This window comes from Streptomyces sp. NPDC006551, assembly GCF_040611675.1.
In the GTDB taxonomy this organism is placed as follows: Bacteria; Actinomycetota; Actinomycetes; order Streptomycetales; family Streptomycetaceae; genus Streptomyces.
Map to the genome: position 1 here is coordinate 1 of NZ_JBEXOT010000012.1, position 112,522 is coordinate 112,522.

Consider the following 112,522-nt stretch of genomic DNA (forward strand, 5'->3'; position numbering starts at 1 on the left):
TACACCCGGCAGTGCATTAATTCGGTGCGACCTGCCGCGCGGGGGGCGCCCCCCGCCCCCCCCGCCGCACCCGCTCCCCGAGCCGCTCGTGGCGCTTGTCCCCGGCGCGGGCGTCGGCAGCCCCCGCCCGGCTCGGGCTCAGACCTCGAGTTCGCGTGCGTACGGAGGCTCGGCGCCCACGCGGGTGCACGTGACCGCCGCCGCCCTCGCCGCGTACGTCAGGAGCTCCTTCCAGGCGCCGGAGTCCAGCGACTCCACCGGCCGGTCCGCCAGGCCGTGCAGAAGCGCCGCGTTCACCGTGTCACCGGCGCCGATCGTGTCCGCGACCCGTACGCCGACAGCGGGCACCGAGACCTCACCGGCGGCGCCGAACACCGTCAGGCCCCCGGCGCCCCGGGTCAGAACCACCGCCGAAGGGCCCCGCCGGAGCCAGTCGGCCGGGGTGCCGCCCAGCCAGGACGCGTCCTCCTCCGAGAGCTTCAGGAGCGAGACGTACGGCAGCCAGCCCGCGAAGCGCTCCCGATAGTCCGACGCGTCCGGGATGAGACCGGGCCGGATGTTCGGGTCCAGGAGCGTGAAGGCACCGCGCCCCGCCTCGCGCCGCAACAGCGCCTCGTACGCGCTCGCGCCCGGCTCCAGAGCCAGCGAACACGTCCCGAAGGCCAGGGCCCGCACGCCCGCCGGAAGGCGCTCGGGGAGGGCGAAGAGACGGTCGGCCGTGCCCTCGACGTAGAAGCCGTACCGCGCCGAACCGTCCGGACCCACCGAGGCGACCGCCAGCGTCGTCGGCTCGGGCCCGCGCTGGACCAGCGCGTCCGAGACACCCGCCGCCCGCAGCCCCTCCACCAGCGCTTCGCCGAAGGCGTCCGTGGAGACCCGCGAGCAGAAGGCCACGTCCGCCCCGAGCCGCCCCAGCGCCACGGCCGTGTTGTACGGACCGCCGCCGGGCCTCGGCACCAGCGGGGCCAGCGGGGACGCCGGGAGGGCGCCGGCCCCCTCCGGGACCAGGTCGATCAGGGACTCACCGGCGACGACGATCACGCCCGTGAACGTAACCCATGCCCGGCGGCCGGCACAGCCCGGAGGGGCCTCGCGAAGGCCCGCGGAAGCGCGCCGGTATCGTCGGTTCGGTCACCTCATGCCCCGATCGCACCGTGGAGCCCTCATGCCCGGCCAGACCCCCCGCCGCACCGTACTGAAAGGCGCGGCCCTGGCTGGCGCCGCGGGGCTGGGTGTCGCCGCCTGCTCCACCGAGTCCAAGCTCGGCCACGCCCAGGTCCCCACGCCGACCGCCCCGGTCGACCTCGGCGCCCCCGAGGAGGTGCCCGTCGGCGGCGCCAAGCTCTACCGCGAGCAGCGGGTCCTGGTGAGCTGCCCGGCCGCGGGCCGGTACAAGGCGTTCAGCGCCCAGTGCACCCACGCCGGCTGCGTCCTCGACAAGATCGAGAACAACGAGGGGAACTGCCCCTGCCACGGCAGCCGCTTCGACGTGACCACCGGCAAGGCCCTCAAGGGCCCGGCCACCGTCCCCCTTCCCGAGGTCCCGGTCCGGGTGGAGAACGGCAAACTGATCGCGGGCCCCGAGGCGTAACCAGGGTCCGAGGCATAACCCTGGTCCCGGGGCCCTGACCGGGCCCCGAGCCGGAGCCCGGACCCAGAGGCGCAAGCCCCCCGGCGTCACTCCCAGTCCCAGTCGATCCCCAGAAGCCCCGGCCGTACCCCCTGCTCCACCAGATGCACCGTGCGGTGCCGTCCGCTCAGCGTGAGCTGTGAGCGGCCGCCGCGCGGCGCACCGGCCGAGGACTGCGTGAAACGCCGGCAGCGCACGGGCAGCGCCGCCTCGTCGAACCGGACCTGGAGCACGTACTGCCCGCCCGCGTAGGTGAACCCCCGGACGTACTCACCGCTCGCACCGGCCGTCCCGTCCTCGAAGCCGTACCCGAAGAGATACGTCTCGCCGGCCCGCAGCCGCGCGTCGAACAGCAGCTCCGCGATCAGCACCCCAGTCTCGCGATGCCAACGCACCCGACCCGTACGGCAGTTCTCCGTCGCCCGCACCTCCACCCGGGACGGATCGCAGCCCGGGTCGCCGTGGTGGATGGCCACATAGCGGTCCACCCCGTCCCGGTGGGCTCGCACCACGTGCTGCGAGTCGCGCCCCACCAGCTCCCGCCCGGCACCGATCCGCACCCGCTCGTGATGGCCGACCGTGTGCAGCCCGCCGTCCACCGGTGACTCCAGACCGGCGATCAGCTCCTCCACCACGCCCGAGGCCTCCACCAGCGAACGGTACGAACGGGCCGCCGGCCGCTCGACCTCACCGCGCGCGGCGGCGCCCTCGGTCAGCAGCCGGATGAGGGAGTTGCCCGGCAGCTGGAGCACCTCCTCCAGGGCGCGGACCGCCTTCATCGACTCGGGCCGCTGCGGCCGCCGAGCACCCTGCTGCCAGTAACTGAGGCTGGTCACCCCGACCTTGATCCCCCGGTGCGCGAGATGATGCTGGACGCGCTGGAGCGGAAGACCGCGCACCGCGAGCGCCGTGCGCAGCGCCAGATGGAACGGTCCGGTGTGCAGCAACTGCACCAGATCGGCCTCGGTGTGCCCCATGGGGACTCCTCAGTGAACGTTCACGACGGTATGGCGGACCGCCGCGCCGCCGGTGGGGGGACCGCAGGTGGCACAGGGACACCCGTTCACACTCGGGTCACACCGTTCACAGCCTGCCGTCACCCCGCATTGAAGCGTGTTGACCCGCTTCCGACAACGTTCGATGCTCCTCACCAGCGTCCGGACGCGCTCCTCCAACTCCCCACATCCCCACACCCCCCGCCACGGGAGGAACGCGATGCGCAGAAGAAAGCTGTCCCTCGCGGCACTCGCCGCCGCCGCACTCTTCCTCATCCCCACCACCACCGCCTCCGCCGCGTCCGCGAACGACGACGCCTCGGCACTCGCGTACAAGCGGCTGAACATCACCATGCAGGCGCAGCAGAAGAGCAACTGGTGCTGGGCCGCAGGAGGCAACACCATCGCCACCTGGTTCGGCCGCTCCTACACCCAGAACCAGTTCTGCAACGCCGCCTTCAACCGCCAGCAGGGCTACGACTGCCCCAACAACCAGGCCACCCTCGGCAACGTGCAGACCGGACTGCGCTGGGCGGGCGTCAACCCCGGCTCGTACGTCACCGGCTGGCTGCGCTACTCCACCGTCCAGACGGAGATCAACGCCGACCGTCCGATCGAGACGCGGATCCAGTGGTCGAGCGGCGGCGGCCACATGCATGTGATCTACGGCTACGACGACGCCGACAGCTGGGTCTACTGGGGCGACCCCTGGCCCTCCAGCAACCGCTACAACTGGGCCTCGCACGCCTGGTACGTGAACAACAACTCCTTCTCCTGGACCCACTCGCTCTACCGGATAGGGGCGTGACGACGATGAGCCACGTACGTGCCGTGAGCGCCGGTCTCCTGTCCGCCGCCGCCCTCGTCGCCCTCGGCGCGGTCCCGGCCGCCGCCTCCGACGCGCCGCCGACGGCGGCCACACCCGAGAAGGCGGCCTCCGCGCCGGCGACCCTCGACACGCTCTCCCGGTTCTTCGCCCGCGACGGCGCCGTCGCGCGTTCCGCCGCCCGCCCCCGCGTCGAGGGCGCCTCGGTGCCGGTACGGGTGCTGTCCCCGGAGTTCGTGGCGGGGAAGGCGGGCGCGCCGGTGGCCCGGACCGAGTTCCACGCCAGCAAGGCGGTCTCCTCGGACGGACAGACGGCTTCGTTGTGGACCGTGCGCCAGGCCGGCGGCTGGCAGGTGGTGAACATCGCCACCGGCGACGACGAGATCCGCTACACCGCGCAGGGGGCGCGGGCGCTGCCGGGCGGGACCGTCTTCCGCGAGCCGCAGATCGACGCCTGGTACGTCCACAAGGGCACGAAGGTGCTCCCGCTGGACGAGGACGCGGTCCGCGCGATCGGGAAGAACGGGACCAGCCTGGCCGCGTACCGCGAGCGGGTCGCCGAGGCGTACGGCGACAAGCTGCCCGGCTCCGGCTACGCCCGCAAGGGCGCGGCCGGCGGCTACGACGCGCACGCCGCTCCCGCGCCCGAGGAACGCCTGGTCACGGCGGCGTCCGCCACCGCCGGCGCGGGCGCCGTCCTGGCCCTGGGCCTCCTCGGAGCGGCGGTCCGGCGCCGTCGGCGGGCCCCCGGAGCCGCGGAGTCCGCCTCCTGACGCCGGCGCTCCGCCGGGCCGGCCGTCTCCCCACGACGGCCCGGCGGGGCGGGGCGGCCGTCCCGTGACGGACGCCCGGACTGTCAGTTCCCGCCAGTAGGGTGGGGAACATGGCCGACCCCTCCAGCTACCGCCCCAAGCCGGGGCAGATCCCCGACTCGCCGGGGGTCTACAAATTCCGCGACGAGCACCGCCGGGTGATCTACGTCGGGAAGGCGAAGTCCCTGCGCCAGCGGCTGGCCAACTACTTCCAGCCGCTGGCGAGCCTGCACCCCCGCACGGCCACGATGGTCACCACGGCCGCCTCCGTGGAGTGGACCGTGGTCTCGACCGAGGTCGAGGCGCTCCAGCTGGAGTACTCCTGGATCAAGGAGTTCGACCCCCGGTTCAACGTCAAGTACCGGGACGACAAGAGCTATCCGTACCTCGCGGTGACCCTGAACGAGGAGTTCCCGCGCGTCCAGGTCATGCGCGGCCACAAGAAGAAGGGTGTGCGCTATTTCGGGCCGTACGCGCACGCGTGGGCCATCCGCGAGACCGTCGACCTGATGCTCCGCGTCTTCCCCGTCCGTACGTGCTCCGCCGGCGTCTTCCGCAACGCCGCCTCCGCCGGACGCCCCTGCCTCCTCGGCTACATCGGCAAGTGCTCCGCCCCCTGTGTGGGCCGGGTCACCCCCGAGGAGCACCGGGAACTGGCCGAGGAGTTCAGCGACTTCATGGCCGGCCGCACCGGCACGTACATCCGCCGTCTGGAGAAGCAGATGATGGCGGCGGCCGAGGAGATGGAGTACGAGAAGGCGGCCCGGCTCCGTGACGACATAGAGGCGCTGCGGCGGGCGATGGAGAAGAACGCCGTCGTCCTCGCCGACGCCACCGACGCCGATCTGATCGCGCTCGCGGAGGACGAGCTGGAGGCCGCCGTCCAGATCTTCCACGTCCGCGGCGGACGCGTACGCGGCCAGCGCGGCTGGGTCACCGACAAGGTCGAGGCCGTGTCGACGGCCGGGCTCGTCGAGCACGCGATCCAGCAGCTCTACGGCGAGGAGAGCGGCGACGCGGTCCCCAAGGAGGTCCTCGTCCCGACCCTCCCCGAGGACCTGGAGGCCGTCGGCCAGTGGCTCACCGGCCGCCGCGGCTCGGCCGTCTCGCTGCGCGTCCCGCAGCGCGGTGACAAGAAGGACCTGATGGAGACGGTCGCGCGCAACGCCCAGCAGGCGCTCGTCCTGCACAAGACCAAGCGCGCCAGCGACCTGACCACGCGCTCCCGGGCCCTGGAGGAGATCGCCGAGGCCCTGGACCTGGACTCGGCCCCGCTGCGGATCGAGTGCTTCGACATCTCGCACCTCCAGGGCGACGACGTCGTGGCGTCCATGGTCGTCTTCGAGGACGGACTGCCGCGCAAGAGCGAGTACCGCCGCTTCCAGATCAAGGGCTTCGAGGGCCAGGACGACGTCCGCTCGATGCACGAGGTGATCAGCCGCCGCTTCAAGCGCTACCTCGCCGAGAAGGAGAGGACGGGGGAGTGGGGCCCGGAGGGCGTCGAGGACGCCGAGGCCGTCGAGAGCGCCGGTGTGAACGGCACCGCCGCGGCCGCCGTGAGCGCCTTGGGAGGGCCCGGAGCCGCCCCGCGGGCCACGGGAGCGGCCGTCGCCCCGGAGGCCGACGGCAGCGGCCCCGCGCCTTCCGGGGAGGTGCCCGCCGACGACGGGCGGCCCAAGCGCTTCGCCTACCCGCCCCAGCTCGTCGTCGTCGACGGCGGGCAGCCGCAGGTTGCCGCCGCCCGGCGGGCCCTCGACGAGCTGGGCATCGACGACATCGCCGTCTGCGGCCTGGCCAAGCGCCTCGAAGAGGTCTGGCTGCCCGGTGACGACGACCCCGTCGTCCTGCCCCGCTCCAGCGAGGGCCTGTACCTCCTTCAGCGGGTACGTGACACGGCTCACGACTTCGCCATCCGCTATCAGCGCTCGAAGCGGAACAAGCGCATCAGGACCAGCCCCCTGGACGCCGTCCCCGGCCTCGGCGACACGCGCAAGCAGGCCCTGATCAAGCATTTCGGCTCGGTCAAGCGGCTCCGACAGGCGACAATCGAGCAGATCTGCGAGGTCCCCGGCCTGGGCCGCAAGACGGCCGAAGCCGTGGCCGTGGCCCTCGCCCAGGCGGCCCCGGCCGCGCCCGCCGTGAACACGGCAACAGGAGAGATCATGGAAGACGACGGGGGCAGCACCGCATGACCGCGCATGACCAGCGAGACCAGCACGACCAGCACGAACGGCACCACCGAGAAGACGGAGCAGGACACGTGAGTACGGGCACGAAGGAGGCCATCGGCGACAACGGCGCCGACGCGGCCATCCCCGAGCTGGTGATCATCTCCGGCATGTCCGGCGCCGGCCGGTCCACCGCGGCGAAGTGCCTGGAGGACCTCGGCTGGTTCGTCGTCGACAACCTGCCGCCCGCGCTGATCCCCACCATGGTGGAGCTCGGCGCCCGTTCCCAGGGCAATGTGGCCCGGATCGCCGTCGTCGTCGACGTCCGCGGCCGGCAGTTCTTCGACGCCCTGCGGGAGTCCCTCGCCGCCCTCGACGCCCAGCAGGTCACCCGGCGGATCGTCTTCCTGGAGTCCTCCGACGAGGCCCTGGTCAGGCGTTTCGAGTCGGTCCGCAGGCCGCACCCGCTCCAGGGCGACGGCCGGATCACCGACGGCATCTCCGCCGAGCGCGACCTGCTGCGCGAGCTGCGCGGCGACGCCGACCTGGTGATCGACACCTCCAGCCTCAACGTCCACGAACTGCGGGCCAAGATGGACGCCCAGTTCGCCGGCGACGAGGAGCCGGAGCTGCGCGCCACCGTCATGTCGTTCGGATTCAAGTACGGGCTGCCCGTCGACGCCGACCTCGTCGTCGACATGCGGTTCCTGCCCAACCCGCACTGGGTCCCCGAGCTGCGGCCGTTCACCGGCCTCAACGAAGAGGTCTCGGCGTACGTCTTCAACCAGCCGGGCGCCAAGGAGTTCCTCGACCGCTACACCGAACTGCTCCAGCTGATCGCCGCCGGCTACCGCCGCGAGGGCAAGCGGTACGTGACCATCGCCGTCGGCTGCACGGGCGGCAAGCACCGCTCCGTGGCCACGTCCGAGAAGCTCGCCGCCCGCCTCGCCGCGGAAGGGGTCGAGACCGTCGTCGTCCACCGGGACATGGGGCGCGAGTGAAGCCGTACCGCCGGCGTACGTCCACGCTCTCCGGGCTCTCGGTACGTACGCTCCGCAGGCGCGGCGCCCAGCCCAAGGTCGTCGCGCTGGGCGGGGGCATGGGTCTGTCGGCCTCCCTCGCCGCCCTGCGCCGGATCACCGGTGATCTCACCGCCGTGGTCACCGTCGCCGACGACGGCGGCTCCAGCGGCCGGCTCCGGGAGGAGCTGGGCGTGCTGCCGCCCGGAGACCTGCGCAAGGCGCTCGCCGCGCTGTGCGGGGACGACGACTGGGGCCAGACCTGGTCCCGGGTGATCCAGCACCGCTTCCAGTCCAAGGGCGAGCTGCACGAGCACGCGGTCGGCAACCTGCTCATCGTCGCCCTCTGGGAGCAGCTCGGCGACCACGTCCAGGCGCTGGACCTGGTGGGCAAGCTGCTCGGCGCGCACGGCCGGGTGCTGCCCATGTCCGCCGTGCCGCTGGAGCTCCAGGCCCTGGTCAAGGGGCACGATCCGGCGCGTCCGGACGACGTGGACACCGTCCGCGGCCAGGCCACGGTGGCGCTGACCCCCGGCGAGGTGCAGTCCGTGCACCTCGTCCCGCACGACCCGCCCGCCGTGCCCGAGGCCGTCGCCGCGGTGCTCGACGCGGACTGGGTGGTCCTGGGCCCCGGCTCCTGGTTCTCCTCGGTGATCCCGCATCTGCTCGTGCCCGAACTGCTCGACGCCCTGGTGGTGACCAAGGCCCGCCGGGTGCTCTCGCTCAACCTCGCGCCACAGCCGGGAGAAACGGAAGGGTTCTCTCCGCAGCGTCATTTGGAGGTTTTGGGACGACACGCCCCTAAACTCGCCCTGGACGTGGTGCTGGCCGACGAGGCCGCCGTGCCCGACCGCGAGTCCCTGTCCGACGCCGCCAAGCGGCTCGGCGCCGCGGTCGAGCTGGCGCCGGTGGCCCGGGCGGACGGTACTCCGAAGCACGACCCGGAGCTGTTGGCCGCCGCGTACGACCGTATTTTTCGGATGCATGGAAGGATCGGCCCATGGCGATGACGGCAGCGGTGAAGGACGAGATCTCCCGGCTTCCCGTCACCCGGACCTGCTGCAGGAAGGCAGAGGTCTCGTCGATCCTGCGGTTCGCGGGCGGGCTGCACCTGGTGAGCGGGCGGATCGTGATCGAGGCGGAGCTGGACACGGCGATGGCCGCCCGGCGCCTCAAGCGGGACATCCTGGAGATCTTCGGGCACAGCTCGGAGCTGATCGTGATGGCTCCCGGAGGTCTGCGCCGAGGCTCCCGGTACGTCGTACGGGTGGTGGCGGGCGGCGACCAGCTGGCCCGGCAGACCGGCCTGGTCGACGGCCGGGGCCGCCCGATCCGCGGGCTGCCCCCGCAGGTCGTCTCCGGCGCCACCTGCGACGCCGAGGCGGCCTGGCGCGGCGCGTTCCTCGCCCACGGCTCCCTGACCGAGCCGGGACGCTCCTCCTCCCTGGAGGTGACCTGCCCCGGCCCGGAGGCCGCCCTCGCCCTGGTGGGCGCGGCGCGCCGGCTGTCCATCGCCGCGAAGGCCCGTGAGGTACGGGGCGTGGACCGGGTGGTCGTCCGTGACGGCGACGCGATCGGAGCCCTGCTCACCCGGCTCGGCGCCCACGAGTCGGTGCTGGCCTGGGAGGAGCGGCGGATGCGCCGCGAGGTCCGCGCCACCGCCAACCGTCTGGCCAACTTCGACGACGCCAACCTGCGCCGCTCGGCCCGCGCCGCGGTCGCCGCGGGCGCCCGGGTCCAGCGGGCCCTGGAGATCCTCGGCGAGGAGGTGCCCGAGCACCTCGCCGCCGCGGGCCGCCTGCGCATGGAGCACAAGCAGGCCTCGCTCGAGGAGCTGGGCGCGCTCGCCGACCCGCCGCTGACCAAGGACGCCGTCGCCGGCCGGATCCGCCGCCTGCTCGCCATGGCCGACAAGCGGGCCCAGGACCTGGGCATCCCGGGGACCGAGTCCACCCTGACGGAGGAGCTGGACGACAGCCTCGTCGGCTGAGTCCCCGGTCCTCCGTTCCGCTCAACTCGCCGCTGCCGGTGCCTTTCTGAGGCACCGGCAGCTTCCGTCGGACGCGCCGGAGGCGTCCTTGACATGATCATGGGCTCCCCTGAGCCTGTCGTCTGTTCACCTTCGTGGCAGACAACAGCAAGGGCGGCTCATGAGACGTAGCGCGAGATCGATCCTCGCCGCGGCTTCACTGCTGATCGCGGGCCTGGTGATGGCACCCGTCGCCGGAGCGGAACCTCAGGACACGACCGACGGCGCGGGCGCCGAAGCCCTCTCCGTATGGCGGGCGAAGGTCACCGAGGAGCAGGTGCCGCTGCTCCTGGAAGCCGGCGCCGACGGGCACGAACTGACCGAACGGGTGCCCGACAAGGGCTCCGCCACCGTGGAGCTGTACCTCACCGAGCAGCAGGCGGGGCAGCTGCGCGGCAAGGGTGTCGAACTCGCCGAGCACACCCTTTCCCCCCAGGCCGCCCGGCGCGTCGCCGGCGCCGGGGACGGCGTCTTCCGCCCCTACGGCGGCGCGAACGGCCTCAAGCGGGAGATCCTCGCCACCGCCCAGGCCCACCCGGGGCTCACCAAGGTCGTCTCCCTCGGAAAGACGCTCAAGGGACAGGACATCCTCGCCCTCAAAGTCAGCAAGGGGGCCAAGAAGGCCAGGGACGGCGCCAAGCCCGCCACGCTGTACCTGTCCAACCAGCACGCCCGCGAGTGGATCACCCCCGAGATGACCCGGCGGCTGATGCACCACTACCTCGACGGCTATGGCGAGGACGAGCGGATCACCCGGATCGTCGACTCCACCGAGCTGTGGTTCGTGCTCTCCGCCAACCCGGACGGCTACGACTTCACCCACGCAGACCCGGCCCACCGCCAGTGGCGCAAGAACCTCCGCGACAACAACGGCGACGGGCGGATCGAGCCCGGCGACGGCGTCGACCTCAACCGCAACTTCGCCTACAAGTGGGGCTACGACAACGAGGGCTCGTCGCCCGACCCGGCCGACGAGACCTTCCGCGGCACCGGTCCGATGTCCGAGCCGGAGACCAAGGCCCTGGACGCCTTCCAGCGGCGGATCGGCTTCCAGTACGGCATCAACTACCACTCCGCCGCCCAACTGCTGCTGTACGGCGTCGGCTGGCAGGTCGCCACCGACACCCCCGACGACGTGGCCCTCAAGGCGCTCGCCGGCACCCCGCAGAAGCCGGCCGTGCCCGGTTACCGCCCGCAGCTCTCCTCCGAGCTCTACACCACCAACGGCGAGGCCGACGGACACGCCGCCAACGTCAACGGGATGCAGATGTTCACCCCTGAGATGTCGACCTGCGCCACGGCCTCCCGCGTCGATCCCACCGACGCCTGGGAACCCGCCGACTGCGCCTCCGTCTTCACCTTCCCCGACGACGAGAAGCTGATCCAGGCCGAGTTCGCCAAGAACGTCCCCTTCGCACTCGCCGTCGCGGAGAGCGCCGCCCACCCCGACCGGCCCGTCTCCGTCACCGGCCTCGACGCCCCCGACCTCACCCCCGACGCCTTCACCACCTCCTACGCCCACGGCGGCGACCAGGAGGTGTCCGTCACCGCCCGCAAGTCGCTGCGGGCGAAGGAGTTGAAGTACCGCGTCAACGGCGGCCCTACGCACAGCGAACGGCTCGAGGCATGGGAGGGCGGCGAGACCTACGGCGGCGAGGACAACCTCTACTTCGACCGATACCGGGCCGAGGTCCGGGACACCGGACCGGGCGACACCGTCGAGGTCTGGTTCACCGCCCGCACCCGTGAGGGCAGGGCCACCTCCTCCGACCCCTTCACCTACACCGTGGCCGAGCGGCCGCGCGCGGACGTGCTCGTCCTCGCCGAGGAGGGCGGCACCGCCGCCGCGCGGCACACCGACGCCTATGTGAAGGCGCTCGCCGGCAACGGCCGCGCCGCCGCCGTCTGGGACGTCGCCACCCAGGGCGTCCCGCACGCTCTCGGCGTCCTGAGCCACTTCCGTACGGTCGTCTGGTACACCGGCGCCGAGCGGCCCTCCGGGCCGGTCATGCTGGCCGTCCGCGACCACCTCAACGAAGGCGGAAAGCTCGTCAACGCCGGCGAGAGGTCGGGCGGTCACGTCGACATCGGCCGCGCCGACTCCGATGACTTCGCGCAGTACTTCCTGGGCGCCCATCACCGGACCGGCCTCAAGAGCCCGCCGGCCTTCGCCGGATCGGGCGGCTTCGCCGGTACCGCCGTGACGCTCGGCGCGGCCGCCGACAACCCGCTGGACGACGCCGGCGCGTACACCGTCACCTCGGACACCCTGCCGCCGCGGCAGTTCCCGCGGTTCGGCAGCAGTGCCTCCGCCGGTGACTACCCGGGCGTCCGCACCCCCTTCGAGCCGTACGAGGGCTCCTCCTTCGCCGCGGCCTCGCACGCCGACAACACCTGGACGCGGCTGAGCCGCACCGTCGACCTCACCGGCGTCGACGCCTCGGCGAAGCCGAGCCTGCGGTTCCAGGTCAGCCACGACACCGAGCCCGGCTACGACAACCTCGTGGTCGAGGCCCGCACTGTCGGCCAGGAGGACTGGACGACGCTGCCCGACACCAACGGAGGCACCTCCACCGAGGCGCCGGCCGACTGCGGCGAGGGCTACTACGTCCGGGGCCACCCCTTCCTCGCCCACTATCTGACCGTCGGCGAGAACGGCTGCGCCACCACCGGAACGACCGGCTCCTGGAACGCCTTCACCGGCCCCTCCAACGGCTGGCGCGAGGCGTCGATCGACCTCGGCCGCTACGCGGGCGAGAAGGTCGAGCTGTCGCTCTCGTACATCTCCGACCCGGGCACCGGTGGGACCGGCGCCTTCGTCGACGACACCCGGCTCGTCGTCGGCGGTACGGAGACCGACGCCGAGGGATTCGAGACCGCGCTCGGTGTCTGGTCCGTACCGGGACCGCCGGCCGGCAGCCCCCGTGCCGGGAAGGACTGGATCCGCTCGCCCGGGCTCTTCCATTCACGGGCCGCCGTCACCACGCGTGACACCGTCCTGCTCGGTTTCGGCCTGGAACACGTACCGAGCGCGGCGCAGCGCACGGCACTGATCGGGAAGGCGATCAGTGCGGTGCACGGCTGAGCGACCACCCGCACCTTTGATCACAGTCAGTGATCGGGACGAAAGTCGCACCGTGGCCCGAACCCGTCGGTAGTAACGGGCCACGGCGCATTTACCGGCACTTACGGCTGCACACGATGTCACTCTGAGGCGATGGGAGAGGTAGGGTCGTAAGCGGTCGGGGACATCCCTAATAGAAACTCGCCGGCGTCGAAAACCGGCGTACTCTCACGAGGAGATCGGTTCGTGACGATCCGCGTAGGCATCAACGGCTTTGGCCGCATCGGTCGCAACTACTTCCGCGCGCTCCTTGAGCAGGGTGCTGACATCGAGATCGTGGCTGTCAACGACCTGGGTGACACTGCGACCACCGCCCACCTGCTGAAGTACGACACGATCCTGGGTCGCCTCAAGGCCGAGGTCACCCACACCGCCGACACCATCACCGTCGACGGCCACACCATCAAGGTGCTCTCCGAGCGCAACCCGGCCGACATCCCCTGGGGCGAGCTGGGCGTCGACATCGTCATCGAGTCGACCGGCATCTTCACGAAGAAGGCCGACGCCGAGAAGCACCTCGCCGGTGGCGCCAAGAAGGTCCTCATCTCGGCTCCGGCCAAGGACGAGGACATCACCATCGTGATGGGCGTCAACCAGGACAAGTACGACGCGGCCAACCACCACGTCATCTCCAACGCCTCCTGCACCACCAACTGCGTGGCGCCGATGGCCAAGGTCCTCGACGAGAACTTCGGCATCGTCAAGGGTCTGATGACGACGGTCCACGCGTACACCAACGACCAGCGCATCCTGGACTTCCCGCACTCCGACCTGCGTCGTGCCCGCGCCGCCGCGGAGAACATCATCCCGACCACGACCGGTGCCGCCAAGGCCACCGCCCTGGTCCTCCCGCAGCTCAAGGGCAAGCTCGACGGCATCGCGATGCGCGTCCCGGTCCCGACCGGCTCGGCCACCGACCTGGTCGTCACGCTGCAGCGCGAGGTCACCAAGGACGAGGTCAACGCCGCCTTCAAGAAGGCCTCCGAGGACGGCGACCTCAAGGGCATCCTGTTCTACACCGAGGACCCGATCGTGTCCTCGGACATCGTCAGCGACCCGGCCTCCTGCACCTTCGACTCCTCCCTGACGATGGTCCAGGAGGGCAACTCGGTGAAGATCCTGGGCTGGTACGACAACGAGTGGGGTTACTCCAACCGCCTCGTCGACCTCACCGTCTTCGTCGGCGGCCAGCTCTGATCTCAGGCAGGCACCCCTTGATGTGAGCGCAGGGCTCGGACAGCGTAACGTCGCGCTGTACGAGCCCTGTCTCGTGTGCTCCACCGCGTTCCTAGGAGTCAGTAAGAGATGAAGACGATCGACGAGCTTCTCGCCGAAGGCGTCGCCGGCAAGCGGGTATTCGTCCGCGCCGACCTCAACGTGCCGCTGGACGGCACCACCATCACCGACGACGGCCGGATCCGCGCCGTCCTCCCCACGGTCGAGGCGCTCGCCGCGGCCGGTGCCCGGGTCGTGGTCGCCTCGCACCTGGGCCGCCCCAAGGGCGCCCCGGACCCGGCGTTCTCCCTCGCCCCGGCCGCCGCGCGCCTGGGCGAGCTCCTCGGTGCCGACGTGGCGTTCGCGACCGACACGGTCGGCGACTCCGCCACCTCCACCGTGGCGGGCCTCGCCGACGGCCGGGTGGCCGTCATCGAGAACCTCCGCTTCAACGCCGGTGAGACGTCCAAGGACGACGCCGAGCGCGGCGCCTTCGCGGACCGCCTCGCCGCCCTCGCCGACGTCTACGTCGGTGACGGCTTCGGCGCCGTGCACCGCAAGCACGCCTCGGTCTTCGACCTCCCGGCCCGCCTTCCGCACGCCGCCGGCCACCTCATCGCCACCGAGGTCGGCGTCCTGAAGAAGCTGACCTCGGACGTCAAGCGCCCGTACGTCGTCGTCCTGGGCGGCGCCAAGGTCTCCGACAAGCTCGCCGTCATCGACGAGCTGCTCGGCAAGGCCGACCGTCTCCTGATCGGCGGCGGCATGGCGTACACCTTCCTCTACGCCAAGGGCTACGAGGTCGGCATCTCCCTGCTCCAGAAGGACCAGGTGGACGTCGTCAAGGAGTACATGAAGCGGGCCGAGGAGAACGGCGTCGAGCTCGTCCTCCCCGTCGACGTGCTGGTGTCCTCGGAGTTCCCGGACCTGAAGACCAAGGCCCCGGCCGACTTCGAGACCGTCGACGCGGACAAGATCCCGTCGACCAAGGAGGGCCTCGACATCGGCCCGAAGACGCGCGAGCTGTACGCGTCGAAGATCGCCGACGCCGAGACCGTCTTCTGGAACGGTCCGGTGGGCGTCTTCGAGCACCCCGACTACGCCGGTGGCACCACCGCCATCGCGCGGGCCCTGCTCGACAGCAGCGCCTACACCGTCGTCGGTGGTGGCGACAGCGCCGCCGCCGTCCGGATCCTGGGCTTCGACGAGAACGCCTTCGGCCACATTTCCACCGGTGGTGGCGCCAGCCTCGAGTACCTCGAGGGCAAGACGCTCCCCGGCCTCGCCGCTCTGGAGGACTGAGAAAAAGTGAGTTCGCGTACCCCGCTGATGGCGGGCAACTGGAAGATGAACCTCAACCACCTCGAGGCCATCGCGCACGTCCAGAAGCTCGCCTTCGCGCTCGCCGACAAGGACTACGACGCCGTCGAGGTCGCCGTCCTGGCGCCCTTCACCGACCTGCGGTCCGTGCAGACCCTGGTCGACGGCGACAAGCTCAAGATCAAGTACGGCGCCCAGGACATCTCCGCGCACGACTCCGGTGCCTACACCGGTGAGATCTCGGGCGCGATGCTGTCCAAGCTGAAGTGCTCCTACGTCGCCGTGGGCCACTCCGAGCGCCGCCAGTACCACGCCGAGTCGGACGAGATCTGCAACGCCAAGGTGAAGGCCGCGTACAAGCACGGCCTGACCCCGATCCTCTGCGTCGGCGAGGGCCTGGACGTCCGCAAGGCGGGCCGGCAGGTCCAGCACACCCTGGCCCAGATCGACGGCGGTCTGAAGGACGTCCCGGCCGAGCAGGCCGAGTCCATCGTGATCGCCTACGAGCCGGTGTGGGCCATCGGCACCGGTGAGGTGGCCACCCCGGAGGACGCGCAGGAGGTCTGCGGGGCGATCCGCGGCCGTCTCGCGGAGCTGTACTCGCAGGAGCTGGCCGACAAGGTCCGCATCCAGTACGGCGGCTCGGTGAAGTCCGGGAACGTGGCCGCGATCATGGCGCAGCCCGACGTCGACGGCGCCCTGGTGGGCGGCGCGGCGCTGGACGCGGACGAGTTCGTCAAGATCGTCCGCTTCCGCGACCAGTGAGTATGCGGTAGCGGCGATCCGTCGTACCCTTGCGGGGGCCGAGCAGGCTGTGTGAGCCTGTCGGCCCCCGTCGTTCGCACTTTTCCGAGAATTGCCAGGAAGTAGGGTCCAGCCGTGGTTATGGGGTTCTCGATCGCCCTGATCGTCTTCAGCGCGCTGCTGATGCTGCTCGTGCTGATGCACAAGGGGAAGGGCGGCGGCCTCTCCGACATGTTCGGTGGAGGTATGCAGTCCTCCGTCGGCGGCTCCTCGGTCGCCGAGCGCAACCTGGACCGGATCACCGTCGTGGTCGGTCTCCTGTGGTTCGCGTGCATTGTCGTACTTGCACTTCTGATGAAGGTGAACGGCTGAACGCTCGTTCCGGCGTTGCGGGGTTCTGTGTAACTCCAATCACTGGACGCGCGTTGGGCCTTACGTAGACTGGGGCATCTTCGAGCACCATCACGCAGGGAGTTACGACCGTGGCAAGTGGCAACGCGATCCGGGGAAGCCGGGTCGGAGCGGGGCCGATGGGGGAGGCCGAGCGGGGCGAGTCGGCACCGCGCCTCCGCATCTCCTTCTGGTGCTCGAACGGGCACGAGACGCAGCCGAGCTTCGCCAGTGACGCACAGGTTCCGGAGACGTGGGACTGCCCGCGCTGCGGTTTCCCGGCCGGTCAGGACCGGGACAATCCGCCGGATCCGCCGCGCACCGAGCCGTACAAGACGCATCTCGCGTATGTGCGCGAGCGGCGCAGCGACGCGGACGGCGAGGCGATCCTCGCCGAGGCGCTCGCCAAACTGCGCGGCGAGATCTGAGCGTGGTGTGAAGGTGTGACGAACGGGCCCTGCCCGCGAACTCGGTTCGCGGGCAGGGCCCGTTCGCGTCGGTTTCGCCGGATCAGCGGTGGCTGTCGGCGATATGGGCGGTCAGCGCCATAGCCGCCGTCGCCCGCCGGTAGGACAGCTGCGCCACGCGCGCGTAGAGGCAGTCCAGGATCAGCAGCACCGAGTGGCGGGTCCCGAAACCGCCGCGCCGGAAGCCGGTCTCGGCCGAGGTCGAGGTGAGATGGAGACCGGCGGCCCGGGCGACGGGGGAGCGGGGATCGCCGGTGACGGCGATGGTGGCGGCCCCCCGCTCGACCGCGAGCCGCAGCGGGGCGAGCACCTCGCGGGTGGCCCCGGAGTGGGAGAGCGCCACGACCGCGTCGGCGGGCGTCAGCAGGGCGGCGGAGGTCTCCGCCGCGTGCACCTCCGTCCAGCCGCGGGCGTCGCAGCCTATGCCGAAGAGCCGTGCCTCGGTCTCCAGGGCCACCACACCGGAGGCTCCCACGCCGTAGACGTCGATACGGCGCGCCTTGGCCAGGGTCCGCGCGGCCCGTTCGAGGGCGTCGAGGTCCAGCCGCTCGGCGGTCCGGCGCAGGGCCTGCAGATCGGCCCGGGCGACGGCGGCGACGACCTGGTCGAGCGGGTCGTCGGGGCCGATGTCGGGACCGAGGGGGAGGACGTCGCCGGAACGGTCGTTCTCGCCCTGCTCCTGGGCGAGGGCGAGCAGCAGCCGCTGGTACGAGTCGAGGCCGAGGGCCTGGCAGAAGCGGGTCACGGTGGCCTGGGAGGTACCGGTGCGCCGGCCCAGTTCGGCGGCGGAGACGCCAGCGACCCGCCGGGGGTCCTCCAGCACCCAGGCGCCGACCTTGCGCAGGGAACCGGACATGCGGGGCAGCTCGGAGCGGATCAGTGCGGTGATCACGACGGCCTCACTCCTGTCCGGGGATGTCGGGGGTCTTGTCGCGGCGTGAATCTATCAACCACCATGCGGGCTGATGAGCGAATCCGGGATTCAGACGGAGGCGGAGCTCGTCGTCGGCATCGACGCGGGCGGAACGCGGATCCGGGCGCGGCTCGCCGTCGCCTCGACCGGCGAGACCCTCGGGGAGGGAACGGGCGGCCCGGGCAACGCGCTGAGCGTCCCGCGCGACGGACTCGTACGGAATCTGGCGGCGGCCCTGACCGGCGCCGTCCGGGACGGGCGGGGCGGTGCCGTCCGTGCCGTGGTGGCGGGCTTCGCGGGCGGCGGCCCGGGCGGGGGCCACGAGAACGCGCGCACGGCGCTGGCCGGCGCGCTGGCAGCGGTCGGCGCCGCCCCGGCCCGCGTCGAGGTCTGCGGGGACGTGGACGTCGCCTTCGCCTCGGCGCCCGGGACCCCGGCGGACGGGCTCGTCCTGATCGCCGGTACGGGCGCCGTCGCCGCGCGCGTGGAGCGGCGCAGGGCCGCGCGCGCCGTGGACGGCGACGGCTGGCTGCTCGGCGACGCGGGCAGCGGCTTCTGGCTCGGGCGCGAGGCGCTGCGGGCCGTGCTGCGCTCCCTGGACGGACGGGGACCGGCCACTGTCCTCGCCGGGCCGGTGGGGGAGCGGTGCGGCGGGCTCCGCAGGGAGGACATCGTCCGGTACGCGTACGCGGGCCATCCGGTGCGGCTCGCGGCGCTGAGCCCTCTCGTGGTGGACGCCGAACGGGCCGGGGACGCGGTGGCCCGGCGGCTGCTCGACCGTGCGGCGGACGAACTCGCCGCGACCGTACGCGCGTTGGCGCCGCGCCCAGGAGAGCCGCTGGTCACCACGGGCGCCCTGATCGGCCCCGCCGGGCCGCTGCTGCCCCGACTCACCGCGCGGGTCGCACCGTTGGGCCTCGCCCCGAGCCCCACCCCGGACGGCCTCACGGGCGCGGTGGCGCTGGCGCGGCTTCCGCGCTGAAACGGCGTACGAGGTGGGGGTGGGGGGTGCTCTTGACGGGGTTCACCGACGCTGGTTCATTGATTCGGGTCAGTCGTCCTGGATGGGTTCACCGAGCCAGCGGAGGCTCTCTCATGTCCCAACGCCCCCTCGGCGCCGCGCTGTTCGCCGACCACGCCCGCGAGGCCGTCGAGCGGGCCGTCGCCGGCAACAAGGACTCCGTCGCCGCGGCCGCCCGGCTCTTCGCCGACTGCGTCGCCGCCGACGGCGTGATCCACGCCTTCGGCACCGGACACTCCCAGGCCGCCGCCCTGGAGATCGCCGGCCGCGCCGGGGGACTCGTCCCCACCAGCCGTATCTCCCTGGCCGACCTCGTGCTGCGCGGCGGCGAGGACCCGGCCGTCCTCGCCGATCCGCTCCTCGAACGCTCCCCGGGCCTGGCCGAACGGCTCTACGCCCTCGCCACGCCCCGCCCGCAGGACCTGTTCGTGATCATCTCCAACTCCGGCGTCAACAACTCCATCGTCGACCTGGCACTGAAGGTCACCGGGGCCGGCCACCGACTCGTCGCCCTCACCTCGCTGGAACACACCCACGCCGTCCCCGCGCTCCACCCGAGCGGCAAGCGGCTCGCCGACCTCGCCGACGCCGTCCTCGACAACCGCGCCCCCACCGGTGACGCCCTGCTCCCGCTGCCCGACGGCGGAGCCCTCTGCGGCATCTCCACCCTCACCTCCTCGCTCCTCGTCCAGATGGTGGTGGCCGAGGCCGTCGCCCTGCTCCTCGCCGAGGGGCACCGGCCGCCCGTCTACGTCTCGGCCAACCTGCCGGGCGGTCACGAGCGGAACGCGGCCCTGGAGGCCCACTACGCGGGCCGCCTGCACCGCGGCGGCCACTGAGCCGTTGCCCCCTCGGGACGCCTGATCAATTAGGTTGGAGTGGCAGCGGGGCAAGCAGGCAGTACGAGAAGAAGTGGGCGATGTCCGAGATGACTACCGAAGGCCGTGTGAGGCTCAACCAGCTGCCCGAGTGGGCGGCCCTCGGCAAGCACCGTGAGCAGCTGGGCGACACCCATCTGCGGGAGCTGTTCGCGGCCGACGCCGACCGAGGCAGCGCATACACCCTGCGGGTCGGTGACCTGTATCTGGACTACTCCAAGCACCTGGTGACCGACGAGACGCTGGCGCTGCTGCGCGAGCTGGCCGCCGCGACCGGGGTGGCCGGGCTCCGCGACGCCATGTTCCGCGGCGAGAAGATCAACACCACCGAGGACCGGGCGGTGCTGCACACCGCCTTGCGCGCCCCCCGCGAGGCGGTGATCGAGGTCGACGGCGAGAACGTCGTCCCGGCCGTCCACGCCGTCCTCGACAGGATGAGCGCCTTCGCCGACAAGGTCCGCGCGGGCGAGTGGACCGGCCACACCGGCAGGCCGATCAAGAACATCGTGAACATCGGCATCGGCGGCTCCGACCTCGGCCCGGCCATGGCCTACGAGGTCCTGCGCTCCTACACCCAGCGGGACCTGACGTTCCGTTTCGTCTCCAACGTCGACGGCGCCGACCTCCACGAGGCCGTCCGCGACCTCGACCCGGCCGAGACGCTCTTCATCGTCGCCTCGAAGACCTTCACCACCATCGAGACGATCACCAACGCCACCTCCGCGCGCGACTGGCTCCTCACCGAGCTGCGGGCCGGCCAGGACGCCGTCGCGAAGCACTTCGTGGCCCTGTCGACCAACGCCGAGAAGGTCGAGGAGTTCGGCATCGACACGGCCAACATGTTCGAGTTCTGGGACTGGGTCGGCGGCCGCTACTCCTACGACTCCGCCATCGGCCTCTCCCTGATGATCGCCATCGGCCCGGACCGCTTCCGCGAGATGCTCGACGGCTTCCACCTCGTCGACGAGCACTTCCGCACCGCCCCCGCCGAGGAGAACGCGCCGCTGCTGCTCGGTCTCCTCGGCGTCTGGTACGGCGCCTTCTTCGACGCCCAGTCGCACGCCGTCCTGCCGTACTCGCACTACCTGTCGAAGTTCACCGCGTACCTCCAGCAGCTCGACATGGAGTCCAACGGCAAGTCGGTCGACCGGGACGGCAAGCCCGTCGACTGGCAGACCGGACCTGTCGTCTGGGGCACCCCGGGCACCAACGGCCAGCACGCCTACTACCAGTTGATCCACCAGGGCACCAAGGTCGTCCCGGCCGACTTCATCGGCTTCGCCGAGCCCGTCGCCGACCTGCTGCCGGGCCTGGTCCCCCAGCACGACCTGCTGATGGCCAACTTCTTCGCCCAGACCCAGGCGCTGGCCTTCGGCAAGACCCCCGACGAGGTACGGGCCGAGGGCGTGGCCGATGAGCTGGTCCCGCACAAGACCTTCCAGGGCAACCACCCCACGACCACGATCCTCGCCAAGGCGCTCACCCCCTCCGTCCTCGGCCAGCTCATCGCGCTGTACGAGCACAAGGTGTTCGTCCAGGGCGCGATCTGGAACATCGACTCCTTCGACCAGTGGGGCGTCGAGCTCGGCAAGGTCCTCGCCAAGAAGATCGAGCCGGTCCTGACCCGGGGCGAGGGCGGCGAGCGGCTCGACGGCTCCACCGCCGGCCTCGTCGCGGCCTACCGCTCCCTGCGCGGACGCAGCTGATCCCATGAGGGGGGAGAACGCGGAGCGGGCCGAGGTGCGGTTGCGGCCGCCGAACAATCCACTGAACGAACGGGCCGTCACCTGGTGGCGGACCCAGTGGCTGGTGACCACCGCCGTGCCCGTGGTCGTCCTGGGCGTGCTCGGCGCCCTCGTCACGCCCGCCCGGTTCTGGCTGCTGGTCGCGGCCGGAATCGTGGCGGCCATCGGCCTCGCCTGCACCGCGTTCCTCCCCATCTGGTGGTTCAGGGTCCACCGCTGGGAGGTGACCGACGACGCCGTCTACGTCCGTACGGGAGCCTTCTGGCAGGAGTGGCGGATCGCCCCCATGTCCCGGATCCAGACGGTCGACACCGTACGCGGGCCGCTGGAGCAGGCGTTCGGGCTCGCCACGGTGACGGTGACGACCGCCTCCTCCAAGGGCGCCATCCGGATCGAGGGCCTGGACCACGAGCTCGCCGCCGAACTAGCCGAACGGCTGACGCACATCACCCAGGCCACTCCCGGGGACGCGACATGACACCGCCGCCGACCCCGGCCGAGGAGTGGCGGCGCCTGGACCGCCGTACGGTCCTGGTCACCGCCGCCGTCCTCGCGGGCGTCGCCGGCGGCGCCGGACTGCCCACCGTGCTCGGCCTGGCCGGCTCGATGCCGCTGTGGCAGGCCCTCGGCTGGGTGCTCGCCGGGGCCGCTCTGCTCATCGCCGGAGGTTCGGCCGCCGACTACGTCCGCTGGCGCCGTACCCGTTACCGCATCGGTGCCGAGCGCGCCGAACTCCACACCGGGCTCCTCCTGGTCAAACGACGCTCGCTGGCCCGCGAACGCATCCGCAGCGTCGATCTCACCGCCAACCTCCTGCTGCGCGTCCTCGGGCTCGTCAAGGTCCGCATCGGCACCGGTGAGAACACCGGCGGCGGCGAATCCACCCTCGAACTCGACCCCGTCAGCAGGGCCGAGGGCGAACGGCTCCGCCGCGAACTCCTCGACCGCCGGGTCCCGCACGCCGAGGACAGCCGGCATGACGGCGCGCTGGCCGCCCTCGACCCGCGCTGGATCCGCTACGCCCCCGTCTCCTTCCTCGTCCCGCTCTTCGGCGGCGCCGCGGCCGGCGTCGTGATGCAGGTCAGCCAGTGGTTCGGCGCCCAGGGCGAGGTCATCGAGTGGGTGGGCGACCGGTTCCGGGACACCTCCCTCCTCTGGACGGTCGTCGCCCTCGTCCTGCTCGCCGCCCTCGCCGGAACCGTCGGCGCGCTCGGCCTCTGGGTCGAGATGTGGTGGAACTACCGCCTGGAGCGCGAGCCGGGCGGCACCCTGCGGGTGCGCCGCGGACTGTTCACCGGCCGTTCCATCTCCATCGAGGAACGGCGGCTGCGCGGCGTCGAACTCGTCGAGCCGCTCGGGGTACGCGTGTGCCGCGCCGCCCGCGTCGACGCCGTCGCCACCGGCCTCGTCAAGGACGACGACGACAAGCACGCCGCCCACAAGACGCTGCTGCCGCCCGCGCCCCGCGCGGTCGCCGACCGGGTCGCCGCCCAGGTCCTGCGCGAGCCCGAGGCCCCCACCGGCGCCCCGCTCACGGCCCACCCCCGCGCCGCCCGCACCCGGCGCCTGCGCTGGGCGCTGTGGACCGCCCTCACCCCGGTCGCGGTCCTCGCCGTCCTGGGGGCCGCCCTCACCCCCGTACTGCTGTACGTGGCGGCGGTCTGCGCCCTCGTCCTGATCCCGCTCGGCGCGCTCCTCGCGCTGGACGCCTACCGCAACCTAGGACACGGCCTCACCGGCGACTACCTCGTGACCCGGTCCGGCACCCTCCGGCGCACCACCGTCGCCCTCCAGCGGGGCGGCGTCATCGGTTGGACCGTCGGACAGTCCGTCTTCCAGCGCCGTGCCGGTGTCCTGACACTGACCGCGACGACAGCGGCGGGCGCGGGCGCGTACGACGTGTACGACGCCGCCGAGAGCGAGGGTCTGACCTTCGCCGCCGAGGCGGTCCCGGGCCTGCTCGCGCCCTTCCTGGAGCGGACGCGACCGTTCCCGACGACTTCAGGTGAATGTCGCTCCTGAAATGATCGTTCTCTCTATGCTCCTCACCGTATGAGCCGCTGAGGCGGCCCAAGGGGAGGAACCGAAGGATGAACGATCACGTCACCCCCTACGACGGGGGTGGAGGGGCCATATGGCCGCGGGCGAGTGCGCTTCCGCGCATCGCCCTGACGGTCGCGGGGCTGTTGATCGTCGAGACGGCCCTCATGACGGTCTCGACGCGGGACGCGGGCGCGGCGCCGGTCGTTGCCGAGCCGACGACGCGGACGTTCGCGACCGAGGCGGCGGACCTGGCGTCTGCTCAGGTCGCGGCCCGTCTGTCGGGGAAGCGGGTCGAGGCGCTCTCGGAGCGTACGGAGTCGTCGACGACGTGGGCGAACCCGGACGGCAGCGTGACGCTCGACCCGGCCTCGGGCCCGGTCCGCTTCCGGGACGGGGCGACGGGCCAGTGGCGGAACATCGACGTCGACCTGATGAAAACCTCGCAGGGCGCGGTGGCGGCTCAGGCCCACCCGCTGGGTCTGCGGCTGGCGGGGAAGACCCCGACGGCGCAGGCGGCGAAGGTGAAGGCGTCGGGACCGGCGGGCGAGGCGAAGACCGCGGCGGTGCCGCTGGTGACGCTGCAGGCCGGCACCGACAGGGCGATGACCCTGTCGTGGCGGGGCGCGCTGCCGGAGCCGACATTGTCGGGCACCACGGCACGCTACGCCGACGCCCTGACGGCCACCGACCTGATCATCGAGTCGACCCGTACGGGATTCGAGCAGTTCCTGGAGCTGAAGAATCGTTCCGCTGTTGATGCGAACGGTTCGGTCACGCTGACGCTGGACGCCAAGGGCGTCAAGGCCCGGGCCAACGCGGACCGTTCGGTGACCTTCCTGGACGCGAAGTCGGGCAAGCAGGTCGGCGTACTGCCCGCGCCCGTGATGTGGGACGCGACCGTGGACCCCCGGTCCGGCGAGCACACCCGGCGGGCCGACGTCGGACTGGAGGTGACGCAGCGCGGCACCTCCGTCGACCTGACGCTCGCGCCGGACGCGAAGTTCCTCGCCGACCCGGCGACGAAGTACCCCGTCACCGTCGACCCCGCGGTCAACATCGGGACGAGCTTCGACACCTTCGTCCAGCAGGGTTACGCGACCGACGTGTCGGCGCAGACCGAGCTGAAGCTGGGCAACAACGGCTCGGGCCAGGTGGCGCGTTCGTTCCTGGCCTTCCCGATGTCGACGATCACGGGCAAGCAGATCCTGAGCGCGAAGCTGAACCTGTGGAACTTCCACTCCTGGTCCTGCTCGGCCCGGAGCTGGGAGGTGTGGGACACCAGCTCGGCCTCGACCGCCACGCGGTGGACCGCACAGCCCAGCTGGAACAGGAAGTGGGCGACGTCGACGGCCACGAAGGGCTACTCCGCCTCGTGCGCGGACGGCTGGGTCAACCAGGACATCACCAGCCTGGCGGCCGCCTGGGCGGCCAACGGCAACGGCACCAACACCCTGGGCATACGGGCGACGGACGAGGCCGACTCGTACGGGTGGAAGCGGTTCAACTCCGGCAACGCGGCCTCCAACACCCCGTACCTGTCGGTCACGTACAACACCAAGCCGGGCGCGGCGACGCCGGTCTCCCCGCTCTCGGGCGGCGCGACCAACGACACCACGCCGACGATCACCGGCAAGGCCAGCGACGCGGACGGCAACACCGTCCAGCTCACGTACGAGATCTGGACGCCCACCGGCACCGCGGCGCTCCAGACCGGCAAGTCGGCGTTCGTCGCCTCGGGCGCGAACGCGCCGTGGACACCGACGAGCGCGCTGGCCCCGGGCTCGTACAAGTGGCGTGCCGCGGTCTACGACGGCACGACGTGGAACGGCACCTGGTCCGCGTGGCAGACGTTCACCGTCGACACCACCGCCCCCGCGAAGACCACCGTCTCCTCGACCGACTTCCCGGCGAACACCTGGTCCGGCACCCCGGACGCCAACGGCTCCTTCTCCGGCTCCTTCACCTTCACCCCGCCCACCAGCGACGTGAAGACCGTGGAGTACAAGCTGGACGACGGCGCCTGGACACCGGCCGCCACCACCGGGGCCGCCGTCGCCAAGACGCTGTCGTTCCCCGCGGGCAAGCACACCGTGACCGCCCGCACCCAGGACGCGGCCGGGAACATCTCGGCCGAGACATCCCACGTCTTCTACGCCGGCTCGGGCGCGGCACTCCTGACGCCCGGGCAGGGCGACCGCCCCGCACGCCGGGTGGGCCTGACGGCGGAAGGCCACTCCTCCTACACCGGAGTGACCTACCAGTACCGCCGCGGTGAGACGGACACGTGGAAGGACGTGCCCGTCGCCGACGTACGGCAGGCCGCGAACGGCGCGGCGGTCTCCGGCTGGCCGGTGGCCACGGTGAACGGCAAGCCTGCCGGTCTGACGTGGAACATCACGGAAACCCTGGCAGAGGACGGCCCGATCGAGGTCCGTGCCGCGTTCACGGACGGCACCACCTCGGCGTACTCCCCGGTGAACACGATCACGGTGGACCGGAACGCGGGTACCGCGCCGTCGGAGGACGCCGGCCCGGGTTCGGTGAACCTGCTGACCGGTGACTACACCCTCTCCGAGACCGACGCTTCCGCCTTCGGGCTCTCCGTCTCGCGCACGGCGTCGTCGCGACGCCCCGACGGCGGGGCGAAGCAGGACGGCCAGGCGCCGATCTTCGGGCCGCAGTGGATCTCCGGCACGACTGCGGAGATCACCGAGTCGGACTGGGCGTATCTGAAGAAGACCTCGGCCACCTCGGTCGCGCTGGTCGACTCCGAGGGCGAGGAGCTCGGTTTCACCGCCACCACCGGTGGCGGCTGGAAGCCGGAGCCGGGTGCCGAGGACATGGCTCTCACGGGCGCGCTGACCGGTTCGTTCACGCTGAAGGACACCGAGGGCACGGTCACCGTCTTCACCAAGCCCGACGCGGCCGCCGTTTCGTGGCAGGTCGCGTCCAGCAGCATGGACGGTCTCGCCCAGTCGACGACCACGGTGATCTCCGAGACCGTGACGGTGGACGGCAAGCAGCTGGCCCGTCCCAAGCGGATCATCGCCCCGACGTCGGCCGCCTCCGCGACCACGTGCACGGCGACGCCGTCCACGAAGGGCTGCCGAGCGCTGGAGTTCGTCTACGCCACCGCCACCACCGCGACCGACGCGGCCTTCGGTGACGTGGCCGGTCAGGTCAAGGAGGTCCGGGCCTGGTCCACCGAGCCCGGCGCTGCCGCGGCGACGTCCAAGCCGGTGCAGAACTACCTGTACGACGGCTCCGGGCGGCTGCGCGAGACCTGGAACCCGCGGATCGGCCACGACGCGATGACCGCGTACGGCTACGACGCGGCGGGCCGGGTCACCGGCCTGACCCCGGCCGGCGAGCTGCCGTGGTGGTTCACCTATGGCAAGGCGGGCAACGCGGCCACCGCCGGTGACGGCATGCTCTTGAAGGCCAACCGTTCCGGTCTGAAGCAGGGCACCACCAGCACGCCGGAGGGTACGGCGTCCACGAGCGTCGTCTACGACGTGCCGCTGACCGGCGACAACGCCCCGTACAAGCTGGGGCCTGCGGAGGTGAGCGCGTGGGGTCAGACCGACGCCCCGGCGGACGCGACCGCTGTCTTCCCGGCCGACGCCGTCCCCACCGCGCACTCGGGCGACCAGCTGAGCGCGGGTGACTACCGCCGGGCCTCTCTCACCTACACCAACGCCTCCGGGCGTCAGGTGAACGCGGCTTCGCCCGGCGGACACATCTCGGTCGCCGAGTACGACCACCACGGCAACGCGGTGCGTGAGCTGACCGCAGGCAACCGGGCTCTCGCCCTGGGTGCCACGGCGACCGACCGGGCCACCCTCTCCCAACTCGGTATCGCAGGCCTGTCCACCCAGGACCGTGCCGACCTGCTCTCCACCCGCTCCGTCTACGACAAGACCGGCGTCCGTGAGCTGGAGGAGTTCGGCCCGCTGCGCCGTATCACGCTGACGGGCACCGGCGCGTCCGCCGCCGCCCGTTCGTGGACGGTCAACGAGTACGACGCCGGTCGTCCCACCGACGGCACGGCCAGGGTCGAGCACCAGGTCACCAAGGTCACCACTGGCGCCCAGGCCCTGGGCACCACGGCCATGTCCGACGCGCGGGTGACCCAGACGGTGTACGACTGGAGCAAGGGCCTTCCGGTCAAGACCATCAAGGACCCGGCCGGTCTCGCGATCACCGACACCACCGAGTACGACGACCAGGGCCGCGTCACCAAGCAGCTGCCGCCGGGAGCCACCGGCACCGACGCCGCGACCCGGGTGACCACGTACTGGTCCGCGACCGGCACCGGCACCTGCCAGGGACGGCCGGAGTGGGCCGACCAGGTGTGCACCACCGGCCCGGCCGGCGCCATCACCGGCGGCGGCAGCCACCCGGTCCAGACGCCGACCACCACCACCGAGTACGACTGGTGGAACAACCCGGCCAAGGTCACCGAGGCCGCCAACGGCGTCACCCGCACCACGACCAACACCTACGACAACGCCGGACGCCAGACCAAGAGCGTCATGACCGGCGGGCTCGGCCAGGCGGTTCCGGAGTCCACGACCGAGTACGACCCGGTCACCGGCCAGGCCGTCAAGACCGTCTCGCCGACCGGTGGGACGATCACGAAGACGTACGACAAGCTCGGCCGGCTCGTCTCGTACACCGACGCCGACGGCGGAGTGACCACGACCGAGTACGACCTGCTGAACCGTCCGGTCAAGACCACCGACACGGCACCGTCCACCGTCACCTATACCTACGACACCGCCACTGAGCCCCGCGGACTGGCCACCGCCACCACGGACTCCGTCGCCGGAGCGTTCGCCGCCACCTACGACGCCGACGGCTCCGTCGTCACCGAAAGGCTCCCCGGCGGGTACACCCTCAAGGTCGAGGAAGACACCACAGGAGCCACCCGCTCTCGCGTCTACACCCGCGACAGCGACGGCCAGGTCGTCGTCTCCGACACCGCCGAGGAATCCATCCACGGCCAGGTCACCGAACACGCCGGCTGGTCCGCGCAGAACTACACCTACGACGCCACCGGCCGCCTGACGGGTGTCGCCGACACCAGCGGCGACGTGTGCACGAAGCGCGGCTACGCCTTCGACAAGCGCACCAACCGCACCTCCCAGACCACCGCGGCAGGCGCCGCCGGCGCCGCCTGCCCCACCACCGAGGGAACCACCACCACCCACACCTACGACAGCGCCGACCGGCTCATCGCGCCCGGCTACGTGTACGACGCCTTCGGCCGCACGACCGCGCTGCCCGGCAGCCAGATCGGCTACTACGCCAACGACCTGGTCCACCAGCAGACCAGCGGCGCCCAGCGCCAGACCTGGCAGCTCGACGCCACCGGGCGCCTGCGTTCCTGGACCGTGGAGGAGAACACCGACGGCACCTGGTTTCAGACCGCGGCCAAGGTCAACCACTTCGCCGGGGACGGCGACAGCCCCCGCTGGATCACCGAGGACACCACCGACGGCACCCTCAGCCGCAACGTCACCTCCGCCTCCGGCGACCTCGCCGCCACCACCGGCGCGAGCGGCGACACCGTGCTCCAGCTCACCAACATCCACGGCGACGTCGCCCTCCAGCTTCCGCTGGACGCGGCCGACGCCCCCCTGGTCCTGGACAGCGACGAGTACGGCAACCCCCGCACCGGCCAGCCCGCCGTCCGCTACAACTGGCTCGGCGGCAAGCAGCGCTCCAGCGAGACCCTCACCGGCCTCGTCCTGATGGGCGTCCGCCTCTACAACCCGCAAACCGGACGCTTCCTCTCCGCCGACCCGGTTCACGGTGGTGGCGCCAACGCGTACGGCTACCCCGGCGACCCCGTCAACCAGTACGACCTCGACGGCCGGGCGTGGTGGTGGAAGCATGTGCGGAGGAAGGCCGCCAACTGGGGCGGCCGCTACCTCCGCTGGCAGCGACGTCAGGAGGCGCGCGCCGTGGGTGTGTTCACCGCCGGCGCCAGCCGTTGGATGGGTTACAAGTGCCGTTACCGTTACGGAATGCGCGTCTGTTCGGGCGGCGTCGGATTCCACGCGCGGGGCGGCACGACGCTCGGCACGACGTTCTTCACGTCGAACAGGAGGGTCTCGGCGAGCCTCATGCGTCATGAGCGTCGGCACAAGCGGCAGTGGATGCGCTACGGATTCCGCTTCGGTTACATGTACCTCAGAGGCGGGTCCAACCCCTGCCGCAACCGCTGGGAGCGTCGCGCGGGATGGAAGGACGGCGGATACCGATGCTGAGCTCTTCTCGGAGGACGCTTCCCGTGTGGCCCTTCGTGCTGCTGGGATCCGCGGTCGCGGTGGCGCTTGTCGCCGCCGCGGGGCTGTGGGTGTACGGCGTGTACAGCATGTCCGATCCGCGGCCCCTCCTGGTGGGTATGCGCATCGACGGATCGCGGGTCTCGATCAAGGCCCCGACCTGCCCGACGGAGGCGGTGGGCAAGGTCGAGGTGTTCGACGGGAAGTCGGAGAAACCCCTCTGGGAGGCGCGTGACCCGAAGAGCCCCGAAGGAAAGCGCGGTGCGCTGACTCTCTGGGCGGTGGGCGAGTTCGCTCACTCCGGACCGGGGCGGCAACCGGCCACGTTGCCGAAGCTCTTGGACGTCCTTCTTACCGACGCCGGCACCGACGACGGATCGGGCGGAGTCTTCGACACGTCCGTGGTCAAGGCCGCGCAGGTGCCCGAGGGGCAGTACTGGACCGCGGACGGTCCGATGACCGCTGAGGCCATCGATCGTCAGCTGTCCTGCGGCGCCGAGCGGTAGGCACCCGGCGAACAGAAGGCGGCACCACCGGTCCGAACCGGTGGTGCCGCCTTTCGCTGTGCCGGCGGTGGGCCGTCAGGCCGACGCCGCCGGATACAGGTCGCGCGGCAGCTCCGATGCCGCCGCCGCGTCCAGCAGCCAGAGCGTCCGGGAGCGGCCGCGGGCGCCGGCCACCGGGGCCTGGATCTCGCCCGCGCCCGACAGCCCGATCGCCGCGGCCTTCGCCTTGTCCTCTCCCGCCGCGAGCAGCCAGACCTCCCGCGCGGCACGGATCGCCGGCAGCGTGAGCGTGACCCGGGTGGGCGGCGGCTTGGGCGCGCCGTGCACGCCGACCACCGTCCGCTCGGTCTCACGGACCGCCGGCAGCTCCGGGAACAACGACGCGACATGGGTGTCGGGCCCGACCCCCAGCATCAGCACGTCGAAGGTCGGGACCGGGCCATGGTCCTCAGGCCCCGCGGCGGCGGCCAGTTCGGCCGCGTACGCGGCGGCCGCGGCCTCGACGTCGTCGCCGTACGGACCGTCCGAGGCCGGCATCGCGTGCACCCGCGCCGGGTCCAGCGGGACGTCGTCGAGCAGTGCCTCGCGGGCCTGCGTGACATTGCGCTCGGGATCGCCGTCGGGCAGGAACCGCTCGTCGCCCCACCACAGGTCCAGCCGCGACCAGTCGATAGCGTCCCGGGCCGGGGCCGAACGCAGCGCCGCGAGCAGGCCGTTGCCGTTCCGGCCGCCCGTGAGCACCACGGACGCCGAGCCGCGGGCGGTCTGCGCGTCCACGATCCTGGTGATCAGCCGGGCGGCCGCGGCCTGCGCCATCAGCTCCTTGTCGCGGTGCACCACCAGCTGCGGAGCGCTCACTTGGCCGCCGCCTTCTTGGCCGGGGGCTTCTTCGAGGACGAAGGAGCGGGGTCGGCGGCCGGAGCCGCCGCGACCGGTTCGGGAGCCGTCACCGCGGCCGCCTCGTCGAGCCGGTCGACGCCGTACCGCAGCGCGGAGGCGTAGGTGTCGTCCGGGTCGAGCCGCCGCAGCTCCTCGGCGATCAGCTCGGCCGTCTCGCGGCGCTTGAGCGCCACGGCACGGTCGGGCTGCCCCTGGATGGAGAGCGTCGCCAGCGAGCCGTCCGGCCGGTCGAGCACGATCGGCCCGCAGGTGGACTCCATCCGTACGGACGTGAGCCCGGGCCCCGCCGACGTGCACCGCCGTACCGGCACCTTCAGCCGGTCCGCCAGCCACATGGCGAGCAGTTCGACGCTCGGGTTGAACTCCTCGCCCTCCACCTCGGCCGAGGTGACCTCGCACACGACCTGGTCGAGCGCGGCGGCCAGCATCGAACGCCACGGGGTGATCCGGCTCCACGCGAGGTCCGTGTCGCCCGGGGTGTAGGTCTCCGCGCGGCCCGTCAGCTCGTGGATCGGCTGCTCGGCGGCGTAGGTGTCGGTGACCCGGCGCTGGGCGAGCGCGCCCAGCGGGTCGTTCGCCGGGTCGGCCGGGGAGTTGACCGGCCACCAGACGACGACGGGCGCGTCCGGAAGGAGCAGCGGGAGCACGACCGACTGGGCGTGGTCCGCGACCTCGCCGTACAGCCGCAGGACGACCGTCTCGCCGGTGCTGGCGTCGGCACCGAGGCGGACCTCGGCGTCGAGCCGCGCCTTCGCGCGGTCGCGGGGCGAGCGCGCGGCCCGCTTGATGACCACCAGCGTCCGCGAGGGGTGCTCGCGGGACGCGTCGTTGGCGGCCTTCAGGGCGTCGTAGGCGTTCTCCTCGTCGGTGACGATGACGAGGGTGAGCACCATGCCGACGGCCGGCGTGCCGATGGCCCGTCGTCCGAGCACCAGCGCCTTGTTGATCTTGCTGGACGTGGTGTCCGTCAGGTCGGTCTTCATGGCCGGCGCCAGCTCCGTCCGTCTCGTGCGAGCATTTCGTCCGCCTCGACCGGCCCCCACGTACCCGCCTGGTACTGCGCGGGCTTGCCGTGCTTGTCCCAGTACTGCTCGATCGGGTCGAGGATCTTCCAGGACAGCTCGACCTCCTCGACCCGCGGGAAGAGGTTCGAGTCGCCGAGCAGCACATCGAGGATGAGCCGCTCGTACGCCTCGGGGCTGGACTCCGTGAAGGACTCGCCGTAGGCGAAGTCCATCGACACGTCCCGGACCTCCATCGAGGTGCCCGGCACCTTGGAGCCGAACCGCATGGTCACGCCCTCGTCCGGCTGCACCCGGATGACCAGGGCGTTCTGGCCCAGCTCCTCCGTCGCCGTGGAGTCGAAGGGGGAGTGCGGGGCGCGCTGGAAGACGACCGCGATCTCGGTGACCCGGCGGCCGAGCCGCTTGCCGGTACGGAGATAGAAGGGGACGCCCGCCCAGCGGCGGTTGTCGATCTCCAGCTTGATGGCGGCGTAGGTGTCGGTCTTCGACTTGGGGTCGATACCGTCCTCCTGCAGATAGCCGACGGCCTTCGCGCCGCCCTGCCATCCGGCCGCGTACTGGGCCCGCACGGTCGAGGAACCCAGGTCCTTCGGCAGCTTCACCGCGCCGAGGACCTTGGTCTTCTCGGCCGCGAGCGCGTCCGCGTCGAAGGAGGCGGGCTCCTCCATCGCGGTCAGCGCGAGCAGCTGGAGGAGGTGGTTCTGGATGACGTCACGGGCGGCCCCGATGCCGTCGTAGTAGCCGGCGCGGCCGCCGATGCCGATGTCCTCGGCCATGGTGATCTGCACGTGGTCGACGTAGGACCGGTTCCAGATCGGCTCGAAGAGGGTGTTGGCGAAGCGGAGCGCCAGGATGTTCTGGACGGTCTCCTTGCCCAGGTAGTGGTCGATCCGGAAGACCTCGTTGGGCGGGAAGACCTCGTGGACGACCTCGTTGAGCTCCTTGGCGGAGGTGAGGTCGTGGCCGAAGGGCTTCTCGATGACCGCGCGGCGCCAGGAGCCGTCCTTCTGGTCGGCCAGTCCGTGCTTCTTCAGCTGCCGGACGACCTTGGGGAAGAACTTCGGCGGCACGGAGAGATAGAAGGCGAAGTTGCCGCCGGTGCCCTGCGCCTTGTCCAGCTCCTCGATGGTGGTCTTGAGCTGGTCGAAGGCGTCGTCGTCGTCGAAGTCGCCCTGGACGAAGCGCATCCCCTGGATCAGCTGCTGCCACACCTCCTCGCGGAACGGCGTGCGGGCGTGCTGCTCGACGGCGTCGTGGACCTCCTGCGCGAAGTCCTCGTCCTGCCACTCGCGGCGGGCGAAGCCGATGAGCGAGAAGCCCGGCGGCAGCAGGCCGCGGTTGGCCAGGTCGTAGACGGCAGGCATCAGCTTCTTACGGGACAAATCGCCCGTGACGCCGAAGATCACCAGACCCGACGGCCCCGCGATGCGCGGGAGCCGTCGGTCTGCGGCGTCACGGAGCGGGTTGGCTCCGTGGACTGCGCTCAAGGTGGTTACGCCTCCGAAGGTGCGAGGCGCTGAAGCTCCGCCTCGGTCGACTTGAGCAGGTCGTTCCAGGACGCCTCGAACTTCTCGACGCCCTCGTCCTCGAGCAGCTGCACCACGTCGTCGTAGGAGATGCCGAGCTTCTCCACGGCGTCGAGCTCGGCGCGGGACTGCTCGTAGGTGCCGCGCACGGTGTCACCCGTGACCTCGCCGTGGTCGGCGGTGGCCTCCAGGGTCGCCTCCGGCATGGTGTTGACCGTGCCGGGCGCGACCAGGTCCACGACGTACAGGGTGTCCTTGTACGCCGGGTCCTTCACGCCCGTCGAGGCCCACAGCGGACGCTGCTTGTTGGCCTGTGCCTTGTCCAGCGCGGCCCAGCGGTCGCTCGAGAAGACCTCTTCGTACGCCTGGTACGCGAGGCGGGCGTTGGCCAGGGCGGCCTTGCCCTTGAGCGCCTTGGCCTCGTCCGTACCGACCGAGTCCAGACGCTTGTCGATCTCCGAGTCCACGCGGGAGACGAAGAAGGACGCCACGGAGTGGATCTTGGAGAGGTCCAGGCCGCGCTCCTTGGCCTTCTCCAGACCGGCCAGGTAGGCGTCCATGACCGCGCGGTAGCGCTCCAGCGAGAAGATCAGCGTGACGTTGACGCTGATGCCGAGGCCGATGACCTCGGTGATCGCCGGCAGACCCGCCTGGGTGGCCGGGATCTTGATGAGCGTGTTGGGCCGGTCGACCAGCCAGGCCAGCTGCTTGGCCTCGGCGACGGTGGCCGCCTTGTGGTGGGCCAGGCGGGGGTCGACCTCGATGGAGACCCGGCCGTCCTGGCCGTCGGTGGCGTCGAAGACCGGGCGCAGGATGTCGGCGGCGTCACGGACGTCCGCCGTCGTGATCATGCGGATGGCCTCTTCGACGGTCACCTTGCGGGCGGCGAGGTCGGCCAGCTGCTGGTCGTAGCCGTGCCCCTCCGAGATGGCCTTCTGGAAGATCGAGGGGTTGGTGGTGACACCGACCACGTGCTGCTGGTCGATCAGCTCGGCCAGGTTGCCGGACGTGATCCGCTGACGCGAGAGGTCGTCCAGCCAGATCGCGACGCCTTCGTCGGAGAGGCGCTTGAGAGCGTCTGTCATGAGAGGTTCTCCAAAAGTCGTTTCTAGGAGCGTCAGCGCGCGGCGGCGGCGATGGATTCCCGGGCCGCGGCGGCGATGGCCTCGGGGGTGAATCCGAACTCGCGGAAGAGGACCTTGGCGTCCGCCGAGGCACCGAAGTGCTCCAGCGAGACGATCCGGCCGGCGTCACCGACGTACTTGTGCCAGGTGAGACCGATCCCGGCCTCGACGGCCACCCGGGCCTTGACGGACGGCGGCAGGACGGCGTCCTTGTACCCCTGGTCCTGCTCCTCGAACCACTCCACCGACGGCATCGAGACGACCCGGGTCGGGACGCCCTCGGCCTGGAGCCGCTCGCGGGCCTCGACGGCCAGGTGCACCTCGGAGCCGGTCGCGATCAGCACGACCTCCGCGTCGCCGCCTTCGGCGTCGACGAGCACGTAACCACCCTTGGCGGTGTCCTCGTTCGGCGCGTACGTCGGCACACCCTGACGGGTCAGCGCCAGACCGTGCGGGGCGCCCTTGCCGAACTCGCGCGTGTGCCGCTTGACGATCTCGCGCCAGGCGATGGCGGTCTCGTTGGCGTCAGCCGGGCGCACGATGTTCAGGCCCGGGATGGCGCGCAGCGAGGCCAGGTGCTCGACCGGCTGGTGCGTCGGACCGTCCTCGCCCAGACCGATGGAGTCGTGCGTCCACACGTACGTCACCGGCAGGTGCATCAGCGCGGACAGACGCACGGCGTTGCGCATGTAGTCGGAGAACACCAGGAAGGTGCCGCCGTAGATACGGGTGTTGCCGTGCAGCGCGATGCCGTTCATCTCCGCGGCCATGGAGTGCTCGCGGATGCCGAAGTGGATCGTGCGGCCGTACGGGTCGGCCTCCGGCAGCGGGTTGCCCTCGGGGAGGAACGAGGACGTCTTGTCGATCGTGGTGTTGTTCGAGCCCGCGAGGTCGGCCGAGCCGCCCCACAGCTCGGGGATCACCGCGCCGAGCGCCTGGAGGACCTTGCCGGACGCGGCACGGGTGGCCACACCCTTGCCCGCCTCGAACACCGGGATCTTCGACTCCCAGCCCTCGGGAAGCTCGTTGGCCTGGATCCGGTCGAACTCGGCGGCCCGCTCCGGGTTGGCCGTACGCCACTCGGCGAGCGACTTCTCCCAGGCGGCCTTCGCCTCACGACCGCGGTCGCCGAGCGCCCGCGTGTGGCCGATGACCTCGTCGGAGACCTCGAAGGTCCGCTCCGGGTCGAAGCCGAGGACGCGCTTGGTGGCCGCGATCTCCTCGTCGCCCAGCGCCGAGCCGTGCGCGGCCTCGGTGTTCTGCGCGTTCGGGGCCGGCCAGGCGATGATCGAACGCATCGCGATGAACGACGGACGCTCGGTCTCGGCCTCGGCGGCCTTGATCGCCGCGTACAGGGCGGCCGGGTCCAGGTCGCCGTTCGCCTTCGGCTCGACGCGCTGGACGTGCCAGCCGTAGGCCTCGTACCGCTTCATCGTGTCCTCGGACACGGCCGTCTCGGTGTCGCCCTCGATCGAGATGTGGTTGTCGTCCCACAGCAGGATCAGGTTGCCCAGCTTCTGGTGGCCGGCCAGCGAGGACGCCTCCGCGGAGATGCCCTCCTGGAGGCAGCCGTCACCGGCGATCACGTAGACGTGGTGGTCGAAGGGGGAGGTGCCGGGGGCCGCCTCCGGGTCGAACAGACCGCGCTCGTAGCGGGCCGCCATCGCCATGCCCACGGCGTTGGCGACACCCTGGCCGAGCGGGCCGGTCGTCGTCTCCACGCCCGCGGTGTGCCCGTACTCCGGGTGGCCCGGCGTCTTCGAGCCCCAGGTGCGGAACGCCTTCAGGTCGTCCAGCTCAAGACCGAAGCCGCCCAGGTACAGCTGGGTGTACAGGGTCAGGGACGAGTGCCCGGCGGACAGCACGAACCGGTCGCGCCCCACCCACTCCGGCTCCGCCGGATCGTGGCGCATCACCTTCTGGAAGAGGGTGTACGCGGCGGGCGCCAGGCTCATGGCCGTACCAGGATGGCCGTTGCCGACCTTCTGTACGGCGTCCGCGGCCAGGATGCGGGCGGTGTCCACGGCCCGCTGGTCCAACTCGGTCCACTCGAGGTCTGTGGTGGTCGGCTTAGTGCTCACCCTGAGTCAGGGCTCCTCTCCACATGTCTGCATAAGCCGGTGACTGAGGGTGTACCGGCGCTGTCGAGCCTACCCCCGACAGAACGCCCATCTTTTCGAGTGCACGCCCCTCAAATGAGCGGATACGACAAGAGTGCGGGTGACTCTGTCACTTCGCCTCCCGACAGCTGTCCACACCCTGGGACGGACGGTCGGAACACCCGGGAACGGGCCCCCTCAACACGACCCCACCCCCGCGAAGATCGGCGTATGGGCAACGTCTAGAGTGGCGTGGTACGCGCAAGTCTTCACCCCGTCTTCACCGGGGAGCTTGCTGGGAAAATTCTCTGTCAGGGGTGTGCGTGACGGCCGTCGAGTCCCGACCCGCAGGGGTCGTCTTGACTCCCAGCCCGGGGGGCCATCGGCCGTTCGGGGCTCGCGTCAAGGCATTCGTGGCGCTGACCAAGCCGCGGATCATCGAACTGCTGCTCATCACCACCGTCCCGGTGATGTTCCTCGCCGAGCAGGGCGTGCCGAACCTCTGGCTCGTGCTCGCCACCTGCCTCGGCGGCTATCTGTCGGCGGGCGGCGCCAACGCGCTGAACATGTACATCGACCGCGACATCGACGCGCTGATGGACCGCACCTCCCAGCGTCCGCTGGTGACCGGCATGGTCTCGCCGCGTGAGGGCCTGGTCTTCGGCCTCACCCTCGCCGTGGTCTCCACGCTCTGGTTCGGCCTCCTGGTCAACTGGCTCTCCGCCGCCCTCTCGCTCGGCGCGCTGCTCTTCTACGTCGTGGTCTACACGATGATCCTCAAGCGCCGGACCGCGCAGAACATCGTCTGGGGCGGCATCGCCGGCTGCCTGCCGGTCCTCATCGGCTGGTCGGCCGTGACCAACTCGATGTCCTGGGCCGCGGTCATCCTCTTCATGGTCATCTTCTTCTGGACGCCGCCGCACTACTGGCCGCTGTCGATGAAGGTGAAGGAGGACTACGCGCGCGTGGGCGTGCCGATGCTCCCGGTGATCGCCTCCAACAAGGTCGTCGCCAAGCAGATCGTCCTCTACAGCTGGGTGATGGTCGCCGTCTCGCTGCTGCTGACGCCGCTGGGCTACACGGGCTGGTTCTACACCGCCGTGGCGTTGCTGACCGGCGGCTGGTGGCTCTGGGAGGCGCACGCGCTGCTGAACCGCGCGAAGGCGGGCGCGACGGGCGCGAAGCTCAAGGAGATGCGCCTCTTCCACTGGTCGATCACCTATGTCTCGCTGCTCTTCGTGGCGGTCGCGGTGGACCCCTTCCTGCGGTAGCCGCACCAGGCGCCCTCGGGCCCCTTTCGACAACGGCCGGAGCGCGTGGGCAAGACCACGTGCCCCGGCCGTCGCCAGTGCATCTACCGCTCGGTAGCATCCTGTTCATGGCAGACACCAAGCAGGCAGAGCGCAAGGCGGCCAAGCTCGCCAAGCAGATCCAGGCGTTCTCCCAGAAGCACGGCGGCGCCGAGGGGCAGCTCGCCTACATCGGCCAGATGGGCACCCGGATCGTCCTCGTGGGCGAGGACGGCGGCTGGGGCGACCTCGTCGCCCCCTCGTACCCCGTCGCGCAGCAGGCCGCCGAGAAGGCCGGTCTCACCCTTCACGACGAGTTCGACGGCGAGTTCGCCGCGAAGGTCGTCACAGGCCCCTACGAGTGGACCCGGATGGCGGGCATCCAGATCGGCGGCCCGTCCAACAAATGAGCGGGCCCCCTCGTTTGTCACAAAAGCAACAACCTTGCGCGGGGCTCACCCGTTAGGACGTGTGGAAGCACGTCCACACAGGGAGCCCCCGATGATCGAGACCCCGAGCCTGGTGGACCAGCACTGCCACGGGGTGCTCCGCACGGAGCTCGGCCTCGGCACCTTCGAGGCCGGTCTCGGCGTGGCCGCCGGGCCCGCCGCGCCCGGCACCACCTTCTTCGACACCCAGACCGGCTTCGCGGTACGCCGCTGGTGCCCGCCGCTGCTCGGTCTGGAACCGCACTGCCCGCCGGCCCGCTATCTCGCCCGCCGCCGGGAACTGGGCGTTCTGGAGACCGGGCGCCGACTGCTGCGCGCCTCGGGGATCTCCACCTATCTGGTGGACACGGGGTTGCCGGGTGACCTGACAGGGCCCGCCGAGATCGCCGCCGCGGCCGCCGCCGACGCCCATGAGATCGTCCGGCTCGAGCCGCTCGCCGAACAGGTCGCCGACACCTCGGGGACCGTCGACGCGCTCCTGGCCAACCTCTCCGAGGCCGTCCACGGCGCGGCCGCGACCGCCGTCGCCTTCACCTCGGTCGCGGGGGTGCGCAGAGGGCTGGTGTACGCGTCCGACCCGCCGGGGCCCGGCGAGGTGCGCGGGGCCGCGGGCCGGTGGCTGGCCCGCCGGCCGGCCGGGGGCCGGCTCACCGACCCCGTACTGCTGCGCCATCTGCTCTGGATCGCCGTCGCCTCCGGGCGTCCGCTCCAGCTGCAGGCGGGGGCCGAGGACCCGGCCCGCCTCGCCGGCTTCGCGGCGTCGACCAGCGGACTCGGCACCGACCTCGTGCTGCTGCACGGATACCCGTACCACCGCCAGGCGGCGCAGCTCACCCAGGCCTTCCCGCACGTGTACGCCGACCTCGGCCCCGTCCTCGCCCGGACGGGGGCCCGCGCCGCCGCCCTGCTGGCCGAGATCCTGGAGCTGGCGCCCTTCGGCAAGCTGCTCTTCTCCAGCGGCGCCCGGGGGCTGCCCGAGCTGCACGTCGTCGCCGCGAGCGTCTTCCGCGGCGCGCTCGACCGCGTGCTCGGCGAGTGGGTGGGCGACGGCGCCTGGTCCCGTACGGACGCGCAGCGCGTCGCCACCATGATCGCGGCGGGCAACGCCCGACGTGTGTACGGACTCGCCTAGGTCGTGTCCGGCCGGGGGATCAGGGCGGCGCAGTTCCGAGGCGCTCTCCGGCGGAGAGCGCCTCGGCGGGCGTCAGACGGAGGCCGGGACCGGGTCCGTCTGGGCCGGGATCCCCGGGGTGGACACCGGGCGCTCGCGCAGGCTCAGCGCGAGGCGCAGCACGGCGATCCACATCAGCGAGGAGCCGAGCATATGGGCGCCGACCAGCAGTTCGGGAACGCCGGTGAAGTACTGGATGTAGCCGAGCCCGCCCTGCGCGAGCAGCACGATCAGCAGATCGCGGGCGCGCGCCCGGGTGTCGTCGGGGGCGTCCACCACCCGCAGCACCAGCCACATGGCGAGCGCGAGCGCGCAGACGACCCAGGCGGCGATGGCGTGGAGGTGCGCGGCGGCGGTCCAGTCCCACGGCATGCGGGGGACCTCGCTGCTGTCACCGGCGTGCTTGCCGGAACCGGTCACACCCGTGCCGAGGACCATCAGCAGCACGGAGACCCCGACGATCGCCCACGACAGCTTGCGGACCGGTCCGGGGACGCGGGGCCGCGGGGTCGTGTCGCCCTCACGGGCGCGCTGCCAGGTGATCACGGCGACGGTCAGCAGCCCGTTGGCGGCCAGGAAGTGACCGGCGACCGTCCACGGGTTGAGGTCCATCCACACGGTGATGCCGCCGAGGACCGCGTTGAGCATCACGACCCAGAACTGGAGCCAGCCGAGCCGGGTCAGCCCGCGCCGCCACGGCTTGGTGGAGCGCGCCGCGATGATCGCCCAGCCGACGGCGGCCGACAGGACGTACGTCAGCATCCGGTTGCCGAACTCGATCGCGCCGTGGATGCCCTGCTCGGGCGTGGCGAAGAGGCTGTCGTCGGTGCACTTGGGCCAGGTGTCGCAGCCGAGACCGGAGCCGGTCAGCCGGACCGTGCCGCCCGTGACGATGATGACCACGCTCATCACGACGACGGAGAGCGCGGCGCGCCGGAGCGTCCGGGGGGACGGGGTCCAGCGCTGGGCGATGAAGGCGAGGGGGTTCAGCACGGCCCCTATCGTAGGCGGGGGCTTGTGCACGCTTTCACGAGGGGTGGGGTACGGGAGAGGTTGTCCCGGAACGTCACACCGCGGTCACTCCCAGCGGAAGAGCTTCGCCGCCGCTCCGAGACCGAGCACCGCCCACACCGCGAGGACCGCCGCCTGGCCCCACCTCAGGGTCGCGCCGCCCTGGAGGACGTCGCGCAGGCCGTCCGAGAGCGCGGAGATCGGCAGCAGTTCGAGGACGGAGCGGGCCGCGTCCGGGAACCTGTCCAGCGGCACGATCACCCCGCCGCCCACCAGGAGCAGCAGGAAGACCAGGTTGGCCGCGGCCAGCGTCGCCTCGGCCTTCAGCGTGCCCGCCATCAGCAGCCCCAGGCCCGAGAAGGCCGCGGTGCCGAGGACGAGCAGCAGCAGGACCGAGAGCGGGTCGCCCTGCGGGGACCAGCCGAGACCCAGGGCGATCAGCGTCAGGAGGGTGATCTGGAGCACCTCGGTGACCAGCACGGACAGGGTCTTGGCCGTCATCAGCGCCCAGCGCGGCAGCGGCGACGCGGCGAGCCGCTTGAGCACGCCGTACCGGCGCTCGAAGCCGGTCGCGATGGCCTGGCCTGTGAAGGCGGTGGACATCACCGCGAGCGCGAGAACGCCCGGCGCGAGGAAGTCGACGGCCTTGTCCGCTCCGGTGTCGACGACGTCGACCGTGGAGAAGAGCACCAGCAGCAGCGAGGGGATGATCACGGTGAGCAGGAGCTGCTCGCCGTTGCGCAGCAGCATCCTCGTCTCCAGGGCCGTCTGCGCCGCGATCATCCGTCCGACGGGGGCCGCTCCCGGCTTCGGCGCGTAGGTACCCGTACCGCCGCTCATCCGCGCAGCTCCTTGCCGGTCAGTTCCAGGAAGACGTCTTCGAGGGTGTGGCGTTCCACCGTGATGCCGTCCGGCATCACGCCGTGCTGGGCGCACCAGGTGGTGACGGTGGCGAGCAGCTGCGGGCCGACCTCGCCGCTGATCCGGTACGCCCCCGGGGTCAGCTCCGCGGCGGCCGTGCCGTCGGGCAGGGCCTTGAGCAGTGAGCCGAGGTCGAGGCCGGGGCGGCCGGTGAAGCGCAAGGTGTTCTCGGCGCCGCCGCGGCACAGCTCCTCGGGGCTGCCCTGGGCGGCGACCTTGCCGGCGTCGATGATGGCGACGTCGTCGGCGAGCTGCTCCGCCTCGTTCATGAAGTGGGTGGTGAGGACGACCGTGACGCCGTCGGCACGCAGTTCGCGCACGAGGTCCCAGGTGGCGCGGCGGGCCTGCGGGTCGAGTCCGGCGGTCGGCTCGTCGAGGAAGACCAGTTCGGGACGGCCGACGACGGCCATCGCGAGCGCCAGGCGCTGCTGCTGGCCGCCGGAGAGCCTGCGGTATGCGGTCCGGCCGCAGGAGCCGAGGCCGAGGCGCTCGATCAGGGCGTCCACATCGAGGGGGTGCGCGTGCAGCCTGGCCACGTGGCGGAGCATCTCGTCGGCGCGGGCGCCGGAGTAGACGCCGCCGGACTGGAGCATCACGCCGATCCGGGGGCGCAGTGCGGCCGCGTCGGCCACCGGGTCGAGGCCGAGGACGCGGACGGTGCCGGCGTCGGCCTTCCGGTATCCCTCGCAGCTCTCGATCGTGGTGGTCTTCCCGGCTCCGTTGGGGCCGAGGACGGCGGTCACGGTGCCCGCCCGCACATCGAGGTCGAGGCCGTCGACGGCGGTCTTGGCTCCGTACCGCTTGACCAGGCCGCGTACCCGGACGGCGGTGTCGACGGACTCTTTTCGCATGCCGGGAAGTCTAGGACCCCGCTCGGGGGTCCGGTCCGCGGCCCTGGACCGGGCACCTTCCGGCCCCGTCCCGGGGCGGGTGAGCCGCCTGGTACGGGGAAGGCGCGGCGTATGCCCGTGTTCGTCGGCACCTCCGGGTGGCAGTACCGGGACTGGCGCGGAGTCCTCTATCCCGAGGGCGTGCCCCAGCGGCTCTGGCTGGAGGAGTACGCGCGCCGGTTCGTCGCCGTGGAGAACAACAACGCCTTCTACCGGCTGCCCGAGCGCCGCATCTTCGCCGAGTGGCGGGACCGTACGCCCGACGGGTTCGTCATGGCGGTGAAGGCCAGCCGCTTCCTCACCCACGTCAAGCGGCTGAAGGACCCCGAGGAGCCCGTCGAGCGGCTGATGGGCCGGGCCGAGGCGCTGGGGGACCGTCTCGGGCCCGTCCTCCTCCAGCTGCCGCCCACGCTCCGCGCCGACGCCGGGCTTCTGGACGCCGTCCTCGTCCGTTTCCCAGGGGTGCGGGTGGCGGTCGAACCGCGGCACGTCTCGTGGTGGACCGAGGAGATCGCGTCGCTCCTCGCGGCCCGGGGTGCCGCCCTGTGCTGGGCTGACCGGGGATCGAGGCCGGTGACCCCCCTGTGGCGGACGGCGGACTGGGGCTATCTGCGGCTGCACGAAGGCCGGGCGAGACCGTGGCCGGCCTATGGGCCGCGGGCGCTCGCCACCTGGGCGGACCGGCTCGCGGCGACGTGGCCGGACGGGGCGGACGTGTACGTGTTCTTCAACAACGACCCGGGTGGCGCGGCCGTCCGGAACGCGGTCTCGTTCGCCGGTGCGGTGGCCTCGGCCGGACGGAGGGCGATGCCTCCGGCGGGCGGTGCGAGCGCCTCGGAGTGATCGTTTCTGCAGGTCAGGTAAGCCTTACCTGAGTGACGCACGGCACCGTGCCCCGCTCCGGCGTCGCTTGTCACTCCTCAGGGAATTAAGCAACAATGGCGTTGTGAAAAACGTCGGTGAGGCTCCGGTGGAGGAACTCGCGACCGGTGAGCGGTCCACCCGCAACCGGGTCGCGCGGTCCATCCTGGATCACGGACCGTCGACCGTGGCCGATCTCGCGCAGCGGCTCCGCCTCACCCAGGCGGCCGTGCGCCGGCATCTCGACTCGCTCGTCGCCGAGAACGTCGTCGAGGCCCGCGAGAAGCGCGTCTACGGCGCCCGCACCCGCGGTCGCCCCGCCAAGGTCTTCGCGCTGACCGACTGCGGCCGGGACGCCTTCGACCAGTCGTACGACTCGCTGGCCGTGGACGCCCTGCGCTGGATCGAGAAGAACGCCGGTGGGGAAGCGGCCGTCGCCGCCTTCGCCCGCGACCGGCTCGAAGCCCAGGCGGAGACGTACCGCGAGGCCGTCGAGGCGGCCGACCCCGACCAGCGCACCGAGGCTCTCGCCAAGGCGCTCAGTGCCGACGGGTACGCTGCCACCGCGCGGAACGCGCCGGTCGGCGAGCAGCTCTGTCAGCATCACTGCCCGGTCGCCCACGTCGCCGAGCAGTACCCCCAGCTGTGCGAGGCGGAGACGGAGATCTTCTCCCGCCTCTTGGGAACGCACGTCCAGCGTCTGGCCACCATCGCGCATGGTGACGGCGTCTGCACCACGTTCATCCCGCACGGCGCCCCACAGACCACCCCATCAGAAGCATCCGCAAGCACGGCCGGGAGGAACCCCGCATGACCACCGAGATCAGCCACCCCGAGCTCGAGGGCCTGGGTCGGTACGAGTACGGCTGGGCCGACTCGGACGCGGCCGGTGCCACCGCGAAGCGCGGTCTCTCCGAGGCTGTCGTCCGCGACATCTCCGAGAAGAAGAACGAGCCGGAGTGGATGCTCAAGCTGCGGCTGAAGGGTCTGCGCCTCTTCGACAAGAAGCCCATGCCCAGCTGGGGCTCCGACCTGTCGGGCATCGACTTCGACAACATCAAGTACTTCGTGCGGTCCACCGAGAAGCAGGCCGAGTCCTGGGAGGACCTGCCGGAGGACATCAAGAACACGTACGACAAGCTCGGCATCCCCGAGGCGGAGAAGCAGCGCCTCGTCGCCGGTGTCGCGGCCCAGTACGAGTCCGAGGTCGTCTACCACCAGATCCGTGAGGACCTGGAGGAGCAGGGTGTCATCTTCGTCGACACCGACACCGCGCTGAAGGAGCACGAGGAGCTCTTCCGCGAGTACTTCGGCACCGTCATCCCGGTCGGCGACAACAAGTTCGCCTCGCTGAACACGGCCGTGTGGTCCGGCGGATCGTTCATCTACGTGCCGAAGGGCGTGCACGTCGAGATCCCGCTGCAGGCCTACTTCCGTATCAACACGGAGAACATGGGCCAGTTCGAGCGGACGCTGATCATCGTCGACGAGGACGCCTACGTCCACTACGTCGAGGGCTGCACCGCCCCGATCTACTCCTCGGACTCCCTGCACTCCGCGGTCGTCGAGATCATCGTGAAGAAGGGCGGCCGCTGCCGCTACACGACGATCCAGAACTGGTCGAACAACGTCTACAACCTGGTCACCAAGCGCGCCGTGGCCTACGAGGGCGCGACCATGGAGTGGGTCGACGGCAACATCGGCTCCAAGGTGACCATGAAGTACCCGGCCGTCTACCTCATGGGCGAGCACGCCAAGGGCGAGACCCTGTCCATCGCCTTCGCGGGTGAGGGGCAGCACCAGGACGCCGGCGCCAAGATGGTCCACATGGCCCCGAACACCTCCTCCAACATCGTCTCCAAGTCGGTGGCGCGAGGCGGCGGCCGCACCTCCTACCGCGGTCTCATCGAGATCGGCGAGGGTGCCCCGGGCTCCAAGTCGAACGTCCTGTGCGACGCGCTGCTCGTCGACACGATCTCCCGCTCGGACACGTACCCGTACGTGGACGTCCGCGAGGACGACGTCTCCATGGGCCACGAGGCCACCGTCTCCAAGGTCTCCGAGGACCAGCTCTTCTACCTGATGAGCCGCGGCATGACCGAGTTCGAGGCGATGGCGATGATCGTGCGCGGCTTCGTCGAGCCCATCGCCAAGGAGCTGCCGATGGAGTACGCCCTCGAGCTGAACCGGCTGATCGAGCTGCAGATGGAAGGCGCGGTGGGCTAGCAGCCCCGGCCACCCGGCCACCCGGCCACCCCTCGCGGGGGCCCGCGCGACGGGCCCCCGCGAGCTTCCCGCAGCGAACGCACCGAACGCAGAAAGTGAGCACACCGACAGCCATGGCTGACGCTCAGAACATCCCGGCGGGCTCCACCACCGCCGGCTCGATCGCGGTGGCCGCCGAGTCCACCGTCGCCACGCGCATGAGCGCCCCCCCGTCCTTCGACGTCGCGGACTTCCCCGTGCCGCACGGCCGCGAGGAGGAGTGGCGGTTCACCCCGCTGGACCGCCTGCGCGGACTGCACGACGGCACCGCCGTCGCCACCGGCGAGGGCGTCAAGGTCGAGATCGAGGCCCCCGAGGGCGTCACCGTGGAGACCGTCGGCCGTGACGACGCGCGGCTCGGCAGGGCCGGCACGCCCGTCGACCGGATCGCCGCGCAGGCGTACTCCTCCTTCGAGAAGGCCTCGGTCGTCACCGTCGCCAAGGAGTCCGTCCTCACCGAGCCCATCCGGATCGCCGTGCACGGCCAGGGCGGCGTCGCCTTCGGCCACCAGGTGATCGAGCTCGGCGCGTTCGCCGAGGCCGTCGTGGTCATCGACCACACGGGCGACGCGGTGCTCGCCGCCAACGTCGACTACCTCCTCGGCGACGGCGCGAAGCTCACCGTCGTCTCCGTCCAGGACTGGGACGAGAAGGCCGTCCACGTCGCCCAGCACAACGCGCTGGTCGGCCGCGACGCCTCCTTCAAGTCGGTCGTGGTCACCTTCGGCGGCGACGTCGTCCGCATCCACCCGCGCGTCGCGTACGCGGGCACCGGCGGCGAGGCCGAGCTCTTCGGCCTGTACTTCACCGACGCCGGCCAGCACCAGGAGCACCGCCTCCTCGTCGACCACAACACCCCGCACTGCAAGTCGAACGTCGCCTACAAGGGCGCGCTGCAGGGCCAGGACGCGCACGCCGTCTGGATCGGTGACGTCCTCATCCAGGCCAAGGCCGAGGGCACCGACACCTACGAGCTCAACCGGAACCTGGTCCTCACGGACGGCGCCCGGGTCGACTCCGTGCCGAACCTCGAGATCGAGACCGGCGAGATCGCCGGCGCTGGTCACGCCTCGGCCACCGGCCGCTTCGACGACGAGCAGCTCTTCTACCTGATGGCCCGCGGCATCCCGGAGACCGAGGCCCGCCGCCTCGTCGTCCGCGGCTTCTTCGCCGAGCTGGTCCAGCAGATCGGCCTGCCGGACGTCCAGGAGCGCCTCATCGCCAAGATCGAGGCCGAGCTGGAGGCTTCCGTCTGATGGCCTTCGTCCGAGTCTGCGCACTGAGCGAGCTGGAGACCGACACCCCCAAGCGGGTCGAGATCGACGGCACGCCGGTGTCGGTCGTGCGGACCGAGGGCGAGGTGTTCGCGATCAACGACATCTGCTCGCACGCGAACGTCTCCCTCTCGGAGGGCGAGGTCGAGGACTGCGCCATCGAGTGCTGGCTGCACGGCTCCAGCTTCGACCTCCGCACCGGTAAGCCGTCCGGCCTTCCCGCGACGCGCCCCGTCCCCGTATACCCCGTAAAGATCGAAGGGGACGATGTGCTCGTCTCCGTCACCCAGGAGTCCTGAGTCACCCATGGCAACGCTTGAAATCCACGACCTGCACGTCTCCGTCGAGGCCGAGAACGGCCCCCGGGAGATCCTCAAGGGTGTCGACCTGACCATCAAGCAGGGCGAGACCCACGCCGTCATGGGCCCCAACGGCTCCGGCAAGTCGACCCTGGCGTACTCGCTCGCCGGCCACCCCAAGTACACGGTCACCGGCGGCACCGTCACCCTCGACGGCGAGGACGTCCTGGAGATGTCGGTCGACGAGCGCGCCCGCGCCGGCGTCTTCCTGGCCATGCAGTACCCGGTCGAGGTCCCCGGTGTCTCGGTCTCCAACTTCCTCCGCACCTCCGCCACCGCCCTCCGCGGCGAGGCGCCCAAGCTGCGCACCTGGGTGAAGGAGGTCAAGGAGGCCATGGAGAAGCTCCACATGGACCCGGCCTTCGCGGAGCGCAACGTCAACGAGGGCTTCTCCGGTGGTGAGAAGAAGCGCCACGAGATCCTCCAGCTGGAGCTCCTCAAGCCGAAGATCGCGATCCTCGACGAGACCGACTCCGGCCTCGACGTCGACGCCCTGCGCATCGTCTCGGAGGGCGTCAACCGCGTCCGTGAGACCGGCGAGGTCGGCACCCTGCTGATCACGCACTACACGCGGATCCTCCGCTACATCAAGCCCGACTTCGTGCACGTCTTCTCCGGCGGCCGCATCGTCGAGTCCGGCGGCGCCGAGCTCGCCGACAAGCTGGAGAACGAGGGTTACGAGGCCTACAGCACGAAGGGTGGCGCATCCGCGTGACATCTGCCCATCAGGGGCTCTCCGGCCTCCTCGACACCGAGGCGATCCGCAAGGACTTCCCGCTCCTGGATCGCGTGGTCCACGACGGCAAGAAGATCGTGTACCTGGACTCCGCGGCGACCTCGCAGAAGCCGCGCCAGGTGCTCGACGCGCTCAACACGTACTACGAGCGTCACAACGCCAATGTCCACCGCGGCGTCTACACGGTCGCCGAGGAGGCGACGGCGCTGTACGAAGGCGCCCGTGACAAGGTCGCCGCCTTCATCAACGCGCCCAGTCGCGACGAGGTGATCTTCACCAAGAACGCCTCCGAGTCGCTCAACCTCGTGGCCAACATGCTGGGCTGGGCCGACGAGCCCTACCGCGTGGACCACGAGACCGAGATCGCCATCACGGAGATGGAGCACCACTCCAACATCGTGCCGTGGCAGCTGCTCTCGCAGCGCACGGGCGCGAAGCTGAAGTGGTTCGGCCTCACCGACGACGGCCGTCTCGACCTCTCGAACATCGAAGAGGTCATCACCGAGAAGACCAAGATCGTCTCGTTCACGCTGGTGTCGAACCTGCTCGGTACGGTCAACCCGGTCGAGACGATCATCCGGCGCGCGCAGGAGGTCGGTGCGCTGGTCTGCATCGACGCCTCGCAGGCGGCCCCGCACATGGTGCTCGACGTGCAGGCGCTGCAGGCGGACTTCGTGGCCTTCACCGGCCACAAGATGTGCGGCCCGACCGGCATCGGCGTGCTGTGGGGACGGCAGGAGCTCCTGGAGGACCTGCCGCCCTTCCTCGGCGGCGGCGAGATGATCGAGACCGTCTCGATGCACTCCTCGACGTACGCGCCGGCCCCGCACAAGTTCGAGGCGGGTACGCCCCCGATCGCCCAGGCCGTCGGCCTCGGCGCGGCCGTGGACTACCTCTCGGCGATCGGCATGGAGAACATCGCGCGCCACGAGCACGCGATCACCGAGTACGCCGTCCGTCGCCTCCAGGAGGTTCCGGACCTGCGGATCATCGGCCCGACGACGGCCGAGGACCGCGGCGCGGCGATCTCCTTCACGCTCGGCGACATCCACCCGCACGACGTGGGCCAGGTCCTCGACGAGCAGGGCATCGCGGTCCGTGTCGGTCACCACTGCGCGCGGCCCGTCTGCCTGCGGTACGGAATTCCTGCGACCACGCGAGCGTCGTTCTATCTGTACTCCACCCCGGCCGAGGTCGACGCCCTGGTCGAGGGTCTGGAGCACGTACGGAACTTCTTCGGCTAGGGGATTCTCGTGAAGCTGGATTCGATGTACCAGGACGTCATCCTGGACCACTACAAGCACCCGCACGGGCGCGGTCTTCGGGACGGCGATGCCGAGGTGCACCACGTCAACCCGACGTGCGGCGACGAGATCACGCTCCGTGTGAAGTACGACGGGTCGCGGATCGAGGACGTGTCGTACGAGGGTCAGGGCTGTTCGATCAGCCAGGCCTCGGCGTCCGTGCTGAACGAACTGCTCGTCGGCAAGGAGCTGGCCGAGGCGCAGAAGATCCAGGGCACCTTCCTGGAACTGATGCAGTCCAAGGGCCGGATCGAGCCGGACGACGCGATGGAGGAGATCCTGGAGGACGCGGTCGCGTTCGCCGGTGTCTCCAAGTACCCGGCCCGGGTGAAGTGCGCGCTGCTCAGCTGGATGGCGTGGAAGGACGCGACGGCCCAGGCGATGGGTGACGCGGAGAGGAAGTCGGCATGACCGAGAACGCCGAGGCCACGATGAAGCCGGCCTCCGAAGAAGAGATCCGCGAGGCGCTGTACGACGTCGTCGACCCCGAGCTGGGCATCGACGTGGTCAACCTCGGGCTGATCTACGGCATCCACATCGACGACTCCAACGTCGTCACGCTGGACATGACCCTGACGTCGGCGGCGTGTCCGCTGACCGATGTGATCGAGGACCAGGCGAAGGCCGCGACCGACGGCATCGCCAGCGAGCTGAAGATCAACTGGGTCTGGATGCCGCCGTGGGGCCCGGACAAGATCACGGACGACGGTCGCGAGCAGCTGCGCGCGCTCGGCTTCAACGTCTGAGGTTCCCTGCCGGAAATCCGGTGAACGGCCATGCCCGCCAGGCAGACTGGCGGGCATGGCCGTTTCTCTGTATCAGATCGCTGTCGATGTCCACGATGCCAAGCGCCAGGCCGACTTCTGGACGCGGGTGCTCGACTGGAAGGTGTTCTACGAGGACGAGGAGGAGATCGTCATCGGCGCCGGGGAGAACGCGCTGCCCGGAATCGTCTTCCTGACCGTGCCCGAGTCCAAGACCGTCAAGAACCGGCTCCACCTCGACCTCTCGCCCGACGACCAGGACGCCGAGGTCGAGCGGATCATCGGACTCGGGGCCCGCCGGGTCGACGTCGGTCAGGGCGAGGACGTGAGCTGGGTCGTCCTCGCCGACCCCGAGGGCAACGAGTTCTGCGTGCTGCGCCCGAAGAAGTCCCTCACCGACTGAATCTCACGGGGTGAACGAGGGCTCCCCGGCCGCCTGGAGCAGGGCCGGGGCCAGGTTCTCCTTGCGGATGCGCTGGTCGACGTAGAGGAGGCTGGTCACCAGCGGCGGGAAGACCGAGGCGACGATCTGGCCGATCAACGACAGGATCAGGGTGATCGCCAGGAAGGGCGCGAGGTCGGCCAGGACCTCGCCCGGCGACTCGGGGGCGGTGGCACCCGCGGTGAAGGAGGCGGGGGTCGAGAACACCTGGGCGAAGGCCTGGAAGAGGGAGCCCGCCATCCCGGAGATGAGGCCGGCCACCAGCAGGGAACCGAAGATCCGCCACCACGAGCCGTCCACCAGACGCCACGAGCGGCGCATGGCCGCCACCGCGCGCTGCCGCTCGAAGACCGCCGCCGACGGGGCCAGGCTCAGCTTGACCCAGACCCAGGTCACCGGCGGGACGGTGGCCAGCGCGCCGAGCAGCGCGAGGACCGGCAGGGCCCACGAGACGGACCCCGAGCCGTCCGCCGCCGCGACGACCGCCACCATCAGCCCGATGAAGGCGGCACCGAAGAGCGCGATCGGCACCAGCATGAGCAGCATGGTCAGGAAGACCGTGCCGAGGACCGCCGGCATGCTCGCCCGGGCACGCCGCCAGACCGCGCTGAACGTGGTGGGGCGGCCGAGAACCGCCTCCTGGAGGACGGCCGGGCACGCCGCGTACATCACGCCGCTCGCGGCGATCATCGTGATCATGGCGACGAGCCAGACGCAGCCGAACGCGATCAGCAGCGGGCGGACGTCGTCCCAGGACGGTTCACGGCCGCTCGCGTCGAAGACCGCGGCCAGATGCTCGCCGACCGCCGCGTAGGCGAACCAGCAGGCCGCACCCACCACCAGCAGCGCGGTGCCGTAGGCCGCCCCGGTCACCCCGAGCAGCGGCTTCCAGTAACGGCCGAGGGTCGCGAAGGCGCCGGTCAGGATCTCGCTGAGCTTGAGCGGCACGAGGGGTATCACGCCGGGCTTCGGCGGGGGCGGTGGGGGAGCGTAGCCGTAGCCGTACGGTCCCGAGTGATGCGTCATGCGGGACACCGTAGCGGCAGGCGTTGCGTACGTCCGTACATATACTTGTGTACGCTTGTACGCATGGGATACGGACTGCTGGCCGGGGCGATCGCGGCGGAGATCGTGGGAACGACCGCCATGAAGTACAGCGAGGGCTTCACCCGGCTCTGGCCCTCGGTGATCACCGTCGCCGGCTATCTGCTCGCCTTCGCGCTCCTCGCGCAGACCCTGAAGACGCTCCAGATCGGCACGGCTTACGCGATCTGGTCCGGGGTGGGCACCGCCGCCGTCGCCGCGATCGGCATCCTCTTCATGAACGAGTCCGTCAGCCTCGCCAAACTCGCCGGGATCGCCCTGATCGTCGTCGGGGTGGCCGTCCTCAACCTCGGCGGTGCGCACTGATGGCCCGCGCCCGCCGCCACGACCCCGACCGGCGGCAGCGGATCGTCGACGCGGCCCTGCGGGTCGTGGGGCGGCGCGGCATCGCGGGGCTCAGTCACCGCACGGTCGCCGCCGAGGCGGACGTTCCCCTCGGCTCGACCACGTACCACTTCGCCTCCCTCGACGAACTCCTCGTCGCCGCGCTGCGCCAGGCCAACGAGGGCTTCGCGCGGACCCTGCGCGAGAGCGGTGCGCTCGCGGACCCCGGGGCGGACCTCGCCGGGGAGCTGGCGGGCCTGATGGGCGAGTGGCTCGCCGGCGCGCGGACGGGCGTGGAGCTGGAGTACGAGCTCTACTTGGCCGCCCTGCGCCGCCCCGCCCTGCGCCCGGTCGCCGCGGAGTGGACGGACGGCGTGACCGAGGTCCTGACACGGCGGACCGACCCGGTCACCGCCCGCGCGCTGGTCGCGCTCATGGACGGCATCTGTCTCCAGGTGCTGCTGACGGACACGGTGTACGACGCGGAGTACGCCCGCGAGATGCTGGCGAGGGTCCTCGCACCGACGGCCGCGGCCCTTCCGCCGGTCGAACGTCCGACCGGCGGGGCGGTCCCGTCGTCGGTTCCGCCGGAACCGCCCCGGAACCCGACCGACACCTGAGACCGGTTGGCCCGGGCGGGGGCCCGACCGTTAGGTTTTCCACATGACCACTGCTCCTCGCACCACCGGCGCCGTCGCCGCCGGCCTTGCCACCCTCGCCGCTGACGGCACCGTCCTCGACACCTGGTTCCCCGCCCCCCAGCTGACCGAGGCGCCGGGACCCGCCGGAACCGAGCGGCTCACCCCCGACGCCGCGGTCGACGCCCTCGGTGAGGGCGCCGCCAAGGCGATCGGCGTGGACGCCCGCCGGGGCGTCGAGGTGGTCGCCGTGCGCACCGTCATCTCCTCGCTCGACGACAAGCCGCTCGACACCCACGACGTCTACCTGCGCCTGCACCTGCTCAGCCACCGGCTGGTCAAGCCGCACGGCCAGAGCCTCGACGGCATCTTCGGCCTCCTCGCCAACGTCGCCTGGACCTCGCTCGGCCCGGTCGCCGTCGACGACCTCGAGAAGGTGCGCCTCAACGCCCGCGCCGAGGGTCTCCACCTCCAGGTGACCTCCGTCGACAAGTTCCCGCGGATGACCGACTACGTCGCGCCCGCCGGCGTCCGCATCGCCGACGCCGACCGCGTCCGGCTCGGCGCGCACCTCGCCGCCGGGACCACCGTGATGCACGAGGGCTTCGTCAACTTCAACGCCGGCACCCTGGGCACCTCGATGGTCGAGGGCCGTATCTCCGCCGGTGTCGTCGTCGGCGACGGCTCCGACATCGGCGGCGGCGCCTCCACCATGGGCACGCTCTCCGGCGGCGGCAACGTCGTCATCTCCATCGGCGAGCGCTGCCTGATCGGCGCCGAGGCGGGCGTCGGCATCGCGCTCGGCGACGAGTGCGTCGTCGAGGCCGGTCTGTACGTCACGGCCGGTACGCGCGTCACGATGCCGGACGGCGAGATCGTCAAGGCCCGCGACCTGTCGGGCGCCTCGAACATCCTCTTCCGCCGCAACTCGGTGACCGGCGCCGTCGAGGCCCGCCCCAACAACGCGGTGTGGGGCGGACTGAACGAGGTACTCCACAGCCACAACTGAGCGTGACCGATGCGAGTGACTCCGCGTTAGCAGGACGACGCGAATCACAGCGTCATACGAACGGACAAGGCGAGGAGTCGACATGAGGACGAGGCCCACCGTCGTCGGACTGCTGGGAGCGCTGACCGTCGCGGGGGTGCTGCTGCCCGCGGCGGCCGCCGTCGCGGACGAGACGCACACCCGCTCGCACAACGGGCCGCACGTCTCCCTGATCTCCACCGGTCAGATCGACGACCCGCTGGAGGACGTGCTGGAGCACGCCGCGATCCTCGGCCACACGTATGTCTACGACTGAACCAGCTCCTCGAACGCCGCCCGCAGCCCGTCGACCGTCTCCCGGTCGGCGGGCTGCAGCGGTTCCCGCACGTACCCGCCGCCGCCCTGGGTGTGGAGGAGCGCCTTCGCCGTCACCGTGCCGGGCAGACCCGAGGCCATCATCAGCTCGGCGAGCGGCAGCGTGAGCGCGTTGAGCCGGGCCGCGCCCGCCGTGTCGCCCGCGTCGAAGGCGTCGAGCACGGCCCGCATCTGACGCGGCGCCACATTGGCCACGGTGCTGACGTAGCCGGCTCCGCCGACCGCGTACAGCGGCAGGTTCAGCTCCTCGCAGCCGGAGTAGTACGCGAGCGAGGTGCGGGCGATCACCTTCGCGCTGCCGAGCAGGTCGTAGGCGCAGTCCTTCACCGCGACGATCCGGGGGTGCGTGGCCAGCCGGAGCATCGTCTCCGGTTCGATACGGGTGCCGGTGCGGCCGGGGATGTCGTACAGCATCACGGGCAGGGTGGTGGCGTCCGCCACCCGCAGGAAGTGCGCCTCGACGGCCGCCTGCGGCGGACGGCTGTAGTACGGCGTGACCACCAGGAGTCCGTCGGCGCCCGCGGCCTCGGCCTGGTGGGCCAGCTCGACCGTGTGGCGGGTGTCGGAGGTGCCGACGCCCGCGACGATCGACGGTCCGGGGCCGACGGCGTCGCGTACCGCCCCGACCAGCGCGGCCTTCTCGGCGTCGGACGTCGTGGGGGACTCGCCCGTCGTGCCGTTGAGGACGAGACCCTCGCAGCCCTCGGAGACGAGACGGACGGCGTGGTCGCGGGCGCCGTCGAGATCGAGTGCTCCGGAGGCGGTGAACGGAGTGATCATCGCGCACAGGGCGCGGCCGAAGGGGCGTTCTGTGTCCATCGTCGCAGTCTGTCGGCCCTCCACGGTGAAGGTCCACTTAGATCTGCTTCGGTGGAGAGGTAAGCGTCGGTGAAGAGTGGTCGTCTGGCATGATCGGCCGGGCGCGACAGGGGGACCAAGGGAGAACACACCATGAGCGAACAGCGCGTCGCCCTCGTCACCGGCTCGTCCTCGGGCATCGGGGCCGCCGTCGCCCGACGGCTGGCGGAAGCCGGCATCCGGGTCGTCGTCAACTCCGCGCGGTCCGTCGAGGCCGGCACGGCGCTCGCCGCCGAACTGCCGGGCGCCGTCTACCTCCAGGCGGACGTCTCAGACGAGGCGCAGGCCCGCGGACTCGTCGAGCGGACCGTCGAGATCTGCGGCCGTCTCGACATCCTCGTCAACAGCGCGGGGACCACACGGTTCATCCCGCATGACGACCTCGACGCGGCCTCGCCCGACGTCTGGCGGCACCTCTACGACGTCAATGTCATCGGCGTATGGCAGACCATCACCGCCGCCGTCCCGCATCTGCGCGCGAGCGGCGCCGGCTGCGTCGTGAACATCTCCTCGCAGGCCGGCGTCCGGCCGGGCGGCAGCTCCATCCCGTACGCCGTCTCCAAGGCGGCCGTCAACCACATGACCAAGCTGCTGGCCAAGACACTCGGCCCGGAGGTGCGGGTCAACGCCGTCGCTCCGGGCCTCATCGACACCCCCTGGTTCGACGGCGTCGAGGGCGCCGACGACGCCAAGGCGCATGTGGCGGGGGCCGTTCCGCTGCGCCGGGTCGGCCGCCCCGAGGACATCGCGCAGGCGGTCCACGACCTGGCCCACGCCTCGTACATCACGGGAGAGGTGCTGCTCGTGGACGGCGGCGGGCACCTGCTCGGATGACCCCTGGGACGGGAGCGATCCGGCGTCACCGTGGCACACGGCGGGACGCGTCCGTCCATCCGGGTCATGCTCGCCTCCGAGCCGAGGCGAAGGAGGCGATATCGGCGCGTCGTCTGTCGAAACGGGCAATCCATCCCATAGTTTCGGGCCCGGCAGTATCACTCAATCGCGACTCATGTTGAGTCTGACGAAAGTGGAGACGTAGTGCGCAACCTTCGCAAGGCCGTTGTCGTGGCTGCCCTTGTCGGGAGTGTCAGCATGTTCGGGGCGGGTGTGGCCTCCGCCGACGACGAGGCTACCTACGGGAGCGGAAACGGCACCGACCCGGTGCTGTGCCACCAGGTGAGCCACCAGGGGACGGTGCAGAACGGCCTCGTCAACATCGCCGATCTGGGGCTGGGACTCCTCATCGGCGGCGGCACGGGGTCCACGGACACGAACCAGCAGATCTGCGCCAACGGTCCCGTCTTCGCCGTGAACGGCGTTGATGGCGGCTCGGACGAGGGCAACCTCCTGTAAGGCGCGTTTCGTCCCAGCGGGGGTATGCGGTGACTCGGGCGACGGAGCCGCTTGGAAACAAGCGATCGGACGTCTGAGACTCGGAGCCGTATGCAACCGCTGGGCCGTGTCGTCGAAATCCCGTCTGCCCCTGGGTGGACGGGATTTTGGCGACTGGCCCTTCTGCGGCATGCCAGGGTCAGGCGAGACTTTGCGGACACGACCTAGCGCGGCAGAGTCATCTTGAAGCCGTCGTGGCTGCGCGCGAAGCCCAGGGAGGCGTAGAAGCGGTGGGCGTCCGCCCGCCGCTTGTCGCTGGTCAACTGGACGAGCCCGCAGCCGCGTTCGCGTGCGCGTTCCACTGCCCGGTTCATCAGCTCCCGACCGAGCCCGTCGCCGCGCCGGTCCGCCCTGATCCGGACCGCCTCGATCAGCGCCCGCTCGGCGCCGCCCTTGCCCAGGCCGGGGATGTAGGTGGCCTGCAGGCAGCCGACGACCGTCCCGTCCTCCTCCGCGAGCACCAGGACCTCGTTGCGCGCGTCGCGCTCGATGTCCGCGAACGCCCGCTCGTACGCCTCCGTGACGGTGACCGAAGCGGGGTCGACGACCTTCTCCTCGTCGGCGAGCAGGGCGAGGACGGCGGGGAGTTCGGCGCGGGTGGCGGGACGCAGGATCATGGCCGGAGTCTGCCACGGGCCGCCCATGGGCAGGCGCGTGGAGCCCCGGACCAGGGCGCTTGACCTCAAGCATGGTTGAGGGATGAGGGTGGAGGTCTCGACGACACCTCGAGAACACCCGCGCGACCAGGAGGCCCCTGATGGACGCCGTACTCCAGCCCCACGCCCGCCCCGATCACCACCGAGCCGGCGTCGGTCTCGTCGCCGTCAGCACCTGGCGCGTCGGCACGCCCGAGCGGCAGCGTGCGACCGTCGACGCGATCGCCCGGGCCTGGCGGAGCCGGGAGTGGCCGCACGCCGGACTCCTGTCGTACTCCGTGTGCACCGGCACCGACGGCGACACCCTGCTCCACCACTCGCAGTGGACGAGCGAGGAGGCCTACCAGGAGTTCTTCCGCACCTTCCGAGACGAGCGGAACGCCGAGATCGACGCGGCCGTGCCCGGCATCCAGCGGGTCGCGCTCCACCGCTACGCGCCGCCGTACCGCTCCGCCGTACTGAGCGAGGAGAGCGCCGCGGCCGTGCCCGGCAGCGTCGTGACCGTCGAGGTCGAGTTCGACGGGCCGGACACCGCCCGGCAGCGGGCCTGGGTGGACGCCGTGTTCACGGCCATGGCCGACGACGTCGGCACGCGCCCCGCGCGCGGCGGGATCGCGGCGCACTTCCACCTCTCCACCGACGGCTCCCGCGTCCTGAACCACGCCGAGTGGGAGAGCGAGCAGGCCCATGTGGAGTGGCAGGCGGAGTACGCCCCGCTCACCGATGCCTGGGCGGCGGTGCACCACTTCCCGGGCCTGAGCGGCAGCCGGGTGCGGCGGTACACGCCCGCGCTGAGCCTGCGCGCGGGCGTGTGACCGCCGTCCGGACACCTACGGGCGGAAGCGCAGCACCTGCGGGTCGTGGTCGCTGTTCTGCTCGGCGAACTCCGCGTTGATGTGGACGCTGTCGTACTCGAAGTGGTGGACGCCCGGGCTGGTCAGGATCTGGTCGAGGACCTGGCTGTTGCCCTGGAACACGTACGAGTAACGCTCGCCGCGCGGCAGCGACTTCACCGCCGGGTAGAGCGCCCCGCCCTCCGTCAGCGCCTTCGTGGTCTCGGAGAACTCGAAGTCGTTGATGTCGCCGAGGACGAGGACATCGGCCTGCTTCTCGACGGCGAGGATGTCCTTGACGAACGTGTTGACGGCCTGCGCCTGGAGGAGGCGCTTGGCCTCCGACGAGCGGACCGGCGGCTGGTGGTGCGAGGCCAGGCTCTCGTCGCCGCCCTTGGAGCCGAAGTGGTTGGCGATCACGAAGACCGTACGGCCGCGGAAGGTGAACTCGCCCGCCAGCGGCTTGCGGCTGTTCTCCCAGGCGGTGTTACCGGGGTCGATCCGGCCGGGGGAGAGCGTCAGCGCCGCACCGCCCCGCTCACCGCGGACCACACCGGTCGCGGTCGTCGCGTCGCCGGCCCCCCGGTCGGCGAAGGAGACCCGCTCCGGGTTGAAGAGGAAGACCTGGCGGATGTTGCCGCCGGGCTCGCCGCCGTCCTTGTTGTTCACCGGGTCGACGGACCGCCACTCGTACGCCGGGCCGCCGGCGGCCACGATCGCGTCCGTGAACTTCTTCAGCGTCCGGCCGGCGGCGACCGTGCCGTCGTTCTTGGCGCCGTTGTCGTCCTGGATCTCCTCCAGGGCCAGGATGTCGGGCGAGGCCAGGTTGTCCACCACGGCCGCGGCCAGCGCGTCGAACTTCTCCTGCGGGTCGGACGGGTCGAGGTTCTCGACGTTGTACGTCGCCACGGCCAGCTCGTTCTTGTGCTGCTTCTCCGTGGACTCGCGCTCCAGGCCGCGGTCGACGACCGTGCCGAGGGTGCGCGCGGTCACCTTGTAACCGCCGAACTGGTCGAAGTCCAGCGGGCCCTCGCTCGGACCGGCCAGCCAGTCCCCGACGTTCGCGGTCGGGAAGGGCTGCTGGGCGAGCGGGGTCAGCGACTGGACCTTGAGACGGCCGGTGTTCTGGGCGGTGTACGAGCCGTAGACCGCGCCGCCGCGGGGGCTGGGGTTCTCCCACGGCTTCACCGTCACCCACAGCTCGGCGTGCTCGGTGGAGGCGCCCACGACGCGCGAGGAGCCGATGCGGACGTTCGTGCCCTCCAGGGACTCGTAGTAGTCCAGGGCGTACGTGTCGGGCTCCAGCGCGAGGCCGTTGATCGAGCCGCCGGCGGCCGGGTCGCCCTCGGGGGCGTAGGCGTCCGGGACGGAGAAGCCGGAGATCGTCACCGGGGCCGGAACCGGGTTGCCGGAGGAGAGCACGGTGACCGTCGGCCGGGAGAGCTGGGTGAGCGACTGGTTGCCGGAGTTCAGGCCGCCGGGGACGTACTCGCCGACCGTGCCGTTCACGCTGACCGCGTCGCCGACGGCGACGGTCGGGACGGAGCTGGTGAAGACGAACAGGCCCTCGCTGGTGGCCGCGTCGTCGTCGGCCTGCGGGTCCTGGATCCAGAATCCGCGCGAGCCGTAGGTGCGCACGCCGGTGACGATGCCCGTCACACCGGTGACCTGCTTGCCGACGAGCGGCGACGTGCGAGTGGTGCCCTGGATGTCGTGGATGCGGACACCCGCGGCGGTCTCCGCCGAGGCGGAGGAGCCCGCGAGGAGCCCGGCGGCGAGCGCGGCGGACACGACGGCGGCGACGGCCGCGGATCTCGGTATGGAGGAAGGCATCAAAGGGCTCCGGATGTGCTTGGAGGATCGGTCGATGGATCTACGCGCGTCAATCTCTTGGCAGAGCGGCCTCCTTGTCAAGGGTCGACGGGTGTACGAAGGCTGACGGATCCGTGAACCTGCGGCCCTCGGTGGAATTGCGTCTACGCTGAGGGCCGTCCCTGACCGACCGGGCCCGTCACCCCCGCGCACGTTTCGAGGAGAAGACCCTTCATGGCATCGGACCGCCCCACCCTGCCCCCCGTTCAGCTGCACTCGGACGCGGAGCTGGCGCGGGACGCCCTGGCCACCCCCCTGCTCGCCCGCGCCGTGCGGCTCGCCCGCTGGGCGGGGCCCGAGACCGGGGTCGGCGCGGGCGGTGAGCTCGTCGACGAGCAACTTCCCTCCGCCGCCGAGGCGTTGGGCCTGGCGGCGGACGAGGACGGCATGGCGTACGCGAGCGAGGCGTGGCGGATCGCGGTCGACACCGGGCTCGTGGAGGTCGAGGAGGAGGACGCCGGAGACGGTTCCGCCGATGCCTCCGACGACGGCTCGGGCGAGGTGGTCGGGACGGTCACGGCGGGGGAGAACCTCGCGCTCCTCACCGGCGGCGGTGCACCGCTCGACGTCCTCGGCATCTGGCTGGACGCACTGGACGTCGTGTTCGCCGACGCCACCGCGCCCGTGCTCGACGACCTCGCGGAACTCATCGGCGAGGGCGGCGAGATCGACTTCGAGCGGCTCGACTGGAACCCCGAGGAAGAGGCGGAGTTCCTGGAGGGCGTGCTCGGGAACCTGTATCTGCTCACGGTCGGCGAGGGCGGCGCGGGCGAGGGCCCGGTGCCGCTGCCGGCGCTCGCGGCCTCGATGATCGTGCCGGACGACATGGGTGAACCGACGGACGACGTGCTGGAGCAGGTGTCCGAGGCGATGATGCGCCTCGACGACCAGTTCCGGCTGCTCGAACCGATCGGACTCGTCGCGTACCAGCCCGTCGACGAGGCGCTGATGGTGGAGGAGGGCGAGGAGCCCGCCTCGCCGGTCGACGAAGAGGACGTCACGCGGTACGGCATGGTGCGGCTGACGCCGCTCGGACTGTACGGAGTCCGGGCCCGGATGCTGGAAGCGGGCGTGGACGCGCCGGCCGTCGGCGACCTGGCCGACAAGGGCGCCGACGCGCTGCTCGACGGGCTCGCGCACTACCCGGTGACGGCGGCGCGCGCCGAGACGGTGGGCTGGCTGGCCGGCCGGGAGGCGGTGAGCGCGGCGCGGGAACTGCTCGGCGCGGCGCGGGGCACGGACGCGGGGTCGCCGCTGCGGCGGCTGCACTGCCAGCAGGCGCTGTCGCTGGTCGGCGCGGAGGCGGAGCCGGCGGTCCGCGAGGTCCTGGACGACGCGGAGCTGGGCGGCCTGGCGAGGGTCTGGCTCGCGGAGCGGGGGGCGGCGGACATTCCGGCGCCGCCGGAGTCGATGATCTTCTGGCTGGCGATCGACACGATCGCGGCGCAGCTGGAGTCGGACGGTGACTTGGAGGAACTCCAGGACCTGGTGGAGGGCCTGACGGGTCGGCACAGCGGCTTCTTCGACGCGGCGTGGCGGGTCGAACACCCGGCGACGGCGGACGTCCTGGAGGCGATGGGCCGCCTGCACCGCGACAGGACCGCGGCGAAGGAGGCCCGCAAGGCGGCGTTCAAGGCCCGGTCCCGCCCGGGGGCGTGACGCGGTTCGTACGGGTGCGTGGTGCCTTCCCGTACGGGTGCGTGGTGCCTTCCCGTACGGGCGGGGGTGACGCCCTCCGTACGGGCGGGGGTGACGCCCTTCGTACGGGTGGGGTGACCGCCTCCCCGCGTGGGGGCGTGACTCCCCCCGCCCCCTTCCGTACGTGTGCGTGACGCCCTCCGCCCCCTCACGTGCGCAGGTGCGACGCGCCGTTGAGGTCGAGGATCGTGCCGGAGGACCATTCGGCCTCCGGGGAGGCGAGCCAGAGGACGGCCGCGGCGATCTCCTCGGCCGTGGCGACGCGGTGGAAGGGGCTCTGGGCGAGGATGGCCGGGCCCTCGGGGCCCGTGAGCCGCGGGGCCACGCGTTCGGTGGCGAAGAACCCCGGCGCCACCGACGCGACCCCGATGCCGTACGGGGCCAGCGAGACGGCGAGCGACTGGCCCAGCGCGTGGACGGCCGCCTTCGTCGCGCCGTAGGCCGGGTGGTCCGGCTCGCCCCGGAAGGCGCCACGCGAGCCGATGTTGACGATGCGGCCGCCACCGCCCTGGTCGATCATCCGCCGCGCCGCCAGATGGCTCAGGTTCGCCGTACCGAGCAGGTTCACGGACACATGCCGCTGCCAGAGCGCCACCCACTCCTCGTACGGGGTGTCCGGCAGCGGATGACGGATGTTCACGGCCGCGTTGTTCACCAGCACGTCGATCCCGCCCAGCGCCTCGGCCGCCGCCTCCGCGACCGCCGCGGCCCCCGCCGGATCCGCGAGGTCGCCGCCGACCAGCGCGTGGCCCGTGCCGTCGAGCGAGTCGAGGGTCTCGCGGGCCTCGTCGGCGCGCGAGCCGTAGTGGACGGCGACCCGGTCGCCGTGGGACGCGAACGCCCGTGCAACGGCGCGGCCGAGGCCCCGTGACGCACCGCTGACGAGGACACGCCGGCCGGAGGCGGGCAGGTTCATGGAAGGTGGCCTTTCCGTTCAACTGTCGTTCGTGCGTGCGCGGGACCGTGTGCCCGACATCGGGTGACCTCAGGGAGACGTATCGCCATGCCCCTCAACCGTAGAGAGTTCGCCAAGCAGTCCGCCGCCACGGGTGCCGGTCTGGCGCTCACCGGCACCGTCGGCGCGCTCGCCACCGCGCCCGAGGCGCTCGCCGCCGAGGAGCGGGAGACGTACGGCAACGGCCTGCCGCTCGGCTACGGGCCCCTCGTCGACGACCCCCGGGGCGTCCTCGCCCTCCCCGCCGGCTTCTCGTACCGCATCGTCACCCACAGCGGCGTCACCACGCTGGAGTCCGGCGAGTTCACGCCCGAGAAGCACGACGGCACGGCCACCTTCGAGGGCCGCCGAGGCGTCACCCTCCTGGTCAACAACCATGAGCTCAAGGGCCCCCGGTCCAAGTGGAAGCACCCGGTCCCGCTCGCCGAGGGCCTCGTCTACGACCCCGCCGCCTCCGGCGGCTGCACCGTCGTCGAGGTGCACCGCGACGGCTCCGTCGCCGAGTGGGTCGGCATCGCCGGCACCTCCACCAACTGCGCCGGCGGCCGTACCCCCTGGGGCACCTGGCTCACCTGCGAGGAGAACTCCGACCGCGCCGGCGAGAACGGCATGACCGAGGACCACGGCTACGTCTTCGAGGTCGACCCGCACGACCGCCGCGCCAACCGCGACCCGAAGCCCATCAAGGCCTTCGGCCGCTACGACCACGAGGCCGTCGTCATCGACCCCAAGCGCGGCCACGCCTACCTCACCGAGGACGCCGACGAGCCCAACGGCCTCTTCTTCCGCTGGGTTCCTCCGCAGGGCTTCGAGCACGGCCGCGGCCGGCTCCGCACCCTCGCCGACGACGCCGGTGTCCTCCAGGCGCCCCGCTGCATCGACTCAGCCGGCCGGTTCGTCGACGACCTCTCCCGCGCCACGCGGATCGGCACGGTCTACGGCGTGGACTGGGTCGACGTCCCCGACCGCGACGGCCGCACGGTCGAGGTCCGCCGGCAGTTCGGCGACCACGAGGTCACCCGCGCCCGCAAGCTGGAGGGCATGTGGTGGGCCGACTCGGGCGCCTACATCGTCTCCTCGTACGCCCGTGAGGAGAGCCCCGGCGCCGCGCACGACGGTCAGGTCTGGTTCTACGACCCCAAGCGCCGCACCCTCACCCTCAAGGTGCTGCTCGGGGTGGCGTCCGGATACGACGGCCCCGACAACATCACCGTCTCGCCCTACGGCGGTCTGGTCATCGCCGAGGACGGCGAGGGCGTCCAGCACCTCTTCGGCGCCACCGACCGCGGCCGCACCTACCCCATCGCCCGTAACGACCTGAACGGCAGCGAGTTCGCGGGCGTCGTCTTCTCGCCCGACGGCGACACCCTCTACGCCTGCATCCAGGAGCCCGGGCTCCTGCTCGCGATCACCGGGCCGTGGCGCCGCCAGCCCCGCCGCTGACCCTGGTCGCCGGCGGTCGCCGACACCTAGCATGCGGCCCGGGGGGACACGGGCCGGGCGCGAGGCCCCTGTCCCCGTCACGCCACGACCCGGGAGCCGCCATGCCGATCGCCGACTTCGACCGCTACCCCCTGCTCTTCGGGCCCTCACCGGTCCACCCCCTCGCACGGCTCGGCGACCACCTCGGCGGCGCCGCGCTCTGGGCCAAGCGGGAGGACTGCAACTCCGGTGTGGGCTACGGCGGGAACAAGACCCGGAAGCTGGAGTACCTGGTCGCCGACGCCCTCGCGCAGGGCTGCGACACGCTCGTCTCCATCGGCGGTGTGCAGTCCAACCACACCCGCCAGGTCGCCGCCGTCGCCGCCCGCGCCGGGCTGAAGTGCGTGCTGGTGCAGGAGAGCTGGGTCGACTGGCCGGACTCGGTCTACGACAAGGTCGGAAACATCCTCATCAGCCGGCTCGCGGGCGCCGACGTGCGCCTGGTGAAAGCCGGGTTCGGCATCGGCTTCAAGGAGAGCTGGGAACTGGCCCTGCGGGAGGTCGAGGAGAGCGGCGGCAAGCCCTACGCCATCCCCGCCGGCGCCTCCGACCACCCCTTGGGCGGTCTCGGCTTCGCCCACTGGGCCTACGAGGTGGCCGAGCAGGAGCGGGAGCTCGGGGTCTTCTTCGACACCGTCGTGGTCTGCTCGGTGACCGGCTCCACCCAGGCCGGCATGGTCGCCGGCTTCGCCGCGCTCGTCGAGGAGGGCGGCCCGGCCCGGCGGATCATCGGCATCGACGCCTCCGCCGAGCCGGTGCCGACCCATGAGCAGATCACCCGGATCGCGCGGAACACCGCCGCCCTGATCGGCGTCGAGCGGGACGTCACGGCCGCCGACGTCGAGCTGGACGACCGCTATCACGCCGGGGTGTACGGCATCCCGGACGAGGCCACCCTCGACGCGATGCGACTCGCCGCCCGTACGGAGGGCATGGTCACCGACCCCGTCTACGAGGGGAAGTCGATGGCGGGCCTGATCGACCTGGTGGCGCGGGGCGAGATCGGCCGGGACTCGACCGTTCTCTACGCCCACCTCGGCGGCCAGCCCGCCCTCAACGCGTACAGCGCGCTGTTCTGACCGGGCCCACCGGCACGCGGCCGGCCGGCCGGGGTCAGAGCGCCTGGGCGGCCGGCTTCACCATGCCCCGGACGGTCCGGGACTTCACGAACTCGCCCATCGCCGTCATCTCCCACTCGCCGGAGAACTGCTTGATGAGCTTGGCCATCATCACACCGGTCTGCGGCTCGGCCGTGGTGAGGTCGAAGCGGACCAGCTCCTCGCCCGTCGCCGCGTCCATCAGCCGGCAGTACGCCTTGGCGACCTCGGTGAACTTCTGCCCCGAGAACGAGTTGACCGTGAAGACCAGCCCGGTCGCGTCGGCGGGGAGACGGCCGAGGTCGACGACGATGACCTCGTCGTCGCCGGCGCCCTCGCCGGTCAGATTGTCCCCGGAGTGCTTGACCGAGCCGTTCAGGATGGACAGCTTGCCGAAGTAGCAGCTGTCCAGGTGGTTGCGCTGGGGGCCGTAGGCGATCACGGAGGCGTCGAGGTCGATGTCCTTGCCGCGGTACGCCGGCTCCCAGCCGAGGCCCATCTTCACCTGCGAGAGCAGCGGCCGGCCGCCCTTGACGAGGGACACGGTCTGGTTCTTCTGCAGACTGACCCGGCCCTTGTCCAGGTTGATCTTGCCCGTGGAGGCGGCGGGGGGCGCGGCGGGCGCGGGAGGCGCCGGGGCGGAGACCCGCGGGTCCACGGGGGCGGCCGCCGGGGGCGTCACCGGAGTGGGCGGTGCGACCGGCGTGGCCGGCGCCGCCGCGGGCTCCTCGTCGACGGAGACGCCGAAGTCGGTGGCGATGCCGGCGAGCCCGTCGGCGTACCCCTGACCGACGGCTCGCGCCTTCCACGCGCCGTTGCGCAGGTAGATCTCGACGACGACCAGCGCCGTCTCCGTACCGAGCCGGGGCGGGGTGAAGGTGGCGAGGACGCTGCCGTCGTCGGCGTTGCTGATGGTCGCCGTGGGCTCGATGCCCTGGAAGGTCTGGCCCGCCGCGTCGGGGCTGGCGGTGACGACGATCTTCTCGATGCCGGCCGGTACCGCGCCGGTGTCCACGACGATCGCGTCCGGCGCGGTGCCGCCGCCGGAGCGATACGTCACACCGGGGCCGGCCGGCTGGTTGTAGAAGATGAAGTCGTCGTCCGAGCGCACCTTGCCCTCGGGGGTGAGCAGCAGGCCCGAGACGTCGAGCCGCACCGGGGCGGCGACGTCCACCGCCACGCGCGCGGCGGAGAGAGGGATGTTCGAGCCGGGGGTCATAGCGGTCATGCCAGGGGTAACGAGCGAGACCGCTTTGCCGTTCCCTTACCTTCGCTCCCTTCGGCCACTTCGGTTACGGGGATGGTTCCGGGCGGCGCGTTCGTTGCCGAACTTGTACGCGCCGGTCCAGCGGGCCATGACCGGCTGGGCGTCGCCCGACTCCACCTCGGTCAGGAACTTCTCCGCCCGCTCGCCGCGCAGCGTTCCGGCGGCGCGTCCGTGATGGGTGAGGACGACCGTGCCGTCCCCGCGCCGCTCGTAGCTGAATCCATGAGGTCGAGGCATGCGGGCATCCTGCCGGTCAGGGGCACGTCCGTCATGCGAATATTCTTGCGGCTCGTGGGTGGGAGTTCTTTTCGTACGGGGGACGTGGACCGGGCGCGGCGGGAGATCGACGCGCGGTACTACGCCAACTTCATGGACGTCATCGAGCGGCGGGAACGTTCCTTCGCCGCCCGCTTCGACACGGTCCGGCTGGGGCCGCTGGTCATCGGGGACCTCTCCTGCGGGGCCGACGTCCGGATGCGGTTCGGCGAGCTCGGCGCCTTCCATGTGAACGCTCCGATGAGCGGATCGATGGAGCTGCGTCAGGGCGGCGGCGGTCCGGTGCTCGCGACGGCGGCCGAGGCGGTGGTGCTCGATCCGACGGGCGACACGTTCCTCGACCGCTGGAGCGGGGACTGCCGGGCCCTCTCGGTCAAGATCGACGCGCCCGCGCTGCACGACCGTCTGGAGAGCCTGATCGGCCGCCCGCCCCGGGGCCGGCGGCTCGCTTTCGAGCCCCGCCTGGACATCTCGCGCGGCCCGGGTCTCGCCTGGGTGCGGTTCGCCCGGCAGGTGGCACGCGAGGCGCTCTCAGGGGACAGCCTGGTTCAGCACGAGCTGGTCGCCCGGCCCCTTCAGGAGGCGCTGCTCAACGGACTGTTGCTGGCCGCCGACCATCCCTGGCGCGAGGAGCTGGCCCGCCCCGGGGGCCCGCCGCGGCCCGCACCCGTCAAACGCGCGATGGACGCCGTACGGGCGCGTCCCGAGCACCCCTTCACCACCACGGAACTCGCCGGTCTCGCCAAGGTCAGCGTGCGCCGGCTCCAGGAGTCCTTCCGGGAGTACGTCGGGATGTCACCGATGGCGTACGTGCGGGAGGTCCGGCTCGACCGGGTCCACGAGGAACTGCGCGCGGCGGACCCCGGGGAGCTGGGGGTGAGCGAGGTGGCCTGGCGCTGGGGATTCACGCATCAGGGGCGGTTCGCGGGGTGGTACCGGGAGCGTTTCGGGGAGACGCCCTCGCAGACGCTGAGGGCGGCCGCGCGGTAGGGGGCGTCCGGCCGGACAGGGCCCCGGCGGGCACGCCGCGCCGGTCGCGTGGGTCGCGCCGGTCGTGTCGAGGACGACGCGTCGCGTTCCCCGGACAGTCGCCGCGCTTTGCGGATCGCGGGGGCCGCGCGGCGCGCCTAGGGTGCGGAGGTCGCGTGTGCCAGGGCATGCCGTGACCCGGGCCCCGGCCGGCTCCCCCGCTAAGTCCGGCCGGGCCCGTGTACATCCTCCGTACCGGCTGTCCGTCAGTAGGGCCAGCGCGGCGGGTCGGTGCAGAAGTGCCCGCCCAGGTTCGCGTTCGCCGGATCGTCGTCGGACGGCAGGCCCTGCTCGGCGATGATCCGCTCCGCGAACCGTTCGGAGTCGTCCCGCGGTTCGTAGCCGAGCGCCCGGGCCGTGGAAAGGTCCCACCACAGGCGGGTATTGGCCGAGGAGCCGTACACCACGGTGTGCCCCACGTTCTCGGCGGTGAGCGCCGCGTGCAGCAGCCGGGCGCAGTCGGCCGGGCTCAGCCACATCGACAGCATCCGCACCGAGGTCGGCTCCGGGAAGCAGGAACCGATCCGGACCGAGACGGTCTCCATCCCGTGCATGTCCCAGTAGAACTGGGCCAGATCCTCGCCGAAGCACTTGGACAGGCCGTAGAGCGTGTCGGGCCGGTGCGGGGTGTCGACCGGGATCACCGGGTCGCCGTCGCGCGGGCGCGGGGTGAAGCCGACGGCGTGGTTGCTGGAGGCGAAGACGATCCGGCGCACCCCCTCCTCGCGGGCGGCCTCGTAAAGATGGTGCAGTCCGGTGATGTTGGCGGCCAGGATCTTCTCGAAGGTGGACTCCAGCGAGATCCCCGCGAGATGGACGATGGCGTCGACACCCCGGACGGCTTCCCGCAGCGCCTTCCGGTCGGCGAGATCGGCGACGATCGCGTCGGGTGCGCCGTCGACGGGTGCCAGATCGAGCAGCCGGAGCTCGTATCCGTGGGCGGGCAGCAGCTCCCGCATCAAGGTGCCGACGCCGCCGGCGGCGCCGGTGAGCAGGACGGTGCGGGGTGTGGGCATGGAGCGAGTCTCCGTCCATAGATCGTATTCACAACCATGGACACGCTAGGGAGTGGCTCACGAGCCGTCAAGAGCTGGCGTGGGGGCGGGTTTGCGCCTTGACCTGCGCTCCGGCGCTGCTCTAGCGTGAGCTTGTTCATGAATATGGACGGCAATCAGAATTGTGCACGACGGACTTCTCTGGGAGCGCCCGTGACCTCAGCCCCGCTCGCCGACCGGCTCGACGGCCTGCTGTTCTTCCCCGTCACCGCCTTCGGCCCGGACGGCACCGTCGACCTCGACCTCTTCCGCGCCCATGTGCGCGCCGGCGTCGAGGCGGGCGCCGGCGCCGTCTTCGCCTGCTGCGGCACCGGCGAGTTCCACGCCCTCACGCCCCAGGAGTTCCGCGCCTGCGTCGCCGCCGCCGTCGAGGAGACCGCCGGCCGGGTCCCCGTGGTCGCCGGCGCCGGCTACGGCACGGCGCTCGCCGTCCAGTACGCACGGCTCGCCGAGGAGGCGGGTGCCGACGGGCTCCTCGCCATGCCTCCGTACCTCGTCGTCGCCGACCAGCCGGGGCTGCTGCGCCACTACACCGAACTCGCCGCCGCCACCTCCCTCGACGTCATCGTCTACCAGCGCGACAACGCCGTCCTCACCCCGGAGACCGCCGTCGCCCTCGCCCGGGCCGAGGGCGTCATCGGCCTCAAGGACGGCCTCGGCGACCTCGACCTCATGCAGCGGATCGTCAGCGCCGTCCGCTCCGAGGGCCTCGAACTGCTCTACTTCAACGGCCTGCCCACCGCCGAACTCACCGGCCTCGCCTACCGGGGCATCGGCGTCACGCTCTACTCCTCCGCCGTCTTCTGCTTCGCCCCCGACATCGCCCTCGCCTTCCACCGCGCCCTCGCGTCCGGCGACGACGCGACCGTGAACCGGCTCGTCGACGGCTTCTACCGGCCCCTCGTCGAACTCCGCGCCAAGGGACGCGGATACGCCGTCTCGCTCGTCAAGGCGGCGGTACGGATGGGGGGTCTGGACGTCGGAGAGGTACGGCCGCCGCTGAGCGAGCCCGCACCGGAGCATCTGAAGGAACTCGCCGGGATCATCGAGCGCGGGCGCGCCCTCCTCGGAGGCGACGCATGAGGGCCGGCACGTTCGTCTACCCGTGGGACGTCGTCGGCGACCCGGCGGCGCCGGGCAGGCTGGCGGACCTGGGCGTCGCCCAGGCCACGCTCGCCTCCGCCTACCACTCCACGCGGGCGCTCACCCCACGCCACCCGGCGCACCGGATCGTCACCGCCGAGCACGCCGCCGTGCTCTACCCGCCGGACCCGGCCCGCTGGTCCGGGCGCGACCTGCGGCCGTATCCGGCGGGGGAGTGGGCGCCGGGCGACGCGTACGGGCAGGCCGCCGAGGCGCTCGCGGGCGCGGGCCTCGAGGTGCTCAGCTGGGTCGTCCTCGCGCACAACTCCCGGCTGGGCGCCGAGCACCCGGAGACCTCGGTCGTCAACGCGTACGGCGACCGCTACCCCTGGGCGCCGTGCATCGCCCGGCCCGACGTCCGCGCCTTCCTGGTCGACCTGGCGGCAGAGGCGGCGGTACGGCCCGGGGCGGCCGGCACCGAGCTGGAGTCCTGCGGCTGGTACGGCCTCGCCCACCTCCACGCCCACGACAAGACGGCGGGCGTGCCGCTCGGCGACGCGGAGCAGTACCTGATGTCGCTCTGCTTCTGCCCCTCCTGCCGCCAGGGGTACGGGGAGGAGGGCCTGGACCCCGACGAGCTGGCCGCGGCCGTGCGCGGTGCCCTGGAACCGGCCTGGGCGGGGGGACCGGCGGGAGGGCTCGGCGCCGTCGAGGCGGACGCCGTCCTGTCCTGGCGCACCCGGACCGCCCGGGCCTTCCAGGAGGCCGCGGTGGGCGCGGTCCGGGCGGCCGCCCCGCCCGGCTTCCGTGTCCTGCTCCACGCGGACCCGCTCCCGCACCGCTGCGGCGCGAACGTCGGCACCGACCCGGCCCATGTCCTCGGCCTCGCGGACGGCGTCGTCACCCCGGCCGCCTCGGTGGCCCCGTTCGCGCCGCACGCGGGCCCGGCCTCCGTGATCGCGGCCAACCTCCAGGTGGTCACCGGCATGGGAGGCTCCCCGCGGACCCTGGCCGACGACGCGAAACGGGCGGCCGCCGCGGGGGCGACCGAACTCCGCCTCTACCACGCGGGCCTGGCCTCGACCCCGGACCTCACGGCGGTACGGGACGCCTTGCGGACGCTGGGCTGAGACGGGGAGTCGCGCCGTCAGGGGGGCCGGCGCGACGCCACGGCGGGAACGGAGCGCCTTGCGGACGCTGGGCTGAGACGGGGCGCCGGGGCGTCAGGGGGCCGGCCGGTCGCCCCTCGCCGGGCCGGCCGGGGCGGGAGACCGGGCCCCGCTTCCGGTGGTCCCCTTGGCCGCCAGCGTCACCGCGCCCGCCAGGCCCAGCACCCCCAGCGCGGGCAGCAGGATCCGGATGTCGACGACCGCGATCAGACCCGCGCCCACGGCCAGAGCGGCCGCGTTCGGGACGAAGACCAGGGTGTGGGCCGTCGCCGCCGTACGTCCCACGGCGTCCGGCGGCGCCTCCCGCTGGACGGCCGTCATCGCCGCGACCAGGACCCAGGGCAGCCCCAGGCCGATCACCGCGCTCGCCGCCAGCGCCACCCCGTCGTGGGGAAGCGCCCTGGCCGCCGCCGCGACCGCGAACAGAGCCAGGCCGACGGCCGAGAGCAGCCGCGCCGGGACGCGGCGCAGCAGGGGCCCTGCCGCCAGGCCCGCGACGACCGAGCCGGCGCCCTGGACCGCGTACAGCACGCCCGCGTACGCCGGGTCGTGCCCCAGCCCCCGGTCCACCACGGCGTAGACCGCCGCGCCGTTGAGACCGGCGAGGAGCATGGTGAACGCGCCCGCCAGGACCAGCGGGCGCAGCACCGGCGAGGCGCGGACGATCCGCAGACCCTCCGCCGTGTCGCGGAGCCAGTGCGCCGATCGCCCCGGTCCCCGGCGCTTCCGCGCCGGGCGGGCCGGCTTCTCCTCCCGTACCCGCATCAGGGCGAACACCCCCGCCGCGACCGCGAACGTCGCCGCGTCGAGCAGCGCCACCGGACCGCCGCCGTAACGGGCGAACAGGCCGGCCGCCACCAGCGGGGCGACCAGCTTCATGCCCTCGTCGGCCGTCATCCGCAGCCCGTTGAAGTCCGCCAGCCAACGCTTGTCCAGCGCGCTCACGGCGAGCCCCGCCTCCGCCGCCTCGTGGACGACGCCCTGGGTCCCGTACACCACGAGCACCGCGAACAGCAGCCACACCCGGTCCGCGGAGTCCACCCACAACAGCATCGGCAGCAGCGCCGCCATCGCCGTGTTCGACCACACCATCAGCGGCCGCCTGGGCACCCGGTCGGCGACCGTGCCGAGCAGCGGCCCGAGCAGCGCCGGCGCCCACAGGGCGAAGACGGTCAGCGCCGCCAGACTGTCCGAACCCGTCAGGGACTTGACCCAGATCCCCGACGCCAGCCACATCGCGGTGGAGCCGAAGCCCGACACCAGCACACCGGTCAGATACAGGGCACCCGTTCTCCTCATGACCGCAGGGTGGCCTCTAAGGCGGCTCGCGGAGATCGGTCACTTGACCTACGTAACACCGGCGACACCTGAAACAGCGCGCCGCTGGGCACAATCCCGCCATGCCACAAGAGACGCCACAAGCCACCGGCATCGACCGGTTCTTCCGAATCAGCGAGCGAGGGTCGACCTACGCCCGGGAGATACGCGGCGGCTTCGCCACGTTCTTCACCATGGCGTACATCCTCGTCCTCAACCCGATCATCCTGGGCAGCGCCGAGGACAAGTTCGGCGATCAGCTCAGCAGCGCCCAACTGGTCACCGTCACCGCTCTGGTGGCCGCCGTGATGACGTTCGTGATGGGCGTCGGCGGCAACCTTCCGCTGGCGATCGCCGCCGGGCTCGGCCTGAACGCCGTCGTCGCCTTCCAGCTCGCACCCCTCATGAGCTGGCCCGACGCGATGGGTCTCGTCGTGATCGAGGGGCTGCTGATCTGCGTCCTGGTGGTCACCGGGCTGCGCGAGGCGGTCATGCACGCCATCCCGCAATCCCTCAAACAGGCCATCTCCGTCGGCATCGGCCTCTTCATCGCCTTCATCGGCTTCGTCGACGCGGGCTTCGTCACCCGAATCCCCGGCGAGACCGGCTCCGTCCCCGTTCAGCTCGGCGCGGCCGGACACCTCTCCGGCTGGCCGGTTCTGGTCTTCTGCCTGGGCGTCCTGCTCACCATCGCGCTCATGGCGCGCAAGGTGAAGGGCGCGATCCTGCTCTCCATCGTCGTCATGACCGTCGTCGCCGTGGCCGTCAACGAGCTCGCCGACATTCCGCCGCTCGCCTGGGGCCTGACCGTCCCGACCCTCCCCGAGGACATCGTCGCCGCCCCGGACTTCGGGCTCGTCGGCTCCTTCAGCCTCTTCGGCGCGTTCGAGCAGATCGGTGTCGTCACGCTCGTCCTGCTCGTCTTCACCCTGCTGCTCAGCGACTTCTTCGACACCATGGGCACGGTGGTCGGCGTCTCCAGCGAGGCCGGACTCCTCGACGAGGAGGGCAAGGTCCCGCACCTCGGCCGGGTCCTCCTCATCGACGGCGCCGCCGCCGTCGCGGGCGGCGCGGCCTCCGCCTCCTCGAACACCTCCTACATCGAGTCCGCGGCCGGCGTCGGCGAGGGCGCCCGCACCGGCTTCGCCTCGGTCGTCACCGGCGGCCTGTTCGCCCTCGCCCTCTTCCTCACCCCCCTGGCCACCGTCGTCCCGGCCCAGGCGGCGGCGCCCGCGCTCGTCGCGGTCGGCTTCCTGCTGATGTCCCAGGTGCGGCACATCGACTGGACGCGCTACGAGATCGCCATCCCGGCCTTCCTCACGATCGCCGTGATGCCGTTCACGTACTCCATCACCAACGGCATCGGCGCCGGTTTCCTCGCGTACGTCGTCATCAAGACGGTCCTCGGCAAGGCGCGCGAGGTGCACGGGCTGCTGTGGGGCACGGCCGCGCTCTTCGCGGTGTACTTCGCGATCGACCCGATCGAGCAACTCCTCGGCGTCGGCTAGGGACACTCCCCAGCGCGGGAACGGCGGGGCCTCATGCCTCGGCGACCTTCCCGGGCCGGGTCTCGTACCGGAGGGCCGCGCCCGTCGCCAGCGCGCCCAGGCCCTCCCAGAGGCCCACGCCGAGGAAGCCGGCCGGGGCGCGGCCCGTGACGACCGCGAGGGTGAAGACCGTGCAGGTGAGGAGGCGGAAGGGGACCGTCCAGCGGAAGAAGGGCTTCCAGTCGGCGAGGGAGGCGAGGATGTAGTAGACGCCCATATTGAGCGCGGCCATGGAGGACGCCGTCAGGAAGACCAGGGTGTGGTCCCCCTCCGCGCGGCTCGCGTCGGGTATGGGTTCGAAGCCCATGGCCGTGAGCATGATGGCCGGGGCGACGAGCCCCACCACGCCCATGGCCGCCGCGAGCAGCCCGAAGACGGCCATGGTCCAGCCGGAAGGGGAACGGGGCAGTCGCACGGCGGTCCTCCGCGAGGTCGAATCCGTGCTCGGAACGCTCGGATCGTGAAGGATCCTGCATACCGTGTCGCGGGTCCCGCCGACCAATCCGCCCGCCCGCCCGATCCGCCCGACCGCGCCGTCCCTTCCGGCTAGTTCAGCGCCGCCTTCATCATCTTCTGCGCCACCGGGGCCGCCAGTCCGTTGCCGCTGACCTCCGAGCGGGCCGCGCCCGAGTCCTCGATCATCACGGCGACCGCGACCTCCTTCCCGGTGTCCGCGTCCTTGGCGTAGGACGTGAACCAGGCGTACGGCGTCTTGCTGTTGTTCTCGCCGTGCTGCGCGGTGCCCGTCTTGCCGCCCACCTCGGCGCCGTCCACGGCCGCGTTCGTGCCCGTGCCCTTCTCGACCACCGTCACCATCGCGCTGCGCAGCTGCTCCGCCGTCGAGGAGGAGACGACGCGCCGCGTGTCCCCGTCCTTCGAGGACTCGAGGGTGTCGCCGTCGGAGTCGACGACCTGGGAGACCATGTGCGGGGACGCCATGAGCCCGTCGTTGGCGATCGCCGCGGACACCATGGCCATCTGGAGCGGAGTGGCGGTCACATCGAACTGGCCGATACCGGTCAGCGCCGTCTGCGCCTTGTCCATGCCGGACGGATACACGCTCGCGTAGGCGCGTACGGGCACGTCCTGCTCGTCATCGTTGAAGCCGAATTTCTCCGCCAGCGCCTTCACCTTGTCCTGGCCGAGGTCGACGGCCATCTTGGCGAAGACGTTGTTGCAGGAGTACCGCAGCGCCGTGCGGATGGTGGCGTTCTCACAGGGCGCGGACGTGTTCTCGTTCTTCAGCACCGTCCGGGTGTTCGGCAGCGTGTACGGATCGGGGCTGGCGGTCGCCGAGTCCACCGAGCCGTACAGCCCGTCCTCCAGGGCCGCCGCCGCGACCACCAGCTTGAACGTCGAGCCGGGCGGGAGCGGCTGCCGCAGCGCCCGGTTGACCAGCGGCTTGTCCTCGTCGGTGGTCAGCTCCCGCCAGTCGGAGCCGTCCGTGAGACCGGCGATCCTCGACGGGTCGTACGACGGGGTGGACACCAGCCCCAGGATCCGTCCGGTCTTCGGGTCGAGGGCGACGGCCGCGCCCTTCTTCTCGCCGAGCGCCTCGTACGCCGCCTTCTGCACCGCCGGGTCGATCGTGGTCAGGACGTCGCCCGGCTCCTGCTGCTTGCCGGTGAGGGCGTCCAGCGGGTTCTTCAGCCGGGTGTCGGTGCCGTCCAGGACATCGGCGTAGATGCCCTCCAGCTGGGTGGCGCCGTACGCCTGCGAGCTGTAGCCGGTGACGGCCGCGTAGAGCTCACCGTCCGTGTAGTGGCGCTTGTACGCGAGGTCGCTCCCCTCCGTCTTCTTCGAACCGGTGACCGGCGAGCCGGCCACGATGATGTCCCCGAGCGGCTGCGCGTACCGCGCCATGACCTTCCGCCGGTTGTTCTTGTCGTCCGCGAGGGCCTTGCCTTCGTACGCCTGCACCCAGGTCGCCCGGCCCAGCAGGGCGAGCACCAGGAGCAGCGCGAAGACCGAGGCGCGCTTGATCGTCTTGTTCATCCCATATGCGGGACGAACGAGGGGGCGGCGATCGTTCCGGATGTGTCCCGTTTCTCAGGAAACGTTCATGCGCCGGCGTCCCCGGGTCATCGCGGGGTGATGAACCCCGACTCGTACGCCGTGATCACCGCCTGCGTACGGTCACGGGCGCCGGTCTTCGCCAGGACCGCCGCCACATGGGTCTTGACCGTCGCCGGGCCGACGCCCATGCGGGCGGCGATCTCCGCGTTCGTCAGGCCCGTCGCCATCAGCCGCAGCACCTCCGCCTCGCGCTCGGTGAGCCGGGCCACCCAGGGCGGCGCCGCCGGCGGGCGGCGGCGGGCGTGCTCGGCCGCCAGGCCGCGCACCGCCGCCGGATAGAGCAGGGAGTCGCTGCGCGCCACCAGTCGGACCGCGCTCACCAGTTCCTCCGCCGCCGCCCGTTTCAGCAGGAACCCGGCCGCTCCCACCCGCAGCGCGTCGTACACGTACGCGTCGTTCTCGAAGGTCGTCACCACCACGATCCGCGGCGGTTCCGGCAGCCCCGCGAGGATCTGCTCGGTCGCCCGGATCCCGTCGATCTCCGGCATCCGTACGTCCATCAGCACCACGTCCGGACGCAGCTCGCGCACCACCGACACCGCCTCGGCGCCGGTCGACGCCTCGCCGACGACCGTCAGGTCCGGTTCCGCGTCCAGGATGACCCGCAGGGCGGTGCGCACCATCCGCTCGTCGTCGGCGAGCACGATCCTGATCACCGTCCGCCTCCCCGGGGCAGACCGCCCAGGGGCAGGCGGACCGCGAGCCGCCAGACGCCGTCCGCCGGGCCCGCCTCGGCCGTGCCGCCGAGCAGGCGGGCCCGTTCGGCGACGCCGCGCAGGCCGCGTCCTCCGTCGGGGCGGACCACCGGCGCCCGGCCGGGCAGCGGATTCTCCATCGTGATCTCCAGCTCCTCGTCGTGCAGGCCGATGCGCGCGGTCACGCGCTCACCGCCCGCGTACCGGGCCGCGTTCGTCAGACCCTCCTGGACGATCCGGTACGCCTCCCGCGACACCGCGTCCGGTACACGCTCCAGCTCCCCGGTCACCGTCAGCTCCGCCTGCCGCCCCACGGCCTTGAGCAGCGCGTCCAGCGAGGCCAGGTCCGGGCCCGGCAGCTCACCGCCGGCCCCGTCGTCGCCCTGGCGCAACAGGCCGAGCACCGCGTCCAGTTCGCCGACCGTGCGCCGGGTGGTCTCCTCGATCGCCGCCAGTGCCTCCCGTACGAACTCCGGGTCGGAGTCCAGGACTTTGCGGGCGGCGCCCGCCTGGAGTGTGACGGCGCTCAGCGCGTGGCCGACCGAGTCGTGCAGTTCGCGGGCGAGGCGGTTGCGGACGGCCAGCTCGGCGGCGCGCCGTTCGGCCGCCGCCAGCCGGTCCGCCCGGCTCGGCCCGAGCAGCCGCGGCGCCTGCCGGGCGAGGAACGCCCCCGCGCCCGCCGCGACGGCGGCCAGGGCGACCAGCATCAGCAGGCCCGCCGGGACGTACAGCCACAGCGGGCCCGACCGGTCGGCCCCCCAGAACGAGGCCAGTTCGGACTCCCGCAGCCCGGCCGAGAACGGCAGGACCATCAGCGTCACCGCGAACGGGGGCAGCGCCAGGGTCGCCCCGCTGACCAGTGCGCCGATGCCCAGATGGAGCGTGAACCAGCCCGCCGTCCGCGCCTTGGCGTCCCGGCCCCTGGCGGGGCCGTCCGCGAGCCCGTCCGGCGCCACCCCGCACAGCGCCCGCGCCGCCGCCACGGACATCGGCCGGGTCAGTGGGAAGAGCGAGGTGAGCGCCGCCAGCGGCAGACCGATCGCGTACGCCCCGAACTGCGGGGCCACACTCGCGGAGAACATGGACGAGCCGGTGAGCGGCCCCACGATCAGGGTGCCGACCAGCCAGTACGGCATGAACAGCGCGCCGCCCAGGATCAGATGGACCCATCGGAGCCTGGCCCGCTGCCCCGTCAGGAGCGTGAGCGGTCGCCTCACGCGCTCGCGCTCCGGCGGCGCAGGAAGACGGCCAGACAGCCCGCCAGCAGGAATCCGGTGATCATTTCCCCAGCGTAGGTCAGCCGCATCAGGTCTGTGTGCGCCTCGACCGGATCGGTCCCCGGCAGGAGCGACACCAGGGTCATGTACGCACCCCAGCAGCCCAGACCGCCCGAGCCGACCCAGCCGGCCGCCAGCGCCGTACGGACCGAGAGCGAGCGGGGCCGCTGGAACACCAGCAGCAGGACGGAGACGACGGCGACGGCGGCGAAGAAGAGGCGCATCCACTCCACGACGTAGAAGTCGGACGTGCGCTCGGCGACGCGGGCCGCCGCGAGGCCGGTCGTCGAACCGAGGGCCCACATCGCGTGCGGCACGGCCGTCACGACGGCGAGCAGGGCGGCGACCACGGCCGTGATCCGCGCCCCGGTGCCGGAGCAGCGGGCGGGCAGATCCCCGAGGGCGCCGCGCCAGAGATGGCCCCAGCGGTCCCGGGTGTAGAGGAAGAACAGCGTGCCGAGCGCGATTCCCTGGACGATGAAGCCGCCGTAGACGACTCCGAAGACCCACTCGTCGAGGAACGGCCTGCCGCCGGCGGCATGCCTCTGCGGGCCGGTGAACAGGGAGGTGGCCAACTGAGCCGGGAAGCCGATCATGATCGGGGCGAGCAGCCCGCTCGCGGCCCACATCGGGACCGCCAGCAGCCAGGCCCTGACCCGCAGACCCCAGGGCTGGGTGAGCAGCAGGGCGAGGACCACGACCAGGGCGTCCGCCACCACGGAGACGGAGTTGGCGACGATCAGCAGCGCCCGGTGATCGAGAAGCACACTGCCGGCCGGGATGCCGATCTCGCTGCCCGCCACCCAGGCGATCTTGAGGGTGATGTAGGGCAGGCATGTCACTGAGGCGAGGACGCGCAGGATCCGGCGGGCGGCGCTCGGCCGGGCGGCGGCGGGCGCCGGAGCGGGGAGGTGAGCGGTCTGTGTCATGGCTCCACGCTGTCGCGCGGCCCGCCCCTCCCACCTCCTGCCGGGCGATGAACCGCCTCCACCGCACGGCGGAGAAGCGCCTCCACCCAGGAGGATTGACCCATGATTCCGGGCGGGAAATGCACCCTGTCCCAGGTCACCCGGATGCCTAGGGTGATCTTCATGAACACAACGAAGGCATTCACCCCGCTCCTCACCCGTGCCGCCGACGCCGAGACCACCGCCGACCCCAGCAGCGTGATGACCCTCCTCGCCGACTCCGACACCACCGGCGGTCTGCTCACCAGCTACCGCTCGTCCTTCGCGAAGGGCGCGATCGGTGCCCCGGCGCACTTCCACACCAAGGCGTCGGAGATGTTCTTCGTGCTCGGCGGCTCGCTGCAGGTCCTGGTCGGCGAGGAGCTGACCGTCCTGGAGCGGGGCGACTTCCTGCTGGTGCCGCCGCACACGCCGCACGCCTTCGCGGCCGCGCCGGGAGCCGAGGCCGACGTGCTGTTCGTGTTCACGCCGGGCATGGCCCGCTTCGACTACCTGCGGCTGCTCGGCAGGGTGATGCGCGGCGAGGCGAGTTTCGAGGAGATCAAGGAGTCCTCCGAGCGCTTCGACAACCACTACGTCGACAGCCCGGTGTGGCAGCGGGCCCTGGCCGAGCGGTGACCCGCGCCGACGGGCCCGACCAGGTCCGGCGGTCGCGAGGCCGGAACCCGGTCGGAGTCGGTGCTCGCGGGGACGGGCCCGGCCATGACCGGCGGTTCGAGCCCTGCCCGGCCGTGACCGGCGGTTCGAGGCCGGCCCGGTCGGAGCCGGCAGCCGCGAGGCCCCGGCCCGGTCAGAGCCGGCGGGTCGCCAGCGTCAGCCGGTCGCGGGCGTCGAACAGTGCGTCCTTGATCATCTGCTCGTGTCCGGGGGTGAGCCGGGCCACCGGCACCGAGCAGCTGATCGCGTCCCGCGCCGGTGTCCGGTACGGGATCGCGATGCCGAAGCAGCGCAGCCCGAGGGTGTTCTCCTCGCGGTCCACCGCATAGCCCTGCTCGCGGATGAGGTGCAGCTCCTCGATGAGCTTCTCGCGGTCGGTGAGGGTGTGCTCGGTCAGCGCCGGCAGCGTCTCCGGGAGCATCTTCCGCACCTGCTCGTCGCTGTGGGTGGCGAGCAGCGCCTTGCCCAGCGAGGTCGAGTGGGCGGGCAGCCTGCGGCCGACCCGGGTGAACGGCCGCAGGTAGTGCTGGGACTGACGGGTCGCCAGATAGACCACGTTGGTGCCGTCGAGCCGCGCCAGGTGGATGGTCTCGGTGGTGTCGTCGGAGAGCCGGTCCAGGGTGGGCCGGGCGGCGGCCACCACCTCGTCGCCGTCGATGTACGAGGTACCGACCAGCAGGGCCCGCACCCCGATGCCGTACCGCGTGCCGGTCGCGTCGGTCTCCACCCAGCCCAGCTCGACCAGGGTGCGCAGCAGCATGTAGAGACTGGACTTGGGGTAGCCGACCGCCTCCTGGACGGCGGCGAGCGAGTGCATTCCGGGCCGCCCGGCGAAGTACTCGAGCAGTTCCACCGTCCGTACAGCGGACTTGACCTGTGACCCACCCGTGTCGGCCGTCGACATCACCCTCGCCCCTCTCGTCGCCGCCCCTTGTGGAGACGGCCCGCCCGTCAATAGAGTCCCATTCACCTACAGGAACTGTGTTCAGAATAGCGAACAGGTCGTGAAGAGGGGCGTGTCGGTGGCGGCTGAATCAGTGTGGAGTGTGGACCCCCGGACGGGGAAGCCGCGCGAACAGGTTGCGGTGGAAGCCACAGCGAACGAGGTCGACCAGGCCGTACGGGCCGCGCACGCCGCCCGGGACGCGCTCGCCGACCGTACGGCGCGGGCCGCCCTGCTCCGTACCGCCGCCGACCTCCTCGACGAGGCGGCCGCGCACGTCATCGAGGCGGCCGACGCCGAGACGGCCCTCGGACCGGTCCGGCTGACGGGCGAACTCGCCCGTACCACCGCGCAGTTGCGCTCCTTCGCGGATGTCGTCGACGAGGGCTCCTTCCTCGACGTGCGCATCGACCTGCCCGACCCGACCACGACGCCGCCCACCCCCGACCTGCGCCGCTGGAAGATCCCGCTCGGCGTCGTCGCCGTCTACGCGGCCAGCAACTTCCCGCTCGCCTTCTCCGTCCCCGGCGGCGACACGGCGAGCGCGCTGGCGGCCGGCTGCCCCGTCGTGATCAAGTCCCACCCCGACCATCCGGCCACCTCCGAGCTCTGCGCCTCCCTGCTGCGCCGGGCCGCGGCCAGGACCGGGCTCCCCGAGGACGTCGTCGTCCTCGTCCACGGCTTCGACGCGGGCGTGGAGCTCGTCCGCCACCCGCTGGTCGCGGCGGCCGGCTTCACCGGTTCGGTACGCGGCGGGCGCGCGCTCTTCGACGCGGCGGCCGCCCGGCCCGTCCCCATCCCCTTCCACGGCGAACTCGGCTCGCTCAACCCCGTCGTGATCACCGACGCGGCAGCACGCGAGCGGGCCGAGGTGATCGGGGCCGGACTCGCGGGCTCAATGACCCTGGGCGAGGGCCAGTTCTGCACCAAGCCCGGCTTCGTCCTCGCACCGCGAGGCGAAGCGGGCGACGGCGTCGTGGAGTCGCTGACGGCGGCCGTCAGCGAGACGGAGCCGGGCGTCATGCTCGACCACCGGATGCGCGACGCCTTCGTCACCGGCGTCCGGGAGCGGGCCGGACTCCCGGGCGTGGCCGCGCCGGTCACCCCGGGCGCCGGCGGGGAGCACACGGTCAGCGCGGGCGTCCTGACCGTCGACGCGGAGACCCTGCTCAAGGGCGGGCACGAGCTGCTCCTCGAGGAGTGCTTCGGCCCGGTGACCGTGGTCGCCCGCTACGCCTCCCGGGAGGAGATCAGCGAGGTCCTCTCCCTGCTGCCCGGCAACCTCACGGCCACCCTGCAGATCGCGGCCGACGACGACCCGGACGCCTCCGGCCTCCTCGCCGAACTCACCCCGCTGGCCGGACGCGTCCTGGTCAACGGCTGGCCGACCGGTGTGGCGGTCGCGGGCGCCCAGCACCACGGCGGGCCGTACCCCGCCACCACCTCCACCTCCACCTCGGTCGGCGCGACCGCGATCGAGCGCTGGCTGCGCCCGGTCACGTACCAGTCGACTCCGCAGCACCTGCTCCCGCCGGAGCTGCGGGACGACAACCCGCTCGGTATTCCGCGCCGCTGACCGCACGGTGGAGGATCACACCCGCACCACGATCTTCCCGGTGTGGGTGTTGGACTCCATCAGCCGATGGGCGTCGGTGATCGACTCCAGGCCCTCGAAGGTCTCCGCGATCACCGGCGTCAGCGAGCCGTCGCGCAGCCCGGACCCCAGGAACCCGGCCATGCGCCGACGTCCCTCCGCCGTGCGCACCACCGCGCCGTTGGCGTAACCCCGCACGGTCAAAGGCCAGTTCATGGGGACGGCGGCCGGCCGCGGATCCAGCCAGCCGTACAGCACCGCCGTGCCGCCGGGCTCCAGGGCGCCGCCCAGTTTGGCGAAGCCCGGCCCGCCGACGGCGTCGAAGACCACCCGCGCGCCCCGGCCGCCGGTGAACCGCCTTACCTCCTCCACCAGGTCCTCGCCGTCGGTGGCGATCACCCGCGCCGCGCCCAGGTCGAGCAGCCGCCGCCGTTTGGTCTCGCCCCGGGTCGTGGCGATCGGGACCGCCCCGACGCGCAGCGCCGTCCGGATCGCGGCCGTCCCCACCCCGCTGGACGCGCCCGTGATCACCACGTGGTCCCCGGGGCGCAGCCCGCCCGCCTCCACCATGCCGCCGTACGCCGTCGTGTACGCCAGCCAGGTCGCCGCCGCCGTCACGGCGTCCACCCCCTCCGGCCTGGCCACCAGGTACTCCTCGGGCAGCACGACCCGCTCGGCGTGGACCCCGTGCACCCCGAAGTCGAAGTTGGCGGCGGCCGTCACCGGGTCGCCGGGGGCGTACGCCGTGACGCCCTCGCCGACGCGCTCGACCACGCCGGCCGCCTCGTAGCCGAGCCGGGAGCCGGGGAGCGTGGCCGGGTAGTAGTAGGCGCCGGAGCGGAAGAGCGCCTCGGCGCGGTTGAGACCGATCGCCTCGACCCGCACCAGCACCTCGCCCGGGCCGGGCGAGGGCAGCGCCACCTTCTTGACCCGGAGCACCTCCGGGCCGCCGAGCTCGTGGAACACCACTGCCTTCGTCGTCATGTCGGTTGTCATGGAACCGACCGTAGGCAGCCGCGGAGAGACGAACCATGTCCCATGGGCTCCCCTCCATGTCCGGGCGTCTCGCGGGTACGGTGCGGGGATGGACGTACTGAGCGATGCCGTCGCGGCCATGCGCACCGGGCGGCCGCACTCCTCCCGCACCGTACGGACCGGCCCCTGGGGGTGGCGCTTCCCGGCGAGCAAGGGCGCCGGATTCCATGTGCTGACCCAGGGTTCGGCCTGGCTGCTGCACCCCGACGCCACCCCGCCCGTCCGGCTGGAACCCGGCGACGTCGTCCTGCTCGCGCACGGCTCCCGGCACGGCCTCGCGGACGACCCCGCCACCCCTCTCGTCGAGGCGGCCACCCTCCCGGACGGCTCCTGGCCGACCGAGCCGCATCGCGGCCCCGCGGGCCCCGCGGACACCCTGCTGCTGTGCGGCGCCTACCAGGTGAACCGGGCCCGGGCCCATCCGCTCTTCGCCGAGCTGCCGCCGTTCCTCCTCGTCCGGACCGGCCGCGGCGGCGGCCACGCCGAGGTGCGTGCCGCCGTCGAACTGCTCGGCGCCGAACTCGCCGATCCGAGGCCCGGTTCGGACGCGATCGTGCCCTCGCTGCTCGACGTCCTGCTGGTGCACCTGATCCGCACCTGGTGGCTGACGGAACGCGCGGACCGTACGACCGGCTGGTCGGCCGCCCTGAGCGACCCGGCGGTCGCCGCCGCGCTCCAGGCCATCCACGCCGACCCGGCCCGGCCGTGGACGGTGGAGGAACTCGGCACCCGGGCGGGCCTCTCCCGCGCGGCCTTCGCCCGCCGGTTCACCACCCTGGTCGGCCGGCCGCCCCTCGCGTACCTGACCTGGTGGCGCATGACGACGGCGGGCCGGCTGCTGCGCACGGACGACACCCCGTTGCGGACGGTGGCCGGACGGGCGGGATACTCCTCGGAGTTCGCCTTCGCCAAGGCGTTCAAGCGTGAGTACGGCGTGGCACCGGGGCAGTACCGCCGCCGGTCGTCCCCCGAAGCACCGTCCCGCTGACCGGCGCGCCGGTACCCCACGTCGTGGTCCGCCTCACGCTGCCGCCCGTGGCGGAATGAATCGGCGGGCCGCGACGTTTCCGCAGCGGAACACCCCCCGACCCCGGAGAGAAGTACGTACATGCGCGTCGAGATATGGAGCGACATCGCCTGCCCGTGGTGCTACATCGGCAAGGCCCGCTTCGAGAAGGGCCTCGCGGCCTTCGCCCACCGCGACGAGATCGAGGTGGTGCACCGCTCCTTCGAGCTCGACCCGAACCGGCCCAAGGGCGACACGGCGCCGGTGATCGACATGCTCGCACGCAAGTACGGCCGCACCCTGGACGAGGCCCGTGCCATGGAGGCCCACGTCGCCTCCAACGCGCACTCCGAGGGGCTCGGGTACCGCACCGAGGGCCGCGACCACGGCAACACCTTCGACATCCACCGGCTGCTGCACCTGGCGAAGGCGCGCGGCCGGCAGAACGAGCTGCTCGACCTCGCCTACCGCGCCAACTTCGCCGAGGAGCGGTCCGTCTTCGACAACGAGACGCTGGTCGGCCTCGCCGTCGAGGCCGGACTGGACGAGGCCGAGGTCCGCTCGGTGCTCGCCGACGACAGCGCGTACGCCGACGAGGTACGGGCGGACGAGCGCGAGGCGGCCGAGCTGGGCGCGAACGGCGTGCCGTTCTTCGTCCTCGACCGCCGCTACGGCATCTCCGGCGGCCAGCCCGCCGAGGTCTTCACCCAGGCCCTGGAGCAGGCGTGGCAGGGCCGGGCCCTCCAGCCGGTCGGCGGGGCCGCCGCCGCGGGCGCCGCCTGTGACGCCGACGGCACCTGCGACGTGTGAGCGGTGTTCGGGGGCTCCCCTCGATCATGCGTCGTTGACGTGAGGTCGAGGGGAACCGAGGCTGGGGCCATGGATTCCTTGGACCCCCTCGGTACCGCCGAGTTCGCGCCGAAGCAGACCTATCTGAACACCTCCGCCTGCGGGCTGCTGCCGCGCAGGACCATCGAGGCGATCACCCTCCTCGCCGAGGAGACCGCGGCCGGCCGCCCCGACGGCGCGGGGAGCTTCGACATCGTCGACGAGGCCCGCGCCCGCTTCGCCCGGCTCGCCGGCGTCCGCCCCGACCGGGTCGCCGTCGGCAGCTCGGTCTCGGTCCATGTCGGGATGATCGCCCAGTCGATGCCGGCCGGGGCCGAGATCCTCTTCCCCGAGGGCGACTTCAGCTCCGTCATCAACCCCTTCACCGTGCGCGGCGACCTCAAGACGCGTTTCGTGCCGCTGGAGCGGCTCGCGGAGTCCGTCCGGCCGGAGACCGCGCTCGTCGCCTTCTCCTGTGTGCAGTCGGCGGACGGCCGGACGGCCGATCTGGCGGCGATACGGGCGGCGGCGGCCGCGCACGGGGCCCGTACGCTGCTCGACGCCACCCAGTCGGCGGGGTGGCTGCCGCTGCGGGCGGGGGAGTGGGACTACACCGTGGCCGGCGGCTACAAGTTCCTGCTCTGCCCGCGCGGGGCGTCCTTCCTCACGGTCACGGAGGAGGCGCAGGACTCCCTGCTGCCGATCCACGCGGGCTGGGTCACGGGCGAGGAGATGTGGGTCAACAGCTACGGCCCGGTCCGCGAACTGGCCCGCTCCGCACGGCGGTTCGACGAACCGGCGGCCTTCCTCTCGTACCACGGCGCCGCGCGTTCGCTGGCACTGCTCGAAGAGATCGGCATCGAGCGGATCCAGGGCCACAACAAGGCGCTCGCGGCCCGCTTCCGGGACGGGCTCACGGCCCTGGGGCACGCGCCCGTCGCGGACGTCTCCGCGGTGGTCGCGGTCCCCGGCCTCGGCGAACGCCAGGACGCCCTCCGGGAGGCCGGCATCCTGATGTCCGCCCGCGCGGGGAACCTGCGCGCCTCCTTCCACCTGTACAACGGCACGGCGGACGTGGACCGTGCCCTGGAGGTCCTGGGCGGCTGACGCCGGCCGGGGGAAGGCACGCGGACGCCCCCGGACGCCAGGCCGTGGCCTGATGTTCGGGGGCGTGTCCGGTGCGTGTCCGGGACGGGGCGGGCCGGTCAGGGGCCCGCGCCCGTCACCGTACCGGCGTGAAGTCCCTCGCCCCGATGAACTCCGGCCGCCGCACCGGTGCGGCGAACGGCTCCACCGCCGCGTTCTCCACGCTGTTGAAGACGATGAAGACGTTGCTGCGCGGATACGGCGTGATGTTGTCGCCCGAGCCGTGCATGGCGTTGCAGTCGAACCAGGTCGCCGACCCCGCCCGGCCGGTGAACAGCCGGATGCCGTGCGCGTCCGCGAGGCTCGTCAGCGCCTCGTCGGACGGGGTGCCCGCGTCCTGCATCTGGAGCGAGCGCTTGTAGTTGTCCTTCGGGGTGGCGCCCGCGCAGCCGAGGAACGTCCGGTGCGATCCCGGCATGATCATCAGGCCGCCGTTGGTGTCGTGGTTCTCGGTCAGCGCGATCGACACGGACACGGTCCGCATCCTCGGCAGCCCGTCCTCGGCGTGCCAGGTCTCGAAGTCCGAGTGCCAGTAGAACCCGGAGGCGCCGAATCCCGGCTTCACGTTGATCCGCGACTGGTGGACGTACACGTCCGAGCCGAGGATCTCGCGGGCCCGGCCCACCACTCGCTCGTCCCGTACGAGGCGGGCGAAGACCTCGCTGATCCGGTGCACCTCGAAGACCGAGCGGACGGAGCCGGACTTCGGTTCGATGATCGCGCGCTCGTCGCCCCGTACGGCGGGATCGGCGATCAGCCGGTCGAGCTCCTGCTTGTAGACGGCCACTTCGGCGTCGGTGAGCAGGTCCGGCTCGGCGAGGAAGCCGTCCCGTTCGTACGGCTCGAGGTCCGGGCCGACCGGTCCCCAGACCACCGGGTCCCGGCGGGGCGTGAGCACCTCGGAGGTGCCACGCGTCGGGTAGAGGTCGGTCAGGTCCGTGCTGTTCGTGAGTACGTCGGTCATGCTCAGGCCTCCTCCGTGAGCAGGGGGTACACCCCGTTCTCGTCGTGGTCCTCCCGTCCGGTGACGGGCGGGTTGAAGACGCAGACGCACCGGAAGTCGGTCTTCGGGCGCATCGTGTGCCGCTCATGGCCGTCGAGCAGGTACATCGTGCCGGGCTCGATCCAGTGCGTCTCGCCGGTCTCGTCGTTCGTCAGCTCGGCCTCGCCCTCCACACAGAGGACGGCCTCGATGTGGTTGGCGTACCACATGGACGTCTCCGTGCCCGCGTACAGCACGGTCTCGTGGAGGGAGAAGCCGACCTTCTCCTTGGCGAGGACGATCCGCTTGCTCTCCCAGGTGCCGGACTTGGCCCTGACATGGCGGTCGGTGTTCTCGATGTCCTTGAACGATCGGACGATCACGGTGGTGCAACTCCCTTGGGTGTACGGGTGGTTCAGGCGGTCTCGTGGACCGCGCGGGACAGCGTGCGCAGCCCCTCGTCCAGCTCGTCGGGCGTGACGGTGAGCGGCGGCAGCATCTTCACGACCTGGCTCTCCGGGCCCGACGTCTCCAGAAGGAGACCCAGCTCGAAGGCGCGGGCGCAGACCTTCGCCGCCCGGGTCCGGTCCGCGAACTCCAGGCCCCAGACCAGGCCGCGGCCCCGGTAGTGGGCGCCGTCGGCGGAGTTCTCCTCGCAGAGGGCGAGGAGCGCCTGCTCGACCTGCTCGCCGCGCGCCAGCGTCTGCTTCTCCATCTGGCCGTCGGCCCAGTAGGCGTCGAGCGCGGCGGTGGCGGTGACGAAGGCCGGGTTGTTGCCGCGGAACGTGCCGTTGTGCTCGCCGGGCTCCCACACGTCCAGCTCCGGCCGGAACAGGCAGAGCGACATGGGCAGGCCGTATCCGCTGATCGACTTCGACAGCGTGACGATGTCGGGGGTGATGCCGGCCTCCTCGAAGGAGAAGAACGCGCCGGTACGCCCGCAGCCCATCTGGATGTCGTCGACGATCAGCAGCATGTCCTGGCGCTTGCACAGGTCGGCGAGCGCCCGCAGCCACTCGTTCCTGGCGACGTTGATGCCGCCCTCGCCCTGGACCGTCTCCACGATCACGGCGGCGGGCTTGTTGAGCCCCGAGCCCTGGTCGTCGAGCAGCCGCTCGAACCACAGGAAGTCCGGGAGCTGCCCGTCGAGGTACTGGTCGAACGGCATCGGAGTGCCGTGCACCAGCGGGATGCCGGCGCCGGCCCGCTTGAAGGCGTTGCCGGTGACGGCGAGCGAACCGAGCGACATTCCGTGGAAGGCGTTGGTGAAGGAGACCACGGATTCGCGGCCCTTCACCTTCCGGGCCAGTTTCAGCGCGGCCTCCACCGCGTTGGTGCCGGTCGGCCCCGGGAACATCACCTTGTACGGCAGCGAGCGCGGCTCGAGGACGACTTCCTGGAAGGTCTCCAGGAAGCTGCGCTTGGCGGTGGTCGCCATGTCGAGACCGTGGGTGATGCCGTCGCGTTCCAGATAGTCGATCAGGGCGCGTTTCAGTACGGGATTGTTGTGGCCGTAATTGAGTGAACCGGCGCCGGCGAAGAAGTCGAGGTAGTCGCGGCCGTTCTCGTCGACGAGGCGGGCGCCCTGGGCGCGGTCGAAGACGGTGGGCCAGCCGCGGCAGTAGCTGCGCACCTCCGACTCCAGGGTCTCGAAGACGCTCAGGGCGGGCGGGGCGATGGTCACAGCGATTCTCCTGTGGGCTGGAAGGGTCCGATGCGGTACAGGACTTCGGGCTGGTGGCCGGCGCCGTCGGGGAACAGGTTCCCGTCGAAGAGGACCTCGCGCTCCAGGTGGAGCCCGTGGCGCCGGGCGTAGGCGGTGAACAGCCGGTCCGAGGCCGTGTTGTCCGGCGTGACGGTCGTCTCGACGGCGTCCGGGGTCGTCCGCACGGTCAGCGCGTCCAGGAGCACCCCGGCCAGGCCCCGCCCCTGGTGCGCGTCGTCGACGGCGATCTGCCAGACGACGAGGGTGCCGGGGCGGTCGGGCCGCAGATATCCGGTGACGAAGGCGATCGGCTCCCCGTCGGCGTCGCGTGCGACCAGTGACGTGGCGGCGAAGTCGCGACACCACAGCAGATAGCTGTACGAGGAGTTCAGGTCCAGTACCTCGGAATCGCGGGCGATACGCCAGATCGCGGCTCCGTCCTCCACTCGTGGGCTTTCTACGGTCATGGCTGCTTGTGCGGCGGTCATGGGGAGGGAATTTACCGAGCGAAATTCTGAATTGCATGTGCCTGAGGGGTGTGCAGGCGCGTCGGTACATGTTATTCGCGCGAGCGCGAAGCGCGGTGGTTTTGCCCGTAAATACCCAGGCAAATCGGACGCGATGTGGAGTCGGTCACAAGGTCGAGAGCGCGGTGAAACGCTGACGAAACCTTGGTGTTTGCGATCTGGGAAACGGGGCAGAAGAGGCCAGGAGAAGACAAGGGAATTTGCTCGGAGAATGTCTTTCTTATTTCGATACCGGAAATGTGAAATGCCGCGACCGGTGCTGCGGTCGCGGCATTTCGTGGACTGTCCCGAAGGGGCGTGGCGTGCCGTGGCGGTGCCCGGCGGGGTTTGGCGGGGGCTACCCCAGCATCTCCGTGACCGCGCGACGCGCGCCCTCCACGTCGACCGGCCGGCCCGTCTCGGCGAGCGCCGTGCCCAGGGCCGCGAGGGAGGACCGCACCGCGTCCGGAGTCGCGTCCGCGCCGTAGTGGTTGACCCGGATCATCTCCTTCGACAGCGCCCCGCCGCCCGCGATCAGCGGCAGCGACGGGTCCGCGGCCAGCGCCTTCGCCACCAGCTCGGAGGCGTCCACACCCGCCGGGGAACGCAGTGTCGTCGCGACCGGGGCCGCGTCCCTCGCCTCGTACACGTACGGCTCGAGCCCGCCGCCCAGGGCCAGCGCGCCCGCGCGGGTCGCGGCCGCCGCCGCGGCGTGCCGGGCCATCAGCACGTCCAGGCCCTCGGCCTCGATCCGCTCCAGGCACGCCTCCAGGGACAGCATCTCCAGCTGCGCCGGAGCGTGCAGCAGCGCCTTGCGGCCGCCGTCGATCCACCGCTCCTTCCAGTCCAGGAGGGAGAGGTACGAGCGGCGCGGCGCCCGAGGGTTCGCGGCGAACCGCTCCCAGGCGCGCTCGCTGACCGAGACCGCCGAGACACCGGCCGGGCCGCCCATCGCCTTCTGCGCGCCGATGATGCACATGTCGACGCCCCAGGCGTCGGGCAGCACCGGCTCGGCGCCGATCGATGCCACCGCGTCGAGGTAGAACAGCGCGCCGTGCGCCCGCACGACCTCGCCGATCTCCGCGACCGGGTTGGTGTTGCCGGTCGCCGCCTCGGCGTGCACCAGCGACACGAAATCGATCTCGGGGTGCTCGGCGAGCGCCCGCTCCACCTGCGCGGCCGTCACGGCCGTGTGGAAGGGGACCGTCAGGTCCACGACGGTCGCCCCGCAGTCGCGCAGCCAGTCGCCGAAGGTCTGCCCGTACGGGCCGGTGACGATGTTCAGCGCGGTCGAACCCGGCCGCGCCCCGCTGCGGATGCAGCCCTCCAGGGGCAGCAGCGCCTCGCCCTGGGTGATCACCACGTCCTGCTCGGTGGAGAGCAGCGCGGCGACCCGCCGCTCGATGGACGCGAAGTGCGCGGCGGTCAGCGGGGCCAGGTCCAGAAGCGGGTGTGTCACGGTCACGGCGGTGCCTTCTTCGACTCGGTTCGGTGCAGGTGGAGCGGGTGCGGCCTGGCAGGTGGAGCTGTCGCCGGCGCTCACGGTGAAGCCGCCGAGCGGCTTCGGCCCAGGGTACCGAGAGGGGCCCCGACGCTCGGTGGCACGGCCCCTGGATCCCCGGTACGGAGCCGCCGTCGACGAGTGACGGGCGCGACTCCCGGCGGCTCGCCGGCCCCTCGTACAGTGCAGGCATGAGCGATCACGTGGTGCTGCATGTGAAGGGGCGGGTGCTCGTCGGCCCGGAGGACGTACGGGACGAACTGTGGGCCGTCGACGGCCGGATCACCTTCGAGCGTCCGCCGGCGCGACCGGACGACGTGCTGACCGTGACCGGCTGGGCCCTGCCCGGCCTCGTCGACGCGCACTGCCACGTCGGGCTGGACCAGCACGGCCCCGTCGACGACGCCACGAGCGAGAAGCAGGCGCTGACGGATCGCGACGCGGGCACGCTCCTGATCCGCGATGCCGGTTCGCCCTCCGACACGCGCTGGATCGACGCACGCGAGGACCTTCCGAAGATCATTCGCGCGGGCCGCCACATCGCCCGCACCCGCCGCTACATCCGCAACTACGCCCATGAGATCGAGCCGTCCGACCTGGTGGCGTACGTCGGCCGGGAGGCCCGGCGCGGTGACGGCTGGGTCAAGCTCGTCGGCGACTGGATCGACCGCGAGGAAGGCGACCTCACCGCGTGCTGGCCGCGCGCCGAGGTCGAGGCGGCGATCGCGGAGGCGCACCGCCTGGGGGCGCGGGTCACGGCGCACTGCTTCGCCGAGGACTCGCTGCGGGACCTGGTGGAGGCGGGCATCGACTGCATCGAGCACGCCACCGGCCTGACCGAGGAGACGATCCCGCTCTTCGCGGAGCGGGGCGTCGCGATCGTCCCGACGCTCGTCAACATCGCGACGTTCCCGCGGCTCGCGGACGGTGGCGAGGAGAAGTTCCCGCGCTGGTCGGCGCATATGCGACGGCTGTACGAGCGCCGGTACGACACCGTCCGCTCTGCGTACGACGCGGGCGTCCCGGTCTTCGTCGGCACGGACGCGGGCGGCTCCCTGGCCCACGGCCTGGTCGCGGCGGAGGTCGAGGAACTGGTCAAGGCCGGCATCCCGCCGATCGAGGCCCTGTCGGCGACCGCCTGGGGAGCGCGGTCCTGGCTGGGCCGCCCCTCACTGGAGGAGGGCGCCCCGGCGGACCTGGTCGTCTACGACGACGACCCCCGCGCGGACGTCCGCGTCCTGGCGGCGCCGCGGCGGGTGATCGTCAACGGGCGGGTGATCGGCTGAGACGGGCGGCTCGCGGGCGGTCGCGGGGGCCGGCGGGCGGGTATCGGGTGGGGCGGGCTGCCCGCCGGGTGGGCGTCGTCCGATCGCCCGGCGGCCACCGACCGCCCGCCGACCTGTTCGGCTGGGCCGGCCGTCCGCCGGGTGTTCGGCGGAGGCCTCCGGCGGTCGGCGTCAGCGGGAGAGGAACGCCAGCCGGGCCTTCTTCTCCGGGATGAAGACCTCGGGAAGGTCCACCTCCGGCAGCACCACCTCCGGGCCGAGTTCGAACCCGGCCCGCGCCAGCCGGGCGATCGCCTTCTCGTTGGCGGCGTCGGGCTCGGCGACCACACGGGTGTGGCCGGTCAGGGCGAAGTCGAGCAGCGCGGTGAGCAGCCCGGCGGAGAAGCCCCGCTCGGGCGCGGCGGCCGGCGCGACCAGCAGATGGACGCCGATGTCGCCGGGCAGCACGTCGTAGCACTCGCCGACCCGGTCGGCCTCCGGGTCGTACGTCTGGAAGAGGGCGACCGGCTCGCCGGCCCGCCGGGCGAGGAAGCCGTGGTGCGTGGTGAGGGAGTCCAGGTGCGCGTACACGTCCCGCACCTGCTCGACGGTCGTCCCGCCCATGCCCCAGAACCGGGCCCGGTCCTCGTTGACCCAGCCGTGGAGGAGGGCGGCGTCGCGGTCGGGGTCGATGCGGTCGATCGTGACGGTGCCGAAGCCCTCGACGGTCTGGATGTGGACGGGCTCAGTGGTCGTCATGGGGGAGCTCCTTGGTGAGGTGGTGCCAGTCGGTGGTGACGGGGGCGAGTTCGCCCCGCAGCCACAGCGGGAGTTGGTCACGGTGGTGGGCGTCGCCGTCGACGCCGGAGGCGCCGAACGGCACGACCCAGAGGCTGTTGTCGCGGTCGGCGAGGTCCCAGACGTAGCGGGCGGCCGAGGCACGGGCGCTGCGGTCGGTGAACCCGGGCACGCTGGACGTGGACAGCACGCAGTCGTGGTCCCCGCCGAGGCCGGGCCACTGGGCGTCGTCCGGGTCGGGCAGCGCCTGCCAGGGAGCGAGGCGGTGCGTCACGCCCCAGGCCGCGGGCTCCTCCCCGGCGGCGACCTCTTCGAGCGCTTCCCGGACGATCTCCGCGACGTCCCCGGCCGGTACGGGTCCGGAGACGAGCAGCGTCTCCAGTGCGAACGCCACCCGGGGGCCGAGCGCGAGCCACGGCTGGAACAGGGCGGGGTACGGTGCCGGCTCGCGCAGGGCCTCGAAGGAGGGGTGCGCGGCGATCCGCCGCACGACGGCCCCGCGCACGGCGGCGTACAGCCCGGCGTCGCGGCTGCCGCTCTCCATCCGCCGATCCCACGCGAGCAGACGGGCCCGCACGTGGGACGCCTCGGGGGACAGCGCCCGCGTGTGGCGCCCCGCGAGGGGGCCGGCGGCCTCCGCGGTGCCGGGGGCGGCCGAGCCGGTTGCCGCCGTCGCTGTGCCGGGATCGGCCGGGCCGGCCCCTGCTGGGGCCTCGGACGCGGTGCCGGGATCGGCCGGACCGACCCGCCCCGGAGCCTCGGACTCGGCGCCGGAGCGTGCCGGTGCCACCGGCTCGGCCTCCTGCGGCGCCACGGGGATGCCGGTCCTCGTGGCGACGCCGGGCGCCGTACCCGGCTCATCGTCGGTCGCGGCGGTGGCGCGGATCGCCGCGAGCAGGCGTGCCGCCGAGGGGTTGTCGGTGTCGGTGTGGACCGAGACCATCGCCTCGGGGGTCCAGTTCGTGGACTCCGCGAGCAGCGCGTCGATCCGGGCCGCCCGGTGCGGCGGCGCGAACTCCACGCCGAGCGGGGCCGCCAGGCCACGGGCGTTGGCCATGACGGCGTGGCCGTCGACGTCGGCCCGCGGCATCGGGGCGGATCGGTCGCGCCACGCGTGGCCGGCTTCCCAGGCGGGCACCACCCGCAGGGAGTTGGCGCGGTCGCGGACGGGCACATGCCCCGCGACCCGGTGCAGAAGCCCACCGGTGGTGTCGGCGGCCTGAACGACGTTGACGGGCTCGACCCATCCGTCGACGGCGCGGTCCACGTCCGCGACGGTCCGCGAGGCGAGCAGCTCGGGCAGCACCCGGAAGCCGAGCTCACCGGTCACCCGAGGCGGATACCGCAGACTGATCCCCTCCCAGGAGCGCCCGGCCCCGGAACCGGCCCCAGGGCCGGCGCCAGGGCCGGCGCCCGGGTCGGCACCCAGGTCCGCGCCTGTGCCTGGCTGCGCGGCGATGGGGTGACCGGCGGTGACGGCACCCTCGCCTGTGCCTGTGCCTGTGCCTGTGCCTGTGCCTGCGCTTGCCCCGCCCTCCGCGGCGAGGCCGTGCCCGGCCGTGACGGCGTCCGCGTCCCCGCCCGCACCGGCATGCCCGTCGCCCGCCGGACCCGGTCCGGTGCCGGGCGCCCCGGGTGACCCCGGCTCCCCGGACGCGGCGTCCGTGTTCCCGGGTGCTCCCGGCCCTCCGGAAGCGGCGTCCGTGTTCCCGGGTGCTCCCGGCTCCCCGGACGCGGCGTCCGTGTTCCCGGGTGCTCCCGGCCCTCCGGAAGCGGCGTCCGTGTTCCCGGGTGCTCCCGGCTCCCCGGAAGCGGCGTCCGTGTTCCCGGGTGCTCCCGGCCCCTCGGACCCTCCCGAAGCATCCGCATCCGCATCCGCATCCGCATCCGCATCCGCGGCCGCGTCCCCGCGCGAGCCCAGCCCGCCGAACCCCCCGGTCACGTCCGTGATGATCACCGGCCCCCGGGCCGTCTCGATGACCTCGATCTCGACCGGCTCGGCGTCCGCCACCTCCACCGTCTCGGTGTGGACCGACGCCGGGTGCCAGCCGTCCGGGCCGAGGGCCTCCACGCCGCCGTCGGCGGTCCGGCGCAGGCGTTCACGGTAGAGGTCCTGGTAGTCCGCCATCGCGTTGGTGATCGCCCACGCCACCCCGCCCGTGTGGCCGAAGTGGGCGAGGCCGGGCACGCCCGGGACGGCGAGGCCGACCACGTCGTACTCCGGGCACGCGAGCCGGATCTGCTGATAGACCCCGGGCGCCTCGATGAAGCGGTGCGGGTCACCCGCCACGATGGGGGACCCGCTCGCGGTGCGGTCTCCGGAGACCACCCAGCCGTTGGAGCCCGCCGTTCCGGGCCCGTCCGTGGCGAACAGCTCCGTCCACTCCTCACCGAGCCGCCGCGCGACCTCCTCGCGCCACAGCTTCGTCGGGAAGCCCGCGAACAGGATGTGCGTGGACAGCCAGACGGCCAGCGGCGTCCACGGCTCCCAGCGGCCCGGAACGAGCCCCGTCGCCGCGAACTCGGGCGCCCGCCGGGCCCCTTCCGCCAGGCCCTCGTTGACCCCGTCCACGTACGCCCGTACCCACCGCGCCGTCGCCTCGTCCTCGCGGTCGAGCCGGTCGAAGCAGCGGCGCGCGGTGTCGGCCAGCCGTGCCTGGCGGGCGAAGGTGTCCCAGCCCACCTCGGCCGCCCCGAGGAACGCCGCCGTGGTCCCCTGCGCCCGGTGCCGCTCGACCTCCAGCTGCCAGGCCCGGTCCCGCGCGGTCACCCGCCCCTGCGCGTGGGAGAGTTCGCTCGGGTCGGCGGCGCGCAGATGCGGGACGCCCCACTTGTCCCGAAAGACCTCGATGCTCACTCCGACCCCGATCTCATCCACTATTTCTTAGGTTAGGCTGGCCTAAATTACTACAGGACCTCGGTGGACGGGACCGCGGTGGGGGCGCGCGCGCAACGCGCTCGCGCCACCCAAGGGGCGCTGCCGCTCCCTGGGGTACCGGCGCGCCACCCGGCCCACCCCGCCGGGGCGCCGGGTTGACGGTCCGTTACCTCGCATCGCCGCGCCTCGTTGATCTACTTCCCGTGCGCGCCGCGCCCGCCCGTATGGGGCGCAACACGCGAGGCTCACGGGAACGCTTGTGTCGAAAAAATCGAATGCGCACGCGGAAACCCTCCTTTCGAGTGAACTCACCTCGGGTATCCGCCAGTTCACTCTCCGTGCGTAAAGATTCCGGTGTCTCGAGTCGTCGACTCCGCACCGGCCACATGTCCCCGTGGTGAGCGGACGGCGACGCCATGTCTCTCGTGGGGGTTCCACCACCTTGAACAGCAACACCTTCCGCATGCCCGTACGCCGTACCGCCGCCGCCGCGACCGTCGTCGCGCTGGCCGTCGGACCCGTGGTCCTCGCGGCTCCCGCGGCGCACGCCACGGGCGGCGAAGGACGCGCCACCGCCGCCGTCCTGCGGACCGGCCTCGACGTCTCCCTGCTCAACGCCGTGCACGTGCCCCTGAGGGCCTCCCTCAACGAGGTCGAGGCACCGGCCGACGCGGACAAGACGGCGCTCACCGTAACGCTGGACGGCGTGGAGCAGGGCAGGCCGGTCAACGTCCTGCGCGCCGACGTGGCGACCGCCCGCGCGACCGTGGACCGGAACAGGGCCGAGGGCCACACCCACCTCGCCAAGGCGCGGGTCCACGTCCCCGGACTTCCGGCGCTCCCGCTGATCGAGGTGCAGAAGGTCACGTCCAAGGCGGTCTGCGAGGCAGGCGAGCGACCCGTCGCCGAGTCCAACGTGCTCGGCCATGTGACGGTCCTCGGCAAGAAGACCACGCTCTCCTCCGGTGGGCGGACCAAGGTCACCGCACCCGGCGTCGGCGAGGTCACCCTGGACCTGTCGCGGACCGCCACGACCTCGCGCACCGCGGCGGCCACCGCCCTCGAACTGAAGATCGCCGTCAACCCGCTCGACCTGAACGTGGCGAAGGTGACCGGCGTGGTGACCCTCGCCGAGGCGACCTGCGAGACTCCGAAGGGCACCCGGCCCACGCAGAAGCCCACCGACGAGCCCACGGACCGACCGACCGACCAGCCCTCGAAGGAGCCCTCCACCCGGCCCACGGACGGCGGCGGAGTCGAGACCCAGAACGGCGGCTCGAACCCGACCGACCAGAACCTCGCCGAGACCGGCGGCAGCTCGACGACCCCGTACCTCGCGGGAGGCGCCGCCCTCCTGCTCGGCGTCGGTGGCGGCGCCCTCATGATGGCGCGAAGCCGCGCCCGCGGCTGACCGGCCCGAGGGGGGCCTCAGGGGAAGAGGGAAGGGGAAGCGGGAGGGCGGTGCTGACGACGCCGCCCTCCCCGCACACGCGCTCCCGGAGCCTTCCGGCCCCGATCCGCCGGCCGACCCTCGGGAGCGCGCCCGAGGCCCCGATCCGTCGGCCGACCCTCAGCCTGCCCCGACAGGCCCTAACCCTCGATCAGCAGCGCCTGGTCCAAGGCCTGCAGGAAGCAGTTCGTCGTCGTCCGGTCGCGGACCGCCAGGCGCAGCCAGTGCCGGTCCAGACCCGGGAACGTGTCGCCCCGACGCACCGCGAACCCCAGCGCCCGCAGCCGCTCCCGTACCGCGTCCGCGCGCTCGATCCGGATCAGCACGAACGGCCCCTCCGCCGCCGACACCGCCCGGACCTCGTCGAACTCCGCGAGCCCGGCGAGCAGATGCGCCCGCTCCACGCCGATCCGGTGCGCCGCGTGCTCCGCCTCCGCCAGCGCCGGCCGCGACATGCACGCCTCCGCCGCCACCAGCGCCGGTGTCGACACCGGCCACAGCGGCTGCGCCCGCTCGAGTGCGGCGATCGTCTCCGGCTCGGCGAGGACGTAACCGATCCGCAGCCCCGCCAGCCCCCAGGTCTTCGTCAGGCTCCGCAGCACCACCAGGCCCGGCACGTCCGTCCGCCCGGCCAGCGCCTCCCGCTCGCCCGGCACCGCGTCCAGGAACGCCTCGTCCACCACCAGCGTCCGGCCCGGCCGCGCCAGCGAGGCGATGGTCTCCGCCGGATGCAGCACGGACGTCGGATTCGTCGGGTTCCCGATCACCACCAGATCCGCCTCCTCCGGCACCATCGCCGGATCGAGCCGGAACCCGTCCTCCTCGCGCAGCAGCACCCGGCCCACCTCGTGCCCGGCGTCACGCAGCGCCGCCTCCGGCTCGGTGAACTGCGGATGCACCACGACCGGCCGCCGTACCGGCAGCGCCCGCGCGAGCAGCACGAACGCCTCCGCCGCACCGGCCGTGAGCAGCACCCGTCGCGGCGCCAGATCGTGCCGCTCGGCGACCGCCGCGCGCGCGGCCCGCCCGTCGGGGTAGAGCGCGAGACTCGTCAGCGAGGCCGCGATCCGCTCCCGCAACCACTCCGGCGGCGTGTTCGTACGGACATTGACCGCGAGGTCGATCAACTTCTCGTCCCGTATCTCGGCGTCACCGTGATGACGCAGATCATGGGCATCGGAGTGCGTATGCGTATACATGGCCGCCGTCGGGTGATGAATGGGGGGTGTACGGAGCTCGGGGACCGGGTCGAACGCCGCCTTCCCAGCGGTGTACCCGTGTCCCTGGGGCAACAACCGTGCGGTGGTGGACTCTTCGTTCGTCACAAACGGGAGAGAACGGGCGATCGCGCACGTAACGCCGCCCGATTTCCGTTTCTGTACGAGAAGTTCGGCCCCTTCGCCCGTCCCCGCCAGAGCCGTCGCGCCCGCGAGCGCCGCCGCCTCCGCCACGGAAGCCGTTCCCGTCGCCGCCAGTGACACCGACGACGGATGCGGTACGGGCACGGAAGCCAGCACGTCGGACCCGAACGCCCGCACAGGCACCCCCCAGCGCTCCGCCGTCCCCACGATCCCCGGCTCCCCGGCCCGCGCGTCCAGCGTGGCCAGCGCCACCACATCCGCGACCGTCAGACCCGCCTCCGCCAGGGTCCGCCCCACCAGGCCGGCCACCTCGTCCACCGACACGCCCGAACGGGCCCCCACGCCCGCCACGACGACATCCGCACCGCGTCCGACGTGCGCGGAAGACGCGTGATCCGATAGCAAGGGCGCATGGCCGTTCTCGTCGCGCTCGGCGCGTTCCTGATGACGCTGTTCGGCGGATGGACGGCCGGACGCGTCACCGACCGCCGCCACCTGGTCCTCGGCCTCGCCGGCGGACTGATGCTCGGCGTGGTCGGACTCGACCTCCTGCCGGAGGCCCTGGAGGCCGCCGGGAACGATGTCCTCGGTGTGCCGCAGGCGCTGCTCCTCTTCGTCGGCGGCTTCCTCTTCGCCCACGCCGTGGAGCGGCTGCTGGCCGTCCGTCAGGCGGCGCACGGGGTCGGCGCCGACGAACGAGTGCCGCAGGTGGGACTCACCGCGGCCGCCGCCATGGTCGCCCACAGCCTCATGGACGGCATCGCGCTCGGTGCGGCCTTCCAGGTCGGCGGGGGCATGGGCGCCAGCGTCGCGCTCGCGGTCGTCGCCCACGACTTCGCCGACGGGTTCAACACGTACACGATCACCAGCCTGTACGGGAACGCCCGCCGCAAGGCGGTCCTGATGCTCGTCGCAGACGCGCTCGCGCCGATCGTCGGCGCCGCGTCCACGCTGCTGTTCACCCTTCCGGAGGAACTCCTCGGCAGCTATCTCGGATTCTTCGGCGGCGCACTGCTCTACCTCGCGGCGGCCGAGATCCTGCCCGAGGCCCACCACGAACACCCCGCCCGCTCCACGCTGCTCTGCACGGCGGCGGGCGTGGCCTTCATCTGGCTCGTGGTGGGCGTCACCGGCTGAACTCACGCCGCGGGCCCGTTCACGCAGTGGCCGACGAACCGCACGGCCGCCTCGGGCGCACCGGCCCAGTGAGTGTGCACATAACTCGCGTGCACCCCCTGCTGCACGAACCCCTCCATGCGCCGCTCCGGCTGCCGCAGCCCCCAGGCCGCCGCCGCGCCCGCACCCGGCTCGATCACGGTCCGGTGGAACTCGTGCCCGCGCATCCGCGTGCCGGCCGCGGCCAGGGAACTGTCGCTGACGGCGACGGCGTCCCGGTACCCGAGCGTCAGGCGTGACGACATCCGCGCGTCCGCGTCGAGCACCCCGCACATCGGCGTCCCGTCGAGCGAGCGCGCGAGATACAGCAGCCCCGCGCACTCGGCGGCGACGGGCGCCCCGGACCGGGCCAGCTCGGCGACGGCCTTGCGCAGCGGCTCGTTGGCGGACAGCTCGGAGCCGTACATCTCGGGAAATCCGCCGCCGATGACGAGCCCCGAGGTCCCCGGAGGCAGCTCCTCATCCCGCAACGGATCAAACGTGACCACGTCCGCCCCGGCGGCGGCGAGCAGTTCGGCATGCTCGGCGTACGAGAACGTGAAAGCGGCCCCACCGGCGACGGCGACCACCGGCCTTGTCGTGGGCATGCGTTCCGCGTGGAGGTCCCCCCAGGACGAAGTCCTACGGGGAGGACAAGGGTGGTCACCCGTTTCACCGGCGGTCGGCCGCCCCGCGACGGCAGGATCCCACGCCTCGGCGTGAAGCTCCGGCGCCGACCGCGCCAACGCCAAAAGCGCCTCCAGGTCGCAACCGGCCCGCACCTGCTCCGCCTGCGCCGCCACCGCTTCCACCGCCGCCGCCTGCCGCTCGGCCACCGGCACCAGCCCCAGATGCCGCGAGGGCGTCGCCACGGCGGGCGCCCTCCGCAGCACCCCGAGCACCGGCACCCCGGACTCCCCGAGCGCCTCCCGCAGCAGATGCTCGTGCCGGTCGGTCGCGACCTTGTTCAGGATCACCCCGCCGATCCGCACCTCCGGGTCCCACGAAGCGAACCCGTGCACCAGCGCCGCCACCGACCGCGACTGCGACGAGGCGTCCACGACGAGCACCACCGGCGCCTTCAGCAGCTTCGCGACCTGCGCGGTGGAGGCCAGCTCGCCCTGGTCGGCGGCGCCGTCGTACAGGCCCATGACGCCCTCGACGACCGCGAGGTCGCAGCCGCGCGACCCGTGCGCGAAGAGCGGCGCGATCATCCCCGTACCGCACATGTACGCGTCGAGGTTCCGGCCGGGACGCCCGGTGGCCAGCGCGTGGTAGCCGGGGTCGATGTAGTCCGGGCCGACCTTGTGCGGGGAGACAGCCAGGCCACGGCCGGCGAACGCGGCCATGAGCCCGGTCGCGACCGTGGTCTTGCCCGCGCCGGAGGACGGCGCGGCGATGACGAGACGTGCTACCACTCGATGCCCCGCTGGCCCTTCTGACCGGCGTCCATCGGATGCTTCACCTTCGACATGTCGGTGACGAGATCCGCGAAGTCGACCAGTTCCCGCGGCGCGTTGCGGCCGGTGATGACGACATGCTGGTGCCCGGGACGGTCGCGCAGCACCTCCACGACCTCCTTGGTGTCGATCCAGCCCCAGTGCAGCAGATAGGCGAACTCGTCGAGGACGTAGAACTTGTACTTCTCCTCGGCGAGGTCCCGCTTGACCTGCTCCCAGCCCTCGCGCGCCTTGTCCTCGTGCGACTGCTCGCCCTCGGCGACCTCGCGCTGGATCCAGGACCAGCCCTCGCCCATCTTGTTCCAGGTGACGGTCCCGCCCTTGCCGGTCTCACCGAGCGCCTTGAGGGCGTTCTCCTCGCCGACCTTCCACTTGGCGGACTTGACGAACTGGAACACTCCGATCGGCCAGCCCTGGTTCCAGGCGCGCAGCGCCATGCCGAAGGCGGCGGTCGACTTCCCCTTGCCGACACCGGTGTGCACCATCACCAACGCACGGTTGCGGCGCTGACGGGTGGTGAGTCCGTCGTCGGGTACGACGGTCGGCTGTCCCTGCGGCATTACGCGGCCCTCCTCGTTGTCTGTCCTGCTGCCTGTACGTCTCGGACCAGCCCGGCGATCGAGTCGGCGCGCAGCTCGTCCAAGGTCACGGCCGTACCGCCCAGTTCACGGGCGAGGTCCCCGGCGAGCCCGAGCCGCACGGGCCCGCTCTCGCAGTCCACCACGACGGCCGCCGTGCCGTCGGCGGCGTGCAGCCGCGCGGCACGGGCGGCGAGCGCCACCGGATCGGCGCCGCCGCCGGTCGCCCGGCCGTCGGTCACGACGACGAGCAGGGGGCGGCGCGAGGGGTCCCGCAACCGCTCCACGCGGAGCACGTCATGGGCTTTGAGCAGCCCGGCCGACAGTGGCGTACGCCCGCCCGTCGGAAGCTGTTCGAGCCGGGCCGCCGCCGCGTCCACCGAAGAGGTCGGCGGCAGCGCGACCTCGGCGTCGCGGCCCCGGAAGGTGACCAGGCCGACCTTGTCCCGCCGCTGGTAGGCGTCGAGGAGGAGGGAGAGTACGGCTCCCTTGACGGCGCTCATCCGCTGCCGGGCCGCCATCGAACCCGACGCGTCCACGGCGAAGAGCACCAGATTGCCCTCACGGCCCTCACGGGTCGCCTGCCGCAGATCGTCCCGCCGCACCACCAGGCCGGGGCCCGAACGCCCGCGCGCCTTCTGGTGCGGGGCGGCGGCGTGCACGGTCGCCGCCAGATGCAGCTTGGTCAGCGCACCGCGCGGCCGTACGGCACCGGTCGTCCTGCCGTGCTCGGTACGGGCCCGGGAGCGGCGCCCGGCCGCGCCCTCGCCGAGTCCGGGCACACTGAGCATCTTCGTACGGAAGGGCTCGGCGGCCTTGACGGCGGCGCGCTCACCGGCGCCGGGGCCTCCCCGCGAGGGCGCGGGCGCCGGGTCCGGGGACTCCGCCGGGGCCTCGTCCGGCCCGGCGTCCTCCGGAGCGCCGTCGGGACCGCCGCCCTGCGGAGGCACGCCCCCGCCGCCCCCGCCACCACCGGGGCCGCCGTCACCAGGGTCGGGGTCGGGGTCCGGGTCTTCGCCCTTGAACCGCTCCAGGGTCTCGTCGAGCTTGTCCTCGTCGAGACCGGGCGCGTCGAAGGGGTTGCGGCGCCTGCGGTGGGGGAGGGCGAGCAGCGCCGCCTGCCGTACGTCGTCGGAGGTGACGTCCGTCCGCCCAGCCCAAGCGGCGAGCGCGGTCGCCGTGCGGGCCATGACGATGTCGGCGCGCATGCCGTCCACCTCGAACGCGGCGCAGGTCGCCGCGATCTGGAGGAGGGCCGCGTCCCCGAGCGTCACCTGCGGCAGAAGGGCCCGCGCGGCCGCGATCCGGTCCCGCAGCGCGCTCTCCTCGCCCGCCCAGCGGGCGGCGAAGGCGGCCGGGTCGTCGTCGAACGCGAGCCGGCGGCGGACCACCTCGACCCGCTGCTCGGGCTCGCGCGAGGCCGCGACCTCGACGGTCAGTCCGAACCGGTCCAGCAACTGCGGCCGCAGTTCGCCCTCTTCGGGGTTCATCGTGCCGACGAGCAGGAAGCGGGCCGCGTGCCGTACGGAGACGCCCTCACGCTCGACGTACGAAGAGCCCATCGCGGCGGCGTCGAGCAGCAGGTCGATCAGATGGTCGTGGAGGAGGTTGACCTCGTCGACGTAGAGGATCCCGCGGTGGGCGTCCGCGAGGAGCCCCGGCTCGAACGCCTTCACGCCCTCCGCGAGGGCGCGTTCGATGTCCAGTGCGCCCACGAGCCGGTCCTCGGAGGCGCCGACGGGCAGTTCCACCATCCGCGCCGGACGCGCGGAGCCCGGCGCGGCCTCGTGCGGCCCGTCGGGGCAGCCCGGGTCGGGGGAGACCGGATCGCAGCTGAACCGACAGCCCGCCACGACCGGTACCTCGGGCAGCAGGTCCGCGAGAGCGCGGACGGCCGTGCTCTTGGCGGTGCCCTTCTCGCCGCGTACGAGGACACCGCCCACCGCCGGGCTGACGGCGTTCAACAGCAACGCCAGCCGCAGGTCGTCCATGCCGACGACGGCGGTGAACGGATACCGGGTGCTCATCGGGCAGTCACTCCTTCAAGGTCAGGTCGCTGACGGTCGCCGGGCGCGCTCACGGCGCGCCCGGCGGGATGAACGGCAGCCCGGGCAGCGGGCCGTTCTCGATCAGGCGCAGCAGCGCGTCCGTGTCCGCGTGTTCCTCGATCAGATCGCCGAGGCGGTCCAGCTGCTCCTCGCGCAGGGTGCCGAAGCTCGTGTCCGGCGCGGGTACGAAACGCCGCCCGGCCGCCGCCGCGACCTCGCGCAGGAACGCGCGGCGGAAGCCGTCGCTCTCCAGCGAGCCGTGCCAGTGCGTGCCCCAGACCGAGCCGACCCGGCAGCCGTCCAGGAACGGCTCTCCGCCCAGGACCTCGGCGACGCCGTGGTGGATCTCGTACCCCTCCACCCGCTCGCCGAGGGCCTCGCCGACCGGCCGGGCCAGGGTCTTCTCGGGCGCGAACCGGACTCGTACGGGCAGCAGCCCGAGCCCGTCCACGGCACCCGCCTTCGACTCGACCTCGTCCTCGATGTGTGCGCCGAGGGCCTGGAAGCCGCCGCAGATGCCGAGCACCGGCCGGCCCTCCGCCGCCCGCCTCGCCAGCGCGTCGGCCAGGCCCCGCTCCCGCAGCCACGCCAGCGCCCTGACCGTCCCGCGCGTCCCCGGCACCACCACCAGGTCCGCGTCGACCAGCTCCTCCGCGCGGTCCACGAACCGCACCACCACGCCCGGTTCGGCCGCCAGCGCGTCCACGTCCGTGAAGTTCGACATCAGCGGTACGGCACACACGGCCACCCGCAGCACGTCCGCGCCGACCGGGGGCGCCACGACCGACTCCCGGACCGCACCCCGCAGAGACACCCGAAGGCCGTCCTCCTCGTCGATGCCGAGACCGTGCGCGTACGGCAGCACACCGAACGTCCGGCGTCCGGTCAGGTCGTACAGCATGTCGAGGCCGGGCTCCAGCAGGGTCACATCGCCCCGGAACTTGTTCACGAGATAGCCCGCGATCAGCTCCTGGTCCTCGGGGGCGAGCAGCGCCGTCGTCCCGAAGAACTGGGCGAACACCCCGCCCCGGTCGATGTCGCCGACCACCAGCACGGGCAGCCGCGCGGCCCGCGCGATGCCCATGTTCACGATGTCCGTGCGCCGCAGGTTGATCTCGGCCGGACTGCCCGCCCCTTCGCAGATCACGGCGTCATAGCTGCCCCGCAGCTCCTCCAGACAGGCGAGGACCGGCTCGAAGAGCTCCTTCTGCCGGCCTCCGTGCAGCCTCTTCCCGGGGGCCACTGCGCCTGACTGCGGCTGCGCCGCGGGCCCAGACCCCCCGAAGAACCCGCGGGCGCTCAGCTCACCCACCGGCTTGCCCATCAGCACGACCTGGCTGGAGCGGTCGCTGCCCGGTTTGAGCAGCACCGGGTTCATCAGCGCCGTCGGCTCCACCCGCGCGGCCTGCGCCTGCATCGCCTGCGCCCGGCCGATCTCCGCGCCCTCCCTGGTCACGAAGGAGTTCAGGGACATGTTCTGGCCCTTGAACGGCGCCACCTTCACGCCCTTGCGGACCAGCCAGCGGCAGATCCCCGCCGTGACGACGCTCTTGCCCGCGTCGGACGTGGTCCCTGCGACCAGCAGCCCGCCTCCCCGCCGTCCGCTCCTCATGCGCTCCTCCGCTTCATGGCGCCCACCACGATCCTTCCGGCCACACAGGCCGCCAGCGTCAGTCCGGTCACCCGGCGCGACAGCCGTACCGCCCGCTCGATGTCCGCCACTTCCACGTCCCGGCCCGCGCCGTTGAGCACCGGCCGGTGCTCGACCCGTCCGCCGTACGAGAGGGTCCCCCCGAGCCGTACGCCGAGCGCTCCCGCGAACGAGGCCTCGACCGGGCCGGCGTTGGGGCTCGGGTGCTTGGCCGCGTCGGCCCGCCACGCCCGCAGAGCCCCCCGGGGATCGCCGCCCGCTACGGTCGCGAGCGCGGCCGTCAGCCGCGCCCCCGGCCAGCCGGCCACGTCGTCGAGGCGGGCCGAGGCCCAGCCGAAGCGGCGGTACTGCGGGGACTTGTGGCCGACCATCGCGTCCAGGGTGTTCACGGCCCGGAAGCCGACGAGGCCCGGGATCCCGGCGACCGCACCCCAGACCAGGGCGCCGACGACCGCGTCGGAGGTGTTCTCGGCGACGGACTCCACGACCGCGCGGGCCATCGCCGGGCCGTCCAGGGCCTGCGGGTCGCGGCCGCACAGACGCGGCAGCCGCTCGCGGGCCACGTCCAGGTCGCCGGCTGCCAGCGCTCCGCCGATGGCACGGGCCTCCCGGCCCAGCGTCGTACCGCCGACGACGGCCCACACGGAGGCGGCGGTCAGGGCGGCGGAGGCGACGGGCCGGTCCCGTACGGCGCGTGCGGCCAGCGCCGCGGCTCCGGCGGCGCCACCCGCGCAGACGGCGGTGTGCAGCGCGCCCCAGCCGCGGTGGTCGCGCAGGAGGAGCCGTTCGACGGCGCCGGCGGCCCGTCCGAATCCGGCGACCGGATGGCCGCGGCGCGGGTCGCCGATCAGCAGGTCCGCGAGCAGGCCGGAGGCGGCTCCGTACGCGAAGACGCCCGTGGACGCGAATACACCGGTGGCAGCTCTGCGGCCAGGCATGGCGCTATGTCCTCACTCAGGGTCCGCGCCCTGGCTCGACGTGACCGGCGGTGAGAGTTCCTGGCTCCCGGGGATCAGCTCCCCGGTCACAGTGGCGGGACCGCGCCGGATTCGCACCGGACTTCCTCTTCTGCCGCCGTAATGGCCCCGGAAGTCCACCACGCAGCGCGAACACCCGTCAACTCACCCTTGACCTGCGGCGGGAGAGTGTGCGAAGCCCCACAACACGACGGCTGGGCGCGCCGCACCTTCCGGTGCCACACGCCCAGCCGTTGTTTCGCCGATCGGTCAGACGACGATCAGATAGATGCCGAACGCGACGGCCGCCGCGCAGAGCGCGAAGCAGGCGTACGCGCCGGTGCGCGCCAGGGTGGCGGAGCCCCCCTGGGTGGCGGCCTGCTCCTGCTTGGAGAGGCCGACGATGCCGAGGGTGAACAGGCCCACGAGGGCGACGGTCGCCACGAGGCTGACTCCGAAGACGGAGCCGAGAGCTGCCCAGTCGATCTTCATGCTGATGTCCCTTGTTCCTTACACCGTGGCCGTGGCGGTCGGGGCGGCCGGATCGGCGGGGGCCGGCGACGGGATCGTCGCCTTCAGGTCGTCGGTGAGGGTCCCGGCCGGGGGCGGGGTGACGGCCGCGATGGCGGTGGTCACGACGCCGGGGGCCTCGTCCTCGGTCTCGTTGACGTTGGTGTGGTCGACGACCTGGCGGCGGGAGATGAACCAGATCGCGGTGCAGGAGGCGATCAGGAAGGCGGCGACGGCCATGACGCCCCAGTCGCCCTGCCGGGTGACGTACTCCGAGAGCGCGGCGACCAGGCCGGCGGCGGGGAGGGTCAGGCCCCAGGCGACGAACATCCGGGTGGCGGTGGACCAGCGGACCACCCCGCCCTTGCGGCCCAGGCCCGCGCCCATGACGGCGCCGGAGCAGGAGTGCGTGGTCGACAGGGAGAAGCCGAGGTTGGAGGAGGCCAGGATGACGGCCGCGGCGCTGGTCTGGGCGGCGAAGCCCTGCTGCGGCTGGAGGTCCGTGAGGCCCTTGCCCATGGTCCGGATGATGCGCCAGCCGCCCAGGTAGGTGCCGAGCGCGATCGCCGTACCGGCGGAGACGATCACCCAGACCGGCGGGTTGGAGCCCGGGGCCAGGATGCCGCCGGCGACCAGGGCCAGGGTGATGATGCCCATGGTCTTCTGGGCGTCGTTGGTGCCGTGGGCGAGCGACACGAGGCCGGCGGAGGTGATCTGGCCGGCGCGGTAGCCCTTGTCGGTGGTCTTCCGGTCGGCGTTCCTGCCGAGCCGGTACGTCAGCCGGGAGGCGAGCATCGCCGCGAGGCCCGCGACCAGCGGCGCGGCGACGGCCGGGATGAGGACCTTGGTGACGACCACTCCGCCGTTGACGCCGCCGAGGCCGACCGAGGCGATCGTCGCGCCGATGAGGCCACCCATGAGGGCGTGGGACGAGCTGGACGGCAGACCGACCAGCCAGGTCAGAAGGTTCCAGAGGATCGCGCCGACGAGCGCGGCGAAGATGACTTCGGGCTGGATGCCTTCTTCGTTCACGAGACCGCTGGAGATCGTCTTGGCGACCTCCACGGAGAGGAACGCGCCGATCAGGTTCAGCACGGCGGACATGGCCACCGCCGTCTTGGGCTTCATCGCGCCGGTCGAGATGGTCGTCGCCATCGCGTTGGCGGTGTCGTGGAAACCGTTCGTGAAATCGAACACGAGAGCTGTCACGACCACAATCGTGAGCAGCAGCGTGATGTGTTCCATTTACCCAGGCAATCGTTTGACGTCAGTGGCTCGCCGAACGTAGGCAACCTGGGTGAACGGAAGATGAACTGGGTCGGGCGGTGTGGTGACCCGAACCGGGGTCCCGGCATTCCGCTCAGCGGTTCGGGAGGACCTTCGCGTCCACGATGTGGACCTGTGCGACCCGGGGTAAGCCGTGTCCTTACGGGGCGGACCGGACATCCGTCCCTGGCGTCCCTCGAGCGCCGTGTCAGCCCGTGGACGCCGACGGACCGGATCAGCCGACCGAGGGACCCGCGAAAGAGATCCATGTCACTCTCCCGGGGGCGCCGTACGGGTCCGCCGGGTGGCGGCCCGCCCCCGCCCTGACCACACTGGGACGGTGCGCCCGGCTCATACGACGGCAGCGGCCGTCACCACTTTGATCGGTGTCGGCGCGGCCGCGGTGGCGGTCGGCCGGTACGCGGGCGACGCCGCCCTCAAGGCGGCGTCCGGACGGCCCCTGCCCGGCGACCCCCGGCTCACCGTGCACGCCACCGGCCCCGGCAGGGTCACCCTCACCCGCAGCCTCGCCTCCCTGCGCCCCGGGACGTACGGCATCGAGGGCCCCGACTTCCACGGGTTCGTCGGGCCCGTCCTCGACCGGGTCCCGCACACCGCCGACACCGTCGTACGCCGTCTGGAGCGGGTCGAGCTCGGCACGCTCGAGGCCGGCGCCCGGGTCCGGCTCACCCCGGAGCTGCACTCCGGCACCCCCCGTACCGCGCTCGGTGTCGTGTACGAGGACGTCGAGATCCCCGGCGAGCTCGGCACCCTGCCCGGCTGGCTGATCCCCGGCCCCCGCCCCACCTGGGTGATCGCCCTGCACGGCCTCGGGACCACCCGCCGGCACCCCCTCAATCTCGTCCCCTTCCTCTCCCGGCGGCAGATCCCCGTCCTGTGCGTCGCCTACCGCGGCGACGAGGGCGCGCCCCGCTCCCCGGACGGCGTCGGGCACCTCGGCGACTCCGAGTGGCGCGACGTCGACGCGGCCATCCGCTACGCCGTCCGCCGGGGCGCCGCCGACGTCGTGCTGCACGGCTGGGGGACCGGCGCCACGATGGCCCTGCACGCCGCCGCCCACTCCGGTGTACGGGACCTGATCCGCGGAGTCGTCCTCGACTCCCCGGTCCTCGACCAGCAGGCCACGCTGCGCAACCTCGCCGCGGCCCGCCGGGTCCCCGGCCCGCTGCTGCCGCTCGCCGTCCGCGCCGCCCAGGGCAGGACCGGGGTGCACGGCGACCGCCTCCGGGCGGTCGCGGACCCCGCCGCCCTGCGCGTGCCGACCCTGGTGTTCCACGGCCCCGACGACACGATCGCGCCCTGGGAACCGTCCCTCGAACTCGCCGCGCGCCGACCCGAACTGGTCAGCCTTCAGACGGTACGGCAGGCCCCGCACGCCGCCATGTGGAACGCCGACCCGCTCCGCTACGAGGAGGCCCTGCGGCGCTTCCTCACCCCGCTGCTGTAGCCCACCCGGGGCCGGTCCGTCACGGCGTGTATGACGGTGATCCCGATTCCGATTGGGCTTTCGGGCCGTGAGCGGGAAGACTGCCTCCGTGACGTCTCGAAAGCCTGATGAGCAATTGGCGCGCAACTCCAGACTCCGACTCGTCCGTCCGCGGGCACTGGCCACCGCCCGACGGGCCGTGACGACCCGGCGCACCCGGCCGGCGCCGAGGCCGCCCGAGGGCACTCCGCCCCGCGCGGAACTGGCCCGCCAGGCACGGACCGTCCTCGCCGACGCCGTACGGATCGCCCGCTGGGCCGCCGTCGACCGCGAGGCCGACCTCACCGCTCCGGCCGGCCCCGAAGCCGTCTCCGCCCGGGAACGGGCCGCCGCCGCACTCGACCTGACGCCCGACCAGGTCCGGGCCGGCTGGGACCGCGCCCGGCTCGCCGGGCTCGTCGAACTCCACGGCGCCACCGCGCGCCCCGGCTGGCGGCTGCACGCATGGGACCGCGACGACTCCGCCGTCCTGCGCGGCTGGGTGGCCCTGTTCGACGCCTGGTCCCTGGTCCACCCGGCCCCCGAGGGCGTGCCCGCCGGTGCCGTCGCCGAGGTCGTCGAGGCCGTACCCCAGGTTCTCTCCCTGCTCCAGCTCTCGGCCGGGCCCGTGCTCGTCCCGGCCCTCCTCGACCTGCTGCGGCAACGCGTCGACGAGCTGCGCGAGGAGCGCTGCGAGGTCCCCGTCCAGGGGTCCGCCACCGACGCGGGCGCCGCCGCTTCCTCCGCCGCCGCCGACGGACTCCCCGCGCTGCTCGACTGGGCCCTGGAGGGCCTCGCCGCCGTCGGCGCCCTCACCCTGGGCACGGGCCAGGCCACCCTGACCCCCCTCGGCAACTGGGCGGTCTGGGTCAAGCTGGAGCAGATCTGCGTCGCCGCCCAGAGCCCGGCGGGCAACATCGAACAGTCCGCCGAGGACATGCTCCGAGGCTGCGCCCGCCTGACCCCGGGCCCGGCCCGCGACGAGTACCGCGCGTGGCTCGCCGCCCGCACGCTCTCCAGCGCCGTCACCGAACTCCTGGCCGTCGCCCGCGGCGAGGACGCCCTGCTGCGCGGCCTCGCCTTCGAGGCGCTCCGGGTCGTGGGCGCCCCCGCCGAGGCCGAGGTCCGCGCAGCCGTCGCGGAGCCGTCGCTCCGTCCGTACGCCCTGCTCTGGCTCGCCGAGTACGACGGGGCCGACCCCGACGACGCCCCGGACGTGCTGACCCGCGAGGAGGCCACCTGGCTGTGGGTGGACACCGCCGCGGCCGTCGCCGACCACGGCGAGAGCGCGCTGCTCGTCCGCCACCTGGACTCCGCCGTGCAGGGCACGGTCCCGGCCCTGCTCGACGAGGTCCGGGCCGTGGGCCACCCCCGCACGGTCCAGGTCCTGGTCGCCCTCGCCGCCGCCCATCCCGACCCGGCCCTGGCCAAGGCCGTCCGCCGGGCGGCCTTCCAGGTCCACACCGGCGGGGTCTGAACGAGCGAGCGGGCCGTCGCTAGTCGGCGGCCCCCGGGGTGTATGTACCGAAGCTCCAGATGTTGCCCTCGGCGTCCCGGGCGATGTAGTCCCGCGAGCCGTAGTCCTGGTCCGTGGGCGGCATCACGATCTCGACCCCGTGCTGCACGGCCCGCGCGTGGTGTTCGTCCACGTCGTCCACGTGGACGAACACCGCGGCCGGGCCCGCACCGCTCATCAGCTTGTCGAACTCGCTGCCGGTGCCCTTGCTACCGAGCATCACCATGCCGTTGCCGTACGACAGCTCCGCGTGCACGACCTTGCCGTCCTCGCCCTCGTACACGGCGGTGTCGGTGAAGCCGAACGCCTCGGTGAGCAGCTTGATCGCCGCCTTCGCGTCGTCATACGCCAGAGCCGGACAGATGTGGGGTCCCTCAGCCATCCCGATCACTCCTTCTCGTCGTCCACGTCGGAATGTGACCTGCGTCTCAGTCTCGCAGCCGCCACCGACAATCAGCGGAAGGTGTCGCACCGGGCCATGTCGCCGGTCCTGAAGCCGGTGAAGAACCACTGCTGCCGCTGCGCCGCCGAGCCGTGCGTCCAGCTCTCCGGTGTCACCCTGCCCTGCAGCCGCTCCTGGATCCGGTCGTCGCCCACCGCCGCCGCCGCGTCGAGCCCGTCCCGGATGTCCGCGTCCGTCAGCCGGGTCAGGACCGGCCGGCCGGTCTTCTCGTCGGGTGTGGTCGTCGCGTGGTGAGCCCACACACCGGCGTAGCAGTCCGCCTGCAGTTCGACCCGTACGGCGTCGGAGCCGGCGCCCTGCCGGCCGTCCTGGGACCTGGCAGGCGTGCCCATCATGTTCTGCACATGGTGGCCGTACTCGTGCGCCACCACGTACGCCTGCGCGAACGGGCCGCCGCTCGCCCCGAACGTGGTCCTCAGCTCCTCGAAGAAGCCCAGGTCCAGATAGACCTGGCGGTCACCGGGGCAGTAGAACGGCCCGACCGCCGAGGTGGCCGAGCCGCAGGCCGTACCGACCCGCTGGGCGAACATCACCGTGCGCGCGTCCCCGTACCGGCCGCCCCGCCGGGCGTACTCCGCCCGCCAGAAGTCCTGCACGCTGTTGACGACCGCCACGATCCGGCAGTCCTCGCGGGTGTTCGCGTCCGCGCCGGTCCGGCAGCTCCGCTCCACCTGGGCCATGGACGACGAGGTCGCGACGGGCTCCGGGTCCCCGGACGACAGCCCCAGCTGTTCGGGCCCCACCCCGAAGAGGACCCCGAGGATCAGCGCGATGAGCCCGACGACACCGCCGCCGACGGTGGCCTTCCCGCCGGGGATGCGGCTGCCGCGGACGTCCCGCACCTCCGAGGTGTCCAGGTCGGCGTCGTCGTCGAACTGCATGGGCCACCGCCCTCCGCGTCTCCGTCACGGCGGTGGCCGCCGCTCTGCGCCGAGTATCGGGGAATTCGACACCCCTCGCCCGTTATGCCGAGTTAGCGGGGAACATGCCGATCCGTTCCCTCGTACGGGCATGGCCGAAAAGCAGTTGCAGGGGCCCGTTAGACTGGCCGTATGGCCATTCTCCTCGCGCACTAGCGGCGTCGAACCGCCCGAGAGCCCTTCCGCCGTCCATACCCGCCCTGGAGTCTGTCCGTGATCACCGCTTCCGGCATCGAGCTGCGCGCCGGCGCCCGCATCCTCATCGAGTCCGCTTCCTTC

At 72.1% G+C, this 112,522-nt stretch carries 102 protein-coding genes and 1 riboswitch (1 of these 103 cut by a window edge); of the genes, 58 read left to right on the forward strand and 44 right to left on the reverse strand.

Annotation, left to right across the window (positions count from 1 at the left end; genetic code table 11):
• Positions 1–138: 138 nt before the first annotated feature.
• Complete coding sequence (locus ABZY12_RS14410; RefSeq protein ID WP_356889940.1) at positions 139–1,041, reverse strand: carbohydrate kinase; 903 nt, start codon at positions 1,039–1,041, stop codon at positions 139–141.
• A 124-nt stretch (positions 1,042–1,165) separates the two neighbouring features.
• Here ABZY12_RS14410 and ABZY12_RS14415 point away from each other — a divergent pair, with 124 nt between their 5' ends.
• The gene (locus ABZY12_RS14415; protein ID WP_356889942.1) at positions 1,166–1,591 is read left to right on the forward strand and encodes a Rieske (2Fe-2S) protein; all 426 of its coding nucleotides are present in this window, start codon (positions 1,166–1,168) and stop codon (positions 1,589–1,591) included.
• Between the two features lie 86 nt (positions 1,592–1,677).
• On the opposite strand, the gene ABZY12_RS14420 is transcribed toward ABZY12_RS14415, so the two are convergent.
• On the reverse strand, positions 1,678–2,607 hold the full coding sequence (locus tag ABZY12_RS14420; protein ID WP_356889944.1) for a hypothetical protein: 930 nt from the start codon (positions 2,605–2,607) through the stop codon (positions 1,678–1,680).
• 238 nt (positions 2,608–2,845) lie between these two features.
• On the opposite strand from ABZY12_RS14420, the gene ABZY12_RS14425 reads away from it, so the two are divergent.
• The 12 genes from ABZY12_RS14425 to ABZY12_RS14480 all read left to right on the forward strand — a co-directional run bounded on the left by ABZY12_RS14425 (position 2,846) and on the right by ABZY12_RS14480 (position 16,700).
• Complete coding sequence (locus ABZY12_RS14425; protein ID WP_356889946.1) at positions 2,846–3,433, forward strand: papain-like cysteine protease family protein; 588 nt, start codon at positions 2,846–2,848, stop codon at positions 3,431–3,433.
• 5 nt (positions 3,434–3,438) lie between these two features.
• A complete protein-coding gene (locus tag ABZY12_RS14430; protein ID WP_356889948.1) occupies positions 3,439–4,224 on the forward strand; it encodes a hypothetical protein in 786 nt (261 codons plus the stop codon).
• A 110-nt stretch (positions 4,225–4,334) separates the two neighbouring features.
• A complete protein-coding gene (gene uvrC, locus ABZY12_RS14435) occupies positions 4,335–6,455 on the forward strand; it encodes an excinuclease ABC subunit UvrC (protein ID WP_356889950.1) in 2,121 nt (706 codons plus the stop codon).
• The gene (rapZ, locus tag ABZY12_RS14440; protein WP_356889952.1) at positions 6,452–7,432 is read left to right on the forward strand and encodes an RNase adapter RapZ; all 981 of its coding nucleotides are present in this window, start codon (positions 6,452–6,454) and stop codon (positions 7,430–7,432) included. Before uvrC ends, rapZ begins: the two co-directional genes overlap by 4 nt.
• Complete coding sequence (gene yvcK, locus ABZY12_RS14445; protein WP_356889954.1) at positions 7,429–8,460, forward strand: uridine diphosphate-N-acetylglucosamine-binding protein YvcK; 1,032 nt, start codon at positions 7,429–7,431, stop codon at positions 8,458–8,460. The genes rapZ and yvcK overlap by 4 nt, the downstream gene beginning before the upstream one ends.
• Positions 8,451–9,440 carry a DNA-binding protein WhiA gene (gene whiA / locus ABZY12_RS14450; RefSeq protein ID WP_356889956.1) on the forward strand — a complete coding sequence of 330 codons (990 nt, stop codon included), beginning with the start codon at positions 8,451–8,453 and terminating at the stop codon, positions 9,438–9,440. Before yvcK ends, whiA begins: the two co-directional genes overlap by 10 nt.
• 160 nt (positions 9,441–9,600) lie before the next feature.
• A complete protein-coding gene (locus ABZY12_RS14455) occupies positions 9,601–12,564 on the forward strand; it encodes a M14 family zinc carboxypeptidase (protein WP_356889958.1) in 2,964 nt (987 codons plus the stop codon).
• 225 nt (positions 12,565–12,789) lie between these two features.
• A complete protein-coding gene (gap, locus tag ABZY12_RS14460) occupies positions 12,790–13,800 on the forward strand; it encodes a type I glyceraldehyde-3-phosphate dehydrogenase (RefSeq protein ID WP_356889960.1) in 1,011 nt (336 codons plus the stop codon).
• A gap of 108 nt (positions 13,801–13,908) precedes the next feature.
• Positions 13,909–15,120: a phosphoglycerate kinase gene (locus ABZY12_RS14465; RefSeq protein ID WP_356889962.1), complete on the forward strand. Its 1,212-nt coding sequence runs from the start codon at positions 13,909–13,911 to the stop codon at positions 15,118–15,120.
• A gap of 6 nt (positions 15,121–15,126) precedes the next feature.
• A complete protein-coding gene (gene tpiA, locus ABZY12_RS14470; protein ID WP_356889964.1) occupies positions 15,127–15,903 on the forward strand; it encodes a triose-phosphate isomerase in 777 nt (258 codons plus the stop codon).
• Between the two features lie 120 nt (positions 15,904–16,023).
• Positions 16,024–16,254: a preprotein translocase subunit SecG gene (gene secG / locus ABZY12_RS14475; protein WP_356890211.1), complete on the forward strand. Its 231-nt coding sequence runs from the start codon at positions 16,024–16,026 to the stop codon at positions 16,252–16,254.
• 110 nt (positions 16,255–16,364) lie between these two features.
• Complete coding sequence (locus tag ABZY12_RS14480; RefSeq protein WP_003976875.1) at positions 16,365–16,700, forward strand: RNA polymerase-binding protein RbpA; 336 nt, start codon at positions 16,365–16,367, stop codon at positions 16,698–16,700.
• Positions 16,701–16,782: 82 nt separating this feature from the next.
• On the opposite strand, the gene ABZY12_RS14485 is transcribed toward ABZY12_RS14480, so the two are convergent.
• Positions 16,783–17,631 (reverse strand): MurR/RpiR family transcriptional regulator, encoded by an 849-nt coding sequence (locus tag ABZY12_RS14485; protein ID WP_356889966.1) that lies wholly within the window; start codon positions 17,629–17,631, stop codon positions 16,783–16,785.
• A gap of 73 nt (positions 17,632–17,704) precedes the next feature.
• Here ABZY12_RS14485 and ABZY12_RS14490 point away from each other — a divergent pair, with 73 nt between their 5' ends.
• The 7 genes from ABZY12_RS14490 (at position 17,705) to ABZY12_RS14520 (ending at position 30,138) form a co-directional block, all read left to right on the forward strand.
• Positions 17,705–18,634: a BadF/BadG/BcrA/BcrD ATPase family protein gene (locus ABZY12_RS14490; RefSeq protein ID WP_356889968.1), complete on the forward strand. Its 930-nt coding sequence runs from the start codon at positions 17,705–17,707 to the stop codon at positions 18,632–18,634.
• Positions 18,635–18,747: 113 nt separating this feature from the next.
• A complete protein-coding gene (locus tag ABZY12_RS14495) occupies positions 18,748–19,512 on the forward strand; it encodes an SIS domain-containing protein (RefSeq protein ID WP_356889970.1) in 765 nt (254 codons plus the stop codon).
• Positions 19,513–19,601: 89 nt separating this feature from the next.
• Complete coding sequence (pgi, locus tag ABZY12_RS14500; protein ID WP_356890213.1) at positions 19,602–21,257, forward strand: glucose-6-phosphate isomerase; 1,656 nt, start codon at positions 19,602–19,604, stop codon at positions 21,255–21,257.
• 4 nt (positions 21,258–21,261) lie between these two features.
• Complete coding sequence (locus ABZY12_RS14505; protein WP_356889972.1) at positions 21,262–21,774, forward strand: PH domain-containing protein; 513 nt, start codon at positions 21,262–21,264, stop codon at positions 21,772–21,774.
• Positions 21,771–23,318 carry a PH domain-containing protein gene (locus tag ABZY12_RS14510; RefSeq protein ID WP_356889974.1) on the forward strand — a complete coding sequence of 516 codons (1,548 nt, stop codon included), beginning with the start codon at positions 21,771–21,773 and terminating at the stop codon, positions 23,316–23,318. Before ABZY12_RS14505 ends, ABZY12_RS14510 begins: the two co-directional genes overlap by 4 nt.
• Before the next feature lie 68 nt (positions 23,319–23,386).
• The gene (locus tag ABZY12_RS14515; protein ID WP_356889976.1) at positions 23,387–29,614 is read left to right on the forward strand and encodes a DNRLRE domain-containing protein; all 6,228 of its coding nucleotides are present in this window, start codon (positions 23,387–23,389) and stop codon (positions 29,612–29,614) included.
• Positions 29,615–29,637: 23 nt separating this feature from the next.
• The gene (locus ABZY12_RS14520; protein WP_356889978.1) at positions 29,638–30,138 is read left to right on the forward strand and encodes a hypothetical protein; all 501 of its coding nucleotides are present in this window, start codon (positions 29,638–29,640) and stop codon (positions 30,136–30,138) included.
• 75 nt (positions 30,139–30,213) lie between these two features.
• On the opposite strand, the gene pgl is transcribed toward ABZY12_RS14520, so the two are convergent.
• The 5 genes from pgl to tkt are packed head-to-tail and all read right to left on the reverse strand — an operon-like array spanning position 30,214 to position 36,794.
• Positions 30,214–30,996, reverse strand: coding sequence for a 6-phosphogluconolactonase (gene pgl / locus ABZY12_RS14525; RefSeq protein WP_356889980.1), 783 nt, complete (start codon positions 30,994–30,996; stop codon positions 30,214–30,216).
• A complete protein-coding gene (gene opcA / locus ABZY12_RS14530) occupies positions 30,993–32,021 on the reverse strand; it encodes a glucose-6-phosphate dehydrogenase assembly protein OpcA (RefSeq protein WP_356889982.1) in 1,029 nt (342 codons plus the stop codon). The genes pgl and opcA overlap by 4 nt, the downstream gene beginning before the upstream one ends.
• Complete coding sequence (zwf, locus tag ABZY12_RS14535; protein WP_356889984.1) at positions 32,018–33,550, reverse strand: glucose-6-phosphate dehydrogenase; 1,533 nt, start codon at positions 33,548–33,550, stop codon at positions 32,018–32,020. The genes opcA and zwf overlap by 4 nt, the downstream gene beginning before the upstream one ends.
• Positions 33,551–33,555: 5 nt before the next feature.
• Positions 33,556–34,674 (reverse strand): transaldolase, encoded by a 1,119-nt coding sequence (gene tal, locus ABZY12_RS14540; RefSeq protein WP_356889986.1) that lies wholly within the window; start codon positions 34,672–34,674, stop codon positions 33,556–33,558.
• Positions 34,675–34,706: 32 nt separating this feature from the next.
• Entirely contained in the window at positions 34,707–36,794 is a 2,088-nt protein-coding gene (gene tkt / locus ABZY12_RS14545; protein ID WP_356889987.1) for a transketolase, read from the reverse strand.
• A gap of 341 nt (positions 36,795–37,135) precedes the next feature.
• Here tkt and ABZY12_RS14550 point away from each other — a divergent pair, with 341 nt between their 5' ends.
• The 3 genes from ABZY12_RS14550 to ABZY12_RS14560 all read left to right on the forward strand — a co-directional run bounded on the left by ABZY12_RS14550 (position 37,136) and on the right by ABZY12_RS14560 (position 39,682).
• Positions 37,136–38,083 carry a heme o synthase gene (locus ABZY12_RS14550; RefSeq protein ID WP_356889989.1) on the forward strand — a complete coding sequence of 316 codons (948 nt, stop codon included), beginning with the start codon at positions 37,136–37,138 and terminating at the stop codon, positions 38,081–38,083.
• Positions 38,084–38,190: 107 nt separating this feature from the next.
• The gene (locus ABZY12_RS14555; protein WP_356889991.1) at positions 38,191–38,511 is read left to right on the forward strand and encodes a hypothetical protein; all 321 of its coding nucleotides are present in this window, start codon (positions 38,191–38,193) and stop codon (positions 38,509–38,511) included.
• A 91-nt stretch (positions 38,512–38,602) separates the two neighbouring features.
• A complete protein-coding gene (locus ABZY12_RS14560; RefSeq protein WP_356889993.1) occupies positions 38,603–39,682 on the forward strand; it encodes an amidohydrolase in 1,080 nt (359 codons plus the stop codon).
• Between the two features lie 72 nt (positions 39,683–39,754).
• On the opposite strand, the gene ABZY12_RS14565 is transcribed toward ABZY12_RS14560, so the two are convergent.
• Genes ABZY12_RS14565 through ABZY12_RS14575 form a run of 3 tightly spaced genes read right to left on the reverse strand, consistent with a single transcriptional unit; the run spans position 39,755 to position 42,504 of the window.
• Positions 39,755–40,744 carry a COX15/CtaA family protein gene (locus tag ABZY12_RS14565; RefSeq protein WP_356889995.1) on the reverse strand — a complete coding sequence of 330 codons (990 nt, stop codon included), beginning with the start codon at positions 40,742–40,744 and terminating at the stop codon, positions 39,755–39,757.
• Positions 40,745–40,798: 54 nt separating this feature from the next.
• On the reverse strand, positions 40,799–41,572 hold the full coding sequence (locus ABZY12_RS14570) for an ABC transporter permease (protein ID WP_356889997.1): 774 nt from the start codon (positions 41,570–41,572) through the stop codon (positions 40,799–40,801).
• Positions 41,569–42,504, reverse strand: a complete 936-nt coding sequence (locus tag ABZY12_RS14575) for an ABC transporter ATP-binding protein (RefSeq protein ID WP_356889999.1) — start codon at positions 42,502–42,504, stop codon at positions 41,569–41,571. The genes ABZY12_RS14570 and ABZY12_RS14575 overlap by 4 nt, the downstream gene beginning before the upstream one ends.
• Before the next feature lie 111 nt (positions 42,505–42,615).
• Between ABZY12_RS14575 and ABZY12_RS14580 the strand changes: the two genes are divergently transcribed.
• From ABZY12_RS14580 to ABZY12_RS14625, 10 genes are all read left to right on the forward strand, one after another.
• Positions 42,616–43,386 carry a DUF72 domain-containing protein gene (locus tag ABZY12_RS14580; RefSeq protein ID WP_356890001.1) on the forward strand — a complete coding sequence of 257 codons (771 nt, stop codon included), beginning with the start codon at positions 42,616–42,618 and terminating at the stop codon, positions 43,384–43,386.
• Between the two features lie 103 nt (positions 43,387–43,489).
• Complete coding sequence (locus ABZY12_RS14585; protein WP_356890003.1) at positions 43,490–44,218, forward strand: metalloregulator ArsR/SmtB family transcription factor; 729 nt, start codon at positions 43,490–43,492, stop codon at positions 44,216–44,218.
• Positions 44,215–45,630, forward strand: coding sequence for a Fe-S cluster assembly protein SufB (gene sufB, locus ABZY12_RS14590; RefSeq protein WP_356890005.1), 1,416 nt, complete (start codon positions 44,215–44,217; stop codon positions 45,628–45,630). Before ABZY12_RS14585 ends, sufB begins: the two co-directional genes overlap by 4 nt.
• Before the next feature lie 113 nt (positions 45,631–45,743).
• Positions 45,744–46,925 (forward strand): Fe-S cluster assembly protein SufD, encoded by a 1,182-nt coding sequence (gene sufD / locus ABZY12_RS14595; protein ID WP_356890007.1) that lies wholly within the window; start codon positions 45,744–45,746, stop codon positions 46,923–46,925.
• The gene (locus ABZY12_RS14600; protein WP_356890009.1) at positions 46,925–47,242 is read left to right on the forward strand and encodes a bifunctional 3-phenylpropionate/cinnamic acid dioxygenase ferredoxin subunit; all 318 of its coding nucleotides are present in this window, start codon (positions 46,925–46,927) and stop codon (positions 47,240–47,242) included. Before sufD ends, ABZY12_RS14600 begins: the two co-directional genes overlap by 1 nt.
• Before the next feature lie 7 nt (positions 47,243–47,249).
• Positions 47,250–48,017 (forward strand): Fe-S cluster assembly ATPase SufC, encoded by a 768-nt coding sequence (gene sufC, locus ABZY12_RS14605; RefSeq protein WP_356890011.1) that lies wholly within the window; start codon positions 47,250–47,252, stop codon positions 48,015–48,017.
• A complete protein-coding gene (locus tag ABZY12_RS14610; RefSeq protein WP_356890013.1) occupies positions 48,014–49,282 on the forward strand; it encodes a cysteine desulfurase in 1,269 nt (422 codons plus the stop codon). Before sufC ends, ABZY12_RS14610 begins: the two co-directional genes overlap by 4 nt.
• A gap of 9 nt (positions 49,283–49,291) precedes the next feature.
• Positions 49,292–49,753 (forward strand): Fe-S cluster assembly sulfur transfer protein SufU, encoded by a 462-nt coding sequence (gene sufU, locus ABZY12_RS14615; RefSeq protein WP_356890015.1) that lies wholly within the window; start codon positions 49,292–49,294, stop codon positions 49,751–49,753.
• Positions 49,750–50,088 carry a metal-sulfur cluster assembly factor gene (locus tag ABZY12_RS14620; RefSeq protein ID WP_352186260.1) on the forward strand — a complete coding sequence of 113 codons (339 nt, stop codon included), beginning with the start codon at positions 49,750–49,752 and terminating at the stop codon, positions 50,086–50,088. The genes sufU and ABZY12_RS14620 overlap by 4 nt, the downstream gene beginning before the upstream one ends.
• A gap of 55 nt (positions 50,089–50,143) precedes the next feature.
• A complete protein-coding gene (locus ABZY12_RS14625) occupies positions 50,144–50,509 on the forward strand; it encodes a VOC family protein (protein WP_356890018.1) in 366 nt (121 codons plus the stop codon).
• Positions 50,510–50,512: 3 nt separating this feature from the next.
• Here the strand turns inward: ABZY12_RS14625 and ABZY12_RS14630 are convergent, their stop codons facing one another.
• A complete protein-coding gene (locus ABZY12_RS14630; RefSeq protein WP_356890020.1) occupies positions 50,513–51,574 on the reverse strand; it encodes an oxidoreductase in 1,062 nt (353 codons plus the stop codon).
• A 63-nt stretch (positions 51,575–51,637) separates the two neighbouring features.
• On the opposite strand from ABZY12_RS14630, the gene ABZY12_RS14635 reads away from it, so the two are divergent.
• The 4 genes from ABZY12_RS14635 to ABZY12_RS14650 all read left to right on the forward strand — a co-directional run bounded on the left by ABZY12_RS14635 (position 51,638) and on the right by ABZY12_RS14650 (position 53,918).
• Positions 51,638–51,958, forward strand: a complete 321-nt coding sequence (locus ABZY12_RS14635) for a multidrug efflux SMR transporter (protein ID WP_356890022.1) — start codon at positions 51,638–51,640, stop codon at positions 51,956–51,958.
• Complete coding sequence (locus ABZY12_RS14640; RefSeq protein WP_356890024.1) at positions 51,958–52,596, forward strand: TetR family transcriptional regulator; 639 nt, start codon at positions 51,958–51,960, stop codon at positions 52,594–52,596. Before ABZY12_RS14635 ends, ABZY12_RS14640 begins: the two co-directional genes overlap by 1 nt.
• A gap of 43 nt (positions 52,597–52,639) precedes the next feature.
• Positions 52,640–53,623: a 2,3,4,5-tetrahydropyridine-2,6-dicarboxylate N-succinyltransferase gene (dapD, locus tag ABZY12_RS14645; protein WP_356890026.1), complete on the forward strand. Its 984-nt coding sequence runs from the start codon at positions 52,640–52,642 to the stop codon at positions 53,621–53,623.
• An 82-nt stretch (positions 53,624–53,705) separates the two neighbouring features.
• Entirely contained in the window at positions 53,706–53,918 is a 213-nt protein-coding gene (locus tag ABZY12_RS14650) for a hypothetical protein (RefSeq protein WP_356890028.1), read from the forward strand.
• Here the strand turns inward: ABZY12_RS14650 and dapA are convergent.
• Complete coding sequence (gene dapA / locus ABZY12_RS14655; protein WP_356890030.1) at positions 53,909–54,796, reverse strand: 4-hydroxy-tetrahydrodipicolinate synthase; 888 nt, start codon at positions 54,794–54,796, stop codon at positions 53,909–53,911. The genes ABZY12_RS14650 and dapA overlap by 10 nt on opposite strands.
• A gap of 132 nt (positions 54,797–54,928) precedes the next feature.
• Between dapA and ABZY12_RS14660 the strand changes: the two genes are divergently transcribed.
• Positions 54,929–55,669, forward strand: a complete 741-nt coding sequence (locus ABZY12_RS14660; RefSeq protein WP_356890032.1) for an SDR family oxidoreductase — start codon at positions 54,929–54,931, stop codon at positions 55,667–55,669.
• A gap of 258 nt (positions 55,670–55,927) precedes the next feature.
• The gene (locus tag ABZY12_RS14665; protein WP_356890034.1) at positions 55,928–56,188 is read left to right on the forward strand and encodes a hypothetical protein; all 261 of its coding nucleotides are present in this window, start codon (positions 55,928–55,930) and stop codon (positions 56,186–56,188) included.
• Between the two features lie 203 nt (positions 56,189–56,391).
• On the opposite strand, the gene ABZY12_RS14670 is transcribed toward ABZY12_RS14665, so the two are convergent.
• Positions 56,392–56,844, reverse strand: coding sequence for a GNAT family N-acetyltransferase (locus ABZY12_RS14670; protein WP_356890036.1), 453 nt, complete (start codon positions 56,842–56,844; stop codon positions 56,392–56,394).
• Between the two features lie 140 nt (positions 56,845–56,984).
• On the opposite strand from ABZY12_RS14670, the gene ABZY12_RS14675 reads away from it, so the two are divergent.
• Complete coding sequence (locus ABZY12_RS14675; RefSeq protein ID WP_356890038.1) at positions 56,985–57,698, forward strand: antibiotic biosynthesis monooxygenase; 714 nt, start codon at positions 56,985–56,987, stop codon at positions 57,696–57,698.
• A 15-nt stretch (positions 57,699–57,713) separates the two neighbouring features.
• Here ABZY12_RS14675 and ABZY12_RS14680 read toward each other — a convergent pair whose 3' ends face one another.
• Positions 57,714–59,549 carry an endonuclease/exonuclease/phosphatase family protein gene (locus ABZY12_RS14680; protein WP_356890040.1) on the reverse strand — a complete coding sequence of 612 codons (1,836 nt, stop codon included), beginning with the start codon at positions 59,547–59,549 and terminating at the stop codon, positions 57,714–57,716.
• A 213-nt stretch (positions 59,550–59,762) separates the two neighbouring features.
• Here ABZY12_RS14680 and ABZY12_RS14685 point away from each other — a divergent pair, with 213 nt between their 5' ends.
• Entirely contained in the window at positions 59,763–61,247 is a 1,485-nt protein-coding gene (locus tag ABZY12_RS14685) for a hypothetical protein (protein ID WP_356890042.1), read from the forward strand.
• A 187-nt stretch (positions 61,248–61,434) separates the two neighbouring features.
• Here ABZY12_RS14685 and ABZY12_RS14690 read toward each other — a convergent pair whose 3' ends face one another.
• Entirely contained in the window at positions 61,435–62,202 is a 768-nt protein-coding gene (locus tag ABZY12_RS14690) for an SDR family oxidoreductase (protein ID WP_356890044.1), read from the reverse strand.
• A gap of 87 nt (positions 62,203–62,289) precedes the next feature.
• Here ABZY12_RS14690 and ABZY12_RS14695 point away from each other — a divergent pair, with 87 nt between their 5' ends.
• Together ABZY12_RS14695 and ABZY12_RS14700 are read left to right on the forward strand one after the other, a co-directional pair.
• A complete protein-coding gene (locus ABZY12_RS14695) occupies positions 62,290–63,684 on the forward strand; it encodes an alkaline phosphatase PhoX (protein WP_356890046.1) in 1,395 nt (464 codons plus the stop codon).
• 101 nt (positions 63,685–63,785) lie between these two features.
• A complete protein-coding gene (locus tag ABZY12_RS14700) occupies positions 63,786–64,802 on the forward strand; it encodes a 1-aminocyclopropane-1-carboxylate deaminase (protein WP_356890048.1) in 1,017 nt (338 codons plus the stop codon).
• 34 nt (positions 64,803–64,836) lie between these two features.
• Here ABZY12_RS14700 and ABZY12_RS14705 read toward each other — a convergent pair whose 3' ends face one another.
• Both ABZY12_RS14705 and ABZY12_RS14710 read right to left on the reverse strand, forming a co-directional pair.
• Positions 64,837–66,048: a TerD family protein gene (locus ABZY12_RS14705; RefSeq protein WP_356890050.1), complete on the reverse strand. Its 1,212-nt coding sequence runs from the start codon at positions 66,046–66,048 to the stop codon at positions 64,837–64,839.
• Between the two features lie 36 nt (positions 66,049–66,084).
• Complete coding sequence (locus tag ABZY12_RS14710) at positions 66,085–66,324, reverse strand: hypothetical protein (protein ID WP_356890052.1); 240 nt, start codon at positions 66,322–66,324, stop codon at positions 66,085–66,087.
• 33 nt (positions 66,325–66,357) lie between these two features.
• Here ABZY12_RS14710 and ABZY12_RS14715 point away from each other — a divergent pair, with 33 nt between their 5' ends.
• Positions 66,358–67,353 (forward strand): AraC family transcriptional regulator, encoded by a 996-nt coding sequence (locus ABZY12_RS14715; RefSeq protein ID WP_356890054.1) that lies wholly within the window; start codon positions 66,358–66,360, stop codon positions 67,351–67,353.
• Positions 67,354–67,598: 245 nt separating this feature from the next.
• Here the strand turns inward: ABZY12_RS14715 and ABZY12_RS14720 are convergent, their stop codons facing one another.
• Entirely contained in the window at positions 67,599–68,408 is an 810-nt protein-coding gene (locus ABZY12_RS14720) for an NAD(P)-dependent oxidoreductase (RefSeq protein ID WP_356890056.1), read from the reverse strand.
• A 192-nt stretch (positions 68,409–68,600) separates the two neighbouring features.
• Here ABZY12_RS14720 and ABZY12_RS14725 point away from each other — a divergent pair, with 192 nt between their 5' ends.
• Together ABZY12_RS14725 and ABZY12_RS14730 are read left to right on the forward strand one after the other, a co-directional pair.
• Complete coding sequence (locus tag ABZY12_RS14725; protein ID WP_356890058.1) at positions 68,601–69,530, forward strand: 5-dehydro-4-deoxyglucarate dehydratase; 930 nt, start codon at positions 68,601–68,603, stop codon at positions 69,528–69,530.
• Positions 69,527–70,660: a hypothetical protein gene (locus ABZY12_RS14730; RefSeq protein ID WP_356890060.1), complete on the forward strand. Its 1,134-nt coding sequence runs from the start codon at positions 69,527–69,529 to the stop codon at positions 70,658–70,660. Before ABZY12_RS14725 ends, ABZY12_RS14730 begins: the two co-directional genes overlap by 4 nt.
• Before the next feature lie 93 nt (positions 70,661–70,753).
• Here ABZY12_RS14730 and ABZY12_RS14735 read toward each other — a convergent pair whose 3' ends face one another.
• Positions 70,754–71,998 (reverse strand): MFS transporter, encoded by a 1,245-nt coding sequence (locus ABZY12_RS14735; RefSeq protein WP_356890062.1) that lies wholly within the window; start codon positions 71,996–71,998, stop codon positions 70,754–70,756.
• 101 nt (positions 71,999–72,099) lie between these two features.
• Between ABZY12_RS14735 and ABZY12_RS14740 the strand changes: the two genes are divergently transcribed.
• Positions 72,100–73,524: an NCS2 family permease gene (locus tag ABZY12_RS14740; RefSeq protein ID WP_356890064.1), complete on the forward strand. Its 1,425-nt coding sequence runs from the start codon at positions 72,100–72,102 to the stop codon at positions 73,522–73,524.
• Between the two features lie 31 nt (positions 73,525–73,555).
• Here the strand turns inward: ABZY12_RS14740 and ABZY12_RS14745 are convergent, their stop codons facing one another.
• The 5 genes from ABZY12_RS14745 to ABZY12_RS14765 all read right to left on the reverse strand — a co-directional run bounded on the left by ABZY12_RS14745 (position 73,556) and on the right by ABZY12_RS14765 (position 78,540).
• On the reverse strand, positions 73,556–73,945 hold the full coding sequence (locus ABZY12_RS14745; protein ID WP_356890215.1) for a hypothetical protein: 390 nt from the start codon (positions 73,943–73,945) through the stop codon (positions 73,556–73,558).
• Between the two features lie 164 nt (positions 73,946–74,109).
• The gene (locus ABZY12_RS14750; RefSeq protein ID WP_356890066.1) at positions 74,110–75,558 is read right to left on the reverse strand and encodes a penicillin-binding protein 2; all 1,449 of its coding nucleotides are present in this window, start codon (positions 75,556–75,558) and stop codon (positions 74,110–74,112) included.
• 86 nt (positions 75,559–75,644) lie between these two features.
• Positions 75,645–76,292: a response regulator transcription factor gene (locus tag ABZY12_RS14755; RefSeq protein WP_356890217.1), complete on the reverse strand. Its 648-nt coding sequence runs from the start codon at positions 76,290–76,292 to the stop codon at positions 75,645–75,647.
• Positions 76,292–77,551 (reverse strand): histidine kinase, encoded by a 1,260-nt coding sequence (locus ABZY12_RS14760; RefSeq protein WP_356890068.1) that lies wholly within the window; start codon positions 77,549–77,551, stop codon positions 76,292–76,294. Before ABZY12_RS14760 ends, ABZY12_RS14755 begins: the two co-directional genes overlap by 1 nt.
• A complete protein-coding gene (locus ABZY12_RS14765; RefSeq protein WP_356890070.1) occupies positions 77,548–78,540 on the reverse strand; it encodes a hypothetical protein in 993 nt (330 codons plus the stop codon). The genes ABZY12_RS14760 and ABZY12_RS14765 overlap by 4 nt, the downstream gene beginning before the upstream one ends.
• A 162-nt stretch (positions 78,541–78,702) precedes the next feature.
• On the opposite strand from ABZY12_RS14765, the gene ABZY12_RS14770 reads away from it, so the two are divergent.
• Positions 78,703–79,197 carry a cupin domain-containing protein gene (locus tag ABZY12_RS14770; protein ID WP_356890072.1) on the forward strand — a complete coding sequence of 165 codons (495 nt, stop codon included), beginning with the start codon at positions 78,703–78,705 and terminating at the stop codon, positions 79,195–79,197.
• 172 nt (positions 79,198–79,369) lie between these two features.
• On the opposite strand, the gene ABZY12_RS14775 is transcribed toward ABZY12_RS14770, so the two are convergent.
• Complete coding sequence (locus ABZY12_RS14775; protein WP_356890074.1) at positions 79,370–80,140, reverse strand: IclR family transcriptional regulator; 771 nt, start codon at positions 80,138–80,140, stop codon at positions 79,370–79,372.
• A gap of 118 nt (positions 80,141–80,258) precedes the next feature.
• Between ABZY12_RS14775 and ABZY12_RS14780 the strand changes: the two genes are divergently transcribed.
• Positions 80,259–81,755, forward strand: a complete 1,497-nt coding sequence (locus tag ABZY12_RS14780; RefSeq protein ID WP_356890076.1) for an aldehyde dehydrogenase (NADP(+)) — start codon at positions 80,259–80,261, stop codon at positions 81,753–81,755.
• A 15-nt stretch (positions 81,756–81,770) separates the two neighbouring features.
• Here ABZY12_RS14780 and ABZY12_RS14785 read toward each other — a convergent pair whose 3' ends face one another.
• A complete protein-coding gene (locus ABZY12_RS14785; RefSeq protein WP_356890078.1) occupies positions 81,771–82,769 on the reverse strand; it encodes a zinc-dependent alcohol dehydrogenase family protein in 999 nt (332 codons plus the stop codon).
• Between the two features lie 88 nt (positions 82,770–82,857).
• Here ABZY12_RS14785 and ABZY12_RS14790 point away from each other — a divergent pair, with 88 nt between their 5' ends.
• The 3 genes from ABZY12_RS14790 to ABZY12_RS14800 all read left to right on the forward strand — a co-directional run bounded on the left by ABZY12_RS14790 (position 82,858) and on the right by ABZY12_RS14800 (position 85,749).
• Positions 82,858–83,796: an AraC family transcriptional regulator gene (locus ABZY12_RS14790; RefSeq protein WP_356890080.1), complete on the forward strand. Its 939-nt coding sequence runs from the start codon at positions 82,858–82,860 to the stop codon at positions 83,794–83,796.
• 120 nt (positions 83,797–83,916) lie between these two features.
• On the forward strand, positions 83,917–84,624 hold the full coding sequence (locus ABZY12_RS14795; RefSeq protein ID WP_356890082.1) for a DsbA family oxidoreductase: 708 nt from the start codon (positions 83,917–83,919) through the stop codon (positions 84,622–84,624).
• 69 nt (positions 84,625–84,693) lie between these two features.
• A complete protein-coding gene (locus tag ABZY12_RS14800; RefSeq protein WP_356890084.1) occupies positions 84,694–85,749 on the forward strand; it encodes an aminotransferase class V-fold PLP-dependent enzyme in 1,056 nt (351 codons plus the stop codon).
• Positions 85,750–85,864: 115 nt separating this feature from the next.
• Here the strand turns inward: ABZY12_RS14800 and thpD are convergent, their stop codons facing one another.
• The 5 genes from thpD to ABZY12_RS14825 all read right to left on the reverse strand — a co-directional run bounded on the left by thpD (position 85,865) and on the right by ABZY12_RS14825 (position 90,440).
• Positions 85,865–86,752 (reverse strand): ectoine hydroxylase, encoded by an 888-nt coding sequence (gene thpD / locus ABZY12_RS14805; protein ID WP_356890086.1) that lies wholly within the window; start codon positions 86,750–86,752, stop codon positions 85,865–85,867.
• 2 nt (positions 86,753–86,754) lie between these two features.
• Positions 86,755–87,153: an ectoine synthase gene (locus tag ABZY12_RS14810; RefSeq protein ID WP_356890088.1), complete on the reverse strand. Its 399-nt coding sequence runs from the start codon at positions 87,151–87,153 to the stop codon at positions 86,755–86,757.
• A 32-nt stretch (positions 87,154–87,185) separates the two neighbouring features.
• Positions 87,186–88,454: a diaminobutyrate--2-oxoglutarate transaminase gene (gene ectB, locus ABZY12_RS14815; RefSeq protein ID WP_356890090.1), complete on the reverse strand. Its 1,269-nt coding sequence runs from the start codon at positions 88,452–88,454 to the stop codon at positions 87,186–87,188.
• Positions 88,451–88,963, reverse strand: a complete 513-nt coding sequence (gene ectA, locus ABZY12_RS14820; RefSeq protein ID WP_356890092.1) for a diaminobutyrate acetyltransferase — start codon at positions 88,961–88,963, stop codon at positions 88,451–88,453. Before ectA ends, ectB begins: the two co-directional genes overlap by 4 nt.
• Positions 88,964–89,339: 376 nt before the next feature.
• Positions 89,340–90,440: an aminotransferase class V-fold PLP-dependent enzyme gene (locus ABZY12_RS14825; RefSeq protein WP_356890219.1), complete on the reverse strand. Its 1,101-nt coding sequence runs from the start codon at positions 90,438–90,440 to the stop codon at positions 89,340–89,342.
• A 233-nt stretch (positions 90,441–90,673) separates the two neighbouring features.
• On the opposite strand from ABZY12_RS14825, the gene ABZY12_RS14830 reads away from it, so the two are divergent.
• Positions 90,674–91,768 (forward strand): amidohydrolase family protein, encoded by a 1,095-nt coding sequence (locus ABZY12_RS14830; protein ID WP_356890094.1) that lies wholly within the window; start codon positions 90,674–90,676, stop codon positions 91,766–91,768.
• A 171-nt stretch (positions 91,769–91,939) separates the two neighbouring features.
• On the opposite strand, the gene ABZY12_RS14835 is transcribed toward ABZY12_RS14830, so the two are convergent.
• Positions 91,940–92,506, reverse strand: coding sequence for a GNAT family N-acetyltransferase (locus ABZY12_RS14835; protein ID WP_356890096.1), 567 nt, complete (start codon positions 92,504–92,506; stop codon positions 91,940–91,942).
• Positions 92,493–95,402 (reverse strand): penicillin acylase family protein, encoded by a 2,910-nt coding sequence (locus ABZY12_RS14840; RefSeq protein ID WP_356890221.1) that lies wholly within the window; start codon positions 95,400–95,402, stop codon positions 92,493–92,495. The genes ABZY12_RS14835 and ABZY12_RS14840 overlap by 14 nt, the downstream gene beginning before the upstream one ends.
• A 463-nt stretch (positions 95,403–95,865) precedes the next feature.
• Here ABZY12_RS14840 and ABZY12_RS14845 point away from each other — a divergent pair, with 463 nt between their 5' ends.
• Positions 95,866–96,834, forward strand: coding sequence for an SCO1860 family LAETG-anchored protein (locus tag ABZY12_RS14845; RefSeq protein WP_356890098.1), 969 nt, complete (start codon positions 95,866–95,868; stop codon positions 96,832–96,834).
• Between the two features lie 179 nt (positions 96,835–97,013).
• On the opposite strand, the gene cobC is transcribed toward ABZY12_RS14845, so the two are convergent.
• Positions 97,014–98,585 carry an Rv2231c family pyridoxal phosphate-dependent protein CobC gene (gene cobC / locus ABZY12_RS14850; RefSeq protein WP_356890100.1) on the reverse strand — a complete coding sequence of 524 codons (1,572 nt, stop codon included), beginning with the start codon at positions 98,583–98,585 and terminating at the stop codon, positions 97,014–97,016.
• Between the two features lie 60 nt (positions 98,586–98,645).
• Between cobC and ABZY12_RS14855 the strand changes: the two genes are divergently transcribed.
• Positions 98,646–99,371 carry a ZIP family metal transporter gene (locus ABZY12_RS14855; protein WP_356890102.1) on the forward strand — a complete coding sequence of 242 codons (726 nt, stop codon included), beginning with the start codon at positions 98,646–98,648 and terminating at the stop codon, positions 99,369–99,371.
• A gap of 2 nt (positions 99,372–99,373) precedes the next feature.
• Here ABZY12_RS14855 and ABZY12_RS14860 read toward each other — a convergent pair whose 3' ends face one another.
• The 7 genes from ABZY12_RS14860 to ABZY12_RS14890 form a co-directional block, all read right to left on the reverse strand.
• Complete coding sequence (locus tag ABZY12_RS14860; protein ID WP_356890104.1) at positions 99,374–100,807, reverse strand: cobyrinate a,c-diamide synthase; 1,434 nt, start codon at positions 100,805–100,807, stop codon at positions 99,374–99,376.
• Complete coding sequence (gene cobO / locus ABZY12_RS14865) at positions 100,801–101,409, reverse strand: cob(I)yrinic acid a,c-diamide adenosyltransferase (RefSeq protein ID WP_356890106.1); 609 nt, start codon at positions 101,407–101,409, stop codon at positions 100,801–100,803. The genes ABZY12_RS14860 and cobO overlap by 7 nt, the downstream gene beginning before the upstream one ends.
• A complete protein-coding gene (locus tag ABZY12_RS14870; RefSeq protein WP_356890108.1) occupies positions 101,409–103,454 on the reverse strand; it encodes a putative cobaltochelatase in 2,046 nt (681 codons plus the stop codon). The genes cobO and ABZY12_RS14870 overlap by 1 nt, the downstream gene beginning before the upstream one ends.
• Positions 103,455–103,503: 49 nt before the next feature.
• The gene (locus ABZY12_RS14875) at positions 103,504–105,087 is read right to left on the reverse strand and encodes a cobyric acid synthase (protein WP_356890110.1); all 1,584 of its coding nucleotides are present in this window, start codon (positions 105,085–105,087) and stop codon (positions 103,504–103,506) included.
• Entirely contained in the window at positions 105,084–106,064 is a 981-nt protein-coding gene (locus ABZY12_RS14880; RefSeq protein ID WP_356890112.1) for a cobalamin biosynthesis protein, read from the reverse strand. Before ABZY12_RS14880 ends, ABZY12_RS14875 begins: the two co-directional genes overlap by 4 nt.
• 33 nt (positions 106,065–106,097) lie before the next feature.
• Positions 106,098–106,240, reverse strand: a riboswitch (cobalamin riboswitch).
• A gap of 112 nt (positions 106,241–106,352) precedes the next feature.
• Entirely contained in the window at positions 106,353–106,574 is a 222-nt protein-coding gene (locus tag ABZY12_RS14885; protein WP_356890114.1) for a hypothetical protein, read from the reverse strand.
• A gap of 18 nt (positions 106,575–106,592) precedes the next feature.
• Entirely contained in the window at positions 106,593–107,837 is a 1,245-nt protein-coding gene (locus ABZY12_RS14890; RefSeq protein ID WP_356890116.1) for an inorganic phosphate transporter, read from the reverse strand.
• A gap of 361 nt (positions 107,838–108,198) precedes the next feature.
• On the opposite strand from ABZY12_RS14890, the gene ABZY12_RS14895 reads away from it, so the two are divergent.
• Both ABZY12_RS14895 and ABZY12_RS14900 read left to right on the forward strand, forming a co-directional pair.
• Complete coding sequence (locus ABZY12_RS14895; RefSeq protein ID WP_356890118.1) at positions 108,199–109,326, forward strand: hypothetical protein; 1,128 nt, start codon at positions 108,199–108,201, stop codon at positions 109,324–109,326.
• A gap of 178 nt (positions 109,327–109,504) precedes the next feature.
• A complete protein-coding gene (locus ABZY12_RS14900) occupies positions 109,505–110,821 on the forward strand; it encodes a hypothetical protein (protein WP_356890120.1) in 1,317 nt (438 codons plus the stop codon).
• A 19-nt stretch (positions 110,822–110,840) separates the two neighbouring features.
• On the opposite strand, the gene ABZY12_RS14905 is transcribed toward ABZY12_RS14900, so the two are convergent.
• Both ABZY12_RS14905 and ABZY12_RS14910 read right to left on the reverse strand, forming a co-directional pair.
• On the reverse strand, positions 110,841–111,242 hold the full coding sequence (locus tag ABZY12_RS14905) for a VOC family protein (RefSeq protein WP_356890122.1): 402 nt from the start codon (positions 111,240–111,242) through the stop codon (positions 110,841–110,843).
• A gap of 71 nt (positions 111,243–111,313) precedes the next feature.
• Positions 111,314–112,204, reverse strand: a complete 891-nt coding sequence (locus ABZY12_RS14910) for a neutral zinc metallopeptidase (RefSeq protein WP_356890124.1) — start codon at positions 112,202–112,204, stop codon at positions 111,314–111,316.
• A gap of 252 nt (positions 112,205–112,456) precedes the next feature.
• On the opposite strand from ABZY12_RS14910, the gene ABZY12_RS14915 reads away from it, so the two are divergent.
• A protein-coding gene (locus tag ABZY12_RS14915) for an ABC-F family ATP-binding cassette domain-containing protein (RefSeq protein WP_356890126.1) crosses the window boundary here: on the forward strand, positions 112,457–112,522 show its beginning. The gene runs 1,533 nt beyond the window's last position; the window shows 66 of its 1,599 coding nt (coding positions 1–66); it begins with the start codon at positions 112,457–112,459; its stop codon lies off the right edge, out of view.

What these genes read in the sequence shown, in the direction of transcription:
- ABZY12_RS14735 (WP_356890062.1), bottom strand. Translation starts at nt 71,998, where the DNA reads ATGAGGAGAACGGGTGCCCTGTATCTGACCGGTGTGCTGGTGTCGGGC.
- tal (WP_356889986.1), bottom strand. Translation starts at nt 34,674, where the DNA reads ATGACAGACGCTCTCAAGCGCCTCTCCGACGAAGGCGTCGCGATCTGG.
- ABZY12_RS14880 (WP_356890112.1), bottom strand. Translation starts at nt 106,064, where the DNA reads ATGCCTGGCCGCAGAGCTGCCACCGGTGTATTCGCGTCCACGGGCGTC.
- ABZY12_RS14685 (WP_356890042.1), top strand. Translation starts at nt 59,763, where the DNA reads ATGGCATCGGACCGCCCCACCCTGCCCCCCGTTCAGCTGCACTCGGAC.
- ABZY12_RS14775 (WP_356890074.1), bottom strand. Translation starts at nt 80,140, where the DNA reads ATGTCGACGGCCGACACGGGTGGGTCACAGGTCAAGTCCGCTGTACGG.
- ABZY12_RS14720 (WP_356890056.1), bottom strand. Translation starts at nt 68,408, where the DNA reads ATGCCCACACCCCGCACCGTCCTGCTCACCGGCGCCGCCGGCGGCGTC.
- ABZY12_RS14650 (WP_356890028.1), top strand. Translation starts at nt 53,706, where the DNA reads ATGAGGACGAGGCCCACCGTCGTCGGACTGCTGGGAGCGCTGACCGTC.
- ABZY12_RS14750 (WP_356890066.1), bottom strand. Translation starts at nt 75,558, where the DNA reads ATGAACAAGACGATCAAGCGCGCCTCGGTCTTCGCGCTGCTCCTGGTG.
- ABZY12_RS14600 (WP_356890009.1), top strand. Translation starts at nt 46,925, where the DNA reads ATGGCCTTCGTCCGAGTCTGCGCACTGAGCGAGCTGGAGACCGACACC.
- ABZY12_RS14695 (WP_356890046.1), top strand. Translation starts at nt 62,290, where the DNA reads ATGCCCCTCAACCGTAGAGAGTTCGCCAAGCAGTCCGCCGCCACGGGT.
- ABZY12_RS14575 (WP_356889999.1), bottom strand. Translation starts at nt 42,504, where the DNA reads ATGCGAAAAGAGTCCGTCGACACCGCCGTCCGGGTACGCGGCCTGGTC.
- ABZY12_RS14675 (WP_356890038.1), top strand. Translation starts at nt 56,985, where the DNA reads ATGGACGCCGTACTCCAGCCCCACGCCCGCCCCGATCACCACCGAGCC.
- ABZY12_RS14830 (WP_356890094.1), top strand. Translation starts at nt 90,674, where the DNA reads ATGAGCGATCACGTGGTGCTGCATGTGAAGGGGCGGGTGCTCGTCGGC.
- ABZY12_RS14890 (WP_356890116.1), bottom strand. Translation starts at nt 107,837, where the DNA reads ATGGAACACATCACGCTGCTGCTCACGATTGTGGTCGTGACAGCTCTC.
- ABZY12_RS14710 (WP_356890052.1), bottom strand. Translation starts at nt 66,324, where the DNA reads ATGCCTCGACCTCATGGATTCAGCTACGAGCGGCGCGGGGACGGCACG.
- ABZY12_RS14790 (WP_356890080.1), top strand. Translation starts at nt 82,858, where the DNA reads ATGGACGTACTGAGCGATGCCGTCGCGGCCATGCGCACCGGGCGGCCG.
- ABZY12_RS14620 (WP_352186260.1), top strand. Translation starts at nt 49,750, where the DNA reads ATGACCGAGAACGCCGAGGCCACGATGAAGCCGGCCTCCGAAGAAGAG.
- ABZY12_RS14510 (WP_356889974.1), top strand. Translation starts at nt 21,771, where the DNA reads ATGACACCGCCGCCGACCCCGGCCGAGGAGTGGCGGCGCCTGGACCGC.
- ABZY12_RS14680 (WP_356890040.1), bottom strand. Translation starts at nt 59,549, where the DNA reads ATGCCTTCCTCCATACCGAGATCCGCGGCCGTCGCCGCCGTCGTGTCC.
- ABZY12_RS14785 (WP_356890078.1), bottom strand. Translation starts at nt 82,769, where the DNA reads ATGACAACCGACATGACGACGAAGGCAGTGGTGTTCCACGAGCTCGGC.
- rapZ (WP_356889952.1), top strand. Translation starts at nt 6,452, where the DNA reads ATGACCGCGCATGACCAGCGAGACCAGCACGACCAGCACGAACGGCAC.
- secG (WP_356890211.1), top strand. Translation starts at nt 16,024, where the DNA reads ATGGGGTTCTCGATCGCCCTGATCGTCTTCAGCGCGCTGCTGATGCTG.
- ABZY12_RS14660 (WP_356890032.1), top strand. Translation starts at nt 54,929, where the DNA reads ATGAGCGAACAGCGCGTCGCCCTCGTCACCGGCTCGTCCTCGGGCATC.
- ABZY12_RS14875 (WP_356890110.1), bottom strand. Translation starts at nt 105,087, where the DNA reads ATGAGGAGCGGACGGCGGGGAGGCGGGCTGCTGGTCGCAGGGACCACG.
- ABZY12_RS14630 (WP_356890020.1), bottom strand. Translation starts at nt 51,574, where the DNA reads ATGACGCATCACTCGGGACCGTACGGCTACGGCTACGCTCCCCCACCG.
- ABZY12_RS14430 (WP_356889948.1), top strand. Translation starts at nt 3,439, where the DNA reads ATGAGCCACGTACGTGCCGTGAGCGCCGGTCTCCTGTCCGCCGCCGCC.
- ABZY12_RS14700 (WP_356890048.1), top strand. Translation starts at nt 63,786, where the DNA reads ATGCCGATCGCCGACTTCGACCGCTACCCCCTGCTCTTCGGGCCCTCA.
- ABZY12_RS14415 (WP_356889942.1), top strand. Translation starts at nt 1,166, where the DNA reads ATGCCCGGCCAGACCCCCCGCCGCACCGTACTGAAAGGCGCGGCCCTG.
- ectA (WP_356890092.1), bottom strand. Translation starts at nt 88,963, where the DNA reads ATGACCGCCGCACAAGCAGCCATGACCGTAGAAAGCCCACGAGTGGAG.
- thpD (WP_356890086.1), bottom strand. Translation starts at nt 86,752, where the DNA reads ATGACCGACGTACTCACGAACAGCACGGACCTGACCGACCTCTACCCG.
- ABZY12_RS14740 (WP_356890064.1), top strand. Translation starts at nt 72,100, where the DNA reads ATGCCACAAGAGACGCCACAAGCCACCGGCATCGACCGGTTCTTCCGA.
- ABZY12_RS14745 (WP_356890215.1), bottom strand. Translation starts at nt 73,945, where the DNA reads ATGGCCGTCTTCGGGCTGCTCGCGGCGGCCATGGGCGTGGTGGGGCTC.
- ABZY12_RS14770 (WP_356890072.1), top strand. Translation starts at nt 78,703, where the DNA reads ATGAACACAACGAAGGCATTCACCCCGCTCCTCACCCGTGCCGCCGAC.
- uvrC (WP_356889950.1), top strand. Translation starts at nt 4,335, where the DNA reads ATGGCCGACCCCTCCAGCTACCGCCCCAAGCCGGGGCAGATCCCCGAC.
- pgi (WP_356890213.1), top strand. Translation starts at nt 19,602, where the DNA reads ATGACTACCGAAGGCCGTGTGAGGCTCAACCAGCTGCCCGAGTGGGCG.
- ABZY12_RS14800 (WP_356890084.1), top strand. Translation starts at nt 84,694, where the DNA reads ATGGATTCCTTGGACCCCCTCGGTACCGCCGAGTTCGCGCCGAAGCAG.
- opcA (WP_356889982.1), bottom strand. Translation starts at nt 32,021, where the DNA reads ATGAAGACCGACCTGACGGACACCACGTCCAGCAAGATCAACAAGGCG.
- ABZY12_RS14560 (WP_356889993.1), top strand. Translation starts at nt 38,603, where the DNA reads ATGATCGAGACCCCGAGCCTGGTGGACCAGCACTGCCACGGGGTGCTC.
- cobO (WP_356890106.1), bottom strand. Translation starts at nt 101,409, where the DNA reads ATGCCGCAGGGACAGCCGACCGTCGTACCCGACGACGGACTCACCACC.
- ABZY12_RS14490 (WP_356889968.1), top strand. Translation starts at nt 17,705, where the DNA reads ATGAGCGAATCCGGGATTCAGACGGAGGCGGAGCTCGTCGTCGGCATC.
- sufB (WP_356890005.1), top strand. Translation starts at nt 44,215, where the DNA reads ATGACCACCGAGATCAGCCACCCCGAGCTCGAGGGCCTGGGTCGGTAC.
- ABZY12_RS14495 (WP_356889970.1), top strand. Translation starts at nt 18,748, where the DNA reads ATGTCCCAACGCCCCCTCGGCGCCGCGCTGTTCGCCGACCACGCCCGC.
- ABZY12_RS14625 (WP_356890018.1), top strand. Translation starts at nt 50,144, where the DNA reads ATGGCCGTTTCTCTGTATCAGATCGCTGTCGATGTCCACGATGCCAAG.
- ABZY12_RS14855 (WP_356890102.1), top strand. Translation starts at nt 98,646, where the DNA reads ATGGCCGTTCTCGTCGCGCTCGGCGCGTTCCTGATGACGCTGTTCGGC.
- ABZY12_RS14730 (WP_356890060.1), top strand. Translation starts at nt 69,527, where the DNA reads ATGAGGGCCGGCACGTTCGTCTACCCGTGGGACGTCGTCGGCGACCCG.
- ABZY12_RS14505 (WP_356889972.1), top strand. Translation starts at nt 21,262, where the DNA reads ATGAGGGGGGAGAACGCGGAGCGGGCCGAGGTGCGGTTGCGGCCGCCG.
- ABZY12_RS14905 (WP_356890122.1), bottom strand. Translation starts at nt 111,242, where the DNA reads ATGGCTGAGGGACCCCACATCTGTCCGGCTCTGGCGTATGACGACGCG.
- ABZY12_RS14670 (WP_356890036.1), bottom strand. Translation starts at nt 56,844, where the DNA reads ATGATCCTGCGTCCCGCCACCCGCGCCGAACTCCCCGCCGTCCTCGCC.
- dapA (WP_356890030.1), bottom strand. Translation starts at nt 54,796, where the DNA reads ATGGACACAGAACGCCCCTTCGGCCGCGCCCTGTGCGCGATGATCACT.
- ABZY12_RS14910 (WP_356890124.1), bottom strand. Translation starts at nt 112,204, where the DNA reads ATGCAGTTCGACGACGACGCCGACCTGGACACCTCGGAGGTGCGGGAC.
- ABZY12_RS14765 (WP_356890070.1), bottom strand. Translation starts at nt 78,540, where the DNA reads ATGACACAGACCGCTCACCTCCCCGCTCCGGCGCCCGCCGCCGCCCGG.
- ABZY12_RS14420 (WP_356889944.1), bottom strand. Translation starts at nt 2,607, where the DNA reads ATGGGGCACACCGAGGCCGATCTGGTGCAGTTGCTGCACACCGGACCG.
- ABZY12_RS14465 (WP_356889962.1), top strand. Translation starts at nt 13,909, where the DNA reads ATGAAGACGATCGACGAGCTTCTCGCCGAAGGCGTCGCCGGCAAGCGG.
- ABZY12_RS14635 (WP_356890022.1), top strand. Translation starts at nt 51,638, where the DNA reads ATGGGATACGGACTGCTGGCCGGGGCGATCGCGGCGGAGATCGTGGGA.
- ABZY12_RS14455 (WP_356889958.1), top strand. Translation starts at nt 9,601, where the DNA reads ATGAGACGTAGCGCGAGATCGATCCTCGCCGCGGCTTCACTGCTGATC.
- ABZY12_RS14425 (WP_356889946.1), top strand. Translation starts at nt 2,846, where the DNA reads ATGCGCAGAAGAAAGCTGTCCCTCGCGGCACTCGCCGCCGCCGCACTC.
- ABZY12_RS14640 (WP_356890024.1), top strand. Translation starts at nt 51,958, where the DNA reads ATGGCCCGCGCCCGCCGCCACGACCCCGACCGGCGGCAGCGGATCGTC.
- ABZY12_RS14570 (WP_356889997.1), bottom strand. Translation starts at nt 41,572, where the DNA reads ATGAGCGGCGGTACGGGTACCTACGCGCCGAAGCCGGGAGCGGCCCCC.
- ABZY12_RS14715 (WP_356890054.1), top strand. Translation starts at nt 66,358, where the DNA reads ATGCGAATATTCTTGCGGCTCGTGGGTGGGAGTTCTTTTCGTACGGGG.
- ABZY12_RS14885 (WP_356890114.1), bottom strand. Translation starts at nt 106,574, where the DNA reads ATGAAGATCGACTGGGCAGCTCTCGGCTCCGTCTTCGGAGTCAGCCTC.
- ABZY12_RS14690 (WP_356890044.1), bottom strand. Translation starts at nt 62,202, where the DNA reads ATGAACCTGCCCGCCTCCGGCCGGCGTGTCCTCGTCAGCGGTGCGTCA.
- ABZY12_RS14705 (WP_356890050.1), bottom strand. Translation starts at nt 66,048, where the DNA reads ATGACCGCTATGACCCCCGGCTCGAACATCCCTCTCTCCGCCGCGCGC.
- whiA (WP_356889956.1), top strand. Translation starts at nt 8,451, where the DNA reads ATGGCGATGACGGCAGCGGTGAAGGACGAGATCTCCCGGCTTCCCGTC.
- sufD (WP_356890007.1), top strand. Translation starts at nt 45,744, where the DNA reads ATGGCTGACGCTCAGAACATCCCGGCGGGCTCCACCACCGCCGGCTCG.
- ABZY12_RS14555 (WP_356889991.1), top strand. Translation starts at nt 38,191, where the DNA reads ATGGCAGACACCAAGCAGGCAGAGCGCAAGGCGGCCAAGCTCGCCAAG.
- ABZY12_RS14580 (WP_356890001.1), top strand. Translation starts at nt 42,616, where the DNA reads ATGCCCGTGTTCGTCGGCACCTCCGGGTGGCAGTACCGGGACTGGCGC.
- ABZY12_RS14515 (WP_356889976.1), top strand. Translation starts at nt 23,387, where the DNA reads ATGAACGATCACGTCACCCCCTACGACGGGGGTGGAGGGGCCATATGG.
- sufC (WP_356890011.1), top strand. Translation starts at nt 47,250, where the DNA reads ATGGCAACGCTTGAAATCCACGACCTGCACGTCTCCGTCGAGGCCGAG.
- ABZY12_RS14665 (WP_356890034.1), top strand. Translation starts at nt 55,928, where the DNA reads ATGTTCGGGGCGGGTGTGGCCTCCGCCGACGACGAGGCTACCTACGGG.
- ABZY12_RS14795 (WP_356890082.1), top strand. Translation starts at nt 83,917, where the DNA reads ATGCGCGTCGAGATATGGAGCGACATCGCCTGCCCGTGGTGCTACATC.
- dapD (WP_356890026.1), top strand. Translation starts at nt 52,640, where the DNA reads ATGACCACTGCTCCTCGCACCACCGGCGCCGTCGCCGCCGGCCTTGCC.
- ABZY12_RS14835 (WP_356890096.1), bottom strand. Translation starts at nt 92,506, where the DNA reads ATGACGACCACTGAGCCCGTCCACATCCAGACCGTCGAGGGCTTCGGC.
- ABZY12_RS14870 (WP_356890108.1), bottom strand. Translation starts at nt 103,454, where the DNA reads ATGAGCACCCGGTATCCGTTCACCGCCGTCGTCGGCATGGACGACCTG.